Origin of the sequence: Neobacillus drentensis (assembly GCF_021560175.1) — a bacterium.
Lineage (GTDB): Bacteria > Bacillota > Bacilli > Bacillales > Cytobacillaceae > Neobacillus > Neobacillus drentensis_A.
Map to the genome: position 1 here is coordinate 3,527,844 of NZ_CP091110.1, position 115,343 is coordinate 3,643,186.

General features: G+C 38.3%; 105 protein-coding genes, 1 tRNA gene and 2 pseudogenes (2 of these 108 cut by a window edge). 23 read left to right on the plus strand and 85 right to left on the minus strand.

What is annotated here, in order from left to right; translation table 11 throughout:
• From L1999_RS29650 to L1999_RS16600, 3 genes are all read right to left on the minus strand, one after another.
• Window positions 1–2,185: the start of a rhamnogalacturonan lyase family protein gene (locus tag L1999_RS29650; RefSeq protein WP_430539971.1), read on the minus strand. The gene continues 2,924 nt to the left of window position 1, outside the view; the window shows 2,185 of its 5,109 coding nt (coding positions 1–2,185); the start codon lies at window positions 2,183–2,185; its stop codon lies off the left edge, out of view.
• 270 nt (window positions 2,186–2,455) lie between these two features.
• On the minus strand, window positions 2,456–4,264 hold the full coding sequence (ftsH, locus tag L1999_RS16595) for an ATP-dependent zinc metalloprotease FtsH (RefSeq protein ID WP_235739559.1): 1,809 nt from the start codon (window positions 4,262–4,264) through the stop codon (window positions 2,456–2,458).
• Window positions 4,265–4,277: 13 nt separating this feature from the next.
• Window positions 4,278–4,889 (minus strand): TetR/AcrR family transcriptional regulator, encoded by a 612-nt coding sequence (locus L1999_RS16600; protein ID WP_235739560.1) that lies wholly within the window; start codon window positions 4,887–4,889, stop codon window positions 4,278–4,280.
• A 237-nt stretch (window positions 4,890–5,126) separates the two neighbouring features.
• On the opposite strand from L1999_RS16600, the gene L1999_RS16605 reads away from it, so the two are divergent.
• A complete protein-coding gene (locus tag L1999_RS16605) occupies window positions 5,127–5,330 on the plus strand; it encodes a DUF3311 domain-containing protein (protein WP_235739561.1) in 204 nt (67 codons plus the stop codon).
• Window positions 5,330–6,811, plus strand: coding sequence for a sodium:solute symporter family protein (locus tag L1999_RS16610; protein ID WP_235739562.1), 1,482 nt, complete (start codon window positions 5,330–5,332; stop codon window positions 6,809–6,811). The genes L1999_RS16605 and L1999_RS16610 overlap by 1 nt, the downstream gene beginning before the upstream one ends.
• A gap of 65 nt (window positions 6,812–6,876) precedes the next feature.
• Here L1999_RS16610 and L1999_RS16615 read toward each other — a convergent pair whose 3' ends face one another.
• Complete coding sequence (locus L1999_RS16615; RefSeq protein ID WP_235739563.1) at window positions 6,877–7,401, minus strand: CBO0543 family protein; 525 nt, start codon at window positions 7,399–7,401, stop codon at window positions 6,877–6,879.
• A 188-nt stretch (window positions 7,402–7,589) separates the two neighbouring features.
• A complete protein-coding gene (locus L1999_RS16620; RefSeq protein ID WP_235739564.1) occupies window positions 7,590–8,717 on the minus strand; it encodes an NAD(P)/FAD-dependent oxidoreductase in 1,128 nt (375 codons plus the stop codon).
• Between the two features lie 167 nt (window positions 8,718–8,884).
• On the opposite strand from L1999_RS16620, the gene L1999_RS16625 reads away from it, so the two are divergent.
• Window positions 8,885–9,880, plus strand: a complete 996-nt coding sequence (locus L1999_RS16625) for an FUSC family protein (protein ID WP_235739565.1) — start codon at window positions 8,885–8,887, stop codon at window positions 9,878–9,880.
• 40 nt (window positions 9,881–9,920) lie between these two features.
• Here L1999_RS16625 and queE read toward each other — a convergent pair whose 3' ends face one another.
• The 10 genes from queE to L1999_RS16675 all read right to left on the minus strand — a co-directional run bounded on the left by queE (window position 9,921) and on the right by L1999_RS16675 (window position 17,445).
• Window positions 9,921–10,637: a 7-carboxy-7-deazaguanine synthase QueE gene (queE, locus tag L1999_RS16630; protein WP_235739566.1), complete on the minus strand. Its 717-nt coding sequence runs from the start codon at window positions 10,635–10,637 to the stop codon at window positions 9,921–9,923.
• Window positions 10,630–11,112, minus strand: coding sequence for a 6-carboxytetrahydropterin synthase QueD (gene queD, locus L1999_RS16635; protein ID WP_235739567.1), 483 nt, complete (start codon window positions 11,110–11,112; stop codon window positions 10,630–10,632). The genes queE and queD overlap by 8 nt, the downstream gene beginning before the upstream one ends.
• A gap of 2 nt (window positions 11,113–11,114) precedes the next feature.
• Window positions 11,115–11,774, minus strand: a complete 660-nt coding sequence (gene queC, locus L1999_RS16640; protein ID WP_235744375.1) for a 7-cyano-7-deazaguanine synthase QueC — start codon at window positions 11,772–11,774, stop codon at window positions 11,115–11,117.
• A 151-nt stretch (window positions 11,775–11,925) separates the two neighbouring features.
• On the minus strand, window positions 11,926–12,714 hold the full coding sequence (locus L1999_RS16645; protein ID WP_235739568.1) for a carbohydrate kinase family protein: 789 nt from the start codon (window positions 12,712–12,714) through the stop codon (window positions 11,926–11,928).
• Window positions 12,715–12,936: 222 nt separating this feature from the next.
• A complete protein-coding gene (locus tag L1999_RS16650; protein WP_235739569.1) occupies window positions 12,937–14,124 on the minus strand; it encodes a MalY/PatB family protein in 1,188 nt (395 codons plus the stop codon).
• Window positions 14,125–14,312: 188 nt separating this feature from the next.
• Window positions 14,313–15,059 (minus strand): hypothetical protein, encoded by a 747-nt coding sequence (locus L1999_RS16655; protein WP_235739570.1) that lies wholly within the window; start codon window positions 15,057–15,059, stop codon window positions 14,313–14,315.
• A gap of 182 nt (window positions 15,060–15,241) precedes the next feature.
• A complete protein-coding gene (locus L1999_RS16660) occupies window positions 15,242–16,051 on the minus strand; it encodes a spore coat protein (protein WP_235739571.1) in 810 nt (269 codons plus the stop codon).
• 99 nt (window positions 16,052–16,150) lie between these two features.
• On the minus strand, window positions 16,151–16,681 hold the full coding sequence (locus tag L1999_RS16665; RefSeq protein WP_235739572.1) for a chromate transporter: 531 nt from the start codon (window positions 16,679–16,681) through the stop codon (window positions 16,151–16,153).
• Entirely contained in the window at window positions 16,678–17,259 is a 582-nt protein-coding gene (locus tag L1999_RS16670; RefSeq protein ID WP_235739573.1) for a chromate transporter, read from the minus strand. The genes L1999_RS16665 and L1999_RS16670 overlap by 4 nt, the downstream gene beginning before the upstream one ends.
• A gap of 33 nt (window positions 17,260–17,292) precedes the next feature.
• On the minus strand, window positions 17,293–17,445 hold the full coding sequence (locus tag L1999_RS16675) for a hypothetical protein (protein ID WP_235739574.1): 153 nt from the start codon (window positions 17,443–17,445) through the stop codon (window positions 17,293–17,295).
• Window positions 17,446–18,218: 773 nt separating this feature from the next.
• On the opposite strand from L1999_RS16675, the gene L1999_RS16685 reads away from it, so the two are divergent.
• Window positions 18,219–19,394, plus strand: coding sequence for a sulfite reductase subunit alpha (locus tag L1999_RS16685; protein ID WP_235739575.1), 1,176 nt, complete (start codon window positions 18,219–18,221; stop codon window positions 19,392–19,394).
• 81 nt (window positions 19,395–19,475) lie between these two features.
• On the opposite strand, the gene L1999_RS16690 is transcribed toward L1999_RS16685, so the two are convergent.
• From L1999_RS16690 to L1999_RS16725, 8 genes are all read right to left on the minus strand, one after another.
• Complete coding sequence (locus tag L1999_RS16690; protein ID WP_235739576.1) at window positions 19,476–21,500, minus strand: glycoside hydrolase family 3 protein; 2,025 nt, start codon at window positions 21,498–21,500, stop codon at window positions 19,476–19,478.
• A 221-nt stretch (window positions 21,501–21,721) separates the two neighbouring features.
• Window positions 21,722–22,498 carry a sulfite exporter TauE/SafE family protein gene (locus tag L1999_RS16695; protein ID WP_235739577.1) on the minus strand — a complete coding sequence of 259 codons (777 nt, stop codon included), beginning with the start codon at window positions 22,496–22,498 and terminating at the stop codon, window positions 21,722–21,724.
• Between the two features lie 45 nt (window positions 22,499–22,543).
• Complete coding sequence (locus L1999_RS16700; protein ID WP_235739578.1) at window positions 22,544–23,671, minus strand: MBL fold metallo-hydrolase; 1,128 nt, start codon at window positions 23,669–23,671, stop codon at window positions 22,544–22,546.
• Between the two features lie 42 nt (window positions 23,672–23,713).
• On the minus strand, window positions 23,714–24,289 hold the full coding sequence (locus L1999_RS16705; RefSeq protein WP_235739579.1) for a sulfurtransferase TusA family protein: 576 nt from the start codon (window positions 24,287–24,289) through the stop codon (window positions 23,714–23,716).
• Window positions 24,290–24,444: 155 nt separating this feature from the next.
• Window positions 24,445–24,924: a DsrE/DsrF/DrsH-like family protein gene (locus L1999_RS16710; protein ID WP_235739580.1), complete on the minus strand. Its 480-nt coding sequence runs from the start codon at window positions 24,922–24,924 to the stop codon at window positions 24,445–24,447.
• Between the two features lie 67 nt (window positions 24,925–24,991).
• Window positions 24,992–25,219: a sulfurtransferase TusA family protein gene (locus tag L1999_RS16715; RefSeq protein ID WP_235739581.1), complete on the minus strand. Its 228-nt coding sequence runs from the start codon at window positions 25,217–25,219 to the stop codon at window positions 24,992–24,994.
• An 83-nt stretch (window positions 25,220–25,302) separates the two neighbouring features.
• Window positions 25,303–25,563 carry a metal-sensitive transcriptional regulator gene (locus tag L1999_RS16720; protein ID WP_215042128.1) on the minus strand — a complete coding sequence of 87 codons (261 nt, stop codon included), beginning with the start codon at window positions 25,561–25,563 and terminating at the stop codon, window positions 25,303–25,305.
• 760 nt (window positions 25,564–26,323) lie between these two features.
• Window positions 26,324–27,766, minus strand: coding sequence for a glycoside hydrolase family 1 protein (locus L1999_RS16725; protein WP_235739582.1), 1,443 nt, complete (start codon window positions 27,764–27,766; stop codon window positions 26,324–26,326).
• Window positions 27,767–28,002: 236 nt separating this feature from the next.
• Between L1999_RS16725 and L1999_RS16730 the strand changes: the two genes are divergently transcribed.
• Complete coding sequence (locus L1999_RS16730; RefSeq protein ID WP_235739583.1) at window positions 28,003–28,728, plus strand: MurR/RpiR family transcriptional regulator; 726 nt, start codon at window positions 28,003–28,005, stop codon at window positions 28,726–28,728.
• 56 nt (window positions 28,729–28,784) lie between these two features.
• On the opposite strand, the gene L1999_RS16735 is transcribed toward L1999_RS16730, so the two are convergent.
• The 4 genes from L1999_RS16735 to ilvA form a co-directional block, all read right to left on the minus strand.
• Window positions 28,785–29,516 carry a response regulator transcription factor gene (locus L1999_RS16735; RefSeq protein WP_235739584.1) on the minus strand — a complete coding sequence of 244 codons (732 nt, stop codon included), beginning with the start codon at window positions 29,514–29,516 and terminating at the stop codon, window positions 28,785–28,787.
• Window positions 29,517–29,811: 295 nt separating this feature from the next.
• Complete coding sequence (locus L1999_RS16740) at window positions 29,812–29,949, minus strand: TRAP transporter large permease subunit (RefSeq protein ID WP_235739585.1); 138 nt, start codon at window positions 29,947–29,949, stop codon at window positions 29,812–29,814.
• Window positions 29,943–30,104, minus strand: coding sequence for a hypothetical protein (locus tag L1999_RS16745; protein ID WP_235739586.1), 162 nt, complete (start codon window positions 30,102–30,104; stop codon window positions 29,943–29,945). The genes L1999_RS16740 and L1999_RS16745 overlap by 7 nt, the downstream gene beginning before the upstream one ends.
• A 552-nt stretch (window positions 30,105–30,656) precedes the next feature.
• Window positions 30,657–31,829 carry a threonine ammonia-lyase gene (gene ilvA, locus L1999_RS16750; protein WP_430540044.1) on the minus strand — a complete coding sequence of 391 codons (1,173 nt, stop codon included), beginning with the start codon at window positions 31,827–31,829 and terminating at the stop codon, window positions 30,657–30,659.
• A 662-nt stretch (window positions 31,830–32,491) separates the two neighbouring features.
• Here ilvA and L1999_RS16755 point away from each other — a divergent pair.
• Window positions 32,492–33,004 (plus strand): hypothetical protein, encoded by a 513-nt coding sequence (locus L1999_RS16755; RefSeq protein ID WP_235739588.1) that lies wholly within the window; start codon window positions 32,492–32,494, stop codon window positions 33,002–33,004.
• 142 nt (window positions 33,005–33,146) lie between these two features.
• On the plus strand, window positions 33,147–33,524 hold the full coding sequence (locus L1999_RS16760) for an SET domain-containing protein (protein WP_345790854.1): 378 nt from the start codon (window positions 33,147–33,149) through the stop codon (window positions 33,522–33,524).
• Between the two features lie 329 nt (window positions 33,525–33,853).
• Here L1999_RS16760 and L1999_RS16765 read toward each other — a convergent pair whose 3' ends face one another.
• Entirely contained in the window at window positions 33,854–34,216 is a 363-nt protein-coding gene (locus L1999_RS16765) for a group I truncated hemoglobin (RefSeq protein ID WP_235739590.1), read from the minus strand.
• 142 nt (window positions 34,217–34,358) lie between these two features.
• Here L1999_RS16765 and L1999_RS16770 point away from each other — a divergent pair, with 142 nt between their 5' ends.
• Window positions 34,359–35,411 carry a DUF3231 family protein gene (locus L1999_RS16770; RefSeq protein WP_235739591.1) on the plus strand — a complete coding sequence of 351 codons (1,053 nt, stop codon included), beginning with the start codon at window positions 34,359–34,361 and terminating at the stop codon, window positions 35,409–35,411.
• Here the strand turns inward: L1999_RS16770 and L1999_RS16775 are convergent, their stop codons facing one another.
• Complete coding sequence (locus L1999_RS16775) at window positions 35,412–36,329, minus strand: TIGR01777 family oxidoreductase (protein WP_235739592.1); 918 nt, start codon at window positions 36,327–36,329, stop codon at window positions 35,412–35,414.
• An 11-nt stretch (window positions 36,330–36,340) separates the two neighbouring features.
• Complete coding sequence (locus tag L1999_RS16780) at window positions 36,341–36,841, minus strand: hypothetical protein (protein ID WP_235739593.1); 501 nt, start codon at window positions 36,839–36,841, stop codon at window positions 36,341–36,343.
• Window positions 36,842–36,961: 120 nt separating this feature from the next.
• On the opposite strand from L1999_RS16780, the gene L1999_RS16785 reads away from it, so the two are divergent.
• Window positions 36,962–37,141: a hypothetical protein gene (locus L1999_RS16785; RefSeq protein WP_235739594.1), complete on the plus strand. Its 180-nt coding sequence runs from the start codon at window positions 36,962–36,964 to the stop codon at window positions 37,139–37,141.
• Between the two features lie 67 nt (window positions 37,142–37,208).
• Here the strand turns inward: L1999_RS16785 and L1999_RS16790 are convergent, their stop codons facing one another.
• On the minus strand, window positions 37,209–39,362 hold the full coding sequence (locus L1999_RS16790) for a sensor domain-containing protein (RefSeq protein WP_235739595.1): 2,154 nt from the start codon (window positions 39,360–39,362) through the stop codon (window positions 37,209–37,211).
• A gap of 219 nt (window positions 39,363–39,581) precedes the next feature.
• Between L1999_RS16790 and L1999_RS16795 the strand changes: the two genes are divergently transcribed.
• Window positions 39,582–39,667: transfer RNA gene (locus L1999_RS16795), tRNA-OTHER, on the plus strand.
• A gap of 75 nt (window positions 39,668–39,742) precedes the next feature.
• Here the strand turns inward: L1999_RS16795 and L1999_RS16800 are convergent.
• Both L1999_RS16800 and L1999_RS16805 read right to left on the minus strand, forming a co-directional pair.
• Complete coding sequence (locus L1999_RS16800) at window positions 39,743–40,825, minus strand: sulfate permease (RefSeq protein ID WP_235739596.1); 1,083 nt, start codon at window positions 40,823–40,825, stop codon at window positions 39,743–39,745.
• Between the two features lie 258 nt (window positions 40,826–41,083).
• A complete protein-coding gene (locus L1999_RS16805) occupies window positions 41,084–42,646 on the minus strand; it encodes an acetate--CoA ligase (RefSeq protein ID WP_235739597.1) in 1,563 nt (520 codons plus the stop codon).
• Window positions 42,647–43,020: 374 nt separating this feature from the next.
• Between L1999_RS16805 and L1999_RS16810 the strand changes: the two genes are divergently transcribed.
• On the plus strand, window positions 43,021–44,649 hold the full coding sequence (locus L1999_RS16810; protein WP_235739598.1) for a PTS sugar transporter subunit IIABC family protein: 1,629 nt from the start codon (window positions 43,021–43,023) through the stop codon (window positions 44,647–44,649).
• A 139-nt stretch (window positions 44,650–44,788) separates the two neighbouring features.
• On the opposite strand, the gene L1999_RS16815 is transcribed toward L1999_RS16810, so the two are convergent.
• From L1999_RS16815 to L1999_RS16825, 3 genes are all read right to left on the minus strand, one after another.
• Complete coding sequence (locus L1999_RS16815; protein ID WP_235739599.1) at window positions 44,789–45,082, minus strand: Dabb family protein; 294 nt, start codon at window positions 45,080–45,082, stop codon at window positions 44,789–44,791.
• A complete protein-coding gene (locus L1999_RS16820) occupies window positions 45,079–46,344 on the minus strand; it encodes a flavin-dependent oxidoreductase (protein ID WP_235739600.1) in 1,266 nt (421 codons plus the stop codon). The genes L1999_RS16815 and L1999_RS16820 overlap by 4 nt, the downstream gene beginning before the upstream one ends.
• Before the next feature lie 276 nt (window positions 46,345–46,620).
• Window positions 46,621–47,205, minus strand: coding sequence for a DUF2269 family protein (locus L1999_RS16825; RefSeq protein ID WP_235739601.1), 585 nt, complete (start codon window positions 47,203–47,205; stop codon window positions 46,621–46,623).
• Between the two features lie 233 nt (window positions 47,206–47,438).
• On the opposite strand from L1999_RS16825, the gene L1999_RS16830 reads away from it, so the two are divergent.
• Window positions 47,439–47,924: a DUF2798 domain-containing protein gene (locus L1999_RS16830; RefSeq protein ID WP_235739602.1), complete on the plus strand. Its 486-nt coding sequence runs from the start codon at window positions 47,439–47,441 to the stop codon at window positions 47,922–47,924.
• Between the two features lie 70 nt (window positions 47,925–47,994).
• On the opposite strand, the gene L1999_RS16835 is transcribed toward L1999_RS16830, so the two are convergent.
• A complete protein-coding gene (locus L1999_RS16835) occupies window positions 47,995–49,389 on the minus strand; it encodes an MATE family efflux transporter (RefSeq protein WP_235739603.1) in 1,395 nt (464 codons plus the stop codon).
• Window positions 49,390–49,714: 325 nt separating this feature from the next.
• Between L1999_RS16835 and L1999_RS16840 the strand changes: the two genes are divergently transcribed.
• Window positions 49,715–50,185 (plus strand): divergent PAP2 family protein, encoded by a 471-nt coding sequence (locus tag L1999_RS16840; RefSeq protein ID WP_215042104.1) that lies wholly within the window; start codon window positions 49,715–49,717, stop codon window positions 50,183–50,185.
• 59 nt (window positions 50,186–50,244) lie between these two features.
• On the opposite strand, the gene L1999_RS16845 is transcribed toward L1999_RS16840, so the two are convergent.
• Window positions 50,245–51,240 carry a hypothetical protein gene (locus tag L1999_RS16845; protein WP_235739604.1) on the minus strand — a complete coding sequence of 332 codons (996 nt, stop codon included), beginning with the start codon at window positions 51,238–51,240 and terminating at the stop codon, window positions 50,245–50,247.
• 502 nt (window positions 51,241–51,742) lie between these two features.
• On the opposite strand from L1999_RS16845, the gene L1999_RS16850 reads away from it, so the two are divergent.
• Entirely contained in the window at window positions 51,743–52,168 is a 426-nt protein-coding gene (locus L1999_RS16850; RefSeq protein ID WP_235739605.1) for a YfmQ family protein, read from the plus strand.
• Window positions 52,169–52,362: 194 nt separating this feature from the next.
• A complete protein-coding gene (gene hemG / locus L1999_RS16855; protein ID WP_235739606.1) occupies window positions 52,363–53,745 on the plus strand; it encodes a protoporphyrinogen oxidase in 1,383 nt (460 codons plus the stop codon).
• Window positions 53,746–53,993: 248 nt separating this feature from the next.
• Here hemG and L1999_RS16860 read toward each other — a convergent pair whose 3' ends face one another.
• The 8 genes from L1999_RS16860 to L1999_RS16895 all read right to left on the minus strand — a co-directional run bounded on the left by L1999_RS16860 (window position 53,994) and on the right by L1999_RS16895 (window position 61,382).
• Entirely contained in the window at window positions 53,994–55,430 is a 1,437-nt protein-coding gene (locus L1999_RS16860; RefSeq protein WP_235739607.1) for a MocR-like pyridoxine biosynthesis transcription factor PdxR, read from the minus strand.
• Between the two features lie 171 nt (window positions 55,431–55,601).
• On the minus strand, window positions 55,602–56,345 hold the full coding sequence (locus tag L1999_RS16865; RefSeq protein WP_235739608.1) for a hypothetical protein: 744 nt from the start codon (window positions 56,343–56,345) through the stop codon (window positions 55,602–55,604).
• 204 nt (window positions 56,346–56,549) lie between these two features.
• Window positions 56,550–57,449, minus strand: coding sequence for a formyltetrahydrofolate deformylase (purU, locus tag L1999_RS16870; RefSeq protein WP_235739609.1), 900 nt, complete (start codon window positions 57,447–57,449; stop codon window positions 56,550–56,552).
• 119 nt (window positions 57,450–57,568) lie between these two features.
• Window positions 57,569–58,222, minus strand: coding sequence for a DUF2306 domain-containing protein (locus L1999_RS16875; protein ID WP_235739610.1), 654 nt, complete (start codon window positions 58,220–58,222; stop codon window positions 57,569–57,571).
• A 1-nt stretch (window position 58,223) separates the two neighbouring features.
• Window positions 58,224–58,733 (minus strand): GNAT family N-acetyltransferase, encoded by a 510-nt coding sequence (locus L1999_RS16880; protein ID WP_235739611.1) that lies wholly within the window; start codon window positions 58,731–58,733, stop codon window positions 58,224–58,226.
• 72 nt (window positions 58,734–58,805) lie between these two features.
• The gene (locus L1999_RS16885; RefSeq protein WP_235739612.1) at window positions 58,806–59,408 is read right to left on the minus strand and encodes a TetR/AcrR family transcriptional regulator; all 603 of its coding nucleotides are present in this window, start codon (window positions 59,406–59,408) and stop codon (window positions 58,806–58,808) included.
• A 36-nt stretch (window positions 59,409–59,444) separates the two neighbouring features.
• Window positions 59,445–60,086: a VC0807 family protein gene (locus tag L1999_RS16890; protein WP_235739613.1), complete on the minus strand. Its 642-nt coding sequence runs from the start codon at window positions 60,084–60,086 to the stop codon at window positions 59,445–59,447.
• A gap of 192 nt (window positions 60,087–60,278) precedes the next feature.
• Complete coding sequence (locus L1999_RS16895) at window positions 60,279–61,382, minus strand: NAD(P)H-dependent flavin oxidoreductase (protein WP_345790903.1); 1,104 nt, start codon at window positions 61,380–61,382, stop codon at window positions 60,279–60,281.
• 136 nt (window positions 61,383–61,518) lie between these two features.
• On the opposite strand from L1999_RS16895, the gene L1999_RS16900 reads away from it, so the two are divergent.
• Both L1999_RS16900 and L1999_RS16905 read left to right on the plus strand, forming a co-directional pair.
• Window positions 61,519–62,013: a hypothetical protein gene (locus L1999_RS16900; RefSeq protein WP_235739615.1), complete on the plus strand. Its 495-nt coding sequence runs from the start codon at window positions 61,519–61,521 to the stop codon at window positions 62,011–62,013.
• 278 nt (window positions 62,014–62,291) lie between these two features.
• Window positions 62,292–62,612, plus strand: coding sequence for a winged helix-turn-helix transcriptional regulator (locus L1999_RS16905; RefSeq protein ID WP_215042283.1), 321 nt, complete (start codon window positions 62,292–62,294; stop codon window positions 62,610–62,612).
• Window positions 62,613–62,747: 135 nt separating this feature from the next.
• Here the strand turns inward: L1999_RS16905 and fsa are convergent, their stop codons facing one another.
• From fsa to L1999_RS16960, 11 genes and pseudogenes are all read right to left on the minus strand, one after another.
• Entirely contained in the window at window positions 62,748–63,410 is a 663-nt protein-coding gene (gene fsa, locus L1999_RS16910) for a fructose-6-phosphate aldolase (protein ID WP_235739616.1), read from the minus strand.
• A gap of 31 nt (window positions 63,411–63,441) precedes the next feature.
• Entirely contained in the window at window positions 63,442–64,341 is a 900-nt protein-coding gene (gnd, locus tag L1999_RS16915) for a phosphogluconate dehydrogenase (NAD(+)-dependent, decarboxylating) (RefSeq protein WP_235739617.1), read from the minus strand.
• Between the two features lie 18 nt (window positions 64,342–64,359).
• On the minus strand, window positions 64,360–66,354 hold the full coding sequence (gene tkt, locus L1999_RS16920; RefSeq protein ID WP_235739618.1) for a transketolase: 1,995 nt from the start codon (window positions 66,352–66,354) through the stop codon (window positions 64,360–64,362).
• A 22-nt stretch (window positions 66,355–66,376) separates the two neighbouring features.
• Complete coding sequence (zwf, locus tag L1999_RS16925; RefSeq protein ID WP_235739619.1) at window positions 66,377–67,894, minus strand: glucose-6-phosphate dehydrogenase; 1,518 nt, start codon at window positions 67,892–67,894, stop codon at window positions 66,377–66,379.
• A gap of 77 nt (window positions 67,895–67,971) precedes the next feature.
• A complete protein-coding gene (gene rpiA / locus L1999_RS16930; RefSeq protein ID WP_235739620.1) occupies window positions 67,972–68,643 on the minus strand; it encodes a ribose-5-phosphate isomerase RpiA in 672 nt (223 codons plus the stop codon).
• A 48-nt stretch (window positions 68,644–68,691) separates the two neighbouring features.
• Complete coding sequence (locus L1999_RS16935; protein ID WP_215042086.1) at window positions 68,692–68,826, minus strand: BA3454 family stress response protein; 135 nt, start codon at window positions 68,824–68,826, stop codon at window positions 68,692–68,694.
• Between the two features lie 231 nt (window positions 68,827–69,057).
• Complete coding sequence (locus L1999_RS16940; RefSeq protein ID WP_235739621.1) at window positions 69,058–69,615, minus strand: class I SAM-dependent methyltransferase; 558 nt, start codon at window positions 69,613–69,615, stop codon at window positions 69,058–69,060.
• On the minus strand, window positions 69,605–70,408 hold the full coding sequence (locus tag L1999_RS16945; protein WP_235739622.1) for a hypothetical protein: 804 nt from the start codon (window positions 70,406–70,408) through the stop codon (window positions 69,605–69,607). The genes L1999_RS16940 and L1999_RS16945 overlap by 11 nt, the downstream gene beginning before the upstream one ends.
• Before the next feature lie 324 nt (window positions 70,409–70,732).
• A complete protein-coding gene (locus L1999_RS16950; RefSeq protein WP_235739623.1) occupies window positions 70,733–71,128 on the minus strand; it encodes a VOC family protein in 396 nt (131 codons plus the stop codon).
• Window positions 71,129–71,601: 473 nt separating this feature from the next.
• On the minus strand, window positions 71,602–72,897 hold the full coding sequence (locus L1999_RS16955) for an MFS transporter (RefSeq protein ID WP_235739624.1): 1,296 nt from the start codon (window positions 72,895–72,897) through the stop codon (window positions 71,602–71,604).
• Window positions 72,898–73,127: 230 nt separating this feature from the next.
• Window positions 73,128–73,574: pseudogene (locus tag L1999_RS16960) on the minus strand (aminotransferase class I/II-fold pyridoxal phosphate-dependent enzyme); the annotation flags it as partial.
• Between the two features lie 221 nt (window positions 73,575–73,795).
• Between L1999_RS16960 and L1999_RS16965 the strand changes: the two are divergent.
• Window positions 73,796–74,548, plus strand: a complete 753-nt coding sequence (locus L1999_RS16965) for an Ltp family lipoprotein (RefSeq protein WP_235739625.1) — start codon at window positions 73,796–73,798, stop codon at window positions 74,546–74,548.
• A 55-nt stretch (window positions 74,549–74,603) separates the two neighbouring features.
• Here the strand turns inward: L1999_RS16965 and L1999_RS16970 are convergent, their stop codons facing one another.
• Window positions 74,604–74,816, minus strand: coding sequence for an FAD-dependent oxidoreductase (locus L1999_RS16970; RefSeq protein ID WP_235739626.1), 213 nt, complete (start codon window positions 74,814–74,816; stop codon window positions 74,604–74,606).
• A gap of 254 nt (window positions 74,817–75,070) precedes the next feature.
• Between L1999_RS16970 and L1999_RS16975 the strand changes: the two genes are divergently transcribed.
• Window positions 75,071–75,703, plus strand: a complete 633-nt coding sequence (locus L1999_RS16975; RefSeq protein ID WP_235739627.1) for an MOSC domain-containing protein — start codon at window positions 75,071–75,073, stop codon at window positions 75,701–75,703.
• A 96-nt stretch (window positions 75,704–75,799) separates the two neighbouring features.
• Window positions 75,800–76,033, plus strand: coding sequence for a DUF3892 domain-containing protein (locus L1999_RS16980; RefSeq protein ID WP_215042078.1), 234 nt, complete (start codon window positions 75,800–75,802; stop codon window positions 76,031–76,033).
• 124 nt (window positions 76,034–76,157) lie between these two features.
• On the opposite strand, the gene L1999_RS16985 is transcribed toward L1999_RS16980, so the two are convergent.
• The 15 genes and pseudogenes from L1999_RS16985 to L1999_RS17055 all read right to left on the minus strand — a co-directional run bounded on the left by L1999_RS16985 (window position 76,158) and on the right by L1999_RS17055 (window position 93,627).
• Window positions 76,158–77,405 carry an L-lactate MFS transporter gene (locus tag L1999_RS16985; protein WP_235739628.1) on the minus strand — a complete coding sequence of 416 codons (1,248 nt, stop codon included), beginning with the start codon at window positions 77,403–77,405 and terminating at the stop codon, window positions 76,158–76,160.
• Window positions 77,406–77,553: 148 nt separating this feature from the next.
• Window positions 77,554–78,321, minus strand: a complete 768-nt coding sequence (locus L1999_RS16990; protein WP_235739629.1) for a LytR/AlgR family response regulator transcription factor — start codon at window positions 78,319–78,321, stop codon at window positions 77,554–77,556.
• Complete coding sequence (locus L1999_RS16995; protein WP_235739630.1) at window positions 78,318–79,979, minus strand: sensor histidine kinase; 1,662 nt, start codon at window positions 79,977–79,979, stop codon at window positions 78,318–78,320. The genes L1999_RS16990 and L1999_RS16995 overlap by 4 nt, the downstream gene beginning before the upstream one ends.
• 128 nt (window positions 79,980–80,107) lie before the next feature.
• Complete coding sequence (locus L1999_RS17000) at window positions 80,108–81,328, minus strand: YecA family protein (RefSeq protein WP_235739631.1); 1,221 nt, start codon at window positions 81,326–81,328, stop codon at window positions 80,108–80,110.
• Window positions 81,329–81,643: 315 nt separating this feature from the next.
• Window positions 81,644–82,372 carry an amino acid ABC transporter ATP-binding protein gene (locus tag L1999_RS17005; RefSeq protein ID WP_275676992.1) on the minus strand — a complete coding sequence of 243 codons (729 nt, stop codon included), beginning with the start codon at window positions 82,370–82,372 and terminating at the stop codon, window positions 81,644–81,646.
• A complete protein-coding gene (locus L1999_RS17010) occupies window positions 82,369–83,013 on the minus strand; it encodes an amino acid ABC transporter permease (RefSeq protein ID WP_235739632.1) in 645 nt (214 codons plus the stop codon). The genes L1999_RS17005 and L1999_RS17010 overlap by 4 nt, the downstream gene beginning before the upstream one ends.
• A gap of 54 nt (window positions 83,014–83,067) precedes the next feature.
• Window positions 83,068–83,838 (minus strand): transporter substrate-binding domain-containing protein, encoded by a 771-nt coding sequence (locus L1999_RS17015; protein ID WP_235739633.1) that lies wholly within the window; start codon window positions 83,836–83,838, stop codon window positions 83,068–83,070.
• Window positions 83,839–84,297: 459 nt separating this feature from the next.
• Complete coding sequence (locus L1999_RS17020) at window positions 84,298–85,668, minus strand: sigma-54 interaction domain-containing protein (RefSeq protein ID WP_235739634.1); 1,371 nt, start codon at window positions 85,666–85,668, stop codon at window positions 84,298–84,300.
• A 206-nt stretch (window positions 85,669–85,874) separates the two neighbouring features.
• Window positions 85,875–87,068 (minus strand): M20 metallopeptidase family protein, encoded by a 1,194-nt coding sequence (locus L1999_RS17025; RefSeq protein ID WP_235739635.1) that lies wholly within the window; start codon window positions 87,066–87,068, stop codon window positions 85,875–85,877.
• A complete protein-coding gene (locus tag L1999_RS17030; RefSeq protein WP_235739636.1) occupies window positions 87,065–88,345 on the minus strand; it encodes an MFS transporter in 1,281 nt (426 codons plus the stop codon). Before L1999_RS17030 ends, L1999_RS17025 begins: the two co-directional genes overlap by 4 nt.
• Before the next feature lie 26 nt (window positions 88,346–88,371).
• Window positions 88,372–90,003, minus strand: a complete 1,632-nt coding sequence (locus L1999_RS17035) for an amidohydrolase (RefSeq protein ID WP_235739637.1) — start codon at window positions 90,001–90,003, stop codon at window positions 88,372–88,374.
• Between the two features lie 542 nt (window positions 90,004–90,545).
• Window positions 90,546–91,228: pseudogene (locus L1999_RS17040) on the minus strand (FAD synthetase family protein).
• A 20-nt stretch (window positions 91,229–91,248) separates the two neighbouring features.
• The gene (locus L1999_RS17045) at window positions 91,249–91,971 is read right to left on the minus strand and encodes a XylR N-terminal domain-containing protein (RefSeq protein ID WP_235739639.1); all 723 of its coding nucleotides are present in this window, start codon (window positions 91,969–91,971) and stop codon (window positions 91,249–91,251) included.
• A gap of 349 nt (window positions 91,972–92,320) precedes the next feature.
• Window positions 92,321–92,773: a hypothetical protein gene (locus tag L1999_RS17050; protein WP_235739640.1), complete on the minus strand. Its 453-nt coding sequence runs from the start codon at window positions 92,771–92,773 to the stop codon at window positions 92,321–92,323.
• 305 nt (window positions 92,774–93,078) lie between these two features.
• Window positions 93,079–93,627, minus strand: coding sequence for a DUF4240 domain-containing protein (locus L1999_RS17055; protein WP_235739641.1), 549 nt, complete (start codon window positions 93,625–93,627; stop codon window positions 93,079–93,081).
• 235 nt (window positions 93,628–93,862) lie between these two features.
• On the opposite strand from L1999_RS17055, the gene L1999_RS17060 reads away from it, so the two are divergent.
• Window positions 93,863–95,224: an IS1182 family transposase gene (locus L1999_RS17060; RefSeq protein ID WP_235739642.1), complete on the plus strand. Its 1,362-nt coding sequence runs from the start codon at window positions 93,863–93,865 to the stop codon at window positions 95,222–95,224.
• A gap of 226 nt (window positions 95,225–95,450) precedes the next feature.
• Here L1999_RS17060 and pdxT read toward each other — a convergent pair whose 3' ends face one another.
• Together pdxT and pdxS are read right to left on the minus strand one after the other, a co-directional pair.
• Window positions 95,451–96,026 carry a pyridoxal 5'-phosphate synthase glutaminase subunit PdxT gene (gene pdxT, locus L1999_RS17065; protein ID WP_235739643.1) on the minus strand — a complete coding sequence of 192 codons (576 nt, stop codon included), beginning with the start codon at window positions 96,024–96,026 and terminating at the stop codon, window positions 95,451–95,453.
• A 1-nt stretch (window position 96,027) separates the two neighbouring features.
• Window positions 96,028–96,912: a pyridoxal 5'-phosphate synthase lyase subunit PdxS gene (pdxS, locus tag L1999_RS17070; protein WP_235739644.1), complete on the minus strand. Its 885-nt coding sequence runs from the start codon at window positions 96,910–96,912 to the stop codon at window positions 96,028–96,030.
• A gap of 105 nt (window positions 96,913–97,017) precedes the next feature.
• On the opposite strand from pdxS, the gene L1999_RS17075 reads away from it, so the two are divergent.
• Window positions 97,018–98,433 carry a MocR-like pyridoxine biosynthesis transcription factor PdxR gene (locus L1999_RS17075; protein WP_235739645.1) on the plus strand — a complete coding sequence of 472 codons (1,416 nt, stop codon included), beginning with the start codon at window positions 97,018–97,020 and terminating at the stop codon, window positions 98,431–98,433.
• A gap of 353 nt (window positions 98,434–98,786) precedes the next feature.
• Here the strand turns inward: L1999_RS17075 and L1999_RS17080 are convergent, their stop codons facing one another.
• On the minus strand, window positions 98,787–99,989 hold the full coding sequence (locus L1999_RS17080; RefSeq protein WP_235739646.1) for an IS256 family transposase: 1,203 nt from the start codon (window positions 99,987–99,989) through the stop codon (window positions 98,787–98,789).
• Window positions 99,990–100,543: 554 nt separating this feature from the next.
• Entirely contained in the window at window positions 100,544–103,003 is a 2,460-nt protein-coding gene (locus tag L1999_RS17085) for a glycoside hydrolase family 3 N-terminal domain-containing protein (RefSeq protein WP_235739647.1), read from the minus strand.
• Between the two features lie 169 nt (window positions 103,004–103,172).
• Between L1999_RS17085 and L1999_RS17090 the strand changes: the two genes are divergently transcribed.
• On the plus strand, window positions 103,173–103,883 hold the full coding sequence (locus L1999_RS17090) for a helix-turn-helix domain-containing protein (RefSeq protein ID WP_235739648.1): 711 nt from the start codon (window positions 103,173–103,175) through the stop codon (window positions 103,881–103,883).
• A gap of 223 nt (window positions 103,884–104,106) precedes the next feature.
• On the opposite strand, the gene L1999_RS17095 is transcribed toward L1999_RS17090, so the two are convergent.
• The 8 genes from L1999_RS17095 to L1999_RS17125 form a co-directional block, all read right to left on the minus strand.
• Entirely contained in the window at window positions 104,107–104,901 is a 795-nt protein-coding gene (locus tag L1999_RS17095; RefSeq protein WP_235739649.1) for a hypothetical protein, read from the minus strand.
• A gap of 2 nt (window positions 104,902–104,903) precedes the next feature.
• The gene (locus L1999_RS17100; RefSeq protein ID WP_235739650.1) at window positions 104,904–105,680 is read right to left on the minus strand and encodes a hypothetical protein; all 777 of its coding nucleotides are present in this window, start codon (window positions 105,678–105,680) and stop codon (window positions 104,904–104,906) included.
• Window positions 105,681–105,811: 131 nt separating this feature from the next.
• Window positions 105,812–106,561, minus strand: coding sequence for a beta-xylosidase family glycoside hydrolase (locus L1999_RS29790; RefSeq protein WP_345790904.1), 750 nt, complete (start codon window positions 106,559–106,561; stop codon window positions 105,812–105,814).
• Between the two features lie 12 nt (window positions 106,562–106,573).
• Entirely contained in the window at window positions 106,574–107,506 is a 933-nt protein-coding gene (locus L1999_RS29795) for a glycoside hydrolase family 43 protein (protein ID WP_345790855.1), read from the minus strand.
• 122 nt (window positions 107,507–107,628) lie between these two features.
• Window positions 107,629–110,067 (minus strand): glycoside hydrolase family 2 TIM barrel-domain containing protein, encoded by a 2,439-nt coding sequence (locus L1999_RS17110; protein ID WP_235739651.1) that lies wholly within the window; start codon window positions 110,065–110,067, stop codon window positions 107,629–107,631.
• Window positions 110,068–111,215: 1,148 nt separating this feature from the next.
• Complete coding sequence (locus tag L1999_RS17115; RefSeq protein WP_235739652.1) at window positions 111,216–113,435, minus strand: MMPL family transporter; 2,220 nt, start codon at window positions 113,433–113,435, stop codon at window positions 111,216–111,218.
• A 306-nt stretch (window positions 113,436–113,741) separates the two neighbouring features.
• Entirely contained in the window at window positions 113,742–114,821 is a 1,080-nt protein-coding gene (locus tag L1999_RS17120; protein WP_235739653.1) for a HAMP domain-containing sensor histidine kinase, read from the minus strand.
• A protein-coding gene (locus L1999_RS17125) for a response regulator transcription factor (RefSeq protein ID WP_235739654.1) crosses the window boundary here: on the minus strand, window positions 114,818–115,343 show its 3' portion. It continues 146 nt past the right edge of the window; 526 of the gene's 672 nt are visible here — the last part of the coding sequence; its start codon lies beyond the right edge, outside the window — the gene reads right to left on this strand; its stop codon occupies window positions 114,818–114,820. Before L1999_RS17125 ends, L1999_RS17120 begins: the two co-directional genes overlap by 4 nt.

A 115,343-nucleotide genomic window follows, 5' to 3' on the forward strand; every position in this document is an offset into this window, starting at 1 on the left:
TGGCATGATCAATCGTTGTGACCACATATTCATACTCTAAACCTACATCGACTGTGGTGTCTTTATAAGAATTGTTATTTGCATTTCCAATAAATACAAAATCCTTTGTTCCGGCAATTTTTCGGTAGACATTATATTTTTCTGCATCATCAACAAGTTTCCAGGAAAGGGAGACAAATGGCTTGTTGATATCCAGCGACTGTTCTTCCACTTTTAATTCGGATGGAGCAAGTATGATCGGAGTGATTTCTAAGCCGTTTACAATTCCCGTTGAACCACCGAAGCTAAAATTCATTTGCCCATCCTTTACCGATACTTGTGATACAACCTTCGTAGTGTAGTTTTTACTCGGTGCGGAAATCGTCCCATAATCCTGCCCTTCAATGGCGAGGGTTGTTCTGGCACTGCCTAAGAAATCTCCTACATAAACCTTTACAGCATAAAGACCGTTCGGCAGATCCACATTAAATTTCCAGCCAACATTAAAGTAGCCGAGCCAATCGCGAAGCAAATCTCCTCCTGTGCTTCGGTCCCGTCCAATCATGCCAGTAGGGTCGACAATTCCGTACCCTTTTTCTTTCGTATATTTAGTCGATAGATTGACGCCAGTATAACCTTCCGCAATTGGATTACCTGCTAATCCAAAGTCATATTTCAATGTTGCTTTTTTAGTTGTGACTTGGGTAATTTCTGATTTCTCAGACTCCCCTTTTCCGTTAACGGCTGAAACCACGATATCGTAGGTTTTCCCTTCTTCCATTCCAGTAACATTTAGTTGCGGAATAGTCGCGCTGCCGATTAAAGAGAATTCCTTATCAGTTGAAAGCTTACGATATACCTTATAGATATCGGCTCCTTCGACCCCTTTCCAGGTTAAGAATGCTCCTGCATTACTAATACTGCTTGCAACCAAATTAGTAGGTTTTACAGGAATGTTGGCTGGAGGTTCAATACCGGTTACATAAGAAGATAAAGGAATATCTAGTTTTTTCACTTCTTCCGAGATTAATCGTGCCATTTGAATGGCCCCATATTCTTGGAAATGCGTATTATCTTGAGAGCCATTAGGAAAGGCCGTATAGATACCTGGATCTAATTGAAGGAATACGGAAAGCGAGCCTTCCGGACCAATCGTGTTGTAGTACGCTACACTGCGGGCACTCAAATCAACCACATCAACGTTTAATTCTTCAGCGACTTCTTTCATCCCCTGTACATATTCAGGGAAACTGACGTTAAACTTACCTGTGTCTGGATTAAAGTCCCGTCTGCCCATTGGCGTAACAAGGATTGGAATCGCACCGCGCTGCCGGGCACCATTAATATAGGTCTTTAAGTAGTTTTTGTAATCTGGTACGGATGCATATCGCTCAGGAACACTTATCGTCGCATCATTATGACCAAATTGAATAAAGAAATAATCATTTGGTTTGATTTCACGCAAAACGGTATCTAATCTGCCTTCATTAATAAACGACTTTGAGCTTCTGCCTCCAATGGCATGGTTTTTAAAAGTAATATCCGAACTGAAAAAGCGGGAAATCATCTGTCCCCATCCAGCTTGCGGTCGCCAATATTCATCATAGGTTTGTACCGTCGAGTCCCCTGCTATGTAAACCGTTGGAAGTTCTCCTGCGACTCGTTCCGGGAGTTTTTCAATGGTCAAGCCATTTAGTTTAGGATTTGTCCCTGTCAGCTCAATTGTTAATTGACCATCAACGAGGGCGATATCAAAGGTTCGTTCCAGATACTCGCCGGCACCAACGGTTGTATCTTGAACCTTTTGGATATTCTCCGCCTTCAAGCCTACTACCGTGCCTTCTGTCTCATCTCCTGAAACCACGGTGACTGTATAGTCTCCGTTTGGAAGATCCACGTTAAAGGCCGTTCCCGTAGTGGAAATGAAGTCTGATTTTAACTTATCAGCGGTTTTCCTGTCGGCTGAAGATACCTTAGAAGGATCAGCAAATCCATATCCCTTTTCAGCCGAGTATGAGGTCTCTGAAGAAACTTGAAGATAACCTTCTGTTACTGGACTAGAAGGTGTTCCAAAATCAAACTTTTTAGTTAAGGGGGTTTCTGCAGCCGATACCTGTAGAGCAGCAGCTGGGATTGAAGCCAAAATCAGCAAAAAACTAAGGATGGTGGTCATCATCCTTTTCAGCTTATACCTTTTGATTAACAAATCATTTCCTCCTCTTCACCCATTACTTGCGATTTAGCATGCACGCGATAATCCTGACACCTCCCTTTTTGTTGACAACGCTTTCAACAGATATCTTACCTCTAACGTTTTACTTCTGAATATATAAAATTCAGACTATTCAGTTTAAAAAACAGTGATCGAATCAAAATGAGTAAATCCTACTATGTTTTAGCGGACCTTTTATCCTATATTCAAAAACAAAAGCCAGGGTAGTTAATTCTACCCTGGCTTCCCTTGTTTTCATCACGACTAAGCTAATAAAATAGACATAAATTCGTCGCCGGTGATGGTTTCTTTTTCTAACAGATATTTCGTCAGTTCATGCAATTTATCTTTATTATCCTCTAAAATCCGAATCGCATTTTGGTGACAAGATTTAATAATTTTAAGAATTTCCGCATCTACTTTGGCAGCTGTTTCCGCTGACACCATTAACGCAGTATCCCCGCCTAAATAGGGATTATTTACCGTTTCAAGTGCCATCATATCAAACTCTTCACTCATACCAAATCTAGTAACCATCGCTCGAGCAATCTTCGTAGCTTGTTCGATGTCATTGGAAGCACCGGATGTCACTGTTTTAAAGATAATCTCCTCAGCTGCACGTCCTCCCATATAGGTCGTGATTTTATCCAAGGCCTGTTCTTTTGTCATTAACACTGTTTCTTGCTCATCAACCTGCATGGTGTAACCCAACGCTCCAGACGTTCTTGGAATAATCGTGATTTTATGAACAGGAGCAGAGTGACTCTGCTTGGCTGCAACCAAGGCATGGCCAATTTCATGATAGGAAATTGTTAGTTTATCTTTCATAGAGATGACGGCGTTTTTACGTTGGTAACCAGCAATGACGACTTCGACAGACTCTTCCAAATCATTTTGAGTTACCTTGGTTCGGCCTAATCTTACGGCCCTTAACGCAGCTTCATTAATAATATTGGCCAAATCGGCACCGGATGCACCAGAAGTGGCTCTAGCAATCATATTAAAGTTCACATCATCCGCTAGTTTCACTTTTGCAGCATGGACGTTTAAAATCGATTCACGGCCTTTCAAGTCTGGTAATTCAACCGGTACTCTTCGGTCAAAACGTCCTGGTCTTAAAAGTGCCTTATCAAGTGTTTCCGGTCTATTTGTAGCGGCAAGGATAATGACACCTTTATCAGCATCAAACCCATCCATTTCCGTTAACAGCTGGTTCAAGGTTTGTTCCCGTTCATCATTACCCCCAGCCATTCCAGAATTTCGGCTTTTCCCGATTGCATCGATTTCATCGATAAACACAATACATGGGGCTTTTTCCTGTGCTTGTTTAAATAAATCTCTTACTCTAGCAGCCCCCATTCCAACAAACATCTCGACAAATTCCGAGCCTGACATAGAGAAGAATGGAACCTTCGATTCACCAGCAACCGCTTTGGCGAGCATTGTTTTCCCTGTTCCCGGAGGTCCTACTAAGAGAGCGCCCTTTGGTATATTCGCTCCAATTTCTTTATATTTTTTTGGATTATGAAGGAAGTCGACGATTTCTTGAAGTGCCTCTTTCGCCTCATCTTGGCCAGCTACATTTTTAAAGGTAATTCCTGTTTCTGTTTCCACGTATACTTTGGCATTGCTTTTTCCAAATGATAAGGGACCACCGCCGCCCATCATTTTACCTTGCATTTTTTTCGTTAACCATTGACCAATTGCAATAAAAATAGCAAATGGAAGAATCCAAGAAAGGATAAAATTTAACAAAGGCGAGGTTTCTTTTGGAATTACCTTTGTAAATTTAACATCTGCTTTATGCAAACGGTCTACTAATTCAGGGTCTTCAATCGCCCCTGTTTTGTAAAGGACTGATTTGTTTGATTTAAACGAGATTGTGTTATCATCAATTTCAACCTGTTTAACTTGCCCTTTATCAACCATGGTTAAAAACGTTCCGTAATCAACTTCCTTAACGGAATGGTTCGTAATAGCTGGAAAGATAAATGAATTTAATAGCAGTATAATAACGATTATGATTCCATAATAAAATATTAGTGGCTTCTTTGGTGGTTTAACTCGTTTCACGTTTGTTCCTCCATTATGAATCCTTTCGGACTAATCCGCTTTTCAAGAGATTCATTTCAATTTTATAATTGGCCAACGCTTCATCATTCGAGAGGTCTTTGGCAAACTTTTCGACAACATTTCTCAAGGTAATCGTAAAGACAATTTGCAAAAGATGAAACAATTCTTTATGGTTTGAAATATTTAAGTTTCTCGTATTAAGAGAAGAAAGAAAATCGCTTAAGCTGCCACTATTTTCATGGCCCTTAAAGATTTTTGAAAAAGATAATTCGATTTTATACGTCATATTTAAAAACGCATTTTTTAAAAAGTGAACATCCTCTTCCTCCATGATGATGTGCTGGTAGAAGTCGACCATGGTATCAAAAAGATCTCCATCATATTTTTCAAGTAAAACAACAAAGTTATTCCGAATGGTAAGAACCAGTTCATTTAAGAGATAGAAAAAAGCATCCTCTTTATCTTCAAAGTATTGATAAAAGCTTCCGCGCGGGATATTAGCGGATTTAATGATATTTGAGATAGACGCATCATACAACGGAACTCTTGAAAACTCTTTTCTCATTGCCGCAATCAATGTCTGTTTTTTCTCATCAGGTAAATTGGTAAAGGTGACTTTGGGCAACGGCTACTCCTCCAATCGTAAACCACTATCTAATTAGTAGATATTATTCATATGACAGTCTGTCACTATGAAACTATTGTAAATGACAAAGTGTCATTTGTCAAAGTTTAAACTGAAACTTTGTCATTTATTAATGGTAATGAATTTTATATATTTTCTAAAAATTTTGTTGTTTTAATTGAAAATAATTGATACTATTATTTTCGTTGAAAATTTTTCAAACAGGGGGTTATAAAAATGGGCAAAAAGTCCATCATTGTTTTACTATCCATCGTGCCTTTTATCTTTATGCTGGCAGCCATTCCATTTGTTAACCGGATTCATCCAATTATTTTTGGATTACCCTTCCTGGCGTTTTGGTTATTTTTCGGAATGCTAGTCACTCCTTTATGTACCTTTGCGATTTACAAATTACAAAAAACAGAAAGAAGTGCTGAGTAATGCAAGGAAATCTTACAGCTTTGTTCATTACAGGAATCATTGTTTTAGGGGTTGTCTTAATAGGATTTATATCCGGCAGAGATAAATCGAACAGAAGTTCAGTCGAAGAATGGTCTGTCGGCGGCAGGCGGTTTGGGACCTTGCTCGTCTGGTTCTTAGTCGGCGCTGACCTTTACACGGCTTATACCTTTTTAGGATTAACTAGTACAGCTTACACTGGTGGAAGTCTAGCTTTTTTTGCGATTCCATATACCATCATTGCGTACTTTATCTCCTATTTCTTCCTTCCTAAGCTTTGGAAGTTTTCAAAGAATCATAAAATAACAACACTAGCCGATTATGCCAAGGTGCGATTTAATAGTAAATTTTTATCCTTCTTAATCGCAGTGGTCGGAGTGTTAATGCTTATCCCTTACATAGATTTGCAATTAGCGGGAATTCAAGATACATTAACAGTCGCGGGAACAGGGTTTATTAATGTAAAAGTTGTCGTCATTATATCCTTCCTTTTAGTAGCACTATTTACATTTTTCAGCGGGATTAAAGGACCAACTTATACAGCAGTTATTAAAGACATTTTAGTGTGGGTGATTATGTTATTCCTGGTTGTGAATCTCCCTATCATTCATTTCGGAAGCTGGGGAGCGATGATTGATAAGGTAGCAACCGATTCACCTCAGCTCTTAACCATCCCTACATCGGGACCTAAAGGAATCCCATGGTTTTTAACTGCTTCGTTAGTATCCGGCCTGGCTTTATTTATGTGGGCCCATGCGGCTACAGGTGTTTTTACTGCAAAAAGTGCCGATGCGCTTAGGAAGAATGCTATTTTTCTTCCATTATATAATATCGTTTTAATCCTATTAATTTTTCTAGGTTTTGTGGCCTTCCATGTTCTTCCTGAGGGGACGAATCCAAGATTTGCTCTTTTAAATTTGATCCAAGTTTCTTATGGAGGAGTCGTCCAAGGTTTAGCTTATTCAACGATAGCACTTGCTTCACTAATACCTTGTTCCATCATGGCAATTGGGGCATCAAATTTGTTTGCCAATAATATTTACCGTGATTTAATTAATCCGAAGGTCCAACCAGCGAAATTAACATTAGTTACTCGTTGTATGGTATTTGTTGTTATTGGACTTGCACTAGTGTTTGGTATGATGTTTCCTTCCGCCCTCGTTTCATTACAGTTACTAGGGGTTTCCGGAATGGTACAAATTTTCCCGGCCATTGTGTTCAGCCTTTTTTGGAAAAATCAAACAAAGGAAGCTACCATTGGGGGATTACTTGTTGGTCTAGTGGTTACCTTCACTGTTTATGCAACGGGAAAATCGTTTGGTATTTATGAAGGTTTCTGGGGACTATTGGCCAATGTGATTGTAACGGTGGTTCTAAATCCATTGTTTGTGTCTAGAATTAAAAACAACTCAATTCTTGAACAGTTATTTGGTAATCAGCAGAATTTGAATAAAGGGGCTTAATAGCTGAAAAAGACTTGCTTTTTTAAGAAAGCAGGTCTTTTTTTAGTTTGGACGTAGATTGTAAGCTATCTCATTCTCTCCAAAGGAATTGGGAACCTATTCAACAAGAATACGATCCAAATAATCGATAACCCCCATGCCAAAAGGGGGTTTTTAAAATGGATTCTAAACATGTTGAACATAACAATATTAAATAGGACTGACCACGTCATACTCCAGCCATGATAATGATTGATTAGGTTCAAATAATGTAAATTTATGTATTCTAATATTGAATAAAGAAAAATCCAAAAGCTTACCCACCCAGCTTGTTTCCATTTGGATTTCGGAAAACGTCCTAAATATAGAAAGATCGTTGATGGATAACCAATAAACATGATGATTATACTGATAATAGTATGATTTCTTAAGATGTTTTTAGCAAACATCGTTTCTTGATAACTCCACATCCAATAATTGTAAAACAAGAAATTTTTTAATAAGTCTCCGACAATAAAGAACAAGATGGTTGAATAATAGAGACGCCAACTCCGCCAATCCCCCCAAATGATTGCTGCCAATAGGAAAACTGCCACATATAAGATGAGCATACTTTACACTCCGCTTTGTTTTATCTCTATTTTTTCCTATTGTTCTTTTAACATGTATGAAGGTTGATTTTCTGAAACGACTTTTGGGACAAGATTATTGGATTTCTAAAGATCGATCCCTTTATCGGTATGAACGGACAAATTCTCCGATTTAATAACCAGTTTTGTCCCCATCCAAATGTTCTTAGCTATCCATTTCTCCCATTTCCAATTGCCCCCGCTACATCGTAAAGATTAAAATCGATCTCTGTTGGCTTCCCTGCAACATGCTTAGCGAGCTCCGCACCAATGTACGGTCCACTCGTAAGCCCCGAGGCACCAAGACCATTTGCCACATAAATGCCATCATAATCAGGCAAAGCCCCCATCACCGGTAAAAAGCCCGGTGTAAAAGGCCTAAACCCCACGCGTGTTTCAAGATAAGTACTATCAGAAAGCCCTGGTGCAACTTCTAGAGCCTTATTCAAAATCTCTTGGATGCCGCCTGCCGTTACACGGGGATCAAAACCGGCTTCATTTTCATGGGTTGAACCAACGACCACTCGTCCATTTTCAAAAGTAAGGATATATTGATTACTAACCGGCATGACCACAGGCCATGAACCAGTATCTGCATTTGGCAATTCAAGATGGATGATTTGCGCCTTTTGCGGCTTAACGAAAAACTCAACCCCTAAGGGCGCCAATAACTCTTTCGACCAAGCCCCTCCGGTTACTATGACCTGATCCGCCGGCAGCAAAGTCCCCTCCAAGTGAATACCCATAAAACGTTTGCCCTCTGTAACAATCGATGCATTCCCTCTCAATAACGAAGCTCCATGTTTTTGTGCGGCCCTCATCAGGGCATCACGAACAGCTCTGCCATCCACCCGTGCCCCGCCACTTACATACACAGCCCCATATTCGTCCGCTAAAGCCGGGAATAAACTCTTTGTTTCAGAAGGACTCAAAATACTAATTTCTCCGATTTCAGGGGCATCCTCACGGCGTTTTCTTGCCCGCTCTGCCATCTGTTCAAGCTTTTCAGGAACCGTATGCAGATTAATAGCGCCGACACGTTTATACCCTGTATTTGTTTCACCATCTGCTTCCAGCTGCGCAATTAACTTCGGATAATAACTTGCACCACCTTTCGCCAGTTCATACCAGGCTTTATTCCGCCGCTGCGAAAGCCAAGGACATACAATTCCAGCTGCCGCATCAGTGGCTTGACCTGAATCATAACGATCGATTACCAGAACTTCTGCACCTAATTTGGCTAAATGGTAGGCGGTGGACGCGCCAAGAATTCCCGCACCTATAACAATAATTTTCATAAGTCACCTTTTTTAGTTTAGTTGTTCATTCCATATGTAAATTCAAATCTAATAGTATCAAAATAGTGAACCGAATGAAACATTTGTAGTAGTTTTATCACCCGTATAGAAAAAGCTAATTTGGTAAAACTAACCACGCTGCGGACACATATAAAGGGGCCGTTACATTGAAATCAAAAAAGCAATTAAAAAAACAAATGGAAAATAAAACAGTTTTGATCTGGAAGATGGGAGTGGCCTCTGCCCTATCATGGGAGATTGCAAAACTAGCAGGGTCTACCCATCCCTACTTGGCACCCATTTCGGTTATTCTTTGCTTACAAACAACGATCGACCGTTCGATTCGTTTCTCCTATCAAAGAATGGTAGGAACCGTTATTGGTATCGTTATTGTCGTACTATTGGAACCTTTTGTGAACGTAAATGGCTGGACGTTGGGGAGCTTGATCATCGTTGGATGCTTTATCGCAAAATGGTTAAAACGTGAAGAAACTGCGATCCATCAAGTCGCTTTAACTGTATTGCTTGTCTTTGTATTGGGGAAAAAAGCTGGGGACTATCCAATCGATCGGTTTCGTGATACCTTAATCGGGGCACTCGCCGCGGTGTTGATTCAAATGATGATCCACCCGCCAAATTATTCAAAACAAGCTTTAACCAAGTGCTCGGACTGCTCAAGCCATATCGCAAGTGTTTTTACGAAACTAGCACTATGGCTAGAAAACGGTTCTGATCTAACACAAGAAAAAGAACTGCAAAACGACTTGAAAAAACTTCAACAAGAGCTGCAACTCTGTAAGTTTGTTCTGAAAGATGCAAAAGAAAGTTTGAAATATAACCCGTTCGGACAAAAAAGTAACGTAATACTTGAGGAATGTGACCAAAAAATGATGTTATTTTCAGAGGGGTATATTTACCTGAAAACAACGGTAGACACTTTTATTGCCTGGGCTAAAGCAGGGTCTCTCACAACAACTGACCAAATTACTTGGGCAAATCAACAATCCACAATAGCTCATTTTTTTACACAGAGTATGGGTCAAGAGGAATCAAGGAATCTTTTAACGATATCGCTCCCTGCAGAACAAAAGAACCATCAATACCAGGTGGCACTCTATCAAGGGACATCTCTTTTTTTAGAAAAAATAAAAACCGTTACCTGACCCTCATCACATCACTGTAAGCTTGAGGGTCAAGTACTGGTTATACTCCTCGTTTATTACCCCATAATAACGTATGCAATTGCGGCAGAACTTTAACGTTATTAAGGTCCGGATCCAACATCACTTTATCAATAAGACGCTCATATTGATTTAATAAATCGACTAGCAGCTTCTGGTTATCTGCTGTGGTGATATCATGATTACCAACCTGCATAAAGAAAGGAACGCCAGGATAGCGGTGGTGAATAGTTCTTGCATACTCATAATCATGTTCATCAAAAATGACGACCTTTAAGCTCACATTACTTTCTTTCAGGTTTTCAATAATCATATCTAATACTTCGAAATCCGTTACCATGTTGGAACTTGGCGGTTTCGGGGAAATCGTTAATTCATCAATCTTAACAAACCAATCCTGCCACTTGCTCCCCTGTGTTTCCAATCCAATTTTGATCTGATGATCCTGCAAAATATCGATCAATGCATCAAGATTTTTTAAGAGAGCAGGATTTCCACCAGAAATGGTGACAAAAGAGAAATTGTCCCCGCCAATTCGTTTTAACTCGGTCCAGATCTCTTCTGCTTCCATCATCCGGATATCGTCTTTCCCTGAACCATCCCATGTAAAGGCAGAATCACACCAGCTGCAGGAATAATCACATCCGGCGGTTCTGACAAACATCGTTTTTTGGCCAATAACCATTCCTTCCCCTTGAATCGTTGGTCCAAAAACTTCCATTACGGGAATTTTACTCATTTTCCATCCACTCCCGTCTTGCTTCAGCGTAGCTTGTTGGAGTTTCAAATAAACGGACAAACTCCACCCTTGCTCCTGCATACTTTTCTTGTCTTTCCGATTGGTGTAACGCCTCTGCCATTTTCTCATAAATCCATACCACCATATTCTCTGCGGTTGTATTCATCGGCGGCAGTGTTTCATTTAAATAGCGGTGATCAAGGAAAATTTCAATTTCATTTTTCCAAATGTCTTTAATATCTCCGAAATCCATCATCAGGCCCCGCTCATCTACAAAACCGCTTAACCCAAAGATAACTTTATAGGTATGGCCATGGAGGTTTTTACACTTGCCATCATAGCAATGCAAATGATGTGCAGCATCAAAGGTAAACTCCTTGCTGACGAGTACTCGTTTGTAATGGTACTTTAATTGATTCGGCTGGATATCCTCATTAATTTTTTGCAGCTTATCGACAATACGGAAACCATACATTTTTATAACGCCTCTCTTGTTGATAAATATTTTTCAAGGCCCTTTTTCCGTAATAGACAGGAAGGACATTCCCCGCAGCCGTCAGCAATCATTCCGTTGTAACAAGTTAGGGTTTTTTCTCTTACAAAATCCAGGGCATTGAGTTCATCGGCCAACTGCCAAGTTTCAGCCTTATCCAGCCACATTAACGGAGTATGGATGACAAATTCCTTATCCATCGACAGGTTTAGGGTCACGTTTAAAGATTTTATAAATATGTCACGGCAATCTGGGTATCCACTAAAGTCCGTTTCACACACACCAGTTACAAGGTGTTTGGCTCCAACCTGGCTCGCCAGTACGCCTGCAAAAGAGATAAATAAAAGATTCCGTCCCGGAACAAAGGTCGATGGAAGCTCGCCATCCACACCCTCTTTCACCTCAATGTCATCACGGGTTAATGCATTGGGGGCCAATTGGTTTAATAAAGACATATCTAAAATATGGTGCCTGACACCAAGTTCATTCGCTATATTTTTGGCACACTCAATTTCTAGATAATGCCTTTGGTTATAATCAAAAGTAACAACTTCTACTTCTTTAAATTGTTTTAATGCCCAAAATAAGCAAGTGGTGCTGTCTTGGCCGCCACTGAATACGACAACTGCTTTTTCATCCTTCAACATACTAAGGAATTCTCCTTTCAAAATAGAAAAAACAGCACCCCAAGATCGAAGTGCTGCTTCATCTTAGTTTTTTTAACGAGGGGGACTAGAACCTCTGCTATAAAATTTCAATACTAGAATAATATCATAAAGAAATAAAAATGGGTACCTACAGATATTGTTTTTTTAATTCGCAATAATCTATGTTGGTTGTTAAAGAACCAATCTTAGTAGTTACTGCAGCCCCAACCTGATTAGCAAACTGAAGGTACTTTATTAATTGGGATTGATGAGTTGGCTTTCCTTTTTCGTGGAAGCAGTATAGGAGTGCCGCTATAAAAGCATCACCCGCACCAGTGGTATCAACCGCTTCAACCTTCGGAGCTGGTGAGAATACCTTGTTCCCATTCATTACAGCGTAAGCACCTTTGGCCCCCATGGTCACAAATAGGAAAGGGATTTCCCAATCGGATAGTTTCTCTAAACCTGCCTCAAACGAACTGGTTTCAGTCAAAAAATATAACTCCTCCTCCGCGATTTTTACAACATCGGCTTTTTTTAAAAAAGAAGTAATCGTTTGCCGACATTGCTCCTCGCTCTCCCAGCGCTTTAAGCGAATATTCGTATCAAACGCGATCAAATTACCGTAGTACTTGGCATAGTTTAAGGAAGTTTCTGTTGTCTCTTCCGCTTTTTTGTGAAAAAGAGTACCTGACCCGAAATAAAATACCTTTGTCTGCTCAAACACTTCTTTTTTTAGTTCATCCGCTGTTAATAGTTCATCTGGCGTATCGTTTAGGTAGGAGTGAAAATAACGCTCGCCCTGATCGTTTGTATACACATAGACACCACAAATTTTTTTACTCGGAGAGTGAACTGTAAATTCGGTATTAATCCCCTCATTCGCTAGTTCTTGTTCAACAAATTGACTGATTTCATCCTCACCCAATTTACACAAATAATAAGTAGGAATTCCAAGCCGCTGGGTCCCTACAGCAACATAACGGTAGCCCCACCCAACAGCTGTTGGAATTTTGTATTAGTAGAATCGACTGAAAGGTAGTCGACAAATGCTTCTCCTAGTGAAATGACGCCCTTTTTTTCCAAGATTCTTCTCCTTTGAAAAAATAAATAAAAACCCACCCAATAACAATAAGAATTTGAGTGGGTTGTCCATTTTTTATTGGTCCGCGAATTCCCTGGCAATTCTCTCAAACGCTTCTTTTATCATCGGACGTGGTGAGGGAATACAAATTCTTTGATAGTTTAGTCCTTCTTCACCAAACATTTTTCCGTCTTCAAGAATAACATTTGCCTTATTATAAATCCGATCATGAACCTCTTCAGGAGATAAGCCATACCCGCTAAAATCCATCCACATAATATAGGTTCCTTCAGGGATTCTCACCTTAACCTTCGGCATGTTTTCAGCTAAAAATTCAACGGCCCATTCCATCGTCCCGTCAATGTATTCCTTCAGCTGCTCGAGCCATTCATCACCATCATGGTATACAGATATCAAGGCTGATACAGTGAAAGGCGATGGTAAATGGTTACCCATTACACGGGTAAAGTTTTTTCGATGTTTCGGATTGGTGATAATGACGTTCGTACAGTGCAGCCCGGCAAGATTAAATGTTTTGTTAATAGCTGTAAACGAGATGATGTGGTCTGCATTCTCTACTACTTTTGCGATTGGCAGGAAAGTTTGGTTCTGGCGAGTCAAATCCCCATGGATTTCATCTGCGACAATTAGCACATCATTGGCTGCACAAATATCGGATAATTTATGTAATTCTTCTTGGCTAAAGATCCTGCCAGTTGGATTATGGGGGTTACATAGTATGAACATTTTTGTCTTTTCATCTTTTGCTTTTTCCTCAAAATCTGCAAAGTCGATATGATAATAACCGTCCTCATCACATTTTAGAGCATTATTTAAGAGTTCTCGACCGTTGGCTTCAATCGCTGCCGTAAATGGAGGATAAACTGGCCGTTGAATGATTATTCCTTCACCTGGATTAGTGAATGCTCTGACGGCAATATTTAAGGCATGAACGGTACCTGGACTATAAATAATTTCTTCTTTCTGGATTTCCCAATCATGTCTCTTTTTGAACCAATGTTGAATCGCTTCAAAATACTCGTCGGGAAAGATGGAATAACCGAAGATTCGATGGTCCACTGTTTTATGTAAGGCATCAATTAAAGGCTGCGGAACGGGTAGATCCATATCTGCTGTGAAGAAAGGAATCGTCTCTTCGTCGTACCTGTCCGTAAGCCCCATCTTTTTAATCATTTCACCGCCATCCCACTTGATGGAATAAGTCCCTCTGCGATTAACAATCTCATCAAAATTATATTTCATGCATATCACCTTTCGTCGTCGAATAGATGTGTGAACCATAGCAAGGAGTCACTTCATATAATTTACATCTTACTCAAATCGTAACCCACAAGAGCGAAACTTTCCATTTAATTCTCTTATTTCACATAGAAACTGCCCGGATATTTCTAATATCCCGGCAGTACAAATGGTGACAGGCACCGTAAATGTTAGAATTTGAGTTTGGAGATCATGTAGAGTTCGGCTTGGAGTTTGTCTAGGATTTGTGGGAAAGGGGTGTGCATGAATAGTGGGAAGAGGTCTTCAAGGGCGTCTTCGTAGGTTTGCCCCATAAGTTCTCGGAATTTAACGTATCTTTCATAAAACATAGCTTTTTCGTAATCAAGTCCCAATTCATAGAGACCATTAGCAAAATCTTCCCTTGGGATCTTCTTGATTTTTCGAAAGACCTTCTCGTTTTTATCAATTAATTTTTCATTTAAGTAATGGGTTACATAATCAGAATAGATCATTTGGCCAATATCATCTGTATCCTGCTTAGAATAGTTAAATCCGATGACATGGTTGTCCTTACTTTCCTGAAGAATAAACGTTTTATTTCCTCTTAAATGAGCAATGAAACTTTTAACGTTTCTATCAAATATTTTATCAAATTGGATGATTTGCTGGAGATTGTACGCAAATTCTTTGTGTTCTTCCCCGACAACAAACAAACGGTCCACGATCGGTAAAAGCTTTAATACCCCAGCTGATAATTGGCTTGATGCATCATAAATGGTTATATCGTGGGCTCTCTTCATTTGTTTGACTTGGCGCTTTTGTTCGGTAACGGTTAATTTCGAAAATTCCTGGATTAATTCATTCGAAGGATTTTCTCTCTCTAATGAGCCATAGGAAATGAAAGCAACGGATAAATTTGTGTTTGTTTTTAACCAATGATAAATGGAAACAGACAATTCGGTTACTCCTGATTTTGCTTTTGGGGAATAAAAACCAACTAAATACAACTCTTTCACCTGCCTTTATAAATCATATTCGCAGATGAATAATTGGAATGGGACAATCCTCTATGAATGTAAATAATCATGAAACAAAAGTGGACATGGTATCAAGCTGCCATGTCCACTTAGGAAAAAGTTTAATGATTAAAATACTGAGAGCCGTTCTGCATATTGGTTTGATTGCCCTTCATTTGAACATACAATGGGTTTTGAATATGTTGCTGCTGCATTGCTCCAGTTGACATTCCGCCTACTTGGCCCATTGGCATCATATTTTGGCCTGATCTTGAAACATGTGTTGGCTGGTTCATTTGAGTGCCGCCCATCATGTTGTTAACCATCATCCCTTGATCCACATTTTGTGTTTGTCCAGGATTAACCATGTACTGAGCTTTTAATGATTCATTGACAGGCTGGAAAGTGTGTAAATAGGTTTTCGCAGTATGATCTCTCATCGTTGGAATCTGATATTGCCCCTGCTGGTTCATAAATAAAAATACTTCATAGGCTTGATTCACACAGTTAACAGCACCATTTAGTAGAACTTGACGAAGATTAGGGTCGGCAATTTCTAAAGTAGCCTTTACGCCATTTGCTGCACCATTCTTATGACAGATCAGCAAGGCACTGGCAATTTCATAGTCATTAAAAGTTGTGTTGCTCTCAGGGGTTACCATGCTTGGATTATCTAACCCATATTGAATTTGATCAGGTTTAACGGAATTAACATGGGTATTTGCCGACATTGGCGCGAAATTTTGATAATCATGTGTATAAGAGACCACTGTATCATAGGATTTAATTTCTTCCTGTAAGTGACGATGAATCATTTCTTTTAACTGAGGGTTTTTCGCTTGTTGTGCATAAAGATTAAAATGGTTAATCATATTAATTTTTTCTGTTAATATTTCATGGACTTCCATTGCTTCATGAGCTCCGAATGGCATCAAAAACACTCCCTTTTGTTTTCTTTAACAAAAGTATTATCCTCATGCATCCGCGCTTGTATGTGTACCATTGATTTTTCCTTAGTGGTAAATTAAGGACTAACTTAAAAAAAGTGCACCATAGGCTAATCCACCTACAATCACGAAAGCAGGATGCACCTTCCATTTTTCCAATAATAATAAACTCACTACAGCAATGATAATGGTTTGTATTAACCCATTTGAACTATAAGAAGTTTTAAAAAAGTCAAAAGTAAGACCTGCCATTAAAATGGCCACCGTTGGCACAACGATTTTGGATAATCGCTTTACTCGTTGTGAATCTTTATATTTGAAGATTAACTGTAACAGGACAATCATTAAAATTAAGGACGGTGCAATAGTGGCAATTTCAGCAATCACTGCACCTAGCACCCCGCCTACATCAAAACCAATGTAGCCGGCCATCTTGGTGGCGATGGGCCCTGGCAACGCATTAGCTAACGCTAAAATCTCACTAAATTCACTAGTTGTGACCCAGCCATAACGACTGACCACTTCATGTTCGATTAAGGGAATGGACGCGGGTCCGCCCCCATATCCAACAATACTTGGTATAAAAAATGCGATAAATAGTTGTAAATAAATCATAAGCTCTCACTTTTTTCGTTAATTGGAAATTCCATTTTTTCTTTTTTATCGGGAATAACTAACGCTGCAATCAGCAATACTCCCACCACAATTCCTGGATGGACATGAAAGATTTCCATCACGATAAAACTCCCAGCCAGCAGAAGGAAACCTTTTTTCCAGCCCCATCCATTCTTTGATTTTTTCAAAAACTCCCATGTTAAGGTACCCATCATTACACCCACAATCGGTACTACGGCTCCCGTCATCCCTTGTACTCTAGGATTATTCTTAAACTGATTAAAGGAAGTTAATAAGACAAGCATCATCAATATTGTTGGTAAAACGGTCGCCAAAATGGCATTAATCATCCCCATGGTTCCGCCGAGCCGATAGCCGATATAGCCAGCCATCTTGGTGGCGATTGGTCCAGGCAGCGTGTTGGCGAGTGCCAAGATATCACTAAATTCTTGATCATTCATCCATTTAAACGTACCCACTACTTCTTTATGTACGAGTGGGATGGCGGATGGTCCACCTCCAAAGCCTAGTAATCCAGATCTGAAAAATGCGATAAATAAATTCCTTTGAAGTTTCACTGTTAAATCACCTTTTTTCTTGTTCGCTTCTTATTATTGATGTAAACTACAAAGCTCTTGGACTAGTAAATTCATTATTCTCCACCCATTGTACCATAAACTAAAAAGGATGATTTCCCTTTGAAAGTTTTGGATAAATTGTTTTTGAAGATTGATTGGTTTACTCAAGTCGATTCTGTCTGACAAACTCCCTTCCCCTTTTTCAAGAAAGAAGCGCCGCTATAAGGAATCGTCACTAATCTCATCAATTATTACAGACACCTCTCCTTTGTTTACCCAATAAACTATGTTATGTTTATTATTTACGAATTTCCATTCGTACAACGAACACCAATAGGAAATTTCTCTCAAACAAAAGCTTTTCATGTCCTAAATTCCAATACTGGCCTTCTACTGCAGATATTGAAAAATCAATTAACATGTTTGCTGAGCTTGGCCTAGATAATCAAATTACCGAGCTTGATGTTAGCCTCTATGGTTGGCCGCCAAAACCTGCGTATGAAACCTAGGGATGATTTCAGCGGATAAATTACAAGCGCAAGCCGACTGTAACGACCAATTATTTAAGCTTTATGAAAAATTAGGTGACAAAATTAGAAATGTGAATCCCCTAACTCAAATTAATATGGGTGAGAAACGCTCATACACTATTCTCTTTCGTTGTCGCCTATAATATTTATGCTTCTTTTTAGTTGTTCCCAGTCTAATTCAAAAACAATAAAACTATTCAATATTGTAAGTGCTTTCACAAAAAAGTCTAAAGTTTTTAGCAAATCCCTGTTTTTTAAGTTTGATTTTCATGCTAAAATAAATTCACAATTTTATCTTAATAATTAAAAAATTTTATAAGCCAATTTTAAGGGAAAATTAATGTTATTTAGATATAATGGAAGGTGTATCGAAGAAAAAACAACAAATGAACCTAAAACTATAACACATAACTTTTAGAGGTGAAGATCATGCAACTAACTGTAAATAAAAATGAAGAAGATAAAAAAGTTCCAACCACTTATTCAAGAACGAACCCTTTTCCGGCAAAAGCTCTTAAAAACGTAAATTTAAATGGGGCAGGCTCTAGTAAAGAAACAAGGCATATTGAGTTATCATTGGAAGGATCAGGTCTTTCCTATAATCCAGGTGATGCCCTTGGGATTCTCCCAAAAAATGATCCAGAACTTGTGGCTTCATTACTTCAAGAAATGAATTGGGATGAAAAGACTGTTGTCATCATTAATAAACAAGGTGAAACACTTCCATTAAAAGAGGCGTTAACCGACTACTTTGAGATTACCTTATTATCAAAAAAAATTCTCCAAGCTGCAGCTGAATTGACAGAAAATGAAGAGCTTAAATCTCTAGTATTAATTGAAAATGCAAACCAGCTAAAAGAATATACCAACGGCCGTGATTTGCTTGATTTGTTAAAAGATTTTGGACCTTGGAAAGCTACCGCTCAAGAGATTGTTTCTTTATTAAGAAAAATGACTCCGCGTCTCTATTCAATCGCGAGCAGTCTAGCGGCCCACCCTGGTGAAGTGCATCTAACCATCGGTGCTGTTCGCTACAACGCTCACGGCCGCGAACGCAAAGGGGTTTGTTCTGTACAAGTTGCAGAACGTATTCAAGAAGGAGAGACACTACCAGTGTTCGTACAGCCAAATAAACACTTTCATCTCCCAGACACACAAGAAAAAGACATTATTATGGTGGGTCCAGGGACAGGCATTGCTCCATTCCGCTCGTTTATTGAAGAACGTGCAGTGAATAAAGCAACTGGAAAGTCATGGCTGTTTTTTGGAGATCAACATGCAGCATCCGATTTTCTTTATCAAGATGAATTAGAAAAATATCAAAAAGAAGGCGTACTAACGAAATTAGAAACTGCTTTCTCCCGTGATTCTGCAGAAAAAGTATATGTACAACATAAAATGCTAGAAAACAGTAAGGAACTATTTGAATGGCTGGAAAACGGAGCATACTTTTATGTTTGTGGAGATAAGCAATATATGGCGAAAGATGTCCACAACGCGCTCTTAAGTGTGATTGAAAAAGAAGGATCAATGACTCCTGAACAAGCAGAAGCCTATCTAAATGATATGAAGACGCAAGGCCGTTACCAACGCGATGTCTATTAAAATAAATTAGTGTTAATCAAAAAGAGTGACTCCAGATTAGTGAAGTCACTCTTTTTCCTTATTTTTTTCCTTTACTCGCTATCATTGTTGATAATTCAATCCAAAATCAAATCCATACTTGTCCCCACTCTTATTTTTATAAACATAAGAAGGGTCTTCTTCATATCCAGGAATATCTCCAACTTCGTTATCGACAGCTGCTTTATTCGCTGGTATGGTGAATGGAAGTTTTCCTGTCGGATTGAATTTGCCGCGAATAACATCCACAATTGCCTCTGCCTTCGTTCCAAACGTCGCAACCACCGCTGCTGCATTTGGTTCAATTTGGTCTATTAACCATGGATTCGTAAAATTAATGGCCGTAATGGTCGGTACCGTTTTCTGAATTTCGATAATCCGATCGACATTTGTGATTCCTGTTTCTGAACCTACGGAAATCCGTGGGTTATTGTCCCAGTTCGATTGAACAGGTCGAACCCATACGAATGCATGTGTGGCTTCTGCAAGATTGTCTGTTACTGTGATCGAAGGGTCATATTTTTGAATCGTTTCTCTTAATTTCTTCGTAGCTGCAGCATCATTTCCACCTGGGAACATTTCAACATAAAGCTTAACATCTTTAATCTTTCCATCCTTCAAAGGAAGTAGATTCTCATCATTGACTTTATCATTACGCAAAAGAACAAGGGACTTGCGATGAGCTGCATCTGCCTTTTTCTTTGACTCCGGATTATTCGCCACATCAAGGGCATGCTGTCCATTTACGTAAGGGTTTTCAAAAAGGCCCAATTTCATCATCTCTGTTAGTAAAAATGAAACAGATTGATCGACTTTTTCTTCTTTAAGGATGCCATGTTTTACTGCATTGATGATTGGAGTGGGATCAGAAGCGCCAGAGATAATATTCGTACCAGCATTGATAGCTTTTGCAAATTTTTCTTCTGATGTTAAGCTTTCAGCTCCCCATGCATTATTACCGACCGCGCCTGTATCAGAGTTAACATAACCCTTGAACCCAAGCTGCCCGCGAAGGAGATCCGTAATGATCGCTTTGTTTAATGCAAAACCAACTTCCTCAAATTGCTGGGTAGGGCTAAACCATGGTAACCCTTGGTCAGCACTAGTATTGCTTGGATAAGCATAATAAGGCATTACCGAAGACACACCAGCTGTAATTGCCGCTCTAAAGCTTGGAATATGATATTTTAACAAACTTCCAGCAGTTGGATATGGATTGAATTTGCCTTCCGGAAAATGTGGATCTAGGCCATTGTCGCGTGCCCCGCCGCCAGGAAAATGCTTGACAGTAATGGCGACACTGTCTTTACCCAACTCATCTCCTTGGAAACCCTTGATGACGTTATAAATCATGCCTGACGCAAGAGCTGGCTGTTCGCCAAACGTATCTTCAATTCGAGCCCAAAGTGGATCTGTCGCAATATCTGCTGTGTATCCATATACCTTGCGAATTCCTGCCGCTCTCCATTCTTTCGCAGCGGTTTCAGCAAAGTCCTTGACAAGACTGGTGTCACGCGTGGCGGCAAGCCCTAAAGGACCTGGCCAAAATGAATGTAAACCTGCCCCTTCACTGCTATTCGTATAATCAGTAGATGCATGATTCCGTGGATTGGAGGTGACGACAATAGGAATTCCTAATCTCGATCCTTCTGCCGCTTTTTGAAGCTGATTATTATAATCCGCAATTATATCCAATGTAGGGGTTTGCCGAAAAATATAGTAACGTGTATTTTGATCAATTAATTTATTTGGCAAGACTAATTTGTTATCCTTAAAAGCTGGGAATTCTGTAATCAGCATCATTCCCGCTTTTTCCTCAAGTGTCATCTTTTTGACAAGATCCTTGACCCGTACTTCAGTGGGCAGCTGCCAGTTTTCATATGGATCAAGCCGGCCATTGTTATTGAGGTCTTTGAATTTCTTGTCACCTTGGACAAGGATGTTTTTCGCCGTCGCAGCTATCTCAGGAGCATTTTGTTTATTGCCATTTGATTTCCCCTGCTCCGCACTTGCAAAAGGAATAACCGTCGATGACAGCATTAAAGCTGCAAGTGTTAATGATGCTGTTCTTTTAGAAAATCGTTTCAAATCTTTTCCTCCCCTTTACCTGTTTAGTTTTTCCAAAAAAAGATTGACTTAAATATTTACAGCCCTCCATCACCCCCGCAAAAAGAAAACGCTTCCAATCTCATTTCATTTTATAATCTTTCATTTAAAGAATAGTAGAGAGTTTTTTTAGAAGTTTTTGTGTTTTTTTAATTTTTCGAAAAATATAAAAAGGACTGCTAACTAAAAGCAGACCTTTTTACCTACAATATGGTCATCCATGTCTTTACTGCTGTAGCTAAGATTAAAATCCCCATAATGATTTGTAATACTTTTGTATTTACTTTTTTCCCAGCATTTGCTCCTAGCGGTGAAGCAATTAAACTGGCAACAACCATAATGAGAGATGGAAGAATCGCCACTTGCCCTGTCATTATTTTTCCTGAAACAGCTCCAATTGATGAAATAAAGGTAATGGCTAAGGACGAGGCAATGGTCATTCTTGTTGGAATCTTTAAAACTACTAACATGATTGGTACTAACAAAAACGCGCCTCCCGCTCCTACAATGCCAGCCCCAATTCCTACAAAAAAAGCAAATAATGCAGCAAGCCATTTGTTAAATATGACGTGTTCTAAAGGAATATCATCAATCCCCTTTTTGGGAACAACTATCATGACGACAGCAATAAGTGCTAAAATTCCATACACGAGATTAATCCCACTCTCTGGCATATGAGTTGAACCGAAACCACCAATAAAACTTCCCAAAAGGATACTAATTCCCATGTAGGCGATTAGTTTTTTATTTAAAAATCCTCCTTTGCGGTAAGCCAAAACGCCGCCAATTGTCGCAAAGAAAACCTGGATAGCAGTAATTCCTGAAACTTCATGAGCTGTAAAATGACCGACACCCAGCATAGCTGGAATATATAACAACATTGGAAAGTTGATAATGGCACCACCTATTCCTAGCATCCCAGAAATAAATGAGCCTATAAATCCAATTAGGAAGAGCGTGATTATAAAGCTAATATCCATGTTGTCCTCCTTTTGGCTGCCATTCTTAGTCTTCCTTTTTCGATTTTATCTAACTGCGCAACGGTTTGGACCGATTTCCATTTCACGTTGTTTTTCTAAGTCAGGATTTATTTTCCCCATATTCGTCTCACGAATTTCTTGATAAGCATTTGGCTGTGGCGGCAGGTTTTCGGTTACCATTTTTCTGAAATCATTTTCATCTTCAATGGTTAGACCGTGATTTTTTGCAAACAAGATACTTAATTTTTCTGACACACTGCCATCATCGTTTAATTCTTCCATAATCATAAAATGCGCCGGTAGAACAATAAGGTCATCTGATAATTCTCTATAACGTTTATAAAGAGTTTCTCTTAAATCGCTTACCCAGTCTTCTGCCATACCTGCTAGGTCTGGTCTTCCGATCGAATCAATGAATAAGATATCACCTGAAAGTAAAAACCTTCCATCTACTACAAAGGAAGTAGATCCGATTGTGTGACCAGGAGAATATAATGCTTGAATCGTAATGACGGTTTCACCAATTTTGACTTCATTTCCGTCTTCTAATGGCTGGTACGCAAAGGTAACTTCTGTTGCATCCTTTGGTGGTAACCAGTAGATTGCACCCGTTTTTTCAGCGATTGTACGACCTCCTGAAATATGATCAGCATGAAGATGAGTATCAAGTACATTCGTGATTTTTGCACCGATGCTTTCAGCAAATTCAAGATAGGTGTCAGTCATTCGTGTTGCATCAATCAGTGCTGCCTCTCCGTCTGAAACAACCATGTAGGATAAGCAGCCTTTACCAATTCGTACAAACTGATAAATTTCGCCTCCATCACGTAAGTCTCCAACTTTAACCGGTTCTAAATGTTCACTCCATGCTTTCATTCCACCCTTAAGGTATGACACATTTACCCCCGCTTCTGAGAGCATTTCTGCTACCATTATAGAGGAACCTTCTTTCGCACAAACAACTAATACTTCTTTGTCAGCTGGAATTTTTCCGATGATCTCTTCTACCCCATCCAGCAATTCAAAATAAGGGACATTTAAATAGTCAAAGTTTTCTCCTTCAATCTTCCAATCTTGAAAATCATTTTCGTTTCGCACGTCTAAAATAAATAGATCTTCCTTATTAAAGACTTTTTTTGATACGTCTTTTGAATACATACTAGTTACAGACATTTTAATTTACCCCCATAGTTTTATTTCGATAAAAAAGTTAAGTTATTTATTAATACCTGTTGATTGACCGTTCCACTGACTCATACCCGGTAGCACATTCATTACGTTTGTAAATCCTTGTTCCGCTAATTTCTGTGCTGCTAAATCACTGCGACTCCCTGTACGGCAAACGACATAAATTTCTTTTTCTTTATTTAGTTCGTCCATACGATCCTCTAATTCATCTAGGGGAATAGAGACCGCATCTGGGATATGGTTAAAGGCATATTCCGCCGCTTCCCTTACGTCAAGAACGACAATGTCTTCATTGTTTTCGATTTTGTTTTCAAGAATTTTATTATTTGTCACATTTGGGTACTTTTTTTCATTGGAATCATTATCCGAAGACTTACGAAGATAATGCTTTAGTATATCTCCTTCTTCAATTGTTCCAAGGTATTGATGACCTGTACTTTCTGCCCAAGCTTTTAAATCAGCTTTAGACCCTTTATCTGTAGCTTGAACTTCTAAAACATTACCTGCCTCAAGAGTATTCATTGCCTTTTTTGTTTTAATTATTGGCATAGGGCATGCTAATCCTTTTGCATCTAATGTAACGTTTGCTTTCATGTTTTCCATTATAAAACCTCCTGTTATATACCTATATAGGTATTTTTAAATTTAAAAAAATTTATTCTGTTTTACCTTCCCATGCATGCATGCCACCTGACATGTTTATGACGTTAAATCCAAAGCTTTGTTTCATGTTAACGCCCTCCTATGATTATCTGTAATTAAATAAACAAATTAACATTACCGTCCTCTGCATCTCCTAAATAAGCTGCCACACCTGCATATTCGATTGAATCTAATAACTCCTCTTGTTTGAGACCTAATAAATCCATTGTCATCGTGCAGGCTACGAGTTTTACATCCTGCTCTTGAGCCATTTCGATTAGTTGTGGTAAAGGCAGTGCGTTATGTTTTTTCATAATGTCCTTAATCATTTTTGGACCGAATCCGGCAAAATTCATTTTTGAAAGACCCATTTTATCTGCACCTCTAGGCATCATCTTTCCAAATATTTTTTCCATAAAACTTTTTTTCACCGAAATAATCTCATCCTTACGAAGAGCGTTTAATCCCCAAAATGTATGAAAAATAGTAACTTCATGATCATACGCAGCAGCACCATTTGCAATGATATAAGCTGCCATGGCTTTATCGTAATCTCCGCTAAATAAGACAATTGTCGTCTTTTTCTTATCCGTCATGTTGTAACCCTCCTAATGTAATTGAATAAAACCTATACCAGTACAGGTATTTGTAAATCTAAAAAAATTATCCTTTTTTGATCCAAAACTTTAAAATATCATTTTCCTCGTCATACTTTACTAATTCATGTCCTCCTGATTTTGCCCATGCAGGAAGATCATTTTTAGCCCCTTTATCAGTTGTGTGGATTTCTAAAACATCACCAGATTGAAGTTCATTGATCGCCTTTTTTGTTTTAACAATTGGCATAGGACAAGCTAAACCTTTGGCATCTAATACTTTTGCTATATTCATTGTTTATTCCCTCCTGTTTTTTACTTACCATTACCCCTATGGGTATAATACTAATCAAAATAAAAGAGGGTGTCAACCCTTTTTTATCGGCTTTTCACTAACAAATTAACAGCTTCTTTTACTAATTCTTCCATGCTTTCCCCTTGTTGTTCCGCTTTTTGTACACATTCCACTAAATTGGAGCTTACAATTACTCCAATGGTACGATCAATGGCCGTTCTAGCTGCAGATAATTGGGTGATTACTTCTTTACAATCCTTATTATCTTCCATCATTTTTAAAATTCCTCTAAGCTGTCCTTCAATCCGTTTAGCTCTATTTTTAATTTGATCATTGTATTCCATGTTTTTTGCCTCCTTTAACAATAAGTTTTTATCTTCCTTTAATAATATCTTCGAATGATGAATGATTGTATATCCAACATGATCTATACTATACCCCAATAGGTATATAGTCAATAGAATAACTTTAAAAATAACATGAATGGATAAAAATAAAATTGAGCGCGATTAATGTGACGGTCGAAATTTTTATTTTTGTTTAATATAAATACATTAAATACCATTATTATCTTCCTCTCTGTTTTTTCTATCAAATGAAATTGCGTACTTTGTCACCATTATTTTTACCTTTCATACAATAAAAATTATCGACATCTATTGTAAATTTACGTTAATATTATATAATTCAAAGTACAACTATAGGAATTAATGGAATAGGAGGCTGGGTATGCGTTTTTTTAAAAATCTTTTTATTGAACATTGTCCAAAATGTAATCAAGTATTAGAGACCAAAAACTCGAATATCTTAAAATCAATTGTTATTAAATCATGTCCGGAACTACATTATCAAAAAGAGTTTCATCCAGCTTTTGAAACATATATTGAAAGTAATAAGGTTTCTTAAGATACAATAACAAAAAAGACAGCTTCAAAAGCTGCTTTCTTTGTTATTGTTCGTTTTCTATGGAAATCTTCACATATCCTTCCCAATAAAAAGAAAAAGAACCCTTTACGAGTTCTTTTCAGAATAAAACATATCCAAGTGAATAGTAATCCAAACTGAGTTTTAAGAGAAAAGTTGGCAATAGAAAAGGACAAATAATTAGCTGCCGATATTTTCACCGTTTGTCGATATAACTTCTTTATACCAGTAGAAAGACTTTTTCTTTTTGCGTTCCAATGTCCCGCTTCCATCATCATGTTTGTCTACATAAATAAAGCCATACCGTTTAGAGAACTCACCTGAAGACATGCTGACCATATCGATACACCCCCAAGTGGTATAGCCCATCAGTTCAACACCATCTTCAATGGCTTCACCCATTGCCTGAACGTGTTCACGCAGATAATCAATCCGGTAATCATCATTTATCGAACCATCTTCTTCTACCTTGTCATAAGCACCCAAGCCATTTTCCACGATAAAGAGTGGAATTTGATATCGATCATACAATTTATTTAAAGAAATCCGTAATCCTACAGGGTCAATTTCCCAGCCCCAATCACTTGCTTTTAGGAATGGATTTTTCACTCCGCCTATGATATTTCCTTGTGAAGCTTCTTCAACTGTTTTCACTTTTTTTTCTGTCCTCGACATGTAATAACTAAAGCCGATATAATCAACCTTACCTTGCTTGATTAAATCTAAGTCTCCATCATGAATCTCTAATTCAATTTGATGTTCCTTAAAATAGCGCTTAATGAAGGCTGGATACTCACCGCGTACTTGCACATCTCCACAAAAATAATTAAATAGTTGTTCTTCCTGAAGGGAATAGAGTACATTTTCAGGATTACTATCAAAAGCATAGACAGGAGCATAGAGGATCATACAGCCGATTTGCGAATTTGGAATGATTTCATGGCACGCTTTGACGGCCATCGCGCTTGCAAGAAATTGATGGTGGTACGCCTGGAAGGTTGGCTGGAATTTATCCGCTTCGTTTTGAATCGAAAAACCAAGACCTTGAATCGGCATCACCAAGCCGCTATTGATTTCATTAAATGTCATCCAGTACTTTACTTTATTTTTATAACGATTGAAAATAGCCATTGCGTATCTTTCAAAGAAAGTCACCACTTGACGGTTTCGCCATCCGCCATATTCCTTAACAAGGTGAAGGGGCATTTCATAGTGTGAGATGGTAACCACTGGCTCGATCCCATACTTGTGCAGTTCATCAAACACCCGATCATAGAAGGCTAGACCTTCTTCATTGGCCACTACTTCATCACCATTTGGGAAAATTCGTGTCCAGGCGATTGACATCCGGAAGGCCTTAAAACCCATTTCCGCAAACAAGGCTATATCTTCCTTATAGCGATGATAAAAATCAATCGCCTCATGATTTGGATAGCTGTTTTTTTCAGGATGGATTTCAAAATCAAATCCTGGATTTAAAAGAACGTTATAACGCTCCTTTCCACCTGGAAGGACGTCCGCAATATTTAGCCCTTTATTTCCTTCTTTATATCCACCTTCCATTTGGTTGGCTGCTGTTGCGCCACCCCATAAAAAACCGTTTGGGAATTGATAATTTTCCATTTGAGTACCCCCTGATATTTTTTACATAGTAATTACTATTTGTTAGTTGTCGATATTTAATCTCACGCTTCCTAATGAATCGTAACGATATTTTACAAGATAGTAAATAAGTTTAAATAATCTAGTTCTTATTCACACCGGAAGTCACTCGTGACAAAAATGTAACACTGCGTAACATTTAAATGATTATGTTAAAATGAAATAAGAACTATTTAAAGAAGGGATAACCAACATTCATGTTTTCAAATGAAATAATTGCGTCTTTCAATGAATTAGAAACTTCTTTATACAACTACATCATTCAAAACAGTGATATAGTGGCCTACATGCGAATCCGTGAGCTTGCAGATGAAACCCATGTCTCAACTGCGACCATTTTACGTTTTTGTCGAAAAGTTAATTGCGAAGGTTTCTCTGAATTTAAAGTAAAACTTAAAATGCATTTAGAAGAGAAGAAAAGGACAATGATTAAAAGTTCCCAACATTCGTTAGTTGAATTTTTTGAGCGAACCTTAAAAGGGGAATTAGAGACAAAAATCAAGAATGCTGCAACAATCGTATCCACAGCGGACAATGTCATTTTTATTGGGATTGGAAGCTCAGGGATTCTGGCGGAATATGGAGCACGATACTTCTCAAGTTTAGGTAAGTTTTCAATGTATATAAAAGACCCTCACTTTCCCATTCACTCTAAGCTTAGGACAAACAGTGTCATCATTGCACTATCAGTCTCAGGAGAAACGGATTTTACGATTACACATCTCCATCAACTGAAACAGGAAGGAAGTAAAATTATCAGTATAACCAACAATAAACTCTCTACTGTTTCAAAAATTTCTGACCTCAATATTTCTTACTATGTAACGGAAGAATTCATTGAAGAAGCGAACATTACCACACAAGTACCCGTTGTTTATATTCTTGAAGCCTTGGCTCGTGAAATTTATCAGCTTAATCAATAGCTTCTTTTCAAAAGACAAGCTGCCTATCCGGCAGCTTCAGTTTCCACAATATTCGTTTACATGGCTGATTTTCGGAATTCTGATGGGGAGCAGCCGGTAATTCTCTTAAAGTTGTTACTAAAATAGGCTAAATCAGAGTACCCTACCCTATCCGCAATTTCTGACATTCGTAAGGTCGTGTGTAGTAACAGCCGTTTGCTTTCCTCGATCCGCAGTTCTGTTAGATAATCAACGAATTTTTTGTTCAATTGCTGCTTAAATAATTGACTAAGGTAACTTGGATTCATATGTACATTTTCTGCTGCATCTTTTAGTGTGATTTGGTCTAATGGTGTTTTTTCGATATACTGTAATACTCTTTCAATTGTCGAAGAAGGTAGACTTTCATCTACCGTTTGGATATCCATACCTTTAGCTAATTTTTCCAGCCATTTTTCTAGGCATGCTTTTAATTCCTTTTCTTCCACTGGTTTGAGTAGATAATCAGTCACACCTGTTCTCAGTGCCTGTTGAACAAATTGAAACTCGTCATGCACACTGATCACAATTACATCCTGTTTCTTTTTCAAATGACTTATTTCTTTAACAAATGAAAGTCCATCCATGATGGGCATCCCTATATCGGATAGGATAAGATCCACATCATTTTGCTTGATCCAATCGAGTGCTTCCAGGCCATTTTCACATTCGTGTACAACATACAATGGAAGATTCAACTTATTTATGGTCCATTTGAGGGCAGTCCGAACCCATCTTTCGTCATCAACCAACAAGATGTTTTTCTTCATGGTCTCTCCCCTTCTATCTCCTGATTCAAAATCGGTAAATGAATTAATATTTTTGTCCCGGAGTTATCTAATAGGATGGTGATATTACTTATATCAGCCCTTGAGTACTCTGCCGCCTTTAAGGTGCCCCGCGTAGCCTCAATCATGCTTTGTTTAGAATCTGATTCAGTTGATTTTAATAGACTGGATAACTCCCAGAATTAATAATTTTAAGGCTGCTAATCTCAAATCTTGTGAATAATATTCAATATGTGTCTGTACTTGATCTATGACTTGTCTGCTTGATTGCCTGAGCTCATTTTCGGATAGGCGTCATAATTAATATCATAGGGGCCATGTCCAATGGTGCACCAAGCAACAGTAACAAAATATTAATGATTAAGAGAATAATAAGTGGATTAACAGAGATACTTAAGAATAAATTCGTTACCATGGCAGGACCTTTAATAAGGCTAAAATCCAGCAAAAAGAAGCAGACGCAGCGATTAAGAAAAACACCATTGAAACCGTTCGCATGGTCCGGGTTAGTAAAGTGAATTTTAAAAAAATTCCACCGATAACCAGATCTATCTTTTTAATAACATTCATAAGCCTTCCTCCAACTTGAAAACGTTTACTTTTCTTTCATTTTACGGACCGTATGAATGTTTTAATATGTTGTTTTTTTAGGAGGATTTGTAATTTTTTTAGGTAGGTGTTTTCATTAGTTTATTAAACGAATTAATATAAGTTAAACTTATCATGTTTATGGTTTTCATTCAACAGCCGATAGATAAATGATTCGGTTGTCTTTTTATATAAAAAGAGAACAAGAAATCATTTACCTATTGTTAAATCTAAGGGAAGGGGTTCGAGGCAGGACCAGCTGGAAATCGAGCTGGGCTGTTTGAAGTTGCTTTGGACAGGATCAACTGGAAATTAGGCTCGCCTGTCGGAAGTTGGCTCTAGTTCGGACATAAACAGCTAAACTTCGGGATGGCCTGTCCGAAGTTGGAGCTAGTTCGGACACAGACAGATGAATTCTGAGACCGCTTGTCCGAAGTTGGCCCTAGTTCAGACACATACCGCTGGAAACCGAGTTGGCCTGTCCGAGGTTAGCCCTAGTTCTGATTCGGACAATACCAACTGGGAATCAGGACTCTAATCCGAATCCTTGACAGCATACCCATTTTTTTTCAAAACACTCCTAATTTCCTCAATATGATCCTGATTTTTCGTTTCCAACGCGAGCTCTAGCTGGGCATAGCCTGGATAAATATCCTTACCCACATGATCAAGATGAACCGATTGAATATTCGCATCTAGCTCGGAAATAGAACCGAGCACCCTTTGCAGCTCACCCGGCTTATCTTTTACAATCATAGAAAAATTAGCGTACCTTCCCGACTCCACCATGCCACGTTCAATAATCCGTGAGATAAAATTTACATCTACATTCCCGCCGCTAATAACCGCAACCACATTCTTCTCTTTAAAATTCACCTTCTGGTATAGAAGTGAAGCTAACGAAACAGCCCCTGATCCTTCCACCAACAGCTTATTTCGTTCTAACAGAAGCAACATGGTCCTAGCAATTTCCATTTCATCGACACAAATAATATCATCCACATACTTTTCAACCAGTTCATAATTATGAAAACCCGGTTTCTTGACGGCAATTCCGTCTGCCATTGTCGGTGTAGACTCCACCCTTACAGGCCCATGTTCCACTAGTGATTGTTTCATGCTTGGGCAAGCCATCGCTTGAACACCATAAACACGGACATGGGGATTCTTCTCTTTTACTGCCAATGCAATACCGCCAATAAGTCCTCCTCCGCCAACTGGAACCATAATCGCTTCCACATCTGGAAGTTGTTCGAGTATTTCTAATCCAACCGTCCCCTGTCCCGCGATAACGGCGTCATCATCAAAGGCATGGACAAATGTTGCCCCCATCTGGTCCTTTAGTTCTAAAGCGTACGCAAGTGCATCATCGAATGTTTGTCCCTGAAGTACAACCTTCGCTCCATACTGTCTGGTCGCCGACACTTTACTAAGCGGGGCCCCCTTTGGCATAACAATGGTGCAAGGAATACCTAACATTTGACTGGAATAGGCAACACCCTGAGCGTGATTTCCGGCGGAGGCAGCCACAACCCCTTTATGTAAATCCTCCTCCGTTAAAGAAATCATTTTATTATAGGATCCTCTCACTTTAAAAGAACCAGTTTTCTGCAAGTTTTCCAGCTTTAGATACACTTTGTTATTGGCTGAAATACTGCTGAAGGTTTGTGAAAAATCTAATGGAGTTGTGTGGACAATTCCCTTCATTTTTTCACGAGCAAGAATGATATCATCTAAGGTTACCAATAAACTACCTCCCACATCCCACTTTTATTATTTTTAGGATGCCTTTGGTTAGGCGATCTATTCTTCAGTAGCAGACAAAGAATTCATGGCTGCATAATTTGAATAAAAGACGCCATTCTAATAAACAATAAGCATTAAAATACTCCAGGTGAGACCATGACCCTATCTCTAGTCATTTACTTTTTAGGTTTACTGACGATTTCCTTTTGCTGTTATAAAAAAAAGCTTCACCTATTTGAGATTTTTTTTATCTGGATGACAGTATGGTTAATAACTCATTTAATTTCTACCATCCTGATCATTAATTTCAAAGTGCTAGAAGTTTCAAGTGGATCAGGTAATTTTTGGGTTCACTTTTTCAAAAGGTTCTTACTCTTTCCACAAGTCATTGTCATCATGTTCGATATTTATCTGAGATTGCGAACGACACTCTTTAAAATTTTAACGTTAATCGCAACGGTTTTTATACTATCAGGTCTCGAGTTTCTCTTTATCTATCTAGGTGTATTAATAAATTTACACTATAGATTTATTTTTTCCTTGCTAGAATGGATTATTACTGTTTTACTTACATTCCTAACATGGAAATGGTATCGATATAAACGTCTTATGAGGTATTCATAATGTTACTATACTTTCCAAGTAAGTTTGACGGAAATGAATGGACAATTATTTTAGCTTTACTACTTAATATTTTGGTTTTTACTTTTCTTCCAAAAAGAATTCCTAAAGAAATTACACCACTTCTTGTTCTTTTAAGCATTTCGTTTCCAAAAATCATGGACACGACATTAGCTGTAAAACCATTGAATTTTTATAATTTAAATGACACAAGTCAATACGAAATTTTTGATTTGGCTTTATATGGAGTTTATCCTGCTTTTGGATACCTTTTTATTTATTTTTATGATTATTATAAATTTAAAGGGTACGGATTAGTGTTGTATTTCATCATCTGGTCTTTGGCAGGTGTGAGCGTTGAATTTTTGTTAGTCCATTTTCATGTTTTTGTTTACAAAGGCTGGCAACTATTTTATTCTTTACCCATTTATATAGTGGTTTTGCCCCTTACTTTTATGTTTTATAAGTTTGTTTCGTACTATCTAATCGAAAAACCACAAAATCAAGCTAAATAGCACCCTCCTTGGTGCTTTTCTTTTTGTACAAATTGCAAAACCACGATCAGCACTCTGAACATACTGAAATAAAATAGACCTAGTCAAACTGCCACCGTCTTGCATAGTGTAGTAAAAAGCCAAATGGGATGATTAATGGGCGGTGAATGAATTGTTGGAGGTAAAAGCGTGTAAATACGGCAGAGGCATCTTCGCAACAAGGAATATTCGTAAGGGAGAGCTGATTCATGAGGCCCCGGTGATTATTTCCCCAAGTGAAGAATACAAACACTTAAAGAAGACAGTATTTATAGAGTATGTATTTTGGTGGGGCGAAAATTTAGAGGAATGTGCACTGGCATTAGGCTATGGTTCACTATTTAACCATTCCTATACACCAAATGCTTTATACAAGCTCAACTTAACTCAAAAAACGATTGACTTTTTTGCACATTCCGATATTCGTGAAGGTGAAGAAATTATGATCAATTACAATGGCGACCCTACAGATGACACTCCAGTATGGTTTGATATTTTATAAAAGACAAATGGGACCTGAAATTGGTCCCTTTTTCGTGGTCTTGGAAATTATAGATTTACTACATGTGGATAACTTTTTACAGGGTTAGATACATCCAGCTCCAGCGCCTAGCCCCTCGAGGTCATAAGCTTATCCAGTTGCGGCTCCTTGGGACTCGAGTCATAAGCCATCCCTCGAAGAAGGCAAAAAGCGCCTTCTTGCGGGGGTCGTCCCAGGGCAGTCGCCTCCACATTAGGTCAATCCGTCCAAAAGGTTAAAGACCAACCTTTCAGCCGGCTCGTCTTATGCTTGTTGGGGCTAACCAAGGCGCTTGCGCTTTTGTTCATTTTCTACTGGTACAAGATGTCATCTCGTAAGGTCGCTACCCTCGTTAAAGCCTGATCAATATCAGCTTCACTCACTCCATAATGGGCAAGGGCGTCATGCAAATGGTTAACAATTGCATTAAAATGCTCCGGCTGCAAATTCATCCCATGATGTGCTTTTGCCATTGATTGACCAGAATAGTGGTTGGGTCCGCCAAGTGCAAAACTGATAAATTTGGTTTGATGTTTCTTTTGCTTTTCCATATCGGTGTGTTCAAAAAATTGATTGACAGTCTGATCCTTTAACACTAATTCATTATAAAAATAATCGACCACTTTTCCAATTGCTTCTTGTCCGCCAAGCTTATCATATAGATTTTCTTCCATGAACATTCACTCCTATTCTGTAACATACAAAGCTATTTTCCTCAAAAACAGCTTAAATATTCGAATCCTAATTAAACGAGTCATTAGAATAAATTTCTTTTGTTAGAAAAAACTAAGAAAAATGAGTTAAGGGGTATTCTAGATGCAGCCTAATAAAGTTATTAAACCGTTAAAATTAAGCCCAAACAAATTAAAACCAAATGCAAAGTTAACTGCAGCTGACTTGGGGAAACTTTGGGCAACTTATGTGGGAAATAGTATGTCAAAATGGATATTAAAATACTTCCTTAAACATATAGAGGATGAGGATATTCGACTACTAGTAGAAAACGGCCTGAGTTTGACTGAGGATTTCATGCAGAAGATTGAGCAATTCCTCGAAAAGGATAACTTTCCGATCCCCGTTGGTTTTACAAAAGACGATGTAAATCTTGGGGCACCTCGTCTATTTCAAGATGAATTTTATGTCCACTATTTAAAGTATGCCGGAAAAGCAGGGTTAAGTTTATATAATGTTGCGATTCCTTTAGTGCTTAGAGAAGATATCAGAGACTTTTTTATTTATTGTAATATCTCAACGATTACGTTTCTTGGCCAGTTGAACGATGTATTAATGACAAAAGGTCTTATCATAAAACCTCCTGTTCTGCCTATACCCGAAAAAGTAGATTTTATAAAAAAACAAAATTACTTAAAAGGATTTTTCGGAGACGTTCGCTCACTCCACGCACTCGAAATCACACATCTTTATGATAACATTGAAAATAACACAACCAGCAAAGCCTTATTAATCGCTTTTAGTCAGGTTGCAAAAGATGAAAAGGTCCGACAATTTCTCATTCGCGGCCGTGAAATAACCGATCGCTCCGTCAAGCAATATAGTGAAAAATTACAAAAGGATAATTTACCTTTTCCCACTCAGATCGACCATTTAGTAACGGAATCTACCTTAGCACCTTTTTCCGATAAATTAATGGTCTTTCACAAAGTTGATATGTTCTCGATGAAGATACGATCGTTTGGGAATTCCATAGCGGTAAATGGAAGAAGAGATATTGGGTCCATGTATATGCGCTCGCTGGCAGAAATGTTGGTATACGTCGAAGATGGAGCCAATATATTAATTGACAACGGCTGGATGGAGGAACCTCCGAAAGCAGCCGACCGAGCAGATTTAGCATCCAATAAGTCTTAATTATTGGATGCTCTTTTCATTTATCAGTAAATCTTCCAGAGCAGGTTTAAGGGTAGAGTAAGAGAATTCAAAGCCTTCGCGTTTCAAAATACCAGGGTCAACATTCTGTCCCTCTAATACAAGGGCACTCTTTTGCCCAAGGACTAATTTCATCGCAAATGAAGGTACCGGCAGCCAGTGAGGACGGTGTAAAACAGACCCAATTGTTTGACCAAACTCCTTCATTCTAACTGGAGCGGGGGCTGTAATATTGACAGGTCCACATAATTGTTGATTTTCAACCGCGAAAAGAATCGCACGGACGACATCCAACACATGAACCCAGGATACCCACTGCTTACCGGAACCAACCGTCCCTCCTGCAAAGAGTTTATAAGGTAATGCCATTAATGGAAGTGCACCACCATCCCGACCAAGTACAACTCCAAATCTCATAAAGACAGTACGTATTCCTTCTGCCTCTACTTGTTTGGCGTTCATCTCCCAGTCTTGAACCGTTTTTGCTAAAAAGTCATCGGCTATCTCTTTAGAATCTTCCGTATAGATTGTATGTTCGGACGCTGGGTAGATGCCAATGGCACTTGCATTGATAAGAACACGGGGTCTGACTTCCAGCCTGTTAATAATCCGGATCAGCTCTTCTGTTGCTTTCATCCGGCTGTCATATATTTGCTTTTGATGTCTCTTATTCCATCTTCCCTGGTTGATTGAAACTCCTGCTAAATTAATAAATGCATCCGCACTCTTGATTTCATCCTCAGGTGTGGTCCCTTCCGTCAGCCATTTCACATAGGAAACCTTTCCAGATGGAATAGGTGCCGTTCTTGATAAAATAACTACTTCATGTCCTTTTTCTAGAAGGAAGTTGGTTAATTTTTTGCCGATAAATCCAGAACCGCCAGCAATAACAAGTTTCATCTAATCCCCCATCATTTATCTATTTTTTTCCAAAGGTCATAAATGAATTCCTTAAACAATTCATTGAGTTGTGCCTTTTTTTGATTTTTTAACCATTCTACTTGATCAATGGGCAGCTTTAGTTTTAAATGGATATCTTCATCTGGCATCTCTACTTTTCGTATTTCTTCTATTGTGATGCCTTCTTCAAGATTTGAAAACCAAGAATCATTCTCATTCACCAGGTCTAAAAAATAATAGTCATCGGGGTCATCAAGTTCACAAAATAAATTAAGCTGCGGCAAGCCCCCTGCTAGGACTTTTACATTCATAATCGAATGAACGACTCTGCCATCTTCTAATTCTATTTCAATGATAAGATTTTCTTCCTTTTTATATTTTTTTACGACAACCTCACTGACGATAAGGTCCAACTCTAAAGTAAATCCTGAACTTGCTTCAAACACATAAATCGCACTTTTAAATATATAGATGCTTTCCCCATCAATTTTCACTGATTTAACTTCTGCCATAATGGTTCCCCCAAAAAGTTGTTAAAAAATATGTAATGGATTATCTATCATCATAACACCAAATGAGCTTTTTGAGGATGAAAAATGGCTGGGATAAGTTCTATTTATGGAGTAAATACTATGAACACTAATAAAGGAGTGGTTACAATGGCAAAAGAAAAAAAGAATCTAAGTAATGATAACAACAATTCCGGACAGCACCAAAAAACGTTAGATGAAATTAAAAAAAAGAGTCCAATGGATTGGGGCGTATTAGATCTTGCGGAAGCTGTCCAGCATCAAACTACTAGGGAGGAATAAATTTATACACCAATTGGAGAGTGGTTAAAACCGCTCTCCTATTCATATAAAATTAATCTACTTAAGATCAAGTTAAAACAAGAGATTCATCATCGTTCACAAGCAGCCTTTTTACTTCTTGTGCTTCAACAGGTTTGCTAATATAGTTTCCTTGAGCAAAGTCGCAAGAACGATTGACAAGGAATTCATACTGTCCCTCATTTTCCACGCCCTCGGCAACGACGTCCATTTTCAAATTATGGGCTAAGGAAATAACAGCAGAGGCAATCTTTGCATCTGCGTCATCCTTTTCAATGTTAGCCATAAACGAGCGGTCAAGCTTAAGTGTATCAATCGGGAAAAATTTCAGATAGCTCAAGGAAGAAAATCCAGTGCCAAAATCGTCAATGGATATCTTAATCCCTACTTGTTTTAATTTTTGTAAGACCGTCACGGCTTCTTCTGGATTTTTCATGACCAGCCCTTCTGTTACCTCCAATTCCAGTGAATCAGGTGATAAACCGGTCTCTTCAAGTACGGATAGAATCATCTCCATCAGGTTCTGTCTTTGAAATTGTTTTGGTGACAAATTGACACTAATGGTGATATCTCCAAAGCCTGAATCCTGCCATTCTTTACATTGCCTGCAGGCCTCCCGCATTACCCACTCACCAATTGGAACAATAAGGCCCGTTTCTTCGGCGATAGGGATAAAGGCATTTGGCAGAATAAGTTGATCGAGTTTATTTTTCCACCGAATTAACGCCTCGACCCCTTTGATTTCACCTGTTTGTAAGTTTACTTTAGGCTGATAATGGAGAATAAATTCATTTTCATCCAATGCCCTTCTTAACAGAATTTCTAGGTCCATCCGTTTATTCGCATGATGTTTCATCTCAGGATGATATAAACTATAACAGCTTCTTCCCAGTTCCTTAGAACCATACATCGCAAGGTCAGCATTTTTAATAAGCGAATTAAGGTCTGTCCCATCTTTCGGATAAAAACTAATCCCCATGCTGGTTGAGATATTGAGCTTTTGTCCCTTTATTAGGAAAGGGGCTGCCATCACTTCCATAATCCGATCGCAAATTTCGGTAATTTCTTTTTCACATGTTAATTGAGGGACCAGAGCGATAAATTCATCCCCACCAAACCGGGCCAATTTAACCTCTCTATGCTCCGTCGCTGCTTGCAGCCTTTTTGAAACTTCCTGAAGAAGCAAATCACCCGCTTCGTGTCCCAAGCTATCATTTACCACCTTGAAATAGTCCAAGTCCAGTAAAATAAAACCCAAAAGGGTCGAGGGTTCATTCTTTTTTACGATATGTTCCTCTAAAATGGATTGAATGGCCCAACGATTGGGCAGATCGGTTAGGGCATCATGAAAGGCCATATGTTTGATTTGTGCTTCAGCCCTTTTTTTATCACGAATATCTCGGCAAAGGGCAAAGTACATTTGATTTTCCCCAATATGAATGAGGCGAATATTGATATCAACCGGAATTTGAATATCAAGATTCCCCATCATAATATCGTCAAAATTACTGGAAGCATGCTCTTTGGAATCAATTTTTAAGTGTTTTATTTTTTCTGGAAGCTTGGAAAAGACCATTTCTGTACTCATGCTAAGCAGTTCTTCCTTAGAATAGTTTAATACTTCGCAAGCAGCCGGATTGACCTCCGTAAACATTCCGTCTGTTCCGATTAAGAAAAAACTATCCGCAGCCTGTTCTGTTAAACTTCGGAACTTCTCTTCACTCTCTTTTAGGCGATTTTCAGCTCTGACACGATCGGTAATCTCTAAAGCAAAACCAAGTAAAACGTCCTCATCCGATTCATCAATATGGATGATAGTCTTTCCAGAAAACATATGATGTTCCTCGCCTTTGTATCCGCTTGGAAATTCCTTGGTGATTAGCTGCCGCTTCTTCCAAACTTCAAGGTCATACGCTCGATTTAATTCGGCGATTTCACGGGGAAAGTAATCAAAAATCGTCTTTCCTACGATTTTATCTAAACTTACGCCATTTGACAGGCATACTTGTTTATTAGCATAAAGGGTGCGCCCTTCTGGATCTTCCAAGAAGATATTAATGGGTAAAGCGTCCAGTATACTTTGATATAATGATTCATTTATACGAATTTGCTTTGAAAGCTCCTGGTTCTGCTTTTCCAGTTCAGTTACCTGTAAACGCAGCTTTTCTAATTCATTTTCCTGCTGATTTGACTGAACGTTCATCTACACCCTCCTCAAAATAGATACGATCTTGTATTTTATTTAAAGTAGATGGCTTTAAATTTAAAAAAATGAATGATTATATTTCTATTATATAACATTATATAATAGGAATATTTGCACATATTTTTAATTAAGAAAGATTTATGAAGATGAAAGAAAAAAATGAAGAGCGAGCGTAGGTATTGTATAAAATATCAGATTAAGGGCATTTTATAGATAGGACTTGTAGCTCAATGATAGAGCAACTTGCAGTCATCCTATGAAGACTGTAACGTATCTTGTGGGTTTGAATCCCACCAAGTCCTTAATAATGAAGCAGCTCCAGACCTCATCGCCAATTGGATGAAGCTGGAGCTCTATGTTTTTATATGGGTAACAGATTAGATCCCGCCACCCTCGTCATGAATGGTGCTGTTTTCTTTACGAATGTTAGCATAAAGGCTTAACGTCCCTAAAGCAGCGATTAACGTACTCACGATTACGATAATGTTGTAAAAATTTGTCTTAATCAACAAATTAATCAATGTATAAGAAATAACCAAAGAAGCTAAAGGTGAAATCAGCCAGACTTTTAATATCTTTCTAATCACCGCTTTTTGCCAAAAGCCAATTCCTTTTTGTGATGCCCCGATACCTAAGATCCCACATGTGGTGACTTGAGTTAACGGAATCGGCAGCCCAAAGATGGAGGCAATCGTAACTAGGGCTCCACCAGTAAATGAAACCGCACTGCCCTCTAATAAGGATAGTTTCGTGATTTTCTTCCCATTGGTTTCGATTACCCTGCCCCCCAAGAGAATTGCACCAATAGCTACAAATATTCCGCCGATCCAAATCCCTTTGGATGTAGATAGCATATCTGCTCCGACTAATGGTCCCACTGCATTGGCCACATTGTTCATCCCTGCAGAAAAGGCTTCAAAGCACCCGCCCAAAACAAGGATTCGACCAAGCCATTTTTTCCATTTTCCTTGCTTTGTCAAACCTGGCCAGCGCTTTTCAGATTTGGCAATCAGCTTTCCAAAAATAAATGTAATGATAAAGGATACTACTGGAACAATGATCCAAAAGGCAATAATAACGATTAGACTATTAAGGAATAAACTCTTATAGGCAATTCCTGCACCGACGATTGCCCCAACGGTAACTTCACTTGTCGATAATGGGATTCCCATTAAGTTTGCAATAAACAGGGTTAGGGTTGCCCCAGCTAGAATAAGAACTACTAGTTCAATCGTAAGTATCTTCGAAGGAATAATCCCACTTCCTATTGTCTTAACGACCTCTCCGCCACCAAGAACGGCACCTAAAAAAGCGGCGATGGCAACTAACACCATAGCAAGCCATTTATTCCTTATCGCATCCGCACCATAGGCTGATCCCATTGATGCGGCAGTTCCGCTTGCTCCAATGTTCATTGCGAAGAAGAATGCTATGATAAAAGCTAAATACGTCCAAAACATATCAATCTCTCCTTATGTATGTCTATCTATCTAGCAGAATAAATCTCGCAATGTTCCGAAACTTCAATTCATACTATTCAGGTAGGATTAATTTTATATTATACAATTCCTTTTCTGAATAATCAACATCCAAATTACTTATGTCACAGAATTTTTTAAAAATTTTTTAAATGTGCTAGCTTGTGTGGAATTTGTTTTCTAGCTTTTAAAAAAAAGCTATAACCGATATGGCTATAGCATCTTTTCTTATTGTAAAATTTATTGTTGCACCCTCAAAGCCACCCGGCGGATCTTTCCTGAATCGGTCTTAGGCAGTGCTTCCAAGTATTCAATCACACGTGGATACTTGTATGGAGCAGTTAAGTTTTTTACAAAGCTTTGCAATTCTTTCGTTAACTCAGGTGTACCATCAACCCCATCTTTTAAGACCACGCACGCTTTTACAACATTCCCTCTAACAGGATCAGGTGTTGCAACAACAGCACACTCTTTTACCGCTTTATGTTTCATTAATGCATCTTCCACTTCAAAAGGTCCAATCGTATAGCCGGAGCTGATGATGACATCATCCTTTCTTCCCTGGAACCAATAATAATTGTCCTCATCTCTATAAGCACGGTCTCCAGTTAAAAAGTAGTCACCAAGATAAGCGGCGGCAGTGGATTCTTGATTTTTGTAATAGTGTTGAAATAAGGCTGGGAAATCCTTTTTAATCGCAATCGTTCCAACTTCCTTTACAGGGGCTGGCTGGCCTTCTTCGTTAACAACCTCAATATAATCAGGCATTAATGGCTGGCCCATTGAACCCAATTTACTCTCATCAATATTCAAATTAGCAATTAATAAAGTACTTTCAGTCTGGCCATAACCGTCACGGATAAGGATGTTAAATTCATTTTTAAAGACATCAATGACTTCACGGTTTAGTGCCTCACCTGCAGAAACTGCTGTATGTAATGAGGTCAGATCGAAATTTGAAAGGTCATCTAATTTTGCCATCATCCGATACTCTGTAGGTGTACAGCATAAAACATTGACCTTGTTGTCTTGAAGGAGCTGCAAGTATTTATGCGGCTGAAATCTTCCATTATAGACAAAGCCGGTTGCACCTGAACCTAATATCGATAAGAAAGGACTCCAAACCCATTTCTGCCAGCCTGGTGCAGCTGTTGCCCAAACAAGATCGTCTTCACTAATGTTGAGCCATTTTGAAGGGGCAATTCGTACGTGAGCATAACCCCAGCCATGACTGTGAACGACACCTTTTGGCTGCCCTGTGGTACCAGATGTGTAAGCTAAAAAGGCCACATCCTCTTTTAAGGTATCTGCATCGGTAAACGTTTCAGGCTCTTCTTCCATCAATGCTTCCATTGAGAGCCAATTAGGTACTTCTTGGCCGAAGGCAATCTTATATTGAAGGAAAGGTGTTTCGTCTGTGATATTTTCAAATTCTTGAATTAAATTATAGTAGGAAATAACAGCTTTCGCTTCGGAGTGATTCAAACGATAAACTAAATCTTTTGCACGAAGCAATTCTGATGAAGGACTTATGACAATCCCTGCTTTTAAACAGGCTAAATAAATTACATAGGACTCGATTAATCGAGTTGACATGACAACGACGCGATCGCCTTTACGAAGACCTAGTTTCGTTAAAACATTAGCTAATTTGTTTGCCTTTTTATTCAGCTCATCATAAGTTAATGTCTTAGATTCGCCATTTTCATTTTCCCATTTCAAAGCGATTTTGTCAGATACATGCTTTGAAATTTCACTTGCTAAATTAAAGTGTTCTGGTGCTAACAATGATTTCAAATCCACTGTGGTCAATCTCCAATCTAATAATTTAAAAACACTTTTATAAATAATTCTGTGTCTTTTTCGAAATTTCTAAAAATTAGTACCTAGTAATAGTACAAGCCTTTAAAAATTATATACTAATAATAATACCACTTTGAAATGGAATGTAAATTATTTAACTTCGAAGTTCACTTAATCTTAGTATTTATAAACAAGATATTTGGTATTCCCTTTTAGATTATTGATTTACCATTCGAATGCATTTTTTAAAATAGTAAGAATATTAGATTTAATACTTTAATGAATTAAAATTTTACTGTATTATTGTATTGAATCATCTTAAAAGAAAGATATACCACACAATAATTTTAGGAATTTCAAGGGGAATGGTGAATATGATGGAGGATTTTTTTGTAAAAAAGAAAGTTGCTATTATAGCCAGCAGTGGAGGCAATCTATTTTACTTGGGGGGTAAAGATCCAGCAAAACTATTAGATGAACTTCTCATGCAGATTCAAGCTGCAGGCATGGATTGTACATCGTTACAGTTTATTGCAGCAAAAGCTAGCATGGATAACATAAAGGATGATACACAGGCAGAATTATATAGTTGGGATGAACAAACAAACAGCCCTGTTGTAACAGCAGTTGGAACGATTGCTGAAGTCAACAAGGCGGCCTCTTTAATTGATAAGGAAATAGCTAAAAAAATTGATCATGGAGAAATCGATGCTCTCATTTTTATGAGTGCGGATCCTAAGGGAGCAAATATACATACTGTGGAAGCAGCTGCCAATAAGAAATTGCCTGCAACCGGAACTGGCGGAACCTCAATGGCCACGATCGCTTCAAAAGGGGTAAACGTCATTTCTACTTCTGGTACCACTGGTACAACGAATCGAACACGAGCTGTTACTTTCATTACTTCCTTAAGTAAGCATTTTGGCCTTTCTTACCGCCCAATCATCGGAAAGGCAGCTACTAATAACCAATTCGAACAATCATCTGCTTCAGTTATTAAACGAATTAACTTACGCGGAATGATGCTGTCTTCTCTCCCTGGTTTTATTGCGATGGCCTTGATTTTAGCTATTAGCAAGATTCCAGGATTGTCAGGGCTTAGTGAAGTGTTTGATCTAATGATTAACGCTCTCCCCATTGTATTAGCTGTTGTTGCCGCTAAACAAGTTGCTGAACTTGACGAGGTCTCGATTGTGGCGGGAATTGTTGCTGGAGTATTATCTGTTAAAGGTGGAATCATTGGAGGAATTATTGCAGGTATTCTCGCCGGACTTTTAGTTCAATACATATTTAGAAAATGCGTAGAATGGAGATTTCCTGCCACAACGGTTAATATTGCAGCAGGAGGAATCGCCGGATTGGCCTCCGGTTTAGCCGTTTACTTCCTTATCGCTCCGGTTGCATTATGGCTTGGCGGAGAAATTCGTGCTTTAATAGATTTCTTAGTTTCTACTAATGGTGTCTTGGCAGGATTAATAGCAGGGCTGTTAATTTGGCCGGCAATTATTGGCGGTGTTTATCATGCAGCTATTTTACCAATTGTCCTATTGGAGATGGAGAAGACTGGAAACAGCTTTTTAGGAGCAGTCGATATGGTTGGATTAGTAATGGTATCAGCTGGGATTACACTGGCCAATATTATTTCACCAAGAGACAAAGGCGAGGCAGCCGTTGCAGCTCCTGGTTTTGCTATAAACATGGGCTTTGGTACCTTTGTTGAGGCTGCATATCCGTTTATGTTTTCCAACAAAATGATCTTTGCCGGCGCAATAATTTCATCAGGTTTCGGCGGTTTGCTTGTTGGATTTTTTGATGTACGTGGTACGGCTTATGTTCCATCTTTTATGGCCCCGTTTTTATCCAATAATGCAACAGGGTTTATCATTGCCATGGTTGGAAGTTTAATTTGTTCTTTTCTTATTACTTTCTTTGTAAATAAAATCTCTAGGAAAAATATCAAAAGCTTGGAAACCAAAAAGACATCAAATGAACTAGTGGGTTAATCGTTTGAATCGATAATTCAAAAAGGGAAAGGAGTAGTTTCCTTTCCCTTTTTTACCTATAGTTGGTTATCATATTAACGGCAATACAGAAAAGCTAAAACACGTTACAGCATTAAAGCAGATAAACAAAAAAATAGACCTATAATTCAAAATCCACAATAATACTATCTTCTAAGCCAATCTCCTTCAGATAACTAAATACCTCTTGATGTGCTGGATGCGGACCATAATTGACTAAAGAAGTTCTGTCTTCAAAGCGGACCGTTAGGCCCATTTCATACCCCTGACTCCGGTTTGAAAAATTAGCCCCCTGCTGAATATCGACAATCCCAGGTATCACATTTTTTAGAGATAATGTCCGGCGAATTAATTCTTCCTTCTGTTCTTTAGTTGTTTTTGATGAAAATTTAAGTAAGACGATATGCTCAATCATGATTTGACTCCTAGTTTACTATTCAACTTTTCCTTATCGAAACCGGCAATTTGCTTATATCTATTAGAAACTTCTTTTAATTCCTCGTAAGAAACCACATCTTCTAGATGGATAAAACCATTAGGGGCTCGCTCTTCTACTATTTGCATAACAACTTCTGGACCATTCTTACGATTTGACCTAACAATGTTTGCTGTTGGTTCTAACCTAGCCTCTTCGTACATCCTCAATGATAGTAAAGCTTCATGATGTTCCATAATTGCTTCTCCCAAAGCATCAGCGTCAAGTATCGCTTGTGAAGCACCATTGGAGCCAATTGGATACATGGGATGTGCAGCATCCCCTAATAAAGTGACGCGCCCAAAAGTCCATTGCGGCAGGGGATCGCGGTCCACCATCGGGAACTCATAAACGGCATCTGTTTCATCTATCAACTTGGGCACATTCAGCCAGTCAAAATCCCATGATGCAAAGGCAGGTGCAAAGATCTCCTTATCAATTTTTCGATTCCAATCTGCCCTTGAAGGCATTTCATCACCAACCGCTAGTTCCGCAATCCAGTTAACAAGCGAACTTCCTTTTGCTGCGGTGTCGGGGCAAACGGGATAAGCGACAAATTTTTGATCCTGGTAGCCTGCCATAATCATGGATCTTCCTGTTAAAAAAGGTGAAGACTCTGTAATACCACGCCATAAAATTCGACCACTAAATTTAGGTAGGCCTTCATCCGGATAATAGAATTTCCTTACAACGGAATGGATCCCATCGGCTGCAATCATGATGTCAGCATAGTAAGACCCAAGACTCTCGCCCGTTTTTCGGTTTTCAAACTGCGCTGTCACTATGTCGCCAAAGGTTTGAAAAGATTTTAAATGATGTCCTGTAAACACCGCTGCCTCCCCAAGTTCCTTTTTAACTGCTTCCAACAACAACATTTGCAGTTTTCCACGGTGGGTGGAGTATTGCGGCCAGTGGTACCCCGCCTCAACACCTCGAGGCTCCCGCCATATATTTTGACCAAATTTGTTTACATAAAGGAGTTCGGCTGTAGGTAAGCCAATTTTTTCTAGTTCACCCTCTAAACCTAGTTCGGTTAAAACTCTTACTGCATGTGGTAAGAGGTTAATCCCAACACCGAGAGCTTTAATTGTTTCTACACTTTCAAATACACGCACTGATACGCCAACGCGGTGAAGTTTGAGGGCAGTCACAAGTCCGCCAATCCCGCCGCCAACCACAATGGCCGTTTTGATATTCGTCATCTAACTCTCCCCTTATTTATCATAACTTGCTGATTATTCTTAATTATTACACAAACCGAAAATATATCAATATTTTATTTTCTATGTAAGGTTCGGTTGTTGTTTAGCTTATTTGGGCAGGGTCCGTAGATTCCACCTTCCCTTGTCCGAGTCCTCGTCCCAATCAAATGGCCCCGATCTCAAATGCTTCAATCGTTCAAAACCCCTCGATATTTCTCTTAAAAATAAAAATAGGAGAAAATCCAAACCGGATTCCCCCCCCACTCTATGTATCTCTTAATTAATGGAATTTGTTTTCTTATTTGAAATTGATGCCTTAGTTGAAGCCCTATTTAAAAGGATACTAGCTGCAATAAATCCAAGAACAACCGCTATCACGATCGCAACAAGCGAACCCATGATCGATAGCTTCACAGTCATTAAAAAAACAATCGCTAACGCAAGCATTGTCATAATCAAGACTGAATTCCATAGCACCCGGTCTCTTGCCTTTTCCAATAAAACAGCTGATGGCACTGCATTCTTTTCTGCATTTGCCGCATTTAAGATCGCTTTTAATCGCCGTAAATTAATAATTGGTCCCATAAATGTCATAACAATCAACAAAGCCAGTGAAAGTTCAATCCAAGGGTTCCCCCATCCCCACCGAGTAAAAACAAGATATAACCCAGGTACTAAAATCAAAATAACACTGAAAGGCAGCAACCCATCCAGTTTAACTGCCAACGCAGCCCAATTTCTCAATGTTTCTGTAGTTTTCGAATTCAGCATGGAAATCATCGCTAATAACGTAATTCCTACTGCAACAAACATAATCACAGCGCCTATGATGTGTAAAAATAATACAATACTATAAAGCACTTCCTATACCCCCTTAATTTTCCTTACCAATTATATATATTTTTTCATAGGGCGAAATTCCTTCATTTAAAATATTTTTATATTTCCAACAGTAACTATGAGTATATTGTCCCAGTTTTTTAGTAAAAGCACAATATTTAGGCTTCCTAATTAATGTTCACAAAACGTTCACTTATGAAGAGGTTACCACTATCGCTATAATACAAAAGATAAAAGGAAGGGAAGATTGAGAAATGCCTACAACTAAGAAAGAAAGTATTTTATTTGGAACAATGATGTGTTTTGGAATGGTTTTATTTATGTCGGTTTATAATTTATTTCTAAATGGATTGATTGGTGAACTGTCGGTAGGAGAAATGTTGATCGAAGGGGCCATTGGATTTATGATTGCATTGCTTTTGGATCTATTTCTCGTTGGTCCAGCGGCAAAAAAAGTAGCATTTATGCTTCCTTATGACAAATCTAAAAAGGTTTATGTCATTTTAGCGATATCTTTTTGTATGGTAGTAGGAATGGTACTGTTTATGTCTTTATACGGACTCGGAACTGCCTTCCTTACTAACGGAGGAATGACAGGATCCATGATTACTAGCTACTTCTCCATTGTCATTAAGAACTTTATCGTTGCTTTTCCACTGCAACTATTAATTATGGGACCAATTGTTCGTTTTTTATTTGTTAAGATTGTTAAAGCAAAGAATTCCATGAGTGTTGCATAAATATCAAAAGAATAAAGCTGCCTTTGGCGGCTTTATTCGTTGATACTCTACCTATAATTCTGGATGATCGTCACACCAGCTTATGGGCATACCATTTCTTTCCTTTAAATCGCCAAATAAAGATCAATGTCCGCATTCCCCACTCGATATTCATCGCTACCCAAACACCAATAATGCCAAATCCAAACGTAATTCCCAATAGATATCCTAGGATGACCCGCAAAAGCCACATCGAGAGCAAGGAGGCAATTGAGGTAAAGTTGGAATCCCCTGCTGCCCTTAAGGCCGATGGCATAATAAAGCTTGCTGGCCATAACAATGGATGACCTACAGCCGAAATTAAAATCATCATAAAAATTGTTGGGATAATTTCAACCGGCGGGCTGAACAGTTTAATTAGGATCGGAAACAAAGGGATCAACACGGCGTCAGCCACAACAAATAGGATCGTGCCTAGTCCCATCATGGAAACAATAAATTTCCTTGCATCTTGGACGTTCCTTCTTCCGATACATTGTCCTACTACTGTCACAATTGCAATACTTAATGAATTGGGTCCAATTTGAAATAGCAGGGCAATCGAGTTTCCAATCGCGTAGGACGTCAATGCAAGTGTTCCTAATTGGACTATAAATGTTTGTGTTAACAGCTTTCCGCCATTGAAGAATAACTGTTCTGCCGCAAACGGAAGCCCAATAAACATGACTTTCTTTAAAATAGAAATATCAATATGTAACGCATTGGTCAACTTATAGCGGATGGTTTCATTGTACTTAATAATATAAATTATAGCCGCAACCACACCTAGTAGTCTTGCAAAAATGGTGGAAATGACAAGCCCTTCCACCCCCATATCATAAACGGTAATCAGTAAAACATTGAGAATGGTATTAGTTAAATTCATTAATAAGGATAAATTCAAGCATGGTTTGGTCTCACCGACACCTCTTAATGCCCCCGTTACGGCTTGAAATATGGCGATGAGCGGATAAGAAAGACAGCTGCCAATTAGATAAATTCTGGCGTTTTGAAACACTTCCGCTTCCGCCTTACCGAATAAAAGGTTTAAGGTTGGCGTGTGGAAGGTGATAACCAATGCACTAAGGACTACAGAAAATAAGGTTACCGCTGATATCGCTTGCGTGGCAGTTTTGGACACCATCTCTGAATTGCCGCTGCCTTTATATTGCGCCACCATGACCGTACCACCCGTTGCTACCGCAATAAAAACGTTAACTAAGAATATGTTCAATGAATCTACCATACTTACTGCACTTACAGCTGCAACCCCAGCGGAGCTAACCATGGCGGTATTTAAAAGACTCATAATAATCAAGAAAGCTTGATCGACAAAAATGGGCGTGATAATCCCAAATAATTTCTTATAATCAATGGATTCACCAGTAAAATACTTATCTAACAAGAAGACGGTTCTAGGTTTTATTTTCACTGCAAGTTTGTTCATACCGCTACACTTCTTTTCAATTTGTTATGAATTTAATAATAATTGTCAAATTAACATGGACTATTATAGCACTATTTTTGGATGTTAAAAGGAATTTTTTTGCAATAAAAACTTTTTGTACTGTGATTACCAACAGAAAAGTAATGCCCTTACCTAAAGATTAATCTTATGGGATTAATTTTGTGAATCTTACCATTTTTTATTTAAAATAGTCTATATTAATTAAATGAAGGGTAAATAAAAACAACTGGGATTACTGCCTCTACTCTTACTGGAGTTTTAGAGGTGATGATAAAATTTTATTGAAGGATAAGGAGGATTATGTATGTTTTTATCCTGTCCCATTCTGGCTGCCCTTTTGGGGATGCTGATTGCGCAATTTGTAAAAATCCCAATACATTTTATCTCAACAAGGGAACTAAAATGGAATTTGATGTTCAGCACCGGCGGAATGCCTAGTTCGCATACATCGACCATTATCTCCTTAACGACAGCGATTGGATTGATGTCTGGATTCAAATCAAATGAATTTGCCATTTGTGTGGTCGTTTCGGCAATTGTTATGCATGATGCGACAGGCGTTCGCAGACATGCGGGATATCATGCCGCAATCTTAAATGCTTTATTAATTGATTTCAATTCATTAATTGAAACATTAAAGAACCCGAAAATAAAGAAACCCGAGTCTCGCGAGAAACTAAAAGAATTATTAGGTCACCAGCCCATTGAAGTTTTTGGCGGGGCGATCACTGGGATTATTATTGGTTTGGCTACATATTATCTTTATCCGTTCTAACCTAAACAATCCACCCAATGATCATGGGTGGATTGTTTAGGTTAATCATTCAAGCAGTCTTAGGCAAATCGATAATAAATCAATAAGAATGTAGCTAATACGAAAATGAAATTCAGGAATACAAAGATAAATTGATCCAGTTTCGTTTTGTGCATTTTAATGGGCGGGTTGTAGAAGGATACACCTTCAATGATAAAGATTACTAACACGATATGAATCATGAAATGCCCAATTACTTCAGTCATGCCAAATAACATAGTTGTTGAGATAAAAATACCCGTTACAACAAATCCAAGCACTCTGTTTAAAATACCGACTACTAATAAATATCCAACGACAAATTCAATAAACGCGGCCATGACCACAAATAAATCTGGTGCAAAACCAAATGTAGGGACATGGTGGTGGGCAACAATATCTAAGGCCATATCCGGATAAACCCATTTTTCCACAGCTACCCAGCTAAGTGACAATCCAGTTCCTAAATATAAAAACGGGAAGCCTACTTTTTCCAGCTTTGTATTTCCTACCAATAAGACCCCAACAATGGCAACATAGAAGCCGTAGTCTAACATGTGGAACACGCCATGTTGAATCGTTTCATAAATAAATAATCCTAGTAATATAGTTGCACCAAGTTTAGTGGAGATATGGTGCGGGATTAATAAAAATCCAATCGTCATCCATGTTAAAACAACAGCCACAGTGTTATGAATATGAAACTCAGGCGCAAATAATGTTCCGTTGACCATCTGGATGATCAGCGCAATCGCTGTTCCATATTTTAGTATATAACGAGAATACTTTCTTAAACTAGATAAACGGTCTTCCCATTTAATCATGGGTCCCCATTCAGCCATTTTCGGTATAATTAAAGTCAATGAAGCTAACACCACCGCTGCTAATAGTGCAAAAAATAAGAATGCCGGTGATACTATATGTTCAATTGACTCCTTATGCGGCGCAACAGTAGTGAACCATTTCACATGTGCTTCGGCAAAATATGGCGTCATAATTAAGCCCATCATTACGACAATCTGAAATATCTTTTTCATAATAAAAAACCCCCTAGATAACATAAACAATATGAATATAGTGTTAATATACTTGATAAAGGAGTCCTTTTACCGGACTATTCGTGAACATTTTGTGAATCATTTCACATTCATTGATATAATATTCCCATAGACAATTACGATTTCTACTTAAGTGGATGGTCTAATTTTGTGTAAATTGGATGGTTAATTTTCCATCCAGTTACGTTATGATTAAATTATTAAAATTTGAGCACAATTAAATCTTTATCAGTTTACGAGGTGTATTATGAATATAATGTTTGGTTTAGTTACGTTGATTTTAATTATTGCAGTTATAGCAACACTGCTGTTAACTGGGAAGTCTGACGAAAATTACAGTAGTTCAACAAAAAGAAACACCATAAATTTATCTTTAATCTATATTGTCATTATTTTTCTAGCCATAATTTCCTTAGGGATTTACATTTGGTTAACCTAATATATAACCAATATAGTAAGATGTTAAACGGAGATGATGAATATGATATGGACGATTATTTCAATAATCCTTCTTAGTTTAGTTAAAATATTAGTTACCTGTCTTCCAACCGGTACTGTAAATTGGTTAATCAGGAAGTTTGAAACACACTCAAAACTCAATGAAGAGAATATCTGCTTAACGATCGATGGAAAACCTCTTGAAGGTGACAACAAAACCAAAGTGATTAATGATTTTAACGAAGCAATCTTTTTAAAGAAACACTATATTTTCCCAGGAACAGAGGAATTATTTTTAAATCCTGATACCAGTGAGCCTCCACTTGTCATTGATACCAAAAGAGGCAAAAAAGAGATTAAGTTGTTTTTGTACCGATATCATGATCACATTGATGTAGTGAAACAGGACAAGAAGAAAATAATCGCCTATAGTCTTCTATCTGATAACCTTCAGAAATTTTCATTTTAATAAAACAACTAATTTCCAGTAGTCCTTTTCAGAAAAAGACCAATAATGCACGATGGCTCAGTTCAAAAAACTGGGCCTTTTTTATACCTCAATTTTTTTAGGACTTTTCTCGGATAAGTCCAATATGATATCAACTTCCTTGGTATGGTACACTAGGAGATACAAAGTATGAGCTAACATAAGAGGTGGCAAAAGTGAAAACAATTGTAGTAATCGGTGGCGGAATTACAGGATTAGCTGCCATGTATGAATTACAAAACTGGAAAAAGTCGAATAAAACAGATGTGAGGCTGGTTTTAGCAGAAGCGGGAGAGCAGCTTGGCGGGAAAATCAAAACCATAAACCAAAGTGGATATATTATGGAAACAGGAGCGGATTCCATTGTGGCACGTAAAATGGAGACAATGACTCTGATTGAAGAACTTGGTTTAGAAAAAGAAGTTGTCTATAATGCGACAGGCCGTTCCTATATTTATACGGATGAAGAATTGAAGCTCATTCCGGAGGATGCTGTTTTTGGCATTCCTGCAAGTATTGAATCGTTGGCTAACAGCACGCTCATTTCTGCAGAAGGAAAAGTGGCGGCACTTAAAGACTTTTATACAAAAAATGATACCTTTACTAAAAACGACTCGATCGGTTCCTTTCTTGAGTATTTCCTAGGTACCGAAATAGTGGAAAAACAGATATCCCCTGTCCTTTCAGGTGTATACTCGGGAAATCTCAGTGACTTGACACTCGCATCTACCCTTCCGTATTTGATTGATTACAAGGGACAATATGGAAGCATTATCAAAGGTCTCGAAGCTAATAAACAGAAATTTAAGGGCGGGGAAAGAAAATTTATTTCTTTTCAAAACGGCTTAAGTTCACTGATTGACGCGTTTGAAAAACAGCTTGAAGACGTGGAAGTTTTAAAAAAGACAAAAATCAATAAAATTGAAAAAGATCATTCCCTTTATCAAGTGCATCTTAACAATCAAGAAATCATCGCAGCCGATTACGTTGTGTTAAGTATTCCAAATACAGCTGCTGAGGACTTAATTGATGATCCGGAACTAAAATCAGCGTATTCAAATTTCAAAAACAGTTCACTTATTAGTGTGTATGTTGGCTTTGACGTGCCTGACAGCACTCTTCCTGCCGACGGAACAGGGTTTATCACCGCAAATTCAGATGAATTGTCATGCAACGCCTGTACATGGACGAGCCGGAAATGGGAGCATACCTCAACATCCGGCAACCTGCTTGTCAGACTCTTTTATAAAAGCAGCCATCCTTCATTTGCTTCTTTAGAAAAAATGGATAAAAAAGAGCTGCTGGAAATTGCGCTCGATGATATTTATAAAAGTCTAAAGCTTCACGCCGAGCCTGTTGCAAGTGTTGTCACCAAGTGGTCTGATCAGATGCCAAACTATTTAATTAGTCATCCTAAAAGTGTAGCGGCACTTGAAAGCAAACTGGCAGCCGACTACCCAGGAATTATCCTTGCCGGATGTTCCTATTATGGAGTGGGCATCCCCGATTGCATCCAAAACGGATTCGATTCAGCTAAGAAGATTATTAAAATGTTTTGATTTAAAAGGAGTCTGCCCAAACGGTGGATGATGAATAATTTTTGCACACTTTGTTGATTGGAGCGGAAGGCACGAAGACTCCTGCTGGAGTACGGGGCAGGGGAGACCCCGCAGGAGCGAAGCGACGAGGAGGCTCCCCGTACCGCCGGCGGAAAGCGAAGTGCCTGGAGTGGAAATCAACAGACTAGTTTAATGTATAAAAAAAGAAGGTGCCCCTAAAAATTTTACTTTTGGGACACCTACCTTTCCTATTTTGAAATTTCATTTAGTGCGTCAGCAAACCTTTTGATTCCTTTATGAATATTCTCTTCATTTTCTCTAGAATAAGTAAAACGGACAAATCCTTTTCCAGATCCCATTGTCGAACCTGGCACAAAAATAACTCCTCGCTTAATCGACTCTTCTAGCAATTGAGTTTCATTCAGTTCTTTTTTTATCTTGCACCATATATGAATACCGCCATTAGGAATCGTAAAATCAACTTCTCCTTTTAAAAAGGACTGCAGACTGACCACTATTTGATCTCTCCTGCTTTCTAACTTTTTAACCAGAGTCTTGATATGAGCTGTAAAATCCCTTGAATCTAAAAAGTCATTAGCAACCCATTGGCTGTAACTGGCGTGTCCAAAATCTACTTGCTGCTTCGCATCAGATAATCTCTCGATGACGGCTCTTGGTCCGATAATCCAGCCAATCCTTAATCCCGAAGCCACAATTTTTGTTAAGGAACTAATATATAATACATTGCCATTACGATCCAATGATTTAAGAGTCTTCATCTGTTCACCGCTATAAGAGGTTAAACTGTACGGATCATCTTCTACGATTGGAATCCCATACTCAGATGATAGTTCAAGCACCCTTTTCCGCTTGTCAAAGTCCAATAAAGTACCAGTGGGATTTTGAAAAATGGGACTCAAAAAAATCATTTTAATTCGATGTTTTTTGTATAAAGCGGTGATTTCCTCAGGGTCTATCCCGTCCTTATCCACTTTTAAGAAATATGTTTTGACTCCTGCTGATTTAAATACCGGCAGATTATAATGGTAGGAAGGATCTTCAATGGCGACAGCATCCCCAGGTTTTAACAAGCATTGAATGACGAGATGCAAGGCTTGCTGTGCCCCTGATGTAACTAAAATCGAAGCTGGGTCCGTTTCGATTCCACGAAACTGTTTAACATGATTAGATAATGTTTCCCGGAGTATGGCATTCCCCTGTGGATGGTCATATCCAAGTGAACCAATAAAAGAACGATTAGATGTTATATCGCTAAGAGCCTTCATTGGAAATAAATCCTGCGACAATTCACCGCTGGCCAAATTGATGAGTTTGTGCTCAGCCATTTCTTTATGTATTCTTTGTGTTACAGGCAGGTTAGGCAAAAACGAACCGGCCTCAATATATCTGTTCCAACTTGGAATCCGTTTCTTGGTAATTCCCCAGATATCTTTACTGATAGTAGTTCCGCTTCCCCTACTTCGATTAATCAGCCCATTTGATTCCAACTCGTCATAGGCTGCAATAACTGTGCTCCTGTTTATTCCAAGCTCTTTAGCCAATCCTCTTTCCGAAGGCAAAGGTTTATCAGCTGGAAAAGTTCCATCCGCAATTCCATTCTCAATGGAGACAGCAAGTTGTTTATAAATGGGTGTTTTTGATTTTCGATCAGGTGTCCAATCCATTTGTCAGATCCTTTGAAAAAATTAATTTGTCTTTCTGTTATTCTATAGTATCCATCTTATTATGGATTAAGTTACCTATACAATAAAAAAGCTTTGCTCCTGACCTTTGTGTTGTCGAATACTTAGTAAAAAAAAACAGGTTCAAAAAGGTTTGAACCTGCTCTTTTGGCTTTATTCCGATTTTGGACCTTTAAAGAAGCGCATCATTCGATCCTTATGTGGAAAAAGATCTAACTCCTTTGCCTGATCTGCATGGTTTGTCATAATTTCAGTGAAAAGCTCGTCCGCTGATTTATTTTTTGTGTCTATTCCTAGCTTCTCAGCTGCTTGAAAGATCTTTTTATCGCGAACTTCATGGGCTATTTGATGAAAATCCTTATTGGCCGTTGAAATGCCTAATTCTTTTGCTTGTTTTTTTATTTGAGTTTCACGAACTTCTCGGGCTACATTACGGAGGTCCTTTCCCTCCGTCGAAATTCCCAGCTCTTTCGCTTCTTTTTTTATTTGGGTTTCATGAATTTCTCGGGCTACCTCACGAAGGTCTTTTCCCTCTGTTGAAATCCCCAACCTTTTTGCCTCATTTTTAATGCTAGTTTCAAATACCTCTTTCGCTAGTGAATCAATCTCTTTCCCTTTTGTACTGATTCCAAGTTCCTCAGCCCTCTTTTTAATTATAACTTCCCTTACTTCTTTTGCGATGGTCTCTGTATCTTTTCCATCAGTTTTTATTCCAAGTGATTCAGCCTGCTTTTTAATAAACTCCGGATTAGGTCTGAAGTGGCCATGACCATGACCTTGGACCTGTTCGGATTGATTTTGATCACTTGGCTGTGTATCTGCAAAAACCTGGATTGGCCCCAAAAGTCCAATCATTAAAGGAATAGCAAAAAAATAATTCATCGGCATCTTTCTCATCTTATAACTTCCTCCTAAAAAAATGGTTTAAAGTTTTACAGATGGTAGGATGCCCATGAATTATTACCAAATTATGAACAAATTGTTAAATTAATAGGCAAAATGTGATACATCACTTGAAGCCTTTTAGTTGTTTTTCCTATAAAAGAGAAATAATGATTAATGGTATAAATGGCTGGGATCAAACAACTTTTAATTTTGTTATTAGAAAACAATCGTCTTATTTTGATGAACGATAATTCGGTCCTCGACATGCCATTTTACGGCTCGAGCTAATACACTTCGTTCAATTCTCCGGCCAATCTTCTTAAGACTATCCACATTATCATGATGTCCGACACGGCTAATATCCTGTTCGATAATCGGTCCTTCATCAAGGTCATTCGTTACATAATGGGAAGTCGCACCGATTAATTTTACCCCGCGGTCAAATGCCCTTTCGTACGGTCTAGCACCCACAAATGCCGGTAAAAACGAATGGTGAATATTAATAATTTTATGGGGATTTTCCTTAATAAAATTAGGCGTTAAGATCTGCATATAGCGAGCCAGAACAACGAAATCAATCCCATATTCTTTTAAAAGCTTAAGCTGTTCTTCCTCTGCTTGCTGACGAATATCCTTATTCGCTGGAATATAATGAAACGGGATATTAAATCCTTCGACAACCTCTCTTGCATTTTCATGGTTACTTATGACGAGGGCAATATCAGCCATTAAATCTCCACTTTGCCATTCCCATAATAATTCAAGTAAGCAATGAAGTTCCTTCGATACAAAAATAGCTGCCTTTTTAATATTGTAAGCATGCGTAAATTTCCATTCCATTGAGAAATGTTCAGCAATATCAACGAACTGTTCTTCCATTTCCTGAGCTTTTTCCTTTAGCCCTGGGCACTCAAACTCAATTCGGATAAAAAAGGTGCCCCCTTCTGGATTGGTAGAATACTGACTAGATTCGATAATATTGGCGTTATGGGAAAATAAAAACTTTGAAACCGCCGAAACAATCCCTGGTTGGTCTGGGCAGCTTACTAATAGCCTTCCACGGTTCTTATTCTGCTCTTGAAATAATTCAATTTGATTTTTAATAAATGCATTCATGTCGTAAACCTCTCTATCATTGTTTGATACATTATACCTAAAAAAAACTTAATAGTTAATAATTAATTGAAAATTCTTTACTAAAATAACAATTTAGCTGGTTCCTCCTTTTAAAATGATCAAACAATGGGATGGATGGACTTAATGTCCCCATCCTTTCTAACTCGTTTGTTTTTTCGATTACGCCACTCAATAAATAAAAGATTTATCCCAATCCCTAAATAGACTGCCAGCGGAAAGGCCAGCGATCTCTCTAGAAAGATCAAAAGGGGAATCATCACTACTCGAAAGGTAACAAAAACCCAGGTTATCGCATAACTACGGAGAATCCATTCCTTATGGGCCGGTATTTTTCGTTGGGCAGCTTTTAGCACACCCATTGATGTCGTCCACAGCCAAAAAAGGTCAAGAATTAGAAAAGCAATCGTTGACCCCTTACCCCCAGTTGCAGATAGCGTGAGATAAGGAACCATTAGAATATTGATAAAAATAGCCACTGCATATACTTTACCAAGCAGTTTATGAAGATGTCTTATTTTCTGACTTAACTTCGTTAATTGAAACGGGCCAATTGCCAGCGAGATGGTCCCTAATAAGATATGAGGATAGAAAAACCATTTCCAAGTCGACACCGAGAAATTTTGGTCTTCCATCTTCCCTTTGACCATTGGAGAATGCTCAACCCCATTAAAGAGAAACATCCAAAAAATATAAATTATAAACAAACCAATGACACCATACATGGCTCCTATTGTAAACCTTCGATTTTTCATGTTAATATCCCCCCATTATTTTTTCATAACATTTATACGGTGCTGACCGGAATGGAAAGTGGATCGTTCCTCGCTCTTGATATCCTGACCGTTCGTACATTTTCACTGCTCCAACATTTACACTAAAGACGTCAAGACGGATACTGGTATTTTCATTTAAACGGGCAAATTCTTCAGCAAATTGAAGAAGTTTCTTTCCATATCCCTTGCCTTGGTATAAAGGATGAACGGCTAAACGGTGGATAACCAAAGGGTTTCCCTCCCTATCTTCCCAGTAAAGGTTACGATACTTTTTGCTTTGGTTCGTATCGACCACAACCGCGCCGACTAATATATTGTCTTCCAAAATGCCATAGAGATTTCCTTCTTTTAAGTCCGATTTAACAATAAAACGATTGGGGTAATATCGGTCCCACTGATCAATTCCCTTTTGCCTTAAATCAGAGGAAATCTCCCTATAAAATTGAAGGACAGTCTTTAACTTGTTGCACCCAATTTCTTGAATTTCCATAATAGATTCCTCCAACGCTTTCACAAACCGACCGTCGGTTTGCGAGGAGTTATAAATCCCCCTCTTAGGGGATTACGTAAGGCTTTTACTGATTACTTGAAAGATATCACTCATGTCCACTAGATCCTTTTCATCTGAAGATAAAATTTGGGTGACCCGAATACCATAAGAAAAGGTCATCATCAAGGTAGACATTTTTTCTGCATCAATACTCACAGGAATCACGCCATTCTCCTGTCCCATTTTGATCCATCTGGTTCCCGTTTCTTTCGTATAGTTAAAAATATCCTGAAGTATTTTTTTGACCTTCTCATTATCTTGACTTAATAAATAGATAAAAATTAAGTTGCCAGTATCATGGGCATTTTTTCGCGATTGAAAAAACTGACTAACCATATTAAAGCTTCCGAAGTCTGATGATGGTTGTTGCTTAATGGATTGAGCAATGCCCTGATGAAAAGTTTCATTCATTTCTTCAATCTTGGATTTTAAGATAAGACCAAATAATTCATCCTTACTCTCGACATAGTGATAAATGGCCCCTTTTGATAATCCAGATTTTTCAATAATATCCTTTAAGGTCGTACTTCGGCAGCCCTTTTCAAGAATGATTTCTTCGGTGATCGCCAAGATGTGTTGAAAGCTTTGATTGTTGTAAAACGTTGAATTCGACATATAACTACCTTCTTTACTATTCTAGGAGTATTTTGGTTAGATGTGTGTCAACTTATCTAACCGTACTTTAGCATAACGGCGATATACAACTGTAAATAAAATAGCTGCACCAATGACACTATAAAAAATAAGTTGTGAGATGGCTAAAAAAGCGGTAATAGAAAGTTCATAGACAAGAATTGTCTTAACAATGGCCTCGCCTAATAAAGCAATTCCCCAAATAGCTGTCATGATTCGCAGTACTGTGCGAAAATAGGGGACTTCCCAGTTCTTCTCAAATTTCCCTTTTTGATGAGAAGCTTCTTCTGAAGTAAATTTAAGGGCAAAGTGATAAATTAATGGTTTGGAAAAGAACAAGGATGCAATAAAAATGAGACCTAATAAACCAGTGACCAATGATTCTCTTAATAAAATAAGCCGCTCGTTTCCACCTAATATAAAGGCAAGTAAACTTAAGATAAAGCCGATTAGCATAAATAGGCCAAAGGCATCCGCTTTTTTATATTTCACGATATGGTATAGATTATCCCCCAGTGGAATCAATGTCGCAATTAGTAAAGAGACAAAGCTTGAATAGTGGTCTGAAAGCATTTGATAAACAATGACTGGTATGGCTCCATTGATGATCAGGCTAACCGCGATCATTTGGATTAATTTCCTTTTGGACGAAATATTCATGATCCAAACTCCCCTTTTGAAATTCCATATTTTACAATTTAAATTTTACAAACCGCTGGTCGGTTTGTCAATGGATTTTTAAACTATTTTTTAAAGATTCCATAAAAATGAATCCTCATTGGGAAGGTGACTGAACATACCAGTCACCTTCTAATGATTACTTCTTGTAAAAAAAACCTCAGACTATGAGGTTTACTTTACTTCGAGCATTCGTTCTGCACCAGCAACCAAATCTCTGATCAGTTGCTCGGCTGAAATCCCATTTTGTAATAATCTTGTCCCCTGCCCCGCCCATAATGACATATATTGCGAATTATTTTGGATAGCGGCTTCCCTTCGAATGTCATTCGTCAATGTATTTTGAGTTGGAAAGTCAGCTGGAGCAATATTAGCATTCTGATAATCCTGAATAAAAGCATTCTTAATCCCTCTTGCCGGACGGCCTGAAAAAACTTTCGTAATCTCCGTGCTTTCTTCCGTACTATTGATCAGCGCCTGTTTATATACAGGATGTGCTCCCGATTCGAGCGTCGTTAAGAAGGCCGTTCCCATTTGAATCCCTTGTGCCCCTAACGCTAATGCAGCAACTAGACCGCGGCTATCCATAATTCCTCCAGCAGCCACCACTGGCAAAGATACGGCGTCCACTACCTGTGGAACAAGCGAGAAGGTTCCGATAACGGCACCATTCGTGTTTTGTTCAATCTCAAATGTTCCCCGATGGCCACCCGCATCACTACCTTGGGCAATTAGAATATCCGCTCCCTCTTTTTCTGCCAAGAGCGCCTCCCGAACAGTCGTCACCATGGTCGTTACCAGCATTCCGATGTTCTTGACTGCAGCCATTTTCTCACGAGGAAGGATCCCAAAAGCCGTAGAAATGACGGGTACTTTTTCTGTCACTAGAACATCAAATTGGTCTTCAAAGAAGTTATTCGTTATGACTCTTTTTTCCAATTCCTTTAAATCTAATTTTACACGCATGGCATTTAGTACTTTTTGAGACTCTTCTACTCCAGCATATTGGTCTTGCCAGTCTGTACAAAACAAGTTTACAGCAAACGGCTTAGAGGTTTGCTCCTTAATCCTCCGGATAGCAGCTCTTATTTCTTCTGGTTTCATATAGGCTGCTCCCAAAGTCCCTAATCCGCCAGCGTTTGAGACACTAGCAACAAGCTCAACTGTCGTAGGCCCCCCAGCCATGCCTGCTTGAATAATAGGATAATCAATTCCAAGTATTTCGCATAGTTTCGTGTTAAGACGCATTTCCTTCTTCCTTCCCCTTTGTCTATATATTGTAATAATAAATCTTTTGAAAACAGTCTATTTGATTTATTTGTCCTGCAGCGATATAATACTAGTATTAATAGGTTACTTTTTGTTCCCTTGTTCCTTTTTGTTATAAAAAAATATTAGAAAAGAGGTAATTATTGTGAACTTAATAGATTCTAAAGTGATTCAAACAGAATTAGAAAAAGAAATATTTATCGATCAAAGTTCAAACATTGAACTTACCAATTTTCGATATCCTGATAAGAATTTCCCCTTCTATGAAGTGATAATTAGCATCGATATGCTGCGGATAAGAAATAATGAATATTATGGAACTAAAAATGAGGTATTTGGTATTAGAATGTCAGAGGATCAACAATCTATCTTTATCTTTGAGACTGACAATCAAAATATCTTCGCCTTAAAGAACGAAAGGGAAAGGCTAGCAGCAATCGAATTAATTGAATATATATTAACAAAATCAACGCAATTTAATCAATTAGTAACCACTAGGATCAATCATTTGAAACAGGCAAACGTGATTTCTACAATCGAAATAAAAGAGACAAAAGGAACGCTGGAATTATTAGAGCGATTATTAACGATTCAATCTGAAGATATCACATTTCCTAGTCAAAAAAGAATTACAGCTTGAGTTCCTATTAAATACTTAAATACTATTGGGAAAAGCTTCAATTGAAGAACTGCTTTTCCCTATTTTTCTATTCATGTTCGACTCAATTCGGATATTTCCTTTCCCTTTTCCTCATCGTTTCCTTACAATTTTGACGAATTAGTTACAAATTCATAAATTTGAGGTTTTTTCTATATAAAATTTACTAATTTAGCTTTTTAAGAAATTAATATATGGTTACAATAAGTATATTAGAGACAAATAATATCTAAATTATAAATAAGAAAGTATGTGATTTGATGGAAGAGGAGGCAAAACTTTGTCCAGAGGTTGAAAGATCTTTTGGGCTAATAGGAAAAAGATGGACAGGATTAATTATATTTGTATTGCTTAGCGGCCCTAAGCGTTTTAGCGAAATAAATGCCCTTATTCCAGACTTAAGTAAACGTGTCCTGACCGAGAGAATGAAGGAGTTAGAAGAGCATGGAATCGTCCTGCGCCATGTTTTGCCTGACCGTCCGGTAAGAACGGAATACTTATTAACAAAAAAAGGAACCGAACTAGGAAAAATACTAGGACCTATTAGTCAGTGGGCAAATAGCTGGATGAAGGATAAATAACACTACTTGATTTTTAAGCGTTAATAATTATTAGAACAAACGACCATCCTTATTATGACACGATAAGGATGGTCGTTTCGTTTTTATTTAGATATGCGTTTAAGACAATGAAATCACGTCTGCTGATTCTACCTATTAAAGGGCACTTTTCCAATCGGCAGCAAACTTTTCAATTCCTTGATCCGTTAATGGGTGTTTAGATAATTGCTCAATTACTTTAAAAGGAATGGTAGCAATATGTGCACCAGCAAGTGCTACACGAGTGACATGGTCTGGATGACGGACAGATGCCGCAATGATTTGTGAATCTAATTTTTGTACACGGAACAACTCAGCAATCTTAGCAACAAGTTGTACACCATCTTCACTAATATCGTCTAACCGGCCCAAGAATGGAGAAACATAAGTTGCCCCAGCACGAGCTGCTAATAAAGCTTGGTTCACTGTAAAAATAAGGGTAACGTTAGTTTTTACACCTTTCTTTGTTAGGTAACGGCATGCCTCTAATCCATCTAAAGTCATCGGAAGTTTAATGGTGATATTTTTATCCCCGTTATTAATTTTGATTAACTCGTTGGCTTCAGCGATCATTTGATCCGCTGTTAAAGCGTTTGGAGTTACTTCTGCAGAAACAGACTCAACTTCAGGAACCGCATTTAAAATTTCTGCAATACGGTCTTCAAATTTTACTCCTTCTTTTGCAACCAAGGAAGGATTAGTCGTAACACCAGATAAAACCCCGATTTTATAAGCCTTTTTGATATCCTCTAAATTAGCAGTGTCAATAAAAAATTTCATGATGTTTGTTCCTCCTATTATTTAATCTATTCTATTGTCTCGCTTTTTCGACAGCATGTCCACCAAATTCATTCCTTAATGCAGCAACAACTTTTCCTGTAAAAGTATCATTCTCTAAAGAACGATAACGCATCATTAACGACAAGGCGATAACAGGTGTAGCGGTTTGAAGATCAAGGGCAGTTTCAACTGTCCATTTTCCTTCACCTGAGGAATGCATAATCCCTTTAATTTCTTCCAAATTCGGATATTTTGAAAAGGCATTTTCAGTTAATTCCATTAGCCAAGAACGGATTACAGAACCGTTATTCCAAACTCTGGCTACTTTTTCATAGTCATAATTAAAATCACTTTTCTCAAGAACTTCAAACCCTTCACCAATCGCAGCCATCATGGCATACTCAATTCCATTATGGACCATCTTTAAAAAGTGGCCGCTGCCGGCTTTGCCAGCGTATAAATAACCATTTTCAACAGCTGTATCTTTAAAAATAGGTTCAACGATTTCCCATGCCTCCGGATCTCCGCCAACCATATAGCATGCACCATGGCGTGCACCTTCCATACCGCCAGATGTACCAGCATCCATATAATGAACCCCGAGTTCCTTCAATTCATTATAACGTTGAATCGATTCTTTATAATGAGAATTACCTGCTTCAATGACGATATCCCCTTCGTTTAAAAACGGATGAATTTCTCCAATCACGGAATCCACAACGCTATGTGGAACCATAATCCAAACAATTCTTGGCTGCTCAAGGGATTGAACTAGTTCTTTTAAGCTTGATACGCCTGCCGCTCCGAATTTTTTCATTTCTTCGACAGTACTCGAATTGACATCGAATGCAACCACTTCATGATTGTGTTCCAATAAATTTTGTCCTAGGTTGAAACCCATTTTTCCTAATCCGACTAATCCTAATTTCATGATCCATTACCCCATTTTTTACTTATTTAAAACATTTTTCGCGATGTGAACGACATTTTCGGTCGTAAATCCAAAATGTTTCATTACGGATGTACCTTCTCCGGAAGCACCAAATGACTCAATCGATAGCACTTCTCCTGCAAAACCAACATAGCGTTCCCATCCTAATCGGATACCCATTTCGATCGCCACCCTTTTGGTGACAGAAGACGGAAGAACTTTCTCTTTATATTCAGTCGATTGCTTATTAAACAATTCCCAGCTTGGCATTGCGACGACCCGAACAGAAATATCTTCCTTTTCTAGTTCGTTCTTTGCATTGACAGCCAATGAGACTTCAGAACCTGTTGCCATTAAGATCACATTTGGATTCGAATTGGTTTCTGTTAATACATAGGCACCCTTAGAAACTTCATCTAAATTCGCTTTCGTTTCACTAAATACGGGTAAGTTTTGGCGGCTTAGGATTAAAGCGACTGGTCCTTCTGTTTGTTGAAGTGCATAGGCCCAAGCACTAGCTGTTTCATTGGCGTCTGTTGGTCTGATAACCGTTAGACCTGGGATAGCACGAAGAGCAGCCAACTGTTCTACTGGCTCGTGTGTTGGACCATCTTCCCCAACTGCGATGGAATCATGAGTAAACACATACGTAACTGGAAGCTTGGATAAAGCAGCCAAGCGGATAGAAGGACGCAAATAATCATTGAAAACAAAGAAAGTGCTAACGAACGGCTTTAACCCGCCGTGATAAGCCATCCCGTTCGCCGCTGCACCCATCGCATGCTCACGAACACCAAAATAAACATTGCGGGCCGCGTACGATTCGACAGCAAATATTTGCTCCCCTTTTATCTCCGTCATAGTGGAGTGAGAAAGGTCTGCGCTGCCTCCAAAAATGGCTGGCACTGATTTGACAAAATGGTTTATGGCATCCCCGCTGGCAACACGAGTTGATACCGCTTTGCTACTATCAAACGTTAAAATATCATTGGCCTCGATGAGAACTTTTCCGGAAATCGCATTCGCTAACTGTTCTGCTAATTCTGGATTTTCTTTTTGATAAGATTCAAATAATTGGTTCCAGCTTTGTTCTGTCTCGATTCCCTTACCTTTTAATTGTTCAAAATGAGCTCTTACTTCATCTGGAACATAGAAATCTTCTTCATAAAGCCAGTTATAGGCTTGTTTGGTTACTTTTCCTTCATCAACTCCAAGCGGTGCACCATGGGCTTTATTGGTACCTGCTACCTTCGGACTTCCGTAACCAATGATCGTTCTGATTTCTATCAAACTTGGCTGTTCCGTAATTTCTTTTGCCGATTGGATCGCTTTTGTAATCGCTTCAATATCGTTGCCATCTTCCACTCTTAGATAGTGCCAATGGGCAGATTCTGCTCTTTTCTTGACATCTTCAGAGAAGGAAACATTTAATTCACCATCAAGGGAGATATCGTTCGAATCATATAATACGACTAGCTTCCCTAGTTTCATATGTCCTGCCATTGACATCGCTTCGTAAGAAACACCTTCCATAAGATCGCCATCACCAACTAAAGCATAGGTATAGTGGTCAATCACAGGAAATCCTTCTTTATTAAACTTAGCAGCTAAATGTGCTTCTGCCATCGCCATCCCAACTGAATTAGCAATTCCTTGTCCTAATGGACCAGTTGTCGCCTCTACTCCAGGGGTATGGCCGAATTCGGGATGACCCGGGGTTTTGCTATTTAATTTTCGGAAGCCTTTCAGATCATCCATCGAGACTTGATAGCCGAATACATGAAGCAAGCTGTATAATAAGCTTGAACCATGTCCTGCAGATAAAACGAAGCGATCACGGTTAAACCAGTTAGGATTTTCCGGATTGTGATTCAAATGGTTTGCCCATAATGCATAAGCCATCGGTGCTGCCCCCATCGGGAGACCGGGATGACCAGAGTTTGCCGCGTTGACCGCGTCGATCGATAAAGTTCGAATCGTTGTTACTGCTAAATTCTCGATGTTTTGTGCCACGTCAATTTCCTCCTAGACTATTTTATTTCTGAAGTACGGCCTCTTTGTCTTCTTGAATCGTTTCATCCAGCCACCATTTAAAGCCATCTTCAGCTAACAAGGTGTCAGCGGCATCAGGGCCATACGAACCGGACAGATATTCATGAAGAGGCAATTGATTTTCCGCAAATGCATTCAAGATTGGCTGTACCCATTCCCACGATAATTCAACCTCTTTCCAATGAGCAAAAAAGGTAGAATCACCAATAAAGGCATCATAGATCAATCTTTCATACGCCTCCGGCACACCTGAACCATTGCGTTCTGAATCTTCACAAGAAAAATTAATTCTAACTGGTTCCATTTTCCCGTTATTCAAATGGTTTTTACTGTTCAACTGTAAGGTAACATTTTCATTAGGGCTGATTTCAATAATTAATAAATTAGGCTCTACTTTTTGATCATTTTGGCTATAGAGAAGTTTTAACGTATTTTTAAATTCAATAACGATCCGAGTGGATTTTTCCTTCATTCGCTTTCCTGTCCGTATATAGAACGGCACTCCACTCCAATATGGATTATCAATCCATAAACGTGCGGCCACAAATGTATCGGTCTGTGAAGAAGGATTTACTCCTGGTTCCTCACGATAACCCGCAACTGATTTACCATCCATCTCTCCAGAAGCGTATTGTCCTCGAACTATTTCGTGTTGAGCCTCTTCTTTACTTACCGGACGAACAGCTTCCATTACCTTCCGTTTTTCATTTCGAATTTCGGCAGCGTTAATCTTGTAAGGCAAGTTCATGGCGGTCATCATTAGCATTTGCAGCATATGATTTTGTACCATGTCGCGAATGGCTCCTGCTTGATCGTAATAACCTGCTCTTTGTTCGACACCAACCATCTCACTCGCAGTAATTTGTACATTGGCAATATGATCTTTATTCCAAATAGATTGGAGAACTGGGTTTGCAAACTCAAGCGCTTCGAGGTTTTGCACCATTGGTTTTCCTAGATAATGGTCAATTCGATAAATCTCTTCTTCATCAAAGGCACTGCTCAATTTTTCATTAAGTTCCCGTGCCGATTGAAGGTCATGTCCAAAGGGTTTCTCGATGATTAATCGTTTCCAGCCTTTCGTTGCGCCTAGCCCGATGCTATTAATATTAAGGGCAATGGTATCAAAAAATTCTGGCGCTACCGATAGATAAAACATGCGATTTTCTGCTAATTGCAAATCTTCTTCTCGTTCCTTAACCAGCTTAAGCAATTTCTGATAATCCGCTGATTTACCTACATCCAACGTACTGAATCGAAACGCCTCAAGAAATTCTCCCAATTGACTGGCATCATGCTCTAAGCGGCGTGAAAACTCGATCACTGATTCCTTTACCTTTTCTTGAAAATCAAACTGAGTTAAATTCCCTCTGCCAAGTCCAATAATTGAAATGGGTTGTGGCAGCTTACCATCTATATATAAATTATAAAGAGCGGGGTATATTTTTCTCTTTGCTAAATCCCCTGTAGCTCCAAATAATACAAACGTCATTGATTCCATGCTTGTTTCTCCTCATAATTGAAAAATTATATCTATTGATCGTATTACTTAATTATATTCCCTCATCCATACCCGATTTATTTTCGCGAATTAATGTCAATTTCCTTATGTAAATTCAAGGTAATGACGTAGTCAGCCATACCAACAAATAATCCATTTTCGACAACACCAGGAATGAGATTCAGATCTATTTCTAAATCTCGCGGATGGGTAATCGTTTTGAAGCTGCAGTCAAAAATATAATGACCATTATCTGTTTGATAAGCTGATCCATTTTTTTGCCGTAGTTTAGGTGATCCGCCAAGCTCTTCTAAATATTTTCGTGTCATTTCCATCCCAAATGGAATCACCTCTACTGGAAGTGGAAAGGATCCTAATGTATCGACCATTTTGTGCGAATCGGCGACGACAATAAACGTATCAGCCGCTTTTGCAATGATTTTTTCTCTTAATAGGGCACCCCCGCCTCCTTTAATGAGGTTTAAATCTGGGTTAACTTCATCAGCACCATCAATGGCCAGATCAATTTGGTCTATTTCATTAAAAGTTACCAAAGGTATTCCTAACTCCTTTGCCAATTTTTCGGTTTGTAAAGAAGTAGGGATTCCTTTTATTGAAAGTCCTTGTTGTACTAATTGACCCAGTTTTGCGAGAGTATAAAATACCGTAGAACCTGTCCCTAGCCCAATAACCATTCCATCTCTAACGTACTCGGCAGCTTTTTCTCCGACTTTTTGTTTCTCATTCAAACAAGTTTTTGCTCCTTTCGGAAAGGATTTGGGATACCATATACCTTTTTACTTTACCCATTGTTTCTTAATTTGTTTCCTAGCAATCTGCAGTATTTGTTTTTCTGGTGTGCCCTTCTCCACCATTACATTCGTTAAATAATTTTTACCTCTGTAATGGATCATCAAAGTAACTTCCACCATCTCGATCACTCCTTTAACGTTCAGTATTATTCTATACTTGGTAACAATTAGTAACCTATACTAATTAACGTAACCATCATACTCCCAGACATTTTTGAGGTCAAGAAATATAGCTCGAATCAAAGATATTCGATAATAAAAATAAATCAAATTTTTTACTTACCTTTGATCGTAAAAAAAGGCACTATCCTTCTACTTTGGATAGCGCCTTTTCCCACTCGGTTCCAATTGTTATTTCCTGCAAAAAATAGTTTGTCGTCCAACGTGTTCGTTTTCTTCATAATAAAGGATCTGCCAATCAGCAAACTCTTTTAACAACTCTTTAGGCTTCAGTTTATAATGAGTAGAGATATCCTTGATACCTGCTTTTGGTGACTGATAATAAGTATCCATGAAAAGATAACCATTCTCTTTAAGGATTCTTTTTATAGTAGGAAAAAGCATCCGATCTAAATAATTGGTGATAACAATCACATCAAAGCTATCGTTTTCCCAACTGAAATGGTCCAGCGCCGTGAGATCGGCCAACTTGGCGTCAATTGAGAGGTTCTTTTTTGCTGCTAATTCCTGTATATAAGTGATAGCAACATCCGAAATATCGATGGCCTGTACTTGATAGCCCCTTTGGGCAAAAAACAAACTATTTCCCCCAAGCCCGCAGGCAAGATCCAGCGCGTTTCCCCCTCTAAAATAATCTCCTAGCGTTATTAATCTTGAATTGGGTGCAGGTTCCTCGAATTGCTCGATCCGTTCCTTATATTTGGTATTCCATTTTAATTTACTGTTCATTGCTTACACCTTTATTATTCTTATAATGATCATAGTCTGTTTTGACATAATGAAAAACTACTGCATTTCCCCCATGATCCGGGTGGGTCATTTTTAATAACTTTTTATATCTTGTTAATATTTCCTTTTCACTTGCCGTTTTTGATAACCCTAACTTTTGGCGATAATCTAGTGTTTGATCGGTTGTGAACACCTGGGCCCTTTCAGGAACTCTTTTTCCTTGTTTAGAAAGTTTATCTTTTACATATAACAATTCACTACGTAATTCAATATTTTCTTTTAGTACTTTTCTAGTTTCCTTTTGTAATTCATTTTTTTCAAGCTCTAAGTTGAGGATCTCTTTTTGTAATTTGTTTCTTTGCTGGATGAAAGTCTTGACAGACGTTTTATGGAGTTCCTCTAACTCTTTTATATGGTCATCCTGTACTTTCACTTTGGCCTTTAATTCCCTGATTAATTTATCCTGGTCTGTAGGAGAGGTTAGTAAAGCCTTAGGATTTTTTACGCTTGCTATGTATTCAGTCAGTTGATTCCCGTTTCCTACTTTTTGAATCTTCCCCTCATACAGCCAGCGTTGAACGACTTGAATTCCCATGCTAGCCGCTACACCCGCATCATTTAGCAGGTTAATAGCCTGATTGGTATCATCAAGTATATAGTCCGTTTGATGAAAAGCACCCTTTGCCTGGTAATCAATTTTCCGCTCTCGCAGCCAACGTCTTACCGTGTCGACACACTCTTCATCTGAAACTCCGGCGGCTTTTAAAAAGTCAAAAGCTTGGTCTGTGTTCACAATGCTCTCCTTTCTCTCACGAGTTAAAAAATTGACTCAATCGGGTTTAAATTTTTAGTTGATTCTAATCGTTTTCATACTATTTATCTTATCGGAGTTAGTGATTAAAGTGAATGGCTCAAATAGACTAAGAGTAGAGACCCATGACCTGTAAAGTAATTCGAGGTTGAACAGGGAATCAGTTCACATAATTAAATTATGGTAACTAACGATGAGTTAATAAGATGGTTTACATACCAATAAAAGGAATTAATTTTTTCCAAAAAAATAGCTTGCACTTTAACATGCAAGCCATCAATTTTCATTAAATTTAAATCAAAGTTGCTATTTAGCGTTTGCATCAGGCTGATGAATTCCGAATATATTTCCTTCTGGATCAATATAATAGCCTTGCCATGCCATACCAGGAAGGGCGTACTTCGCCATTGCAACCTTCCCTCCATTGTTTAAAATTTTCGTTTCCGTAGAATCGTAATCTTCTACACCCATTGTACATGCAAATGCATTTAACCCCTGATTTGTTTCTGGAGGAGCACTTTGGCGCTGCATTAAAGCACCATTAATTCCAGGCTCATCTTCATTTCCCGTTACTGCTCCAAAATAAGGCATCCCTGCATATTCACTCCAATCTTGAAATGACCATCCGAATACCTCTCCATAAAACTTCTTAGCACGATCCATATCACTTACATGAATTTCAAAATGAACTAATCTTCCCATTATTTCCTCCTAAAATAACTTTACTTTAGTCAAGCGTTTGATTTTTGCCAAGCTAAACTATTGTCTATATCTTCGCTATTATACAACAAATTATGGCGATTCTTCCAATTATTACAAAAAATAAAGTTTTATCTCTTTTCCTACCCAATCAATCCTATAAATTTATATCCTTTTTGGATACGAACAGTCCGTCATTCCATTATTATCCTAATTTAATATACCAATCTCTTCTTAAGTTAAAATCTCCCTTTTCTTATTTCCGTTCTATTTTATACTCATCAAGGATCTTCATTACACTATCTATACGCAATCAGTATTACCGGATAATAAATTAGCTATAGATGGTTATAAAATTAATTTAGTTAGGAATCTTGAATAATTAAACAACGAAAGTAAATAACCTGAGTCTCTACCTCTACAGGTCCTCAGGTTATCAGTCTATTTAAAATCGATTAAGCTATTTAAATAATGTATTATTTTTTACCACCTTGAGACCATTTCACCACTGGAATGAGTAATAAGGACAAAATCCCTCCAACAAGTGATAATGTAGAATAACTAGAACCTGCCACAATCAATCCAGACAAGGCTCCACCAGCAGCTCCTGACAACGCAATCAATACATCCACTGTACCTTGTGTTTTAGCCCGTGTGGAGGTTTTAGTTGAATCAACAATAAGTGCTGTCCCACTTATCAAACCAAAATTCCAACCTAATCCGAGTAAAGAAAGAGCAATTATCATAAGGACCATCGAATCTCCTGGTGCAAATGCAGCGATTAAACCTGCCAGAAGCAACGTAGTTCCAGAAACAATAGCCATCACAGTACGCCCCAACTTATCAACAAGAACACCTGTAACAAGTGAAGGGAGATACATGGCACCTATATGAAATCCAATCACTAGACCAACTGCACCCAACCCATGTCCATGATGCATCATATGAACTGGCGTCATCGTCATTATAGCTACCATGACAATTTGAGTAAGAACCATAATCGCTGCACCCACGATTATGCCTCTTTTGTTTTCTGTATGTTCAGTTGTGGACAATAGTCCTTTTTCACTTCGTTCTTGATTGGTCGCTTCTATCGTTCTAGCGATAACTAACGGATCTGGACGAAGCATGATGAAAAGGACAACACCTGCTAAGATATAGGCTGCCGCTCCTAGTATGAAAGGACCAGCAAGTGATGGAACACCAATCGAAAGAGCGAAATTCCCCATCACATTCACTAAATTTGGACCGGCAACTGCACCAAAGGTTGTAAATACCATTGTCATACTAATCGCAGTCGCCCGCTGTTTACCATTCGCTAAGTCCGTACCTGCATACCGAGCCTGTAAATTTGTTGCAGAACCTGCACCATATACTAGCAGGGAAGAAAATAACAAGAAAACACTATTCATCATTGCTGCAAGTATGACACCGATTGCTCCAAGTCCACCGGTCATAAATCCAGCTGTCAGACCTCCACGACGTCCGTATCGTTGAGATAGTCGCCCAACAAATAAAGCTGCTCCTGCTGACCCTAAAGTAAGTAAGGCAGAAGGAAGTCCAGCATACGCATCCGTCCCAAGCATTTGCTGCGCTAAAAGTGCCCCCACCGTCACTCCTGCTGCTAACCCTGCTCCGCCAAAAATTTGTGAAATACTTACAACGACTAATGTACGCTTGTATAAGGCTTTTTGTTTTTCTGATGAGTGACTGTAGTTTTGTAACGAAGCTGATTGCACGTTTAACGTTTTTACACGATCATTTTGTACCATCTTCTAACCTACCTCTCTAGAAAACTATATCTTAACATCCTCCAACTAGATTTGAATCATCATAACATGCCTTTAAAATCCATACAATGTTATAATTGTATGGCAAACAATAATAGTTGAGATCGTTTAGCAAACGTTTAAGGATCACCAATCCCTGCTCAAGCTCTTTGAGAGTTTTTGGTGTACAGACAGAAATCCTTACAGCCCTTTCTGGACAACTATTACCAACTTTCTGGAATCAAGTAAAGACCTTTAATATTCTCATTTTTACAAGCATATTCAAAGGCCTTTGGACTCATTTCATTGTTTTCTGATTTTATTGGTACGATTTTCACACTAAGCATTGTTGCAAACGTTTTTAAACCAGGGTACGTATGGTGGTCTACACCAATGCGATCCCCAGGCTTACAAAGGCTTGCCAATGTAGGAGCAATTGCATTTTGACCCCCATTAGCTAATAAAATGTTATCAACGGTGGCTTCAAACCCTCCTCTTCGGATTAGCTTTATAGCTGCATCCTTTTGCCATAGGCTTTCGCCTGCTCGGCCATAACCAAACCATTTTTCATAATCTGTCTCTTGCAGCATACTTTTTAGTTGGAGTAGAAGTGGCTCGTAAGAAGCATTATCTGGCAGTGTCGCTCCCATTTCAATTAAGTGCTTCGGCTTTGTATCTTCAAAGGACATCCCTTCTTTCTTAGTGAGGAAATTAGATGCACGGGCACCAGTTGGTTTTGCTAACGTTCCGACTCCGGCTCAACCATTTAGTTTTAATGATGATGAGGAGTTACCATTTTAGAATCAAGCTTAATGCCTGGTCTTTTTTATCTATGAATCTACCAATTCTCGTCATATAATTAAGTTGTAATATACAAAGATATAAATAGGGGGAAAAGAAAGTGAAAAGTGTAGGAAGATTTATAAAGAAAAGATGGAAGTATATATTAACGGCAGTCATAGCTTTATGGATTGGTTCAGCTGGTGGTCCTTCGCAGAGTGATTTAGACCAAGTTAATGCGAAAGTGAAGTCTTTACAAAAGCAAGTAACTACTAAAACAGAAACCGTAGCCAGTTTGAAATCAGATGTTAGTGATCTGGAATCAGATAAGAAAGGCCTGCAAGCAAAAGTGGATGAAGCGACTCCATGGTTTCAGATGAAAGAAGAAGACCGGAAGAAAGTTGAAGCTGAAGCAAAAGCGGCTGAAGAAAAACGTGTTGCTGATGAAAAAGCAGCTAGAGCTAAAGCCGAAGCAGAAGCTAAAGCTAAGGCAGATGCCGAAGCAAAGAAGAAAGCTCAAGAAGAAGCGGCAGCTAAAGCAGCGGCAGATGCCGAAGCAAAGAAAGCGGAAGCCCTTGAACAAGCATCTGCTTCACAAAATAATGCAATCCGCGCAGCTCAAGACTATCTTGATTATACAGCTTTCTCAAAAACTGGATTGATTAAGCAACTAGAATATGAAGGATATTCTGCCGCAGATGCTAAATTCGCTGTTGAAAACATTGAAGTTGATTGGAGAGAGCAGGCTGTCAAAGCAGCTAAGGATTATCTTGACTATACCTCATTTTCAAGAAGTGGTTTGATCCAACAATTAACTTTTGAAGGTCACAGTCAAGCGGATGCAGAGTATGCTGCTACGCAAGCGGGACTATAAATAATGCAAAAGATTATATTGCCTATGTAACGCGCCACAAGACGAGGCGGCAGTGTCAAAATAACAGCATCTGCAGGAATTTTTTTCTCCTTCCATCAGAAAGCTTTGTTTCCACAGTGATATCACCTGTTTCATCCAGCTGAATTTTCTTAACTCGCGTTTCTAGTTCAATGATGTCTTGCAAAATCGTTTCTGCTAGAGCATCAATAAGTGACTGCACACCGCCAGACAATCGAATCCATTGCTCATCAGAATTTTCTTGCAGCACACAGCGCTCTGGCGGCTTGATTTGGAATCGTTCTAAAAGGATTTCACCTTCATTATATTGAACGATCTATTTTTATAATGCCTCTTCAAGTTTGAATGATCATAACATGCGCAAAAAACCATGCAATATTAAAATTGTATGGCGAACAATATCATTGCTTTTTATAATACTGTACCTTTTCAAATCACACTATTATAATACAATTTATATTCCATATTGATTAAAGAGATTAGTAGAAATGAGGTAAATTCTAATTGAATCGGAAAATTATTAATTTAGCTGTCGGAAAACCGAAGGAATTTAATTGGAACAATAAAAAAGAGCTTTCCTCAATAGGAAAATCATGTGTACAAGCGGTTGAGTTGAAAAAATCTGGCTTTGTCGGTGATGATGTCGCAAACCACAAGTTCCACGGAGGACCCGACCGCGCAGTATGTTTGTATCCATTTGAGCATTACTCTTATTGGGAAGAGATATTTCAAAAAAAGCTTATTCTACCAGCTTTTGGAGAAAATATTACTGCATCTGGAATGGTGGAAGAACAGGTTTGTATTGGTGATATATATAAAATAGGTGATACAATTGTTCAAGTAGCACAAGGAAGGGTACCTTGTGCTACTATCTCCAATTATAATCAGGAAAATCAATTCTTAAAGAAAGTGGTTGAAACGACTTTAACTGGTTACTTTTTTCGGGTATTGGAAGAAGGGACTATTATGTTCGATTCGGAAATAACTCTTGTTGAAAAACACGCAAAAGAAATATCCGTCTCATTCGCTACACAAATTCTTTTTCATCAACAACAAGATAAAACATCAATTGAAAAAATATTGACAGTTGATGCCCTTGCGGAGGACTGGAAGAACCGATTTTTGAAATTGCTATGATTCCTTTTGTTAAACTTTGACTATTGCTAATCCTCAGCTTTAAGGTTCATAAAATATGAATTTTAAGTCATCCTAATGACATAAGGAGGCGATATTATGGAACAACGTCGAGAATCAGTCATTGCCGTCCGTAAGAACGGAGATGACGATATTATGGAACTAAAGTTGTCCAACGGTCAAGTTGTTGATTACAAAGAAGCACAACAAATGGCAAAAAGCGGGATGATTGTAAACGTCAATGTATTCAAAGGTCCCGACGGCGAGGAACATCTTCGGAGCAATCCAGACGGTGATCCAACCAACAACCTTGATAATCTTCCTCAATTTTAATCGGAATATAAAATATGAGAACCTCTTTATCTATGGTCTTTTGATGGAATGGTTTGTTAACCAACAAAAAAGGCAGAATGCTCCTGCCTTTTGTTATCTTCCTCTATTTTAACTGAAATGACTTTTAACTTGCTCGTGTATCCGGTGAAAGACTGCGAATTTTCCCAGGATTTCTTTTATCCTTCGCTTTAGGTGTCCCATTGCCCGGCGCCTTGATCAACATGGCGATGATAACAGAAACAATGCTTAAAACAGCAATCAACTTAAAGGTAGGGATAAATCCGCCTAAAGAGGAAGCAATAAAGGATCCTGAAATCGCACCAATACCAAAGCCTTGATAAATGATCCCGTAGTTTTTACTTTGATTTTTCAATCCAAAGAAATCAGCTACGATGGCTGGAAATACCGTAATATTCCCGCCAAAACAAAACGCAATGGCTGCGACACAAGCAAAGAACAATCCATAATTCAGGTGAACAAAACTTAATACAGTAACCGCAGATGCTGTAACAAGCAATGCACCTGAGACCACTCGTAATCGGCCTATTTTATCTGATAAGGCTCCAAGAATAATACGGCCGCTAGTATTAAAAATTGCCACTAATGCGACTGCATTACTTGCCGTAGCTATATCAAGCCCCGCCATTTTTACACCAATGTCCTTCACAATTCCGATTAAGAATAATCCGCTCATGCATGATGTAAAGAAGATGACAAATAAGAGATAAGCTTCCTTTGTTTTCAACATTTCTTTCACGGTATAATCTTTTTGAACAATGCCATTTTGAACTTTCGATTCGTTACTTATTTTGGCTTCCCGCACTAGAAATGAACCGCCGACGATCATAATCATGACAATTAATCCCCAATAAAAGAAGGCGTGGGTAACTCCTGCTGATTGAATGAATGACCCGTTAATGAACTTGAATATCAAACTACCTGTACCGTAGGCTCCAACCGAAATACCAGAAATAAGGCCTTTTCTTTCCGGAAACCATTTTATTAGATTGGATAATGATGTGATATAGGCCGTACCATCGGCTGCTCCAACAATAACACCTGCTAAAATATAAAGCATCCATAACGATGATACTTGGGAGCTAATGATCAGTCCTGCACCGAGGATCATTCCTGCACAAGCAATTAAGCGGCGAATTCCCCATTTATCTTGCAGCTTCCCGGCAAACAAAGTGGATAAGGCCAGGGCTAAGCTGGTAATTGAAAAAGTAAAAGCAACTGAATTTAGCTTCCAGCCAAAATGGTCGACCAAGGGCTGGTTGAAAAGACTCCATGTATAGATAGTTCCTAATCCCATTTGCACGATAATGGTTCCTACAACAATCAACCAACGGCGATCTGTGCTAGTTTTCATTACAATCTCCTCTTTTCTTCCTTTAAAAATAATCATGGTTATCATTCGTGTTTTTTATTTGTTATCGTTTACATGATCATAATACCACTGAAAAAAAGAGAGAAATCGTTTTCTGAATGAAATGCCTATTATCCGGAATGAATGGAGGTTATAGCTTCATAATTTGTCGAAACTCTTTCACCTTGCTTCTACTAACTGGAATTTCCATTGAAAGATCTTTTAAACGCAATTGGTAGGTTTGGTTAAACCATGGGACAATTTCACGGACTTTTGTTAAGTTAACCGTGTATGATCGGTGACAGCGAAAAAACATGTCCTCCGGCAGAAGCGCCTGAAACTCCGTTATACTCATCTGCATGGTATACTCTTCATTTTGCGTATAGACCAATGTCACCTTTTCACTTGCCTCCGCATAGTAAATGTCATTTACATCCGTCACAATAATCTTGTCGTTCTTTTTTAAATTGACTCTGTTTGAAGGTTTTGCATGGACTTCCACTTCCTGTACTTTAGCATTCGGTCGACTTTCTTTGACAATTGCTTCTGCCTGATCTCGTTTGTAAGCCGCTTCAAGCCTGCTTAACATCGTTCCCATCCGCTTTTCATCATATGGCTTGAGTACATAATCAAAGGCTTCTAGTTCAAATGCTTGTGCGGCATGTTCTTTATAGGCCGTGGTAAAAACAATATACGGTCTTTTCGTAAATTTGCTTATCGTACTAGCCAGCAGCATCCCATCAAGTGAGGGAATATTGATATCCAAAAAGATTACATCTGTTTCCTGCTCCTGCAGAAATTTTAAGACATCTAAGCCATCATCAAAAAAATCCGTAACCTGAATTTCACTATAGGCTTCAATTAAATACTCCAATTCTTCACGAGCCGGAATCTCATCTTCTACAATAATCGCTTTCATAAGGTCTCCTTTATCATATCAAAAAAAACTTCTGTTCCTGGTGACAATTGTTGAATCACCAAACCATTTCCATAGATCAGTTTGACTCGTTGATGCACGTTATACAAACCGATTTTGTTTGCTGGTACCGTATCATGCTGCAAATGGCGGATGACCTCTTCACTTATTCCCGCACCTGTGTCCTTAACGCTTACTCTTATTCTACTTCCCAAATCCTTGACTGAAATGGTCACCACCCCGGGTCCCTTTTTCTTTAAGATTCCATGGATGATAGCATTCTCCACTAAAGGCTGGATGAGAAGGCTTGGGATGTTTACATTCACTTCGTCTATATCATATTCAACCGTCAAACGGCTGCCGAAACGGGCCTTTTCAATTTCCACATAATCGTGCACTTGTTCTAGTTCTTTATGAATATCAATCAATTCATCACTTACCTCTAAATTGTAGCGCATATAGCCAGAAAGATTGATGATTAACTCACGAGCCTTGTCTGGATTCTTGCGTGTCGTGGAGGCAATGGCATTCAAGGCATTAAACAAAAAGTGCGGATTAATCTTTGTTTGAAGTGCCTTCAGCTCTGCCTTGTTGGCTGCTTCCTTCATCTGTTCAATCCGAGATACTTCCATAAGGGTAGAAATAATCTGGGATAGTCCGATCGCCATTGTCTGAAGAGAGTACGTCATCTTATAAGCTTTACGGTAGTAGATTTTTAACGTTCCCGTTACCTCTCCATGTTCCTCAAAAGGAACAATCAGCAGCGAGTGAATTTGGGGCGTATGGTGATCTGCAATATGATTCCGAATGATGAACTTGCCCGTTCGGATCGCTTCTTTCGTCAAATCACTGATAATTTCCTGACCAGTCACATATAGCTCTTCCCCAAAACCAACATAGGCCAGTACATTTTCATTATCTGTAATGGCAACCGCATCGGCCTGGATATCATTTTTGATAATACTGCAGATTTGCCTTAAGGATTCAGTATTGATGGAGCGGAAATAAGGCAAGGTTTTATTGGCAATATCTAATGCTAGCTTGGCGTGCCTAGCCGCAATTGTTTCCTTTTCACCTTCCACACTCATGACTAGTAAGACAATTAGACCAATGTTAACCTCTCCAACGATCATCGGAAAGGCAATCTTCGAAACGATATCTAAACCTAGTGAAAATGGTTCTGCCATGGCAAGGATCAACAGCATGGTCAATACTTCACAAACCATCCCAGCTGCGATTCCGTAGATCCATCGTAACGACCTCTTAACTTTACGGTTTATATACCCCGAAACAATCCCCGCCATAATACTTGTAATAAGGCATGGGACCGATGTGACGCCGCCAATATCAATCAAATATCGGTGCACACCCGAAACAACGCCAGAAATTATTCCTACCCAAGGTCCAAACAAAATACCTCCAGATACAACGGCAATGATCCTAGTATTGACCAGTGAACCTTCGACATTGATCCCTGAATAGGTCCCAAAAATAGCAAATAAGCAAAATAAGATGGTAATGACAAGCCGCTCTATTTGAGAATGCTGGTCTTTTTGCAGGGATTCCTTAAACCTTGGGATTCGAATCATAAAAAACAGACAAATCAGCAGCAAGGCTGCTCGTTCAAATAAATGGATCAGCATTTCTAATGATGAATTCATCGAAAAATCCTCTCAAGCTAAGCATTGATATGTTGGTTGATGATTGTTTTTCTGTACCACTATTTTATACATGTACGTTCAATTGTAAAAGTCTGCCCAGTCATTGCAGGCAGACTTTTACAGAGAGATTATTTCCCACAGCACTTTTTAAATTTTTTATTACTTCCGCATGGACAAGGGTCATTACGGCCAACTTTCTGTCTAGTTGTGAAATCGATAATATTCTGTTGAGGATCTGAAAATGACTGCAGTGATTTCTGCTCTTTTGTACTCGATAGCTCTCTTGGTGAATAACCTTTGAGAAACCATTGTTTCGTGTTATTCACCAGATTTACAATCTTGTCCATGCAAGCCTTCACCATTTCTATATTTTCAATTTCTATTCTGCTTTGCAAAAATTGAAAAATATGATTTAGACTTTCTCCCATATTATTCGCAAAAACGCATTCTTCTACAATTATATCTGCTTCTTGCCTGCTCATTTCATAGTTTTGGGTTAAAAAGTTTACAAACTGAAGATAGCTATCATTGCGTTCGATATACCCTGGTTCACCTGCTCTAAGTAATTGCTCTTTAGAGAATGGAAAAAATGCCAGATTTTTTCTGGTTTTGTGTTCTCCCCTCACCTTTTCTGGATCAAACACCCGAAGATTGGAAAAGCCAAACTGATCCATTCTTATTTGCTCGTAGTAGGAGATAGCATGATCAATAACAGTTAGATAATCGGAAAGTCTGATAGGTTCATTCATGAGTTTTTCTAACAAATCATGTAACTCAGTAAGGGTTAGAGTCCCATGATAGTAGAGCAATCCTTGTGTAAGCTTAATCCACTCAGTATTTCGACGGCTAATGGTAATTAACTGCTTATAGTTGTCTTGAATAAACTGATTCTTAACTATTTCTTCTGGCATCGCGAGGATCCTTTTGCCTTCAAAAGTTCCAGTAAAGATGATCCCTATGCTGCGAAAATAGTTTAGTTGATTTGCCGTTAATTTTGGTGCTTCCATATACCCACCATGGTGGATTAACTTTTTGATTAAGTTGTAACGTTCTTGGTCCAGATACATGCAAATCTGTTCAAGCGAGAAGGGTATCTTTGTAGTTAATAACTCTATTAGTTCACCTTTTTTAAGCTGACTGGCGCCTTTTATCTCTAAACGTCGTCTAATGTCACTTAAGTCGTCTTTAGAATATCCTGAAAGTGCATCGTTTAGTGTTAAAGGAACTGCAAGATTAGTCCACATTTTTAATTCCTGTTTTTGTTGGTTCTTCTGTGTCATTTCTTTTAAAGATTCTAAAGCACCTTGTAATTTTTCATAAGTTTCTTTATCCATGCTGCTTGTAGTCATGTTGTTCACCTTCTGAAAATAGTAGTTTAATGTATTATTAAAATTGCTGTATGTAAAAAATGAGCTAGCCTTTTTTAGGTTTTTATTATATCAGAAATAGGGAATCATATCGATTGTTTATATAATATTATTGCAGTCTCTTATTGTTCATCCTTTTTGTTAGTTAAAGGTTTTACCAAACGTAGAAGTCATAGATACTCAAATCCTCTTTTAAGGAAAATACCATAAGCGAAAAAAAGAGCGCAAAGTAATGACCATTTAAGGTTACTACTTTGCGCTCTTAACACTCAACTCAAGAATTCAAGGAATCCGGGTTTATAAAACCTTACTTAAGAAAGCTTTTGTTCTCTCATGCTGAGGGTTACCGAATAACAAATTCGGTTCATTTTCTTCGACAATATAGCCGCCATCCATGAAAATAACACGGTCGCCAACTTCCCGAGCAAATCCCATTTCATGGGTAACAACGATCATGGTCATCCCTTCTTTAGCAAGCTGCTTCATGACCTCTAATACATCACCGACCATTTCCGGATCCAGTGCAGAAGTCGGTTCGTCAAAGAGCATGATTTTTGGATTCATAGCCAATGCCCTTGCAATGGCAACCCGCTGTTTCTGTCCACCAGATAGTTCTCCTGGATAGCTGCCAGCTTTTTCTTTCAATCCAACTTTTTCAAGTAATTCAAGGGCCAATTTTTCAGCCGCCTCTTTACCAGTAGAAAGAATTTTAATAGGACCTAGTGTGATATTTTCTAAGACTGTTTTATGAGGAAACAGATTAAATTGTTGAAATACCATTCCAACTTCTTGTCTAACTTTGTTGATATTAATTTTTGGGTCCGTGATGTTATGCCCATTAATCACTACCTCGCCACCTGAGATGTCTTCCAGGCGATTAAGGCACCGAAGGAATGTACTCTTTCCCGATCCAGATGGGCCAATAACACAGATTACTTCTTTTTCTTGCACTTCAGCGTTAATATCTTTTAAGACCTCTAGTTTACCAAACGATTTGCTTAAGTTTTTTACAGTTATAATGCTCATCGAACCTGAATCCTCCTTTCAACAAAATTAGCTAGAAGGGTTAACAAATAAATAATGATAAAATAAATGACACCTACAGCCAGCCAAATCTTAAATGCTTCAAAGGTTGCTGAAGCCTGAATCTGACCCTGCTGTGTTAAATCTGCAATACCGATGACCGATAACAGCGAAGTGTCTTTTAAGCTGATAATGGATTGGTTCGTAATCGTAGGAAGCATTCTTCTAAAAGCCTGAGGCAGGACCACATAACGCATGGTTTGTGCTCCGGTAAAACCAATCGATCTAGCGGCTTCTGTTTGTCCCTTATCAATGGATTGAATACCCGCTCTGATAATTTCTGCAAAATATGCCCCCGCGTTGATCGCAACAGTGATGATACCAGCCGTTGTGCTGTTTAAAGAAACCAAGTGCAGTGAATTCACTCCGAAATAGATAAAAAACAATTGTACAATAAATGGAGTTCCTCGAATCGCATCAACATACACCTTTGCAATCCAATTCAAGATTTTAAGAGGTGCAAGGCGTAACAAGGCCATCAGTAAACCAATTAAAAAACCTAGAATAATAGCAATAACAAATATATAAAGTGTGACTTGTAATCCTTTTAGTAATATTGGTAAAGCTGCAACAATTATATCCACTGTTTCATCCCCTTTCAAAAAGAAAGCGCGCTTTATGCGCGCCCCAATCCGTATTTATTCACCAAGATAAGTTTTTACAATTTTATCATATGTTCCATCTTTTTTGAGTTCAGCAAGACCTTTATTAATTTTTTCAATTAAGTCCTTGTTTTGCCCTTTCAAAACAGCAATTCCATATTGGTCTCCATTTAAGCGGTCACCAACAATTTTCAAACCAAGATCCTTTTGGGCAATAGCGTAGGAAATAACAGGATAGTCTTCAATAAGTGCATCTGCATTTCCATTAGAAACTTCTTGGAACATGGCTGGACTATCGTTAAACTGAACGACAGTTATTCCTAGTTTTGATGCATTATCTTGTGCGTATTTAGCACCTGTTGTTCCTTTTTTAACGGCAACAGTTTTTCCTTTAAGATCATTAACTGATTTAATAGTTGAATTATCTTTTTTAACAACAACTGTTAATCCCGCATCAAAATACGGAGTTGAGAAATCGACTACCTTTTTTCTTTCATCAGTAATACTCATCCCTGCAATCGCTACATCAAGCTGATTAGCTTGCATTGCTGGAATAATACCACCGAAGTCCATCGGATTAAGTTCAATTTTAAAGCCCTGATTTTTCGCGATGGCATTAATCAAATCAATATCAATACCTTTATACTCATTTCCATCCTTATATTCAAATGGAGGGTAAGTCGTGTCTACGCCGACTTTATATACCTTTTCACTACTGGTTTTCTCTCCTGATGTTTCCTTACTTCCGCACGCTGCGATAAAGACAGTCAGAATTAAAAATAAACTAAATAAACCCAATTTCTTCATCAAATACACCCCTACTTTTTAGATTATTTTTAATATAATAAAAACAATACTTTTTTAATATATCACAGATATCCAACTTGAAAAAGTATTTTTTGTATAATAATTCTATCAATTTAAAAAAATAAAATATTCTAGTATTTTTTAAGGACGCTGACAATACGTTTAAAAATATGTTTAAATAGAAAGGTATTGTATTTAAAGAGAAAGGTATTATTATCTCAATATTCCAATAATGTTATATAAAATACACGATATGTAATTAAATTATTTTATCTTTGCATTTTCCCTTTGCAAGCTTGGTTAATTATAGAAATAATTAATCGATATCAAGAAAGTACAAAAAAACAGGCATTTATCACCTCAATAAAATAAGGTGCGTTCTGCCTGTGGAAAATCGTAAACCATCCCTGTGGTCCTTAACGTCTAATTTTTTCCATTACTAAACTAAAGAAAAAATTTTTACTTTAAATTATATTTTTCCAATTTATAATTTAATAATTGTTTGGAAATTCCTAATCGTGTTGCTAGGTCAGTTAATTTTCCATTGGTATTTTTTAATTCACTAATAATGATCGATATCTCAAACTCCTCAATCGCATTTTTTAGAGTCCATTCCTTAGTATTCTTTGGATTACTTATTGCTACCTCATTGTTCTTTCTAATTCTCTTAGGTATATCCTCAATAGAAATCTGATTAGAAGTAGCATTAATATATGCTGTTTCGATTGCATTCTTTAATTCTCTAATATTCCCTGGCCATGAGTACCTTTTAAAACAATCCAACACTTCAGGTTTTACACCGTCAATAGACATATTCATGTGATTATTATAAAAATGAATATAATACTCAAGTAATGTTTCAATATCTTCTTCTCTTTCAGCTAAAGTAGGTAAATCAATTTGAACAACTCCCAATCTGTAAAAAAGATCCTCTCGCAATCTTTTTTCAGAAACTAAGATTTCCGGATCTTCATTTGTTGCCGAAATGATCCTTATGTCCAAATAAATATTTTTGTTCCCACCAATTCTTCTTATCATTTTTTCTTCAATTGCTTTGAGCAGTTTTGCCTGAAGATAAAAATCTAAAGAATTAATTTCATCCAAAAATATTGTTCCGCCTTCAGCTTGTTCCAGCAATCCTGACATATCTGTGGCGCCTGTAAAACTTCCTCTCACTGTACCAAACAAAGTACTCTCCAGCAGGTTTGGTGGAATCGCACCGCAGTTTAATGAAAGAAAAGGAGACCCATATCGATCACTTAAATTGTGGATCGACTGGGCAACAACCTCTTTTCCTGTGCCTGTTTTACCATTTATTAAGACAGTAGAATTGGTTTTCGCCACTTTTTTTATCTTATTCTTAATGCTAGTCATATTTGGATTGGCAGTAATAATATTTTCAATTGTATAAATGGTATTATTTTTCCGATAAACTTTATGGCTCGCCATTTTATCCAAAGACTGGATATTATCCTTGGAATAAATGTGTTTTGAAAACTCAATTGCTCCAATCACCTTATTGTTGTCAATAATCGGATAGGTGGAGTTTATGGATTCGAATTGATCTCCCCTTTTTGTAACTAACAGTTGTCTAACATTACTTTCAGCTTTTCCACTTTGGATCACTCTCATTATGGTGCTGTTTTCATTTGTAAGGTTTTTATAAAATGAGGTTATATGTTTTCCCATAAATTCCTCAGGTCTAAGACCAATTTCTCTAAGAACATTTAAATCCGCTAAATCAAAAAATATGATGATTCCTTCTTTATCAGCAACTAAAATATTATCATAATCCACTAATTTATCGATATTTCTGATATCTACTTCCAAAAAATCGACCCCCATTCCTCTATTATTAAAAGAAGAACATCCTTATTTCAATTAAAGAAAAGTTATACCAAAACACTTTATCATTATTATAGGGTAAATTAAAATTCAAAAAACAGCCTTTTTTAAAGAATAGAAAAAGATACCTTATCACTTTAATTTCTTTAGCAATAGGGTATCATTCATTTAGAAAAATATAGTTTTAGTTATTACTTATTGGAATAACGGTTTAACCAATTTATCGCTGTCTGAACAACGACTGCTACTCCCAATGGAATCACACCTTCGTCCAATACAACGTTAGGATTATGTAGCGGATAATTATCCTCTCCTAAACCGTTGGCACCAGCCCACATAAACATCGTTGGCACCATATTACTGATATAGGAAAAATCTTCTGTGCCCGCCAATGGCTCCTTGTTGACCTCCAAATTATTCTCTCCAATGACTTCTTTTACATAAGGTGCCATTTGCTCACACAATTCTTCATTATTAAATAAAGAAGGGGTTGAGACTGTTTCGAGGCTGTAGGTACCTCGTAACATTTTAACGGTTGCATCAATAATCTCTGGAACTCTTTTGAATAAATAATCCCTTACCTTCGGATTAAATGTACGTAAAGTGGCATCAAGATGGGCAGAATCAGGAATAATATTTGCGACAGTTCCTCCACCCATCTTCCCGATAACAAGGACGGCCATTTCTCTTGGGTCGACTTCTTTCCCAACTAAACTATTTAATTGCGAGTAGACCGCATTAATAATCATCAATGGATCGATGGCTTTTTGCGGTTCAGAACTGTGGCCGCCTTTTCCCTGTACTTTTAGGAAAAAACCATCCAATGACGATGCTGCAATCCCTGGCTTATATCCGAATCTTCCGACCTCTAAGCTTGGATCAACATGCAGGGCCAGTGCCGCATCTACTTTTGGGTTTTCCAAAAGCCCATTCGCCACCATATCCTTAGCCCCTGCGCCAATTTCCTCTGCTGGTTGGAACATGATTTTGACCGTTCCGTTAACCTCATTTTCTTTTTCCTTTAATAGCTTTGCCGCACCGAGCATGAATGTCGTATGGATATCATGACCGCAAGCATGCATATAATCATTAGTAGATTTAAACTGCAGATCTGTATTCTCCTTTAGAGGTAAAGCATCCATGTCTCCTCTTAACAAAAGAGTTTTACCCTTTCCCTTACCAATCGTTACAACTAACCCGGAGGTCCCTACCTTTATAGGTTTAAGACCCATAGTTTTTAAAATTTCTTCCACGTAGGCGACCGTTTTTGGTAAATCAAAACCGATTTCGGGATTTTGATGAAGATATCTACGATAAGTAATTAGTTCCTCTTTTATTTCCTCTGCACATGCTAAAATAGCATCTTTTCCTAGCGTTCTATTCATAGTAAAGCTCCTTCACTTTTTACTTCATTATCATTAAAAGTATTTAACTCAAACTTTGGTTTCATTTTAGCTGCAATGAAAAATAACCCAAATTGGACAATGGAAAGAACCATTAAAACAGTTAGAAGTGAATCATATGAATGGCTTATATTGTAAATAGCACCTGACACGATTGGCGTTATCGCTGCACCTAATGAAATAAAAATAGCTACAACTCCATATTTTCCACCAAATTCCTTCTCACCAAAAAGAGCTCCTGTCATGTAGGCAGGTGTAACAGTGACCGCTGTTGAACCTATTCCTGAAAAAACAGTATAAAGAATAGCTGGTAAGATTATGTTTGCTTTCATTAAAAATAGAAAACTTACCAAACTTCCTGCAGAAATAATAAGTAATGTTGTGACTGATCCCAGCTTATCAAATAACCGACCTACTACCAACTTTCCAACAATCACCATCCCTGACCCTAATGATAAAAGCAAGGCAGCTGTTTTGGCAGTTGTACCTATACTAGCCAGAAAGGGAGCAAGATTGATTAGCATTGAGTTAACAACGAGACCGCCAACTAAGATAGCTAAACAAAGAGTCCAAAATGATAAAGACTTTAATGTATCGCCCTGGGTTGTACCAGTTAATTCTTTCTTTTGTGTACTTATTAAAGTGGTTTCTTCACTAAGTGGTGATAGACCTTTGTCAGCTGGATTTAATCTTATGACAAATACAGCCAATGGAACTAATACAACAGCTATTAAAATTCCTAAGACTAGATAAGCTGATCTCCATCCGTAGACTGTAATAAGCCAATTGACAAAAGGACTAAGAATTACGCCTCCAAATCCGCTTCCTGACAAAGCAATCCCTAAACATAAACCACGTTTTTTTTTAAACCAATTGGTAATGAGAACGGACGCAGGAATCATTGCCCCCCCTGCCATACCTGCCCCCATTAGTATGGCAAATAGATAAAAATGAATCAGTTTAGTTGAAAATGAAAAACCAATAAATGCAGCAGAAGCAATTAAAATAAATAATGTTAAATAAACTCTAATATCCATTTTTCTCATTAATCTCCCTGCTATTGGACCTACAGCCATGGCAGCTAAAGCCATTATAGTAAAATAGAGCATAAACTGAGATGGGCCAAATCCTAGTTCTTTCGTAACAGGAAGAATAAATAATGAAACCAAGTTGGCAATTGGAGCATAAACTAAAGTCATAATCAAAAAGGTTGCGATAACGATCCACCAGCCATAAAAAATCTTTCCCTTTTCTTTCATACATCCCATCCTCTTTTATTAAAATTTTATGATTCTACTACTAATTTTTCGATCGAATCTAATTTATAAACCAAATTACCAGCCATATAGGTTTCCACTACTTGTATCTGATCAATTTGCTCAGGATCTATGAGCAATATATCTAAATTCAAGACAATAAAATCGGCATGGCAGCCTGGTTTCAGCTCGCCAACATTTGGGATCCGGATGATTTCCCGTGCCGCTCGTGTATACAGCGTAATGGCTGTTTCAACATCTACCCTTTGTGTTTTACCGGTATCTGTTCCGTCGTGGGCAAGACGGGTAACGGCCGATTTGATTCCAACGAAAGGATTTACGGGGTCAGCCCATGCAGTGGCGGGAGCATCGGATGAAAATGCTACTTTTATTCCAGCCTCTAACATATCTTTAAATGGATAGGTTTGCTTCGTTCGTTCCGCGCCTAAATTGTGAAGATAGGTTTCAATTTCTGCGAACAGGAAGATGGGTTGCGAGACAAATGCAATTCCCGTTTCTGCTGCCCGCTTCAGTGTACTAGGTGTCGGCATGGCAGCATGTTCAATTCTGATCGATGGTGCGTCTGTCAGCCAGCCTTTTTGCCCATAGAAGGTGTCAACGATCAAATCGATTGCCTGTTCACCCATGGCATGGATCACAAGCTGGATGTTATGCTTTTTTGCTGTTTCTGCAGCAGCCAATAATTCTTCCCTCGTAGTCATTTGGATGCCATAATTTTCTTCTTCTCCTAAAAATGGCGGGTTGACCCAGGCTGTTTGGCCGGAGACACTTCCGTCAGAAAATAATTTAATTCCGCCAATGTGTACTTGATTTTCTCTTATCATTTTTTGCTGTTCAATGACAGGGTGTTCTTTTAGATCTTCCCAAATATAATAAAGAACGGAACGCTGCTTCAGTCCTTTTTCAGAAGCCAATCGATACATTTCTAAGTAATCATTTGGCTTTGTACGCCCCATTAATTCCGTAATGGCTGTAATCCCATGTGAAAGTAAAAAAGGGCTTAGTTCTGCAAGTAATGCTGCATTATCTTCCAATGTCGTTTCAGGCATAACTTGATTAACAAGCTCTTTGGCATTCTCACGTAAAATACCTGTTGGCTCACCGTTTGCATCACGGTCGATTTTGCCGCCCTGCAGGTTGGGAGTATCCTTCGTTATTCCTGCCATTTCCAATGCTTTACTGTTAACTGAGATGATATGGCCGCAAGTTCGAGTAATGACAACCGGTACATCGGGTGCTGCCTGATCCAAATCCCAGCGCGTTGGGGCTCTTCCTTCTAATAACTTACCTTCATCATAGCCCCAGCCTAGAATCCAGGAATCTTGACTTTGTGATGCACGCACTAAACGAATTTGTTCTTTTAAATCTGCTATAGAATGAATTAGAGGCTGGGTACAGGCTATTTGCTTGGCAGCTCCAGCCAAATATAACGGATGTAAATGTGCATCAATCAATCCGGGCAGAACTCTTCTACCATTGAGGTCGACACACTTACCTTCAATATTTTTCAAATCTTCCTCTTCACCGATCCAAGCGATCCTGCCATTTCGGACGATCATGGCACTGGCATAAGGCTGTTCTGGATTGGAAGTAAAGATCTTCCCATTCATAAATGTTAATTCATCGCTACTTTGGCTCATGTTATCTTTTCACCTCTCATTTTGTTATCACTGAATTCGTTTACACAGAAGAATGAATTTATCATTGCTTCCCTGCTTTTAATATTGCAATAATTGTGCCAACTTTTTAAACGTTATTTGAAGATTTTGTGAATGTACTTCTAACAACCTTAAGATCCTTTATTCTCGGTAAAATTAATCCCTTAATGACCGAAGATTTTGTAAATTAAAACAACTAATATACCAAAAATGTTAAGACATTGTAAAAAATTTTTGTTTTTTTGTAAAAATATTTTTACATACGGATTTACTTTCAGGAAGTCATCATACGAATAATTCAATTAATTCTCGTATGGATGGCCAATAATATCTGGTCCAAATACAATAAAAGATTGCCAAACAATTATTTTATGCTTGACTAAAAGCCTGCAAATCTAGTAATTTGCAGGCTACCATAAACGTTATTTTACAACCACGATCTCAAACGTGTTGTAACCCGTTACGAATATAAAAAGTCTCGAATAATCTTTTCAAGACTTTCAGTTTTTAATAATTTATTTTCATTAAATCAGCGAGGGACGACAAAAAGTTTGAGCCTTTTTCCCAGTTTGAACCCTTTCAGCCTTCATCCGCCGATTCCAGACAATGGTCAAACTTCCTTCGAGCCATAACGGAATTTCATCTAAACTAGTAAGCAGCATTTTGTCCTTCTCGATTATCATCTCTTCGGTCTGAAGAGATTTACTCTTATTTTTCAAGGTCACATCATATCTTCCAGGAGCAGGGAGTGTATAGTGAGAAAAGGGAATTAAAAAGGTTCCAGTGCCTTCGCATTTTGATTCGTAAGAGTGTCCGATTAGGTAGGGCAGCTCCTCGACATTCCCGTCTAACAGTAGTTGTCTGATACGAGTGGAACTGATTTTCTCCCCTTTGTGCCCCACCTTGTCGACCGTAGTTATATCAATCCGATCTCCGGAATCTTGTTTTAGTGTATGCATATTTCCTGCACCTCGGCTGCCATAAGAAAAGTCATATCCTGCTACTGCATGAATCACACCCAGATTAACCAGGTATTCCTTTACAAATGCCCGAGGGGACAACCCTGCAAAGTTTTATTAAACTCTACAAGGTAAAACGTATCAACACCTAGTTCACAAAGCCTTTTTTCTTTTTCGGACTGCGGCATTAAATAGTCAAAACACGCCTTCCCCCCAATGACCGTTTTCGGGTGAGGAAAGAAACTCATGATTGAGAGAGAGACTTGTCTTACCTTTGCTTCCTGCCTTGGTTCGACAGCAGTTCCTCAATCAATTGCCGGTGGATATCGCTCGCTTTACTTAAATGGTCCCGCTCCACTTTTAACTTCTCTGTTATTTCATCGAGTTCCTTTATCATGCTAGTAGCCTGATAGTAACCCAGGTCACTCGCTATTTCTTCACCCCATTTTTCAATTGGCATACAGATACATTTGCATTGCTCGTGGCCCATCGCACGACATTCAACTTCCTTAACAAGGATCGGCTGTTTCAGCACTTTCGATAAGTAACCGCTTGCATAGCCGCACAAGGTGTCACAAACAGGCCTTTCACTGAGACCTTTGGCTTTTAAATATTGCGACGCCTCAAAGGTATTAATCCAAAGAACTTCAATAAAATTGCATTTCTTTTTCTCATCAAAGCTCATTTCCAGAATTTCCACTCGATCTAAGTAACCATGAAACATATGTAATTTAGGGCCAGCAAACACTAAATCTAATTCATCATCCCATTGCAGCGACATGGCCTTTTCGGCATCGCTCACCCCACAATGCCAGCCATAACGGATAAAGACACCCCTTGTCCGTTCAATGCCAATGATGTGAATGAGCTCATTTTTCAAATTTGTTCTTGCTTCAATAGGGATGGTAATCATTCGTTCATAAAATTCATTCAAGACGGTTTCTTTTGGTAATTCAAAAGCATTCTTTATGTGCATTTTCTTCAAACTCATTGTTTACTCTACCCCTTAGTCGGTACTCAAATAGGACAAATGAACTAATTCACATACCACGAATGAAATTCTAATCTTTCATCTTCACATTTGTTATGATTGCACTCTATGCTGCCAAAATTGAAGGTCCAATTATCATTCTAACATCTTTTTCTGAAAACTTAGATATTATAAATTGAATTCAAATTATACTCTGCGAAGGACTAAAACTTGCTTCATATTAAAAAAAGATATCAAACTATTGATTCAATATTCTAATTAAATAAACCCAGTTAACACAAAGAAAAGCCACCTTGATGGCAGCTGAATTTTAAGGTCTTGCACCTTTTTTTCAAAAACTTTTTGTAAATTATACGCAAGTAAAAGATTGAATTTGCCGTAGGCTAATTCCAAAATTAACCCATCTATGTCCGGTCCAGCGATACCCTGAAACAGAGTGTCGACCAATAAAGGTCGGATAAAACCAAAATTGCTCAAATCCTCTTAACCATACATAAGTGTTTCTGTGTAAACATCTGACCATACTGCCTGGGTCTACTGCAAATGCTCCAGCTTGGTGCATTTGTTGTGGAACAGCTGATGGTGGTGGAGATGTTGGAGGCCCAGCTTCTAGATCATGATGGCCTGATGGTGGTGCAGTCGGTTGATGATGACCTGGTGGTGGAGCAGACGGTGGTTGAAACCCGCCAAATTGTCTTGAATCAAGATTCGAATAGAAATCTCCTTGGTATGGAGTTGCTGATAGATAGGTATCTTGGCTATATGGAATGTTATAGTACTGATGAAAAGAACTAGGATACATAAAATACACTCCCTGCAATTTATTTTCACACCATCATATTCAATAGGTATCCACCTATCAACTTGTTCCATGAAAAATGTTTTTTTGGATCAAAAAAAAGAGCTGCAGCCGCAACTCAATCATGAATATGAATAGATCTTATCTTAATCTTCAATGTTATAATTTTCGTATAAGAATTTTAGGCACGAGTACTGCTTTTTGATAGTAGTCCGAGTAACGTTAAAAGATGCAAGATGAAAAAAGCTAACCAGTAGACAAATCGTCTTAGCTTATTAGTTTTTTCACATTTCTATAGTTTTTTTCTTTTACCCTAGTGGTTCCTCTCCAAATTTCTCCCATAAGACAGGAAATAAATCTTCTAGTTCATCTTCCTCCCAATCAAATTCTATGTCAGGTCTAGGCTGCAACCCCTTTTTGTCAAGAGCTTCTAATAGCTCATCATATATATTGTCATCCCATTCAATATCACCCGTCTTTATCAGGGTATATGCATCTAATCCAACCGAGAGCAATTCTACATTTTGCGGATATCCCTCATCATCAAGGTTATCTTCACTTATGTATGCTGCTAAGAATTCAGGATCTTTCATAACCTTATTAAATATCTCTTCTCCCTGTCCAATTAGCCATCCTCGAAAATAGTCAAAGGCATCGTCAGAACAGCCACCCATCAAAACAAATGCCGCTCCCCATAAACGTGATTTATAACTGGCGTTCATTAATTGTTGTAATAAAAATTCAAAACTTAAAGTTTCTTCTAATCCTTTTTGTACTAGTACATCGGTTAACCATTCCGCCTGATCTTCACATTCTCTGGACTTTTCTATTAAGCTCCAAAATTCTTTCTGTTCCACTATATCCACCCTTTTCTTAAAGAATTCATATATTAAATTCGACATAAATATACTGCTTCCTTCTTCAAGTTATCTCCTGGATCGTTGAAAAACAATTATTTTTTATGCAAAAAAAAGCCTCCAAATGTTGTAATTTGGAGGCTTCAGACTGTCGACAAATCCGAAAAAATTAAGGGTTTGTAGGCAGTCTTTTTTGTATAATTGGGATATAGATAATTTTTTTGAGGTGGATAAGATGTTAAGTAAGAATACACAGATAAATCGTGACCAATTAGAAATGATAGCTTTAGAACAACTTGTGCCGGCCAACCATTTAGTACGCAAGTTAGAAGCTTCTATTGATTTTTCATTTATCTATCCCCTGGTTCAAGAAATGTATTCTACTGAAAGAGGACGCCCAAGCATTGATCCTGTGATATTAATTAAGATGGCATTCATCCAATACACCTTCGGTATTCGATCTATGCGAAGAACTATTGAAGAAATCGAAACAAATTTGGCTTATCGTTGGTTCTTAGGCTTTGGATTTTATGATAAAGTGCCTCACTTCTCTACCTTCGGTAAAAATTACGAACGACGTTTTAAAGATACAGATTTATTTGAACAGATCTTCTATCGTATTTTGAAGGAAGCCTCTGATAAGAAATTGATTAGTAGCGAGCATGTATTTATAGATTCAACCCATGTAAAAGCAAGTGCAAATAAACATAAATTCGAGAAGAAATTAGTTAGAAAAGAAACGAAAGCATACGAAGCAAGACTACAAGAAGAGATTAATAAAGACCGTGAAGAACATGATAAAAAGCCATTTCCACCAGATAAGTTTGAGAAAGAGGAATTTAAGGAAATAAAAAAAAGTACTACTGACCCTGAGAGTGGTTATTACGTAAAAGACGAGCGTACGAAACAGTTCGCATACTCATTCCATGCGGCCGCTGATCGAAATGGTTTTGTATTAGGGGCAATTGTAACTCCTGGGAATGTCCATGATAGTGTCATTTTCGAACCACTATTGGAAAAGGTAATCGAGAAACAAGGAAAACCTTCTGCTGTTGCTGCTGATGCTGGATATAAAACACCTGCTATTGCCCAATACATATTTGAAAATGATATGACACCTGCTTTACCTTATACTCGCCCTCGTACGAAAGAGGGGTACATGAAAAAATATGAATATGTTTATGATGAATACTACGATTGTTATATCTGTCCGCAAGGACAAGTATTGAAGTATGCAACTACGACGAAGGAAGGCTACCGTCAATACTTCTCTAATCCGATTGAATGTGAAAAATGTCCCTTACTTTCAAAATGCACGCAGAGTAAGGAACATAAAAAACTCATTCAGCGTCATGTCTGGGAACACCATATAGAAGAAGCCGAATATCTTCGTTCGACACAAGAGAATAAAAGCATTTACGCAAAACGCAAAGAAACCATTGAACGTGTTTTTGCAGATGCCAAGGAAAAGCATGGTATGCGTTGGACAACCTTAAGAGGCCTAAAAAAATTGTCCATGCAAGCGATGCTTACTTTTGCTGCCATGAATTTAAAAAAGATGGCCAATTGGACTTGGATAAGTCCAGAAATGGCGTAGCAATAAGCATAGGATAGGCCTAACTTTTGCTCTTACGAGCAAAAAAACAACAAAAAGACACCCAGATTGGCACATCCGGATGCCTTTTGTCTACAATCTGAAGCCTCCAAATGTTGTAATTTGGAGGCTTTAATAATATTTTAAAACCAAAATTTTTAATGTTTACTATCAAGTGATCCACTTTTATCTAACATGATATTTAATAAACAGGGAGTGATAGTTACATTTAATTGTACTCTCGTACCATTTCAATAAAATATTTCATGATTCGGGTATCTTCTGTTAGTTCTGGATGAAAGGAACAACCTAAAAATTGACCTTCGCGTGCTAGAACAATTCGACCTTCATGTTTTGCGAGAATTTCAACATTTTCACCTGTTGCTACGATATGCGGGGCCCGGATAAATACAGCGGGAATGGCTTCCCCTATTTCTCGAGTGGACAGTTCTACTTCAAAACTATCGACTTGGCGTCCAAAAGAATTCCGTTCAACCACGACATCCATTAATCCCAGATGAGGCGTGTCATCGCCGACGATTTCTTTTGCCAATAAAATCAGACCGGCACATGTTCCAAACATCGGAATTCCTTTAAGGGCTAACGTACGAATGGGCTCAAGCATTTCATAACGGTCCAGCAGTTTACGCATTGTTGTACTTTCCCCGCCAGGTAATACAAGTCCATTAAGTTCAATTAGATTTTCAACTGATTTAACCGGAATGGCCTCACAACCAAGTTCTTCTATTTGTCTGATATGCTCTCTAACTGCACCTTGTAAAGCAAGTACCCCAATTTTCAGCATATTACCAACCACGTTCCTGCATACGCTCTGTTGCATTCAGTGTAGCAATATCAATACCTTTCATTGGTGTCCCCAGCTCTTTTGAAATTTCAGCAATTAGTTTATAGTCCTGATAGTGCGTCGTTGCTTCTACAATCGCACGTGCGAACTTTTCTGGGTTATCAGATTTGAAAATACCTGATCCAACAAAGACACCATCTGCTCCAAGTTCCATCATTAAAGCGGCATCTGCAGGTGTTGCCACCCCGCCAGCAGCAAAATTGACAACCGGCAAGTGCCCTAATTTTTTGATTTCTAATAATAATTCAAATGGTGCACCTAAAATTTTTGCTTCTGTCATTAATTCATCTGCGCTCATAGCAACAACGCGTCTTACCTGTGAATTAACTTTACGAATATGACGAACAGCTTCGACAATATTTCCTGTTCCCGGTTCACCTTTCGTACGTAACATGGAAGCTCCTTCACCAATACGACGAGCAGCTTCCCCTAAATCGCGGCATCCACAGACAAAAGGTACGGTGTAGTCGCTTTTTAATAAATGGAATTCCTCATCAGCAGGTGTTAATACTTCACTTTCATCTATGTAATCAACGCCCATTGATTCTAAAACACGTGCTTCGACAATATGACCAATACGTGCTTTTGCCATTACTGGAATGGTTACAGCGTTCAATACTTCCTCTACAATCCGAGGATCTGCCATACGAGCTACACCACCAGCTTTTCGAATATCGGATGGTACCCGCTCTAACGCCATAACAGCAACTGCACCTGCAGCCTCTGCTATTTTTGCCTGCTCGGCATTAATGACGTCCATAATTACGCCGCCTTTTTGCATTTCTGCCATACCGCGTTTTACTCTTTCCGTTCCTACCTGTTTCATCAAAAAAACCTCCATTCCTTTAATAATTACTAGTATAATAGAAATTGACTTTGTGAAAAGGTTCAATTTTTTAAAAATTTATGTGGTCAGTTGGAGGAATTGCAGATGGACATGCTGATGTTTACATTGGATAAAAATACAGCCAAACCATTGTATGAACAGCTTTATATCGGAATCAAAGACGCCATTATCGATAAACAAATTGAAGTCGGGACTAAATTGCCTTCGAAAAAAAAATTAGCTGACTTTTTAAATATCAGCCAAACCACCATTGAAATTGCCTACTCACAGCTGATGGCGGAAGGCTATGTTGGTTCGAAACCACGGATAGGTTTTTTTGTTGAAGAGATCGATGAATTACCTTTTATTGAAAAAGAGCCGTTAAACATGCCTATTGAAACGGCAAAGAATAATACCTATCAATTTGACTTTCATCCAGGAAAAATTGATACCGATTCATTCCCGTTTTCAATCTGGCGAAAATATGCCAAAAACTTATATGATCAAAGTTCAAAAGAGTTGTTGCAAATTGGGGACCCGCAAGGAGAATTCGTATTAAGAGCGGAAATTTCTAATTATCTCTATCAATCTAGAGGGATTACCTGCAAACCAGAACAGATTGTCATCGGCTCAGGAACGGAACAACTGCTGCCTATGATCCTACGATTACTAGGAGATGATTCAAAATTTGCCCTTGAGAATCCCGGCTATTCAGCCATCCCAAGAATCCAATTGGAAAATAGAGCGCTGCCCATTCCGGTTGATGATGATGGTTTAATGGTGGATGAGCTTGAAAAGACAAATGCCAATATTGTTTACATTACACCTTCCCACCAATTCCCTACGGGGGCGGTTCTATCCGCGACAAGAAGAACGCAGCTATTAAACTGGGCGGCAAAAGGTGAAGATCGTTATATTATTGAAGACGATTACGATAGTGAGTTTCGTTATAAAGGAAAACCCATTCCCGCCTTACAAGGGATGGACCAAAATAATAAAGTGATTTATCTGAGCACGTTTACCAAATCGTTAATGCCTTCATTGCGTGTTGCTTATTTTGTATTGCCACTGCCATTGCTGGCAAAGTATAAACAGTTATTCAATTTTTACTCCGCAACCGTACCGAGGTTTGATCAACATCTTTTAACTGACTTTATGAGAGATGGCTATTTTTCCAAACACTTAAACCGGATGCGGAAAATTTATCGAAAAAAACATGAAAAATTAACCGAGGTATTTGAGACGTATTATCCACTTGTCTCCATCACCGGTGACAAAGCCGGAATGCACATTTTAATTTCTATCCCCCTATCAAAAGGTGAAGATGAGTTAAAAGAGATAGCAGAAAAAAACAAGATTGCCATTTATCCAGTAAGCGATTATCTATTAAGTCCAATTGAATGGAAATTTCCAACATTTCTATTGGGATTTGGCGGGATTCCACTGGATCAAATTGAAGAAGGGGTTCACCAATTAATGAAATGTTGGGGAATTTCAAAATCTACAAGCAAAGCGCGGTAGGGTTTTTGAATAGCTGCCCAGGAATGGACAGCTTTCTTATTTTTTGCCTTTCCTAGTCCGAAGGGACCCGGGTTCTGACAGCTTTCTCTTTTTTGTGCCTTTCCTTGTCCGAAGGCGACCTGAGTTCGGACAGCTTTCTTCTTTTTTTGAGTCAAGTCCATTTAATTGTGTAAAAGTGTCAACAATGTTTTTACCTCTATAAAAAGAATTAGTGTAGAGCACTACATTTATTTCGAATTTACATTGAGGGGCGGGCATGATAGCCTGGAGGGCAAGCCAGATGTGTTAAACATCTGGCTTCCTGGCTTTATATCATGCCCGCTGGAGGCTCAATGTCAATTCGAAATTAGGCGTTATGAATATATGTGGGCAGTGGATCTATTAATTTCATTTGCTTTCCTCAAGTAAACACTTTTAGTCCATTCTTCTTCAATATCCATTAATACCGCACCAATAATCCGTATAGCTGATTGGTCATTCGTGAAGATTCGGATTACTTTTTCTCTTCGACGAATTTCTTGGTTTAATCGTTCTAGCATATTTGTTGTCCGCAGGTGTTTGTGATATTCTGCAGGCTCTGAATGAAATTGAATGGCGTCTTCAAATCCATTTTCAAGCGTTTCAATGGCTTTTGCGAAACCTTTCGAATCTTGATATTTGTTCACAAAGCGATTTTTCAGATCCCTAACAATGTCCAAATCGGAGTTTTGAAATAAATCGAGAAGTTCACGACGAGCTTCTTCCGTACCCTTTTTCGGCAGAGTCTCTATTATGTTTCTTAAAAAATGGACACTACACCTTTGCCATGACGTACCTAAAAATGACTCTTTAATTGATGTAACTAAACCACCATGGGCATCAGAAATCACTATTTTGGGAGATTGCAGTCCTCTGGACTTTAGGTACTCAAAGAAGGAAGACCAGCTATCAGTAGATTCGGTGTGGTTAATTTTTAAGCCAATAATTTCTCTATTACCACTCTCGTTTACCCCAACAGCGATATGGACACTTTTTGAAACTACCTTCCGGTTTTCACGAATTTTAATGTACAGGGCATCTACGTAAACATAGGGATAATAATGGACGTTTAGTGGCCGGTTTCTCCAATCGTTAATTATAGGATCTAAGGATTTGATAAGGCTTGAAACGAGAGATTTAGATACACTTGTCCCACATAACTCTTCAACGATTTTGGTGACTTTACGGGTTGAAACGCCATTTACTACCATCTCAATCATTGAAAGGATTAAAGCTTGATCGCAGCGCTTAAACTTCTCAAAGACTGTAGTAGAAAATTCACCATCCCTCGTTCGAGGAACTTTTAACTTAAGAGAGCCAACTCCAGTAATTAGTTCACGCTCATAATAACCATTTCGATAGCCTCTGCGCTCCTCGGTTCTTTCATGAGAAAGAGCATTAATATATTCATCTCTTTCCTTTTCCATTAAGGAATTTAAAATAAGCGCTAAAGAGGCTTTAACCGGTGATTCCAAAGAGCTATTCTCTACTTTTGCTTTAAGTTCATCTAAATTTATAGTAATATTAATCTGGGTCATCATCATGTCCTCCGTTTATGGTTTTCTTGGTCGAAAAACATTGTAACACGGGTCATGATGATGACCTATTCTTTTTACACAATTATACGGACTTAATCTTTTTTTGCTTTCCCTTGTCTGAAGACGATCAATGTTCGGACAACTTTCTTCCTTTTTGGCCTTTCCTTGTCTGAAGACGATCAATGTTCGGACAGCTTTCTTCTTTTTTGGCCTTCCCTTGTCCGAAAAAGATTAAGTTTCGGACAGCTTTCCTATTTTTTTGCCTTCTCTTGTCCAAAGGTGACCTCGATAAAAGATATCCAGAATTCCCCTCTTTCTTCTCCCCCACACTTTGAACTAGCCAATCCCATCATTAAATATTTTTTCCACCGAAATCTTCACAACGTTATCCAAATATTTTGTAGTGTTATATCCATCAATCTCCAGCCATATTTTTGACACTCGTTTCTTATTACAAAACTAAACTATTAAAAAGACCAAACATAGGGAAATATGTCCGGTCCATTTAATTCTTTATAACAGAGCATAGTTACGTTGTTGAAGATTATTAATTGCTAGTTAACTATCACTTTCGATGAAAAGACCTTCCTCTCAACTATTCGTTCTTCGCCAATAATATGAAAAGTATCGTTCAGCCGTATATCTTCCGAAGAAGCCCCTACATACAACTCCATTTCACCTGGTTCCACAACCTGCTTCATATTGTGATTATGGAAAGCCAATTGCTTCATGTCTACGGTGAATGTTACTTCTTTTTCTTCCTCCATATCCAAGCTTACTCTCACAAATCCGATGAGCTGTTTCGTTGGCCGTGCGATACTGCTGAAACAATCCCGAATATAAAGTTGAACTACTTCATCTCCTTCGTAGTTACCAATATTCTTAATTGTAAATGTCACTTGCAATTCCCCATCGGAAACTACTTCTTTTTGCAGTCTCAGATTACTATATTCAAATTTGGTAAAACTTAATCCATACCCAAAAGGATATAAAGGAGTATTTTTATCATGATCGATATACTCCGCCCATTCATCTAGACCCACAAAAAACGGCAATCTGCTATGATACATAGGTATCTGTCCGCTATCTTTAAGAACTGTGACCGGTAATTTGCCACTTGGGTTTCTTTTGCCTGATAATATGTTAACAATTGCTTGTGCACCCGTTTGTGCGGGCAGCCATGCGTAGAGAACTGCTTTACTTTTTTCGCTAATAATTGGGGTTGCTAATGGTCTGCCGTCAACAATTACCGAAATCACCGGCTTGCCAAGTTTAAAGACACTTTCCATCATTTCCAGTTGGGATTTTTCAAGATTAATATTGAGATTATCCTTATTTTCCCCAGATGTTGCATCAGGTGCTCTCATACTTTCTTTCCCACCAAGAACAGCAATTACGATGTCCGCTTGATGCACAGCTTTCTTTACCTGTTCGATGCCATCCTCAATCGGTTGAGAAATTTCACAGCCTTTCGCATAAAGAATATTCTCTTTACCAAATTCCCCCTCCAGTACTTCCTTGACAGTACTACAGGTTGGATAGTATTTCTCAACGAATTCCTCTGACGACTTATATTCTTTATTTGATGTTCTTCGGTTCTTCTTGAGCATTTCAATAATCATTGTTTTTTGTTCAGGACTTGGCTGCTGGTCAAATACAATACCTCTAGATTTCAACATGTCCCTATGTTCTGTAATAACGGCATCGTAGGCCATTTTAATAAAATTGTCATCCTCAGAACGATCGAAGTCCCTTGTTGATGTTTCAGCTGTTCCTACTGAAGAATAGCCGCCAAAGAAGTTTATTTTATTATTGGCAGAAGGGCCAATAACCGCTACTTTTAGTTTTCTATTCAATGGAAGAATCTTCTCATCATTTTTTACCATGACAATGGATTTTTCAGCAATTTCTTGAGACAATTCCAAGTATTCTACTTTCCTGACCTCTTCAATAAAACCCCCTGATGTATAAGGGTTTTCAAATAATCCTAACTTAAATTTCGTTTCCAATACCCTTCTTACGGAGCGGTCGATATACTCCATTTCCAATTCCCCGGATTCCACCGCTTCTTCTAAATACCGGTAAGAGGTGTTATTTGGCTGTTCAACGTCCATTCCAGCCTTGAGTGCCATAATTCCTGTCTCTTTCTGAGTTTTGGCTACACGATAACGTGCATTTGCATGACTGACACTACCATAATCAGCAACAACCAGGCCCTGAAATCCTAATTTTTCACGTAAGATATCTGTTAATAACCATTTGGATGTAGATACCGGCTGTTCATTCAAAATTCCATAACTATTCATGATTCCCATCACTTGCCCTTGATGAATGGCCGCTTCAAAGGGGAAACAATAGGTATCTAATAATTTTCGTTCAGCAATTTGCTGCTCCCCTCCATTCCGTCCCCCTTCTGCATTTCCGTAGCCGACAAAATGTTTGGCAGCCGCCATAACTTCGTGATTCCCTTGTACACCTTTGACATAAGAGGTTCCCATTTGAGCAACTAAATAAGGATCTTCCCCGTATGTTTCCCCTATTCTTCCCCATCTAGGATCACGCCCCAGATCAAAAAGAGGAGAGTGTACTGCTCTAGTCCCAAATGCCAGCAGTTGTTTCCTTACGGCTTCCCCCATTTTTCTTGCCAAGTCAGGCTCCCATGTGGCAGCAAGATTCATAGATTGCGGGAATGTTGTGGCACCTGGAATTTGTGCACCTGCAATCCCTTCATTATGAACAAGTGCCGGGATTCCCAATCTGGTTTCTTCCACAAAAAATCTTTGGATCTTGTTTAAGATATCCATGTCTTTTTCGGTATTCCCTGTCTGGGAGCTATTTAAGAAGCTGACAGTCCCAACACCATGGCGGAAATTGTCTTTAACATTTTGAATGGGATCCTGTTGACCTAAATTTACCATTCCATACAATTGAGCTATCTTTTCCTTTAAAGTCATTCTTACAAGCAGGTCTTCCACTCTATCTGTAATATTTTTGCTGTAATCTTTGTAAAGCATAATAAATCCTCCTTAATGAAATTTATGGTAACGATTTCTTATAAAAAGTTTAACAGAATAGTATAATAGCTCTTATATTATTGTTGGTTTTTAGGTATTATTGTTGGTAGTTGGAAGGTTCAACAGAAGAATTTAAAAGTTGGTGATTTTTATGAGGATGGAATATCGGGTGAACAAAGAGCTTTCAGTACAGACAGAATATGAAACTGACTTTTCTCAAAAAAGTACAGAACTTAAAGACTTACTAGATAGTGCTATCCTTACGGGGAATATGGATTTAGTGCATCAGGTGGCAGCGATTGCTGAGCAGAACAAAGATCTTAAAATTATTTTTGATGAAGAATTGGATATTCAAAAACTGTATATTGCTTCAACAATCACCTCTTTTGTTGAGACAGCCATAAAACATGGACTTCCAAAAGATGTTGCTGAAACGACGAAGAAAAAATATTACATCATGATTGCCCAGTGCAGCAGCACTTCCGAATTAGTAGGCTATTACTTTCAAAGTGTTGAAGAATTAATAACAGAAATGCAACAATATTCCATGAAACAGTTTTCACCAATCGTTAAAATGGCAATCGAATATATCCATAACAACAAATTTCAATTTCTTTATGCAAAAGATGTCGCAAATGCCATACACGTCAATCGCAGCTATCTATCGGATAAATTCAGTGAGGAAACCGGCCAAACCCTAACAGATTATATCCACAATGTTAAATTGGACTATGCAATTAAACTGATGAGAAGTAATTTTTATAAATTTAATGAAATTGCCGAATTGTTGGGTTATAAAAATTATGCTTATTTTAGTAAAGTTTTTAAAAAAATATACCATACCACCCCAAATCACTATTTTACTCAAAAAGATTCATAAAATTAGTAAAGTATTAAATAATTTACAATGAAACTTTAAATAACTATATGTAAACATATCCTCTTTTTTATATAAAAATTTATATTGTTTCGACGACTTAAAAGCCGGCTCCTCTTATAGGTCCGGCTTCTTACATTATTTTTGTTTGCTTCTGCCCCCACTCTTTCAGGCTGTTTTTGCTTCTCCCCAGTTTAAGAGTGTTAATTCATTAATGTATGATCTATTATTCTGACATATCCGCGATATTTAGCGTGATACCGTTATATGTTACATATCCGTAGCTTTTGGGTTTACCGTCTATATCACCGTCAAATAGTAATTTAGCAGGCATAGGCCCTCCAAGTGCGGAGAATGTTGCCCTAAAATTCATTTCTCCCTGCTTGGAACCAGTTAATTGAAGGTTGGTTTCATAGCGACCTCCTGTGGTTGCATCATATACAGTCTTCTCATATCCATTGTAGAAATTCTCACCGTCATCACTAAAGTTGACATACTGCGCTTCCGTCTTTCCTGAGTAACCAGAGACATTCCTGATTAAGTAGATGTATCCGGATTGCTTCCCTGCAATTTTCCCTTCTACGTTCGGATTCACGGAATCTAGAGCTGTTAAGTCTTTTATTCCATATGGGATATTATCAGTCGTAGTAACAAATGGTACAGGAGGTTCCGGTAAATAATCAAGCAGCTTCGCTGACTGGAGTCGTATTTGTGAACCATCACTCCCTCTAAGCATCTCCGGCCACATGACACGTTTACCATCCGGATGCCAGGACATGGGCGACAAATAAACCCAATTCTCATCTGTTGTAAGCTGGATTCCTTGATATCCTTCTTCGTACATAGAACGATTTATATCAATCAATACTGGACCAATGTTCCCGTCTCTGAACCGCCGTACTCCAGTTACTGCATACGTATATAGAAACCACGCCATTCCCATTGAGGTATAAATACCGTAGGGCCTTGGCATTAGCCCAAATATTGACGGATTCGTCTTATTGGAGTACCTGGTGCTCATTACTATTCCCAAAAACGTTCATCAGGGGAGAAAATCGTTGTTTCATCATATCCAGGAGTATAGGTAACTTGCGTAAGATCTTCAGAAGTCAAATCTTGCACAATGGAATCGGGCGTACTACTTCGTTTTCCCCCAACAGCGGATATTGCGTTTCCTCCCCGTACAAACTGCTTTACTTCCCCTCCCCGTATAGCACGCGGAAAAATAAAGCCAGGATTATTCGGGTCATGTTCAAAGTTCTGTATGGTACTAATTAGCTGAACGTTTTCGATTACATAGGAATCCGATTTACGTTCCAAGATACCTATGGCTACAGCAGCCCCGATATCCGAGCGAAGCATTGTCCAACTCATATGTTTATTGTCAGGAGCAATGATAATTTCTGACCAGTGGTGAGTTGTACGTGCATCTTCTTCGAGGATCGATGGGTATTCGATCGAAACTAATTCTGCGCTTGTGCATGTGTCAATATTGGGCGTACACTCCAGTACATAATCTCCCAACAGCACTCGCTTATTATCTTGAAATGGCATATACCGAATACCGTTTGCCTTTTCTTTGGTCGGTATAACCCCAGAGAATATCACTTGGAAATCCGTTCCATCATCGTTCAGAACAGCTAAGTTGTAAAAATCTGCAGAAAGGATATCGTTCTCTGTCTTATACGAAATAAGTACTTTGCCTGAGTATGTGTAAGTGCCACTCTGTAATTTCACATCATTAGGCAAAGGGACACTACTTACGTCTACTCTTCCGATTGATTCAATAGTTTTTTTCACCAAAAATCTCCTCCTGTTTCATTACATATGGTCCCTATCCTTAAAAATAGATATTGGAATTTGTGCAACATGTAAAGGGTTCATATCAAAAACTAGTGCATTATTTAGCTGCATTCCATGTACCTAACATTTTAAACTCCCTGTTTTATAGAATCATAACTACTATCATGGTAATCAAACCAGTCAAAGTCAGCCGTATTGTCACTTGTTTTTCCATTGCTGCTTGCAAACATCCCAATATAGGTTCCAACAAACCCTCCAGCAGAATCTGGATTTAATATACGACCATCCACCTGATCAAGCAGAAGCTTCATTTCCTCAAAGGTGTCCCCATAAAAGAAGCTATAGTCTTGCCCTCTAGCAGTAATTTTCAAATAGATTACATCGGAATAAAATGCGTGCTCTGCCAATTTTGTTTCATAATTTTCAAAACTGAATGTTCTTTTGTGATATTCCATTTCCGTTTTAGAAGTACATTTGATTAATCGTATGATCTTCTGTCCATCCACAAGGGATGATTCGAACCGATATTGGAAATTATTATTTTGAACCAAAGCAAGACCTGCAGTCTCATAATCATTTTGCGGATTAAACTCCATTTTTACAGTTACCCTAAAATTCATATGCTGCTGGCGTCTGCCAATGAAGCTTGGATGATCAATCACATATTCCCTATTTTCGTCGGAGCTCAAAGACATCGATGGCGGCTTTAGGGCATCAACCAATCCCTGAGGCCTTAACTTTAACCTCAAGAAACCCGGTCTTTCTGTGAGACTGTAGAATTCTTCCATTGGCGTACGAATCCCGTTCCAAACAAAACCTAACTTTTCATAATCAAAATTATCACGGACTTCAGCCTTGGCTACTGAAAAACTTGGCAGATTTGGAACCTGCTAAGCGCTCTCTACCCTGCCTGTACCAGGGGTAACAATAGGCCCCCCGTCTTCCCATTCAACCGGTATTAGAAACGTCTCCCTTCCTAGGTTTTTAAAATAACCTCCATAAGGTCTCGAAGCCAACGCCACCATCCACCACTCCCCATTTTGCGTTTCCACGAGGTCGGCGTGTCCAGGATTGGAAATGGGGATTTCCTTGCCAAGATGACGATGAGTTAAGATTGGGTTCCCTTCATACCCTTCATACCCTTCATAAGGTCCAAATATATTCTTGCTTCTTGCGATCGTCACTGCATGGAAATGTTGTGTACCACCTTCTGCAATCAAAAGATAATAATAACCATAGACTTTATACAAGTGAGGACCTTCCGGAGAATGTGCATTTTTTAATGCGCCCCGCCAAAGATTATGGCGTTCTCCTACTAGTTTCATAGTTGTTAATTCAAGTTCCTGACCCCAAATTTCCATATTACTAAACTTTTGTGCATCCTTTGCCATCCAGGCTGCTGTAAAGTAAACCCTGCCATCTTCGTCAAAGAACAAAGAGGGATCGATTCCTGGCGCATTCTCTATCCAATAAGGATCGGACCATGGGCCAGCTGGATTTTCCGCCGTTACAATGAAATTGCCCCCATTCGTTACATTGGTTGTAATCATATAAAAAGTTCCTTGATGGTAACGGATGGTTGGCGCATAGATTCCTCCGGAAAGTCCTGCACCATCCAAGTTTAGTTGTGATGGCCTGTCAAGGACATGACCAATCTGTTCCCAGTTCACAAGGTCTTTGCTGTGAAAAATAGGTACACCTGGGAAGAATCCAAAGGAAGATGTAATCAGGTAATAATCGTCACCTGCTCTACAAATGGATGGGTCAGGGTAGAACCCAGGCAGTATTGGGTTTTGAAATGTTTGTTTTTTGATATTGTCCATCCTATTAATCTCCCTGCTTAATATGAATTCCATGGTGAAAATACGATAAGAACCAGTCTTAATCAAGTTTGCATGTTAATACTGATTCTTACATGCTAGTTGGATTCTATCTCATGTAATTCTTATTTTACCGGTATTTCAACTGAAACAGCCTCCAGCCCTTCCACACCGACCGTCAAAACAGAAATGCCAGGATCATACCCTGCCCGAACAATCGCGAGCAGTCTGCCCTTAAACGAAGTAAACTCACCTTTTGTATAGTTTTCTGTCGTTTGCGGTCTGCCTGTTCCAAACCCAGCAAGTGTAGCGTCTCCCTCTACTTGTGCATGGGCTTTAAGCTCAGCGGTTGGCACCAGTTGTCCCTCGACATCAATAATTTCAACAACTGCGAAGCAAAGAGACTGCCCGTCTGCTGTTAGTTCAGTCCTTTCCGGACTAATACGTATTCCAGCAGGCTTGCCAGCGGACCTTACCGTGTCAGTTGAAATTTTCTTACCAGCGGAATAGCTTACCGCTTCTAATGTCCCTGGTTCAAAGGTAAGCTCAAACTTTGCCGTAAAGCGGTTCTCTTTGCCAGCAGGTTTTTTCCCAAGGCTCCTTCCGTTTAGAAACAGTTCCACTTCTTCTGCGGCTGAGTACACATCAACCTGAACAGGTTTTCCTTCAAAGCCTGTCCAGCTCCATGCATTGTCGACTTCTGGCCAGCCCCAACGGCCTAAGATTTCCACCTTGCCGCTATTTTTAGGATCATACGAAGCAATAAATGTTTCATCAGAGCCCCAAACAATCCTGCGGTAAGCTAACTGTGGACGTGGAAAACCACAAAGGTCAAAATCAGCATCATAAGCGAGACGCCATGGATATTTGGATAAATGGCTTGTCCTATAGGCAGCCTCAGCTTCGTCAGGAAGAACATATTCCACTTTACCAAGACCGGCTTCCCCCAAGTAATCGTAGCTGGTCCAATTGAAATCACCGATTACATGGGAGTACCGCTCCACATCATTCCAGTAGATATCCATTTCGATTGGTTTACTTTCTGTGCCGCAGATAACTCTGTTCGGATATTCGTCTAACTCATCGTAATGGTAATTTAGATAATTGAGCCCGACCACATCCAATGGGGCAGCATATGCCTCCGTATATTCACCCCATACCTTTTTCCCAAAGTCAGAATCTAAGTTGAACAGACCTCCTCCCATTGTTTTAGGTTGTTTCATTAGTTCCATATAAAATTTCACTTGATCTTCGTCATCTAGTCCGTTAAAGAAAGAGCATAAGGAATTGGTTATGAGACGGGTTGGATCGAGTTCACGGACCCATTCAGCTAATTTAGCAGCCCAAACATAACCATTGGATAATCCCCCACGTTCTGGGATTTCGTTGCCAGTCGACCACATAATCACGCTGGGGTTATTGCGGTCACGAAGAATGAATGACTCCATATCGGCTTTCCAGTCATCTTCAAAGTACTGACTATAATCATGGGTATTCTTCTCCATCGTCCAAACATCAAATGCCTCATTAATAACAAGCAAACCCAAACGGTTGCATGCATCCAGGAGGTCCCTCGACATTGGATTATGGGCAAAGCGGATGGCATTATAGCCGTTGTCTTTGTGGAGTTTCATCTTTCGGTATTCACTGTCCTTAAATGACGCAGCTCCGAGGATTCCGTTGTCATGATGTACACAGCCGCCTTTGAGTTTTACTGTGCGTCCATTCAGCATAAAGCCATTCTTTGTGTCCACGGAAATGGTTCTGATACCGAATTGTGTGCTGTCACTATCAATAACTGTTTCATTGTCGGTCAAGTCAACCGTGATATTGTAGAGATTTGGGGATTCAATATCCCAGAGTTCAGCATTTTCAACAGGAACCATTACCCGACCCACGACCTTTTCGCCTGCAGGAATATGTAATTTGACCTTGCCGACACCCGCTTCTGTCCCACAGGAATTTTTCTCAATTTTTATATCCACCCACAGATTTGCATTTTCAGCACTATGGTTCTCCACTGTCGTTTCTACAAGGACAAAGGCAGTCCCGTTTACAATATGCGAAGTGTGGGCGTAAATTCCCCACGGTGCTATATGTATCTGCGGTGCCGAAAGAAGGTCAACATGGCGATAAAGACCTGATCCGGTGTACCAGCGCGCATTCGGCTGTGCAGCATTGTTTACTGTTACGGAAAGACGGTTTGGTTTTCCTAGTTTGATATACGGAGTAAGGTCCGCATGAAACGGAGTATAACCGTAATGGTGCCGGGCAACGGTATGTCCATTCAATATCACGGTTGTATTCATGTAGGAGCCATCAAATTCGACTATGATCCGTTTATCCGCAAAGTTTTCGGGAATATCTAGGGTCTTCGTATATGTTCCTATTCCTCCACCATAATAGCCTGTTGATTTTCCGCCAGGAGCGTCATGATAAGTATCTGTCTCTATGGTAAAGTCATGTGGTAGGTGTACAGTCTTTCCTGCCTGGCTTAATCCAGGTATGGCAGACGGTTTATCATTCACAAACTCCCAAGCTTGATCGATATTTTGTCTAAGCATATTGAAATCTCCTTTATTATGAAATATCTCATAATCATTTTGATAACACTTTTATAAAAATTGTAATGTACATTACATGGATGTGCTCGTATTTTCTTGCGTCAAATCGCAATTTCTGGGGATTATTTAATCTTCTCAGTTAATGAATTGCCTCTCTAGAGGTTAATGACTAGTTGATCTCCTATACCTCCCCCATTCTCTTGTTTGGGTAGTGCAATCATGTTTGATACTGCCTTTTTCAAAGTAAAATTAGCCGATGATTGTATTTAAAATCATCGGCACAAACAGTTAAACTAATTCCTGTTCCTTTAATTTACTTGCTTGAGATTGCTCAAACTTAATAATTGAATAATTTGAATAATACATCGACGATGCTTAATATTGGTAATTAAACCAATATTGACTTCGGACCTAGAAGCCTAACATAAATTTTAATTCCAACACCTTTAACTTGTTTTTGTTTGTGCCATTTTGCCTGCAACGAATAAAATAAACCCGGCTACAATTGATGCACTGTAAACCGCTACATATAATATCTTGTTTTTCATTGAAATTTACCTCCATGATTAATATTGTTTAATAACAGGAATTGTTGAGCCATTTGCCTTTATAGTTGAATTCTTTTGATGAACCCATTATCGTTTGAAAATGTTTAGGAGTTGTCAAAGAATTGTTAACAAAATGTTAATCCTGAAAAATATTCAAAAGTTCCTATTAATTGTTGTTAAAATCAAAAAGGCAGCTTCAAATCCATGTTGATAAAGATTTGAAACCACCTTTTTATTCTAGATGAAATCCAAAAAGGATTGCAGCTAATCACACTCCTTGATTGCTTTTAACCGACCGAAAAATACAAATAACACCAATGATAATAACCACTATTCCAACCAAAACTCCGAAAATACCGTCATAATAGGATGCCCTTTCAATGCCTTTCATAACAAGAAGTGCACTTTGAGTCAGCACAATGGATACTAAAGCATCGCAAAAGTTGGTTAATTTCATTATTAGTTCCAAGGAATGGTTCTTGCCTTTTAAGGTACCTGAAATATAAAACTTACTGGAAGATTTAGAGACTGCGGTAAGAGAATTTAAACAAAAAAATCCGCATTTCCAAAGAAATACGGATTGTGATAAATTAACACTGACTATTTTCCAAAAGCTGTTTTTATTTCTTCACTTTCTTTAATTTTGGATGTGTTAGCTTTTTGATCAATGTGTTTCATAATGGTTTCTCCTTCAATATCAATATTTGGCAATATTTTATCCAACCAATTTGGCAAATACCAAGCTGATTTCCCCATCAACATCATAATGGCCGGTACTAACGTCATTCTAACAACAAAGGCATCAATGAAAACTCCGAATGCAAGAGACAAAGCTATTACTTTAATCGTTGCGTCTGGTGTCATCATAAATCCGATAAATACAGCCATCATAATTAATCCTGCTGCTGTTACAACTTTTCCGCTTCCCTTCAATCCATCTAAAATAGCTTTACGAGGATTACCTGTATGCACATATACTTCTCTCATTTTACTAACTAAGAAAATTTCATAATCCATTGCTAACCCAAACAATATTCCAATTAAGTTTACAGGTAAAAAGGCTAATATAGCACTAGGGGCAGGAAAGCCAAAGAGATTAAGGAAATGATTATCTTGTACGACAAACACGACGAAACCAAATGTCGCCCCCAATGACAATAAAAACCCTAATACTGCTTTTAATGGAATTAATAGAGATCTAAATACTAGAACTAAAATAATATATGCGAGTCCTACAATAAGAGAGGCAAATACAGGTAAAGCATCGTTTAGTTTTTGTGCAATATCAATATTAACCGCTGTAATACCTGTTACCATCAGTTGAATTTGACAATCTTTTTCTGTTTTATCAGACATATTCCTAATTTTATTTACCAATTTTTTGGTTTCTGTATCGTTAGGACCTGTTTTAGGTGTTATTTTAATCATATACACCTTTCCAGATGGTGCAGGAATGGCTGGGCTTACCGTTTTAACATCAGATAATTGACTTAATTCTTGTTGAATTTTACTTATCTCTTGTGGTGTCTGAGTCGTAGCATCTTTTATTTTTGCTACTACAATTAAAGATGAATGAATTCCTTCTCCATACCCTTCCGTTAATAAGTCATATGCTTTTCTTTCGGTTGTATCTTTTGACTTTATCGTTCCATCAGTAGGAAGTCCAAGATTCATATGAAAGAAAGGAATTGTACAAGATACAAGTAATCCAATTGTAATAATTGATATTACCAATGGACGTTTTGTAACAAATTGTCCCCATTTATTTGAATTAACTTTTTTAGCATGAGTAGTCTTTTTATTATTTTTTGATGGTTTTATTTTATGACCTAACATTCCTAAAATAGCAGGCAATAAGATGATTGATACTAAAACGGATGTGAAGATACTTATAGCTGCCGCAATTCCCATCATTGTTAAAAATGGTATTTTTGTAACAGACAATCCTAATAAACCAATGATTACAGTTAATCCCGCAAATACAACGGCGCTACCTGCAGTTCCAATGGCAATCGCAATAGATTCTTGCACGGAAGATCCTTTGCCAAGTTGTTGTTTAAAACGAGTGATGATGAATAAAGCGTAATCGATTCCTACTGCTAGTCCTAACATACCAGCCAAAGAAAGAGAAACTGCTTGGAAATCTACAAACTGAGTTCCAATCGCTATAATTAAAATACCAAAAACAAGTCCTAATATAGCAGAAATAATGGGTAGTCCTGCAGCTAAAAAGGATGCAAAAGTAATCGCCAAAATGACATATGCGATAATAATTCCGACTCCTTCAGTAGCCTGGGAAGCTTCAGAGCCAGAAAAACTTATATCGCCGGTTAACTCCGTTTGTACTCCAGCATCTCTTGTTTTTTCTATCCTATTTAACAATTTACTTTTAGAAGACTCTTTGAACTTTTTAGCTGTAACTTTATACCTGACTTCCGCATAACCAATTTTTTTATTTTCACTTAAATTTTTAAGTTCCATTGGTCCCGATACTGTATCAACGGTTGGATCTTTTTTTATGTCGTTAAGAACTGATGTTATTTTACTCAGGACCTCTTTTGATTCTATTGTTTCATTTTTAGGTGCTTTGAACACGATTTGAACTGTTGCATTTGATTCTTTGGGTGCATGAAATTCTTTTTGAATCACTTTTGCTGCCTTGTCTGCTGGTGTATTCGGAATAGAAACATCGTCAACGAAGGATATTCCTTGGTTTGCCACCAGTCCAACTAAAACAATTAGGATTCCCAAAGTACTAAAGAATACTTTTTTTCTATTTCTTACTGACCAGTTAGCTAATTTATAAAGATATTTTGCCATTCTTTTATCTCTCCTTTATTCTCTGTTATTACTTAAAAAAAGCGATATAATATAATTTTTTGCACTTACAGTCTTCTAAATATTATCTTTTTCCTCCTTAATCTCCTACAGAAAAAAACACTTTAATATCTCCTAATCCCTTTCTGTAGGATGATAATAATTCATAGTTGTTTATGAAATGTCAGTAAAATGTTTACGAAATGTTAATTCCAATTTAATTAAATTGGTTTAGTTGTTAATTAAATTGCTTTTTCGAATGAACAAAAAAAAGCTTTCAAATAAAGAAAGCTTTTTTGGATGATATATCTACTTATTTTTTAAAAATTTCACTATAAAGATAGTACCAATCCCTGGCGTACTTTTTACTATTACGCTCCCCCCAATTAATTCAATGACTTTCTTTGAAAGAGCAAGCCCGAGGCCGTTTCCTTCCTGCGAATGAGACGTATCCCCTTGATAAAATTTATCAAAAATGTGCTTAACTGTCTCTTCATTCATGCCACATCCACTGTCCTCTACAATGACTGTCACCATATCAGAATCTGATGTCTGCGTCAGTTTGACAGTTCCTCCAGGTTCTGTAAATTTGATTGCATTTGAAAACAAATTGTTCCATACAATTTCTAGCATACTTTCATCTGCAGAGATGATTGCACGGTCCTCAATGTCTGCCTCAAATGTGATATTTTTCTCCTCCCACAGCTCTTCAAAAGTCAATGCACATTCGCTTAACTGTCTGCATAAATCATAGGATTGAACTGAAGCAAGGATTTCCTGATTTTCCAATTTATTTAGCCTCAAGATATTTGTTACCAACCCAGTCAGCTTTTGGGATGCACTTATAATAGTATCTGTATATTCTTTTCTCGTCTCGTAGATCAAATTTTCTTTCTGTAATGCCATAGCATAGCTCTGAATAACGGAAAGAGGTGTTTTGATTTCATGGGAAACACTTGCGATAAAATCACTTTTCATCATTTCCGTACTTCCTAATTCTTCTACCATTTTGTTAAAATCCTCAAACATAACATCCACATAATCCTTTTTTCCGTCTTTCCGAAGTGGTGAAAGCTGGACAGAGTAAACACCCTCTGCCACCTTTTTTGCCGCTTCGCTGAGTTTCCGCATAGGTTTGTCATAGGCATGATAACGCTGTCTTGCAGTTACAAGACAGAATATCAAGGTAACGATCGCCCAGTATCCCATCATACCGAAAACATACCCCTCCGGTAATCTTTCCGGGGGGACGTAGGCTCGATAAATCATTGTTTGGCCGGCCGTCAAAACAGACAAGACCAAGTATGTCCATACAAATTGCTTTAAAGAGTTATGTTTTGTATTAACCCTTATATCTTTCATCTTATTTTTACTTTTTTCTTTACTCATGCCAGCACCGCTTTATACCCAAGACCGTGAACTGTCACAATTTTGAAATCGTCGCAACCAGAAAATTTATCCCTAAGCTTTGTGATATATACGTCCACCGCCCTAAGGCTTGTATTGCTTTCCACTCCCCAAAACTCATCCATTAATTGTGCACGTGAAAAGGTATGCTTTGGATATGATAACAATTTATAAAGGATATTGAATTCTCTTACCGTAACTGGAATTTCCTCATCAGCAAAAGTTGCTGTCATTTCATCTGCATTCATAACAAGGCTACCTACAGTAAGTTTTCTCTCATTGGCAATATTTGCTCTTCGAAGCAGCGCACCCACTCGCATTAACAATTCATCCATATTGATTGGTTTTACCATATAATCATCGATTCCAGCCCGAAACCCTTTTTGTTTTGATTTAATATCATCACGGGCTGTCATAAATAAAATGGGTATCGTTTGATTAATATTTCGAACCGTCTCGGCGAACTCAAACCCATCAATTTCTGGCATCATGATATCTGAAATA

Bases quoted from the DNA above. Each gene is read 5' to 3' on its own strand.
- L1999_RS16605 (WP_235739561.1), top strand. From the start codon at position 5,127: ATGGGCAAAAAGTCCATCATTGTTTTACTATCCATCGTGCCTTTTATC.
- L1999_RS16610 (WP_235739562.1), top strand. From the start codon at position 5,330: ATGCAAGGAAATCTTACAGCTTTGTTCATTACAGGAATCATTGTTTTA.
- L1999_RS16615 (WP_235739563.1), bottom strand. From the start codon at position 7,401: ATGCTCATCTTATATGTGGCAGTTTTCCTATTGGCAGCAATCATTTGG.
- L1999_RS16620 (WP_235739564.1), bottom strand. From the start codon at position 8,717: ATGAAAATTATTGTTATAGGTGCGGGAATTCTTGGCGCGTCCACCGCC.
- queE (WP_235739566.1), bottom strand. From the start codon at position 10,637: ATGAGTAAAATTCCCGTAATGGAAGTTTTTGGACCAACGATTCAAGGG.
- queD (WP_235739567.1), bottom strand. From the start codon at position 11,112: ATGTATGGTTTCCGTATTGTCGATAAGCTGCAAAAAATTAATGAGGAT.
- L1999_RS16650 (WP_235739569.1), bottom strand. From the start codon at position 14,124: ATGAAATATAATTTTGATGAGATTGTTAATCGCAGAGGGACTTATTCC.
- L1999_RS16660 (WP_235739571.1), bottom strand. From the start codon at position 16,051: ATGCCATTCGGAGCTCATGAAGCAATGGAAGTCCATGAAATATTAACA.
- L1999_RS16665 (WP_235739572.1), bottom strand. From the start codon at position 16,681: ATGATTTATTTACAACTATTTATCGCATTTTTTATACCAAGTATTGTT.
- L1999_RS16685 (WP_235739575.1), top strand. From the start codon at position 18,219: ATGCAACTAACTGTAAATAAAAATGAAGAAGATAAAAAAGTTCCAACC.
- L1999_RS16695 (WP_235739577.1), bottom strand. From the start codon at position 22,498: ATGGATATTAGCTTTATAATCACGCTCTTCCTAATTGGATTTATAGGC.
- L1999_RS16700 (WP_235739578.1), bottom strand. From the start codon at position 23,671: ATGTCTGTAACTAGTATGTATTCAAAAGACGTATCAAAAAAAGTCTTT.
- L1999_RS16705 (WP_235739579.1), bottom strand. From the start codon at position 24,289: ATGGAAAACATGAAAGCAAACGTTACATTAGATGCAAAAGGATTAGCA.
- L1999_RS16710 (WP_235739580.1), bottom strand. From the start codon at position 24,924: ATGACGGATAAGAAAAAGACGACAATTGTCTTATTTAGCGGAGATTAC.
- L1999_RS16715 (WP_235739581.1), bottom strand. From the start codon at position 25,219: ATGAATATAGCAAAAGTATTAGATGCCAAAGGTTTAGCTTGTCCTATG.
- L1999_RS16720 (WP_215042128.1), bottom strand. From the start codon at position 25,563: ATGGAATACAATGATCAAATTAAAAATAGAGCTAAACGGATTGAAGGA.
- L1999_RS16725 (WP_235739582.1), bottom strand. From the start codon at position 27,766: ATGGAAAATTATCAATTCCCAAACGGTTTTTTATGGGGTGGCGCAACA.
- L1999_RS16730 (WP_235739583.1), top strand. From the start codon at position 28,003: ATGTTTTCAAATGAAATAATTGCGTCTTTCAATGAATTAGAAACTTCT.
- L1999_RS16735 (WP_235739584.1), bottom strand. From the start codon at position 29,516: ATGAAGAAAAACATCTTGTTGGTTGATGACGAAAGATGGGTTCGGACT.
- L1999_RS16740 (WP_235739585.1), bottom strand. From the start codon at position 29,949: ATGGTAACGAATTTATTCTTAAGTATCTCTGTTAATCCACTTATTATT.
- L1999_RS16745 (WP_235739586.1), bottom strand. From the start codon at position 30,104: ATGAATGTTATTAAAAAGATAGATCTGGTTATCGGTGGAATTTTTTTA.
- ilvA (WP_430540044.1), bottom strand. From the start codon at position 31,829: ATGAAGGGAATTGTCCACACAACTCCATTAGATTTTTCACAAACCTTC.
- L1999_RS16755 (WP_235739588.1), top strand. From the start codon at position 32,492: ATGTTACTATACTTTCCAAGTAAGTTTGACGGAAATGAATGGACAATT.
- L1999_RS16765 (WP_235739590.1), bottom strand. From the start codon at position 34,216: ATGGAAGAAAATCTATATGATAAGCTTGGCGGACAAGAAGCAATTGGA.
- L1999_RS16770 (WP_235739591.1), top strand. From the start codon at position 34,359: ATGCAGCCTAATAAAGTTATTAAACCGTTAAAATTAAGCCCAAACAAA.
- L1999_RS16775 (WP_235739592.1), bottom strand. From the start codon at position 36,329: ATGAAACTTGTTATTGCTGGCGGTTCTGGATTTATCGGCAAAAAATTA.
- L1999_RS16780 (WP_235739593.1), bottom strand. From the start codon at position 36,841: ATGGCAGAAGTTAAATCAGTGAAAATTGATGGGGAAAGCATCTATATA.
- L1999_RS16785 (WP_235739594.1), top strand. From the start codon at position 36,962: ATGAACACTAATAAAGGAGTGGTTACAATGGCAAAAGAAAAAAAGAAT.
- L1999_RS16790 (WP_235739595.1), bottom strand. From the start codon at position 39,362: ATGAACGTTCAGTCAAATCAGCAGGAAAATGAATTAGAAAAGCTGCGT.
- L1999_RS16800 (WP_235739596.1), bottom strand. From the start codon at position 40,825: ATGTTTTGGACGTATTTAGCTTTTATCATAGCATTCTTCTTCGCAATG.
- L1999_RS16810 (WP_235739598.1), top strand. From the start codon at position 43,021: ATGATGGAGGATTTTTTTGTAAAAAAGAAAGTTGCTATTATAGCCAGC.
- L1999_RS16815 (WP_235739599.1), bottom strand. From the start codon at position 45,082: ATGATTGAGCATATCGTCTTACTTAAATTTTCATCAAAAACAACTAAA.
- L1999_RS16820 (WP_235739600.1), bottom strand. From the start codon at position 46,344: ATGACGAATATCAAAACGGCCATTGTGGTTGGCGGCGGGATTGGCGGA.
- L1999_RS16830 (WP_235739602.1), top strand. From the start codon at position 47,439: ATGCCTACAACTAAGAAAGAAAGTATTTTATTTGGAACAATGATGTGT.
- L1999_RS16835 (WP_235739603.1), bottom strand. From the start codon at position 49,389: ATGAACAAACTTGCAGTGAAAATAAAACCTAGAACCGTCTTCTTGTTA.
- L1999_RS16840 (WP_215042104.1), top strand. From the start codon at position 49,715: ATGTTTTTATCCTGTCCCATTCTGGCTGCCCTTTTGGGGATGCTGATT.
- L1999_RS16845 (WP_235739604.1), bottom strand. From the start codon at position 51,240: ATGAAAAAGATATTTCAGATTGTCGTAATGATGGGCTTAATTATGACG.
- L1999_RS16850 (WP_235739605.1), top strand. From the start codon at position 51,743: ATGATATGGACGATTATTTCAATAATCCTTCTTAGTTTAGTTAAAATA.
- L1999_RS16860 (WP_235739607.1), bottom strand. From the start codon at position 55,430: ATGGATTGGACACCTGATCGAAAATCAAAAACACCCATTTATAAACAA.
- L1999_RS16865 (WP_235739608.1), bottom strand. From the start codon at position 56,345: ATGAGAAAGATGCCGATGAATTATTTTTTTGCTATTCCTTTAATGATT.
- purU (WP_235739609.1), bottom strand. From the start codon at position 57,449: ATGAATGCATTTATTAAAAATCAAATTGAATTATTTCAAGAGCAGAAT.
- L1999_RS16875 (WP_235739610.1), bottom strand. From the start codon at position 58,222: ATGAAAAATCGAAGGTTTACAATAGGAGCCATGTATGGTGTCATTGGT.
- L1999_RS16880 (WP_235739611.1), bottom strand. From the start codon at position 58,733: ATGGAAATTCAAGAAATTGGGTGCAACAAGTTAAAGACTGTCCTTCAA.
- L1999_RS16885 (WP_235739612.1), bottom strand. From the start codon at position 59,408: ATGTCGAATTCAACGTTTTACAACAATCAAAGCTTTCAACACATCTTG.
- L1999_RS16890 (WP_235739613.1), bottom strand. From the start codon at position 60,086: ATGAATATTTCGTCCAAAAGGAAATTAATCCAAATGATCGCGGTTAGC.
- L1999_RS16905 (WP_215042283.1), top strand. From the start codon at position 62,292: ATGGAAGAGGAGGCAAAACTTTGTCCAGAGGTTGAAAGATCTTTTGGG.
- fsa (WP_235739616.1), bottom strand. From the start codon at position 63,410: ATGAAATTTTTTATTGACACTGCTAATTTAGAGGATATCAAAAAGGCT.
- gnd (WP_235739617.1), bottom strand. From the start codon at position 64,341: ATGAAATTAGGATTAGTCGGATTAGGAAAAATGGGTTTCAACCTAGGA.
- zwf (WP_235739619.1), bottom strand. From the start codon at position 67,894: ATGGAATCAATGACGTTTGTATTATTTGGAGCTACAGGGGATTTAGCA.
- L1999_RS16935 (WP_215042086.1), bottom strand. From the start codon at position 68,826: ATGGTGGAAGTTACTTTGATGATCCATTACAGAGGTAAAAATTATTTA.
- L1999_RS16940 (WP_235739621.1), bottom strand. From the start codon at position 69,615: ATGAACAGTAAATTAAAATGGAATACCAAATATAAGGAACGGATCGAG.
- L1999_RS16950 (WP_235739623.1), bottom strand. From the start codon at position 71,128: ATGGGAAGATTAGTTCATTTTGAAATTCATGTAAGTGATATGGATCGT.
- L1999_RS16955 (WP_235739624.1), bottom strand. From the start codon at position 72,897: ATGGTACAAAATGATCGTGTAAAAACGTTAAACGTGCAATCAGCTTCG.
- L1999_RS16980 (WP_215042078.1), top strand. From the start codon at position 75,800: ATGGAACAACGTCGAGAATCAGTCATTGCCGTCCGTAAGAACGGAGAT.
- L1999_RS16985 (WP_235739628.1), bottom strand. From the start codon at position 77,405: ATGAAAACTAGCACAGATCGCCGTTGGTTGATTGTTGTAGGAACCATT.
- L1999_RS16990 (WP_235739629.1), bottom strand. From the start codon at position 78,321: ATGAAAGCGATTATTGTAGAAGATGAGATTCCGGCTCGTGAAGAATTG.
- L1999_RS16995 (WP_235739630.1), bottom strand. From the start codon at position 79,979: ATGAATTCATCATTAGAAATGCTGATCCATTTATTTGAACGAGCAGCC.
- L1999_RS17000 (WP_235739631.1), bottom strand. From the start codon at position 81,328: ATGACTACAAGCAGCATGGATAAAGAAACTTATGAAAAATTACAAGGT.
- L1999_RS17005 (WP_275676992.1), bottom strand. From the start codon at position 82,372: ATGAGCATTATAACTGTAAAAAACTTAAGCAAATCGTTTGGTAAACTA.
- L1999_RS17015 (WP_235739633.1), bottom strand. From the start codon at position 83,838: ATGAAGAAATTGGGTTTATTTAGTTTATTTTTAATTCTGACTGTCTTT.
- L1999_RS17025 (WP_235739635.1), bottom strand. From the start codon at position 87,068: ATGAATAGAACGCTAGGAAAAGATGCTATTTTAGCATGTGCAGAGGAA.
- L1999_RS17030 (WP_235739636.1), bottom strand. From the start codon at position 88,345: ATGAAAGAAAAGGGAAAGATTTTTTATGGCTGGTGGATCGTTATCGCA.
- L1999_RS17035 (WP_235739637.1), bottom strand. From the start codon at position 90,003: ATGAGCCAAAGTAGCGATGAATTAACATTTATGAATGGGAAGATCTTT.
- L1999_RS17045 (WP_235739639.1), bottom strand. From the start codon at position 91,971: ATGAGTTTGAAGAAAATGCACATAAAGAATGCTTTTGAATTACCAAAA.
- L1999_RS17050 (WP_235739640.1), bottom strand. From the start codon at position 92,773: ATGTATCCTAGTTCTTTTCATCAGTACTATAACATTCCATATAGCCAA.
- L1999_RS17060 (WP_235739642.1), top strand. From the start codon at position 93,863: ATGTTAAGTAAGAATACACAGATAAATCGTGACCAATTAGAAATGATA.
- pdxT (WP_235739643.1), bottom strand. From the start codon at position 96,026: ATGCTGAAAATTGGGGTACTTGCTTTACAAGGTGCAGTTAGAGAGCAT.
- pdxS (WP_235739644.1), bottom strand. From the start codon at position 96,912: ATGAAACAGGTAGGAACGGAAAGAGTAAAACGCGGTATGGCAGAAATG.
- L1999_RS17075 (WP_235739645.1), top strand. From the start codon at position 97,018: ATGGACATGCTGATGTTTACATTGGATAAAAATACAGCCAAACCATTG.
- L1999_RS17080 (WP_235739646.1), bottom strand. From the start codon at position 99,989: ATGACCCAGATTAATATTACTATAAATTTAGATGAACTTAAAGCAAAA.
- L1999_RS17085 (WP_235739647.1), bottom strand. From the start codon at position 103,003: ATGCTTTACAAAGATTACAGCAAAAATATTACAGATAGAGTGGAAGAC.
- L1999_RS17095 (WP_235739649.1), bottom strand. From the start codon at position 104,901: ATGAGCACCAGGTACTCCAATAAGACGAATCCGTCAATATTTGGGCTA.
- L1999_RS29795 (WP_345790855.1), bottom strand. From the start codon at position 107,506: ATGGACAATATCAAAAAACAAACATTTCAAAACCCAATACTGCCTGGG.
- L1999_RS17110 (WP_235739651.1), bottom strand. From the start codon at position 110,067: ATGCTTAGACAAAATATCGATCAAGCTTGGGAGTTTGTGAATGATAAA.
- L1999_RS17115 (WP_235739652.1), bottom strand. From the start codon at position 113,435: ATGGCAAAATATCTTTATAAATTAGCTAACTGGTCAGTAAGAAATAGA.
- L1999_RS17120 (WP_235739653.1), bottom strand. From the start codon at position 114,821: ATGAGTAAAGAAAAAAGTAAAAATAAGATGAAAGATATAAGGGTTAAT.